At 55.9% G+C, this 115,343-nt stretch carries 90 protein-coding genes, 2 tRNA genes and 1 pseudogene (2 of these 93 only partly in view); 35 read left to right on the forward strand and 58 right to left on the reverse strand.

The genetic code is table 11. The annotated features are described in order from the left end of the window. From mnmA to P8A25_RS01215, 7 genes are all read right to left on the reverse strand, one after another. Nucleotides 1-184: the 5' end (the start) of a tRNA 2-thiouridine(34) synthase MnmA gene (gene mnmA, locus P8A25_RS01185; protein WP_215443276.1), read on the reverse strand. It extends 890 nt beyond the left edge of the window; 184 of the gene's 1,074 nt are visible here — the first part of the coding sequence; its start codon is at nt 182-184; the stop codon falls past the left edge of the window. Between the two features lie 221 nt (nt 185-405). Next, entirely contained in the window at nt 406-1,233 is an 828-nt protein-coding gene (locus P8A25_RS01190) for a hypothetical protein (RefSeq protein ID WP_215443278.1), read from the reverse strand. Between the two features lie 18 nt (nt 1,234-1,251). Further along, nucleotides 1,252-2,241, reverse strand: coding sequence for a hypothetical protein (locus P8A25_RS01195; RefSeq protein ID WP_215443280.1), 990 nt, complete (start codon nt 2,239-2,241; stop codon nt 1,252-1,254). Between the two features lie 142 nt (nt 2,242-2,383). Continuing rightward, nucleotides 2,384-3,298: a tRNA (adenosine(37)-N6)-dimethylallyltransferase MiaA gene (gene miaA / locus P8A25_RS01200; protein WP_215443282.1), complete on the reverse strand. Its 915-nt coding sequence runs from the start codon at nt 3,296-3,298 to the stop codon at nt 2,384-2,386. A 7-nt stretch (nt 3,299-3,305) separates the two neighbouring features. Beyond that, a complete protein-coding gene (locus P8A25_RS01205) occupies nt 3,306-3,908 on the reverse strand; it encodes a DapH/DapD/GlmU-related protein (protein ID WP_286011377.1) in 603 nt (200 codons plus the stop codon). A gap of 62 nt (nt 3,909-3,970) precedes the next feature. Then, on the reverse strand, nt 3,971-5,140 hold the full coding sequence (locus tag P8A25_RS01210; protein ID WP_215443284.1) for a glycosyltransferase family 4 protein: 1,170 nt from the start codon (nt 5,138-5,140) through the stop codon (nt 3,971-3,973). A gap of 344 nt (nt 5,141-5,484) precedes the next feature. Next, nucleotides 5,485-6,672, reverse strand: a complete 1,188-nt coding sequence (locus tag P8A25_RS01215; protein WP_215443286.1) for a glycosyltransferase family 4 protein — start codon at nt 6,670-6,672, stop codon at nt 5,485-5,487. Between the two features lie 270 nt (nt 6,673-6,942). Here P8A25_RS01215 and P8A25_RS01220 point away from each other — a divergent pair, with 270 nt between their 5' ends. After that, nucleotides 6,943-8,502 carry a lipopolysaccharide biosynthesis protein gene (locus P8A25_RS01220; RefSeq protein WP_022397692.1) on the forward strand — a complete coding sequence of 520 codons (1,560 nt, stop codon included), beginning with the start codon at nt 6,943-6,945 and terminating at the stop codon, nt 8,500-8,502. 79 nt (nt 8,503-8,581) lie between these two features. Here the strand turns inward: P8A25_RS01220 and P8A25_RS01225 are convergent, their stop codons facing one another. From P8A25_RS01225 to P8A25_RS01235, 3 genes are all read right to left on the reverse strand, one after another. After that, nucleotides 8,582-9,886 carry a BACON domain-containing protein gene (locus P8A25_RS01225; RefSeq protein WP_215443288.1) on the reverse strand — a complete coding sequence of 435 codons (1,305 nt, stop codon included), beginning with the start codon at nt 9,884-9,886 and terminating at the stop codon, nt 8,582-8,584. Nucleotides 9,887-10,740: 854 nt separating this feature from the next. After that, nucleotides 10,741-11,688, reverse strand: coding sequence for a glycosyltransferase family 8 protein (locus P8A25_RS01230; protein ID WP_215443289.1), 948 nt, complete (start codon nt 11,686-11,688; stop codon nt 10,741-10,743). Nucleotides 11,689-11,748: 60 nt separating this feature from the next. Beyond that, entirely contained in the window at nt 11,749-12,741 is a 993-nt protein-coding gene (locus P8A25_RS01235; RefSeq protein ID WP_215443290.1) for a glycosyltransferase, read from the reverse strand. Nucleotides 12,742-13,163: 422 nt separating this feature from the next. Here P8A25_RS01235 and P8A25_RS01240 point away from each other — a divergent pair, with 422 nt between their 5' ends. Continuing rightward, nucleotides 13,164-14,216: a glycosyltransferase family 2 protein gene (locus tag P8A25_RS01240; RefSeq protein WP_404838733.1), complete on the forward strand. Its 1,053-nt coding sequence runs from the start codon at nt 13,164-13,166 to the stop codon at nt 14,214-14,216. 77 nt (nt 14,217-14,293) lie between these two features. Here P8A25_RS01240 and P8A25_RS01245 read toward each other — a convergent pair whose 3' ends face one another. Further along, nucleotides 14,294-14,470: a hypothetical protein gene (locus tag P8A25_RS01245; RefSeq protein ID WP_215443292.1), complete on the reverse strand. Its 177-nt coding sequence runs from the start codon at nt 14,468-14,470 to the stop codon at nt 14,294-14,296. Between the two features lie 437 nt (nt 14,471-14,907). Here P8A25_RS01245 and P8A25_RS01250 point away from each other — a divergent pair, with 437 nt between their 5' ends. After that, complete coding sequence (locus tag P8A25_RS01250; protein WP_102727601.1) at nt 14,908-15,972, forward strand: glycosyltransferase family 2 protein; 1,065 nt, start codon at nt 14,908-14,910, stop codon at nt 15,970-15,972. Between the two features lie 178 nt (nt 15,973-16,150). On the opposite strand, the gene P8A25_RS01255 is transcribed toward P8A25_RS01250, so the two are convergent. The 3 genes from P8A25_RS01255 to ruvB form a co-directional block, all read right to left on the reverse strand. Then, nucleotides 16,151-17,281, reverse strand: coding sequence for a sulfite reductase flavoprotein subunit alpha (locus tag P8A25_RS01255; RefSeq protein ID WP_022397683.1), 1,131 nt, complete (start codon nt 17,279-17,281; stop codon nt 16,151-16,153). Nucleotides 17,282-17,316: 35 nt separating this feature from the next. After that, on the reverse strand, nt 17,317-18,336 hold the full coding sequence (locus P8A25_RS01260) for a beta-ketoacyl-ACP synthase III (protein WP_022397682.1): 1,020 nt from the start codon (nt 18,334-18,336) through the stop codon (nt 17,317-17,319). 121 nt (nt 18,337-18,457) lie between these two features. Beyond that, nucleotides 18,458-19,477: a Holliday junction branch migration DNA helicase RuvB gene (ruvB, locus tag P8A25_RS01265; RefSeq protein WP_102737010.1), complete on the reverse strand. Its 1,020-nt coding sequence runs from the start codon at nt 19,475-19,477 to the stop codon at nt 18,458-18,460. A gap of 139 nt (nt 19,478-19,616) precedes the next feature. Here ruvB and P8A25_RS01270 point away from each other — a divergent pair, with 139 nt between their 5' ends. The 4 genes from P8A25_RS01270 to P8A25_RS01285 all read left to right on the forward strand — a co-directional run bounded on the left by P8A25_RS01270 (nt 19,617) and on the right by P8A25_RS01285 (nt 25,014). Further along, nucleotides 19,617-21,098, forward strand: a complete 1,482-nt coding sequence (locus tag P8A25_RS01270; protein WP_404838734.1) for a beta-N-acetylhexosaminidase — start codon at nt 19,617-19,619, stop codon at nt 21,096-21,098. Nucleotides 21,099-21,456: 358 nt separating this feature from the next. After that, nucleotides 21,457-21,546 (forward strand) — tRNA-Ser (locus tag P8A25_RS01275). 430 nt (nt 21,547-21,976) lie between these two features. Further along, nucleotides 21,977-22,795 carry a DUF1837 domain-containing protein gene (locus P8A25_RS01280; RefSeq protein WP_404838735.1) on the forward strand — a complete coding sequence of 273 codons (819 nt, stop codon included), beginning with the start codon at nt 21,977-21,979 and terminating at the stop codon, nt 22,793-22,795. Nucleotides 22,796-22,800: 5 nt separating this feature from the next. Beyond that, a complete protein-coding gene (locus P8A25_RS01285) occupies nt 22,801-25,014 on the forward strand; it encodes a DEAD/DEAH box helicase (protein WP_215443295.1) in 2,214 nt (737 codons plus the stop codon). 559 nt (nt 25,015-25,573) lie between these two features. Here the strand turns inward: P8A25_RS01285 and P8A25_RS01290 are convergent. Continuing rightward, nucleotides 25,574-27,094 carry a M60 family metallopeptidase gene (locus P8A25_RS01290; RefSeq protein ID WP_215443296.1) on the reverse strand — a complete coding sequence of 507 codons (1,521 nt, stop codon included), beginning with the start codon at nt 27,092-27,094 and terminating at the stop codon, nt 25,574-25,576. Between the two features lie 873 nt (nt 27,095-27,967). On the opposite strand from P8A25_RS01290, the gene P8A25_RS01295 reads away from it, so the two are divergent. The 4 genes from P8A25_RS01295 to P8A25_RS01310 all read left to right on the forward strand — a co-directional run bounded on the left by P8A25_RS01295 (nt 27,968) and on the right by P8A25_RS01310 (nt 33,032). Continuing rightward, nucleotides 27,968-29,185, forward strand: coding sequence for a DUF2254 domain-containing protein (locus P8A25_RS01295; protein ID WP_180975934.1), 1,218 nt, complete (start codon nt 27,968-27,970; stop codon nt 29,183-29,185). A 403-nt stretch (nt 29,186-29,588) separates the two neighbouring features. Continuing rightward, nucleotides 29,589-30,863: a sialate O-acetylesterase gene (locus P8A25_RS01300; RefSeq protein WP_215443297.1), complete on the forward strand. Its 1,275-nt coding sequence runs from the start codon at nt 29,589-29,591 to the stop codon at nt 30,861-30,863. Between the two features lie 166 nt (nt 30,864-31,029). After that, nucleotides 31,030-32,229, forward strand: coding sequence for a sialidase family protein (locus tag P8A25_RS01305; protein ID WP_215443298.1), 1,200 nt, complete (start codon nt 31,030-31,032; stop codon nt 32,227-32,229). A 467-nt stretch (nt 32,230-32,696) separates the two neighbouring features. Then, nucleotides 32,697-33,032 (forward strand): multidrug efflux SMR transporter, encoded by a 336-nt coding sequence (locus P8A25_RS01310; RefSeq protein WP_102727590.1) that lies wholly within the window; start codon nt 32,697-32,699, stop codon nt 33,030-33,032. A 69-nt stretch (nt 33,033-33,101) separates the two neighbouring features. Here P8A25_RS01310 and P8A25_RS01315 read toward each other — a convergent pair whose 3' ends face one another. Then, nucleotides 33,102-35,036 carry an NAD(+) synthase gene (locus P8A25_RS01315; RefSeq protein ID WP_215443299.1) on the reverse strand — a complete coding sequence of 645 codons (1,935 nt, stop codon included), beginning with the start codon at nt 35,034-35,036 and terminating at the stop codon, nt 33,102-33,104. Nucleotides 35,037-35,366: 330 nt separating this feature from the next. On the opposite strand from P8A25_RS01315, the gene P8A25_RS01320 reads away from it, so the two are divergent. Further along, a complete protein-coding gene (locus P8A25_RS01320) occupies nt 35,367-36,116 on the forward strand; it encodes a class I SAM-dependent methyltransferase (RefSeq protein WP_102727588.1) in 750 nt (249 codons plus the stop codon). Between the two features lie 174 nt (nt 36,117-36,290). Here P8A25_RS01320 and P8A25_RS01325 read toward each other — a convergent pair whose 3' ends face one another. Continuing rightward, nucleotides 36,291-36,695, reverse strand: coding sequence for a hypothetical protein (locus P8A25_RS01325; RefSeq protein ID WP_215443300.1), 405 nt, complete (start codon nt 36,693-36,695; stop codon nt 36,291-36,293). Between the two features lie 360 nt (nt 36,696-37,055). On the opposite strand from P8A25_RS01325, the gene P8A25_RS01330 reads away from it, so the two are divergent. Beyond that, complete coding sequence (locus P8A25_RS01330; RefSeq protein ID WP_404838736.1) at nt 37,056-37,802, forward strand: PP2C family protein-serine/threonine phosphatase; 747 nt, start codon at nt 37,056-37,058, stop codon at nt 37,800-37,802. A gap of 150 nt (nt 37,803-37,952) precedes the next feature. Here P8A25_RS01330 and carB read toward each other — a convergent pair whose 3' ends face one another. Continuing rightward, the gene (gene carB / locus P8A25_RS01335) at nt 37,953-41,147 is read right to left on the reverse strand and encodes a carbamoyl-phosphate synthase large subunit (protein WP_215443302.1); all 3,195 of its coding nucleotides are present in this window, start codon (nt 41,145-41,147) and stop codon (nt 37,953-37,955) included. 256 nt (nt 41,148-41,403) lie between these two features. On the opposite strand from carB, the gene P8A25_RS01340 reads away from it, so the two are divergent. Continuing rightward, on the forward strand, nt 41,404-42,213 hold the full coding sequence (locus P8A25_RS01340; protein ID WP_404838737.1) for a hypothetical protein: 810 nt from the start codon (nt 41,404-41,406) through the stop codon (nt 42,211-42,213). A 12-nt stretch (nt 42,214-42,225) separates the two neighbouring features. Beyond that, entirely contained in the window at nt 42,226-42,744 is a 519-nt protein-coding gene (locus P8A25_RS01345) for a DNA-deoxyinosine glycosylase (protein WP_215443304.1), read from the forward strand. Nucleotides 42,745-42,755: 11 nt separating this feature from the next. Here the strand turns inward: P8A25_RS01345 and P8A25_RS01350 are convergent, their stop codons facing one another. Both P8A25_RS01350 and P8A25_RS01355 read right to left on the reverse strand, forming a co-directional pair. Further along, nucleotides 42,756-43,847 (reverse strand): ankyrin repeat domain-containing protein, encoded by a 1,092-nt coding sequence (locus P8A25_RS01350; RefSeq protein WP_215443305.1) that lies wholly within the window; start codon nt 43,845-43,847, stop codon nt 42,756-42,758. Between the two features lie 31 nt (nt 43,848-43,878). Continuing rightward, nucleotides 43,879-44,847, reverse strand: coding sequence for a hypothetical protein (locus P8A25_RS01355; protein ID WP_215443306.1), 969 nt, complete (start codon nt 44,845-44,847; stop codon nt 43,879-43,881). 87 nt (nt 44,848-44,934) lie between these two features. Here P8A25_RS01355 and hisI point away from each other — a divergent pair, with 87 nt between their 5' ends. The 4 genes from hisI (at nt 44,935) to rsmI (ending at nt 47,706) form a co-directional block, all read left to right on the forward strand. Continuing rightward, nucleotides 44,935-45,426, forward strand: coding sequence for a phosphoribosyl-AMP cyclohydrolase (hisI, locus tag P8A25_RS01360; RefSeq protein WP_102722157.1), 492 nt, complete (start codon nt 44,935-44,937; stop codon nt 45,424-45,426). Nucleotides 45,427-45,490: 64 nt separating this feature from the next. Continuing rightward, nucleotides 45,491-46,441, forward strand: coding sequence for an outer membrane protein assembly factor BamD (locus tag P8A25_RS01365; RefSeq protein ID WP_102722158.1), 951 nt, complete (start codon nt 45,491-45,493; stop codon nt 46,439-46,441). Nucleotides 46,442-46,459: 18 nt separating this feature from the next. Then, on the forward strand, nt 46,460-46,975 hold the full coding sequence (lptE, locus tag P8A25_RS01370; RefSeq protein WP_215443307.1) for an LPS assembly lipoprotein LptE: 516 nt from the start codon (nt 46,460-46,462) through the stop codon (nt 46,973-46,975). Between the two features lie 29 nt (nt 46,976-47,004). Continuing rightward, complete coding sequence (gene rsmI / locus P8A25_RS01375) at nt 47,005-47,706, forward strand: 16S rRNA (cytidine(1402)-2'-O)-methyltransferase (RefSeq protein WP_215443308.1); 702 nt, start codon at nt 47,005-47,007, stop codon at nt 47,704-47,706. Nucleotides 47,707-47,719: 13 nt separating this feature from the next. Here rsmI and P8A25_RS01380 read toward each other — a convergent pair whose 3' ends face one another. Beyond that, the gene (locus tag P8A25_RS01380; RefSeq protein ID WP_404838738.1) at nt 47,720-48,388 is read right to left on the reverse strand and encodes an endonuclease/exonuclease/phosphatase family protein; all 669 of its coding nucleotides are present in this window, start codon (nt 48,386-48,388) and stop codon (nt 47,720-47,722) included. 412 nt (nt 48,389-48,800) lie between these two features. Between P8A25_RS01380 and P8A25_RS01385 the strand changes: the two genes are divergently transcribed. Then, the gene (locus tag P8A25_RS01385) at nt 48,801-49,058 is read left to right on the forward strand and encodes a hypothetical protein (RefSeq protein WP_146017890.1); all 258 of its coding nucleotides are present in this window, start codon (nt 48,801-48,803) and stop codon (nt 49,056-49,058) included. 79 nt (nt 49,059-49,137) lie between these two features. On the opposite strand, the gene P8A25_RS01390 is transcribed toward P8A25_RS01385, so the two are convergent. From P8A25_RS01390 to P8A25_RS01450, 13 genes are all read right to left on the reverse strand, one after another. Then, entirely contained in the window at nt 49,138-50,442 is a 1,305-nt protein-coding gene (locus P8A25_RS01390; protein WP_215443310.1) for an ankyrin repeat domain-containing protein, read from the reverse strand. Nucleotides 50,443-50,522: 80 nt separating this feature from the next. Next, a complete protein-coding gene (locus P8A25_RS01395) occupies nt 50,523-51,032 on the reverse strand; it encodes a hypothetical protein (protein ID WP_215443311.1) in 510 nt (169 codons plus the stop codon). Between the two features lie 53 nt (nt 51,033-51,085). Beyond that, entirely contained in the window at nt 51,086-51,967 is an 882-nt protein-coding gene (locus tag P8A25_RS01400) for a hypothetical protein (protein ID WP_146017888.1), read from the reverse strand. 8 nt (nt 51,968-51,975) lie between these two features. Beyond that, complete coding sequence (locus P8A25_RS01405; RefSeq protein ID WP_215443312.1) at nt 51,976-53,136, reverse strand: hypothetical protein; 1,161 nt, start codon at nt 53,134-53,136, stop codon at nt 51,976-51,978. Between the two features lie 12 nt (nt 53,137-53,148). Next, the gene (locus tag P8A25_RS01410; protein WP_215443313.1) at nt 53,149-53,784 is read right to left on the reverse strand and encodes a hypothetical protein; all 636 of its coding nucleotides are present in this window, start codon (nt 53,782-53,784) and stop codon (nt 53,149-53,151) included. A 74-nt stretch (nt 53,785-53,858) separates the two neighbouring features. Further along, on the reverse strand, nt 53,859-54,320 hold the full coding sequence (locus P8A25_RS01415; RefSeq protein WP_180971579.1) for a lysozyme inhibitor LprI family protein: 462 nt from the start codon (nt 54,318-54,320) through the stop codon (nt 53,859-53,861). A gap of 103 nt (nt 54,321-54,423) precedes the next feature. Then, nucleotides 54,424-55,467: a DUF4339 domain-containing protein gene (locus P8A25_RS01420; RefSeq protein WP_215443314.1), complete on the reverse strand. Its 1,044-nt coding sequence runs from the start codon at nt 55,465-55,467 to the stop codon at nt 54,424-54,426. Nucleotides 55,468-55,720: 253 nt separating this feature from the next. After that, nucleotides 55,721-57,130: a DUF4339 domain-containing protein gene (locus tag P8A25_RS01425; protein ID WP_215443315.1), complete on the reverse strand. Its 1,410-nt coding sequence runs from the start codon at nt 57,128-57,130 to the stop codon at nt 55,721-55,723. Between the two features lie 202 nt (nt 57,131-57,332). Then, nucleotides 57,333-58,094: a hypothetical protein gene (locus P8A25_RS01430; protein ID WP_215443316.1), complete on the reverse strand. Its 762-nt coding sequence runs from the start codon at nt 58,092-58,094 to the stop codon at nt 57,333-57,335. 17 nt (nt 58,095-58,111) lie between these two features. Continuing rightward, entirely contained in the window at nt 58,112-59,008 is an 897-nt protein-coding gene (locus tag P8A25_RS01435) for a DUF1348 family protein (protein ID WP_404838739.1), read from the reverse strand. Between the two features lie 629 nt (nt 59,009-59,637). Continuing rightward, nucleotides 59,638-60,186, reverse strand: a complete 549-nt coding sequence (locus P8A25_RS01440) for a hypothetical protein (RefSeq protein ID WP_215443719.1) — start codon at nt 60,184-60,186, stop codon at nt 59,638-59,640. A 28-nt stretch (nt 60,187-60,214) separates the two neighbouring features. Next, entirely contained in the window at nt 60,215-60,580 is a 366-nt protein-coding gene (locus P8A25_RS01445) for a hypothetical protein (protein ID WP_215443721.1), read from the reverse strand. Between the two features lie 113 nt (nt 60,581-60,693). After that, a complete protein-coding gene (locus P8A25_RS01450; RefSeq protein WP_251828006.1) occupies nt 60,694-63,258 on the reverse strand; it encodes an autotransporter outer membrane beta-barrel domain-containing protein in 2,565 nt (854 codons plus the stop codon). A 291-nt stretch (nt 63,259-63,549) separates the two neighbouring features. Between P8A25_RS01450 and P8A25_RS01455 the strand changes: the two genes are divergently transcribed. Beyond that, nucleotides 63,550-64,005, forward strand: coding sequence for a hypothetical protein (locus tag P8A25_RS01455; protein ID WP_251828007.1), 456 nt, complete (start codon nt 63,550-63,552; stop codon nt 64,003-64,005). Nucleotides 64,006-64,140: 135 nt separating this feature from the next. Here the strand turns inward: P8A25_RS01455 and P8A25_RS01460 are convergent. Beyond that, nucleotides 64,141-65,286, reverse strand: a pseudogene (locus tag P8A25_RS01460) (hypothetical protein); the annotation flags it as partial. A 105-nt stretch (nt 65,287-65,391) separates the two neighbouring features. Then, nucleotides 65,392-65,697: a TRL domain-containing protein gene (locus P8A25_RS01465; protein ID WP_102729928.1), complete on the reverse strand. Its 306-nt coding sequence runs from the start codon at nt 65,695-65,697 to the stop codon at nt 65,392-65,394. A gap of 286 nt (nt 65,698-65,983) precedes the next feature. Here P8A25_RS01465 and P8A25_RS01470 point away from each other — a divergent pair, with 286 nt between their 5' ends. Continuing rightward, on the forward strand, nt 65,984-67,051 hold the full coding sequence (locus P8A25_RS01470; RefSeq protein WP_215443725.1) for a tyrosine-type recombinase/integrase: 1,068 nt from the start codon (nt 65,984-65,986) through the stop codon (nt 67,049-67,051). Between the two features lie 43 nt (nt 67,052-67,094). On the opposite strand, the gene P8A25_RS01475 is transcribed toward P8A25_RS01470, so the two are convergent. After that, nucleotides 67,095-68,435: a porin gene (locus tag P8A25_RS01475; protein WP_215443727.1), complete on the reverse strand. Its 1,341-nt coding sequence runs from the start codon at nt 68,433-68,435 to the stop codon at nt 67,095-67,097. A 143-nt stretch (nt 68,436-68,578) separates the two neighbouring features. Then, nucleotides 68,579-69,274, reverse strand: coding sequence for a ribonuclease III (rnc, locus tag P8A25_RS01480; RefSeq protein WP_022397654.1), 696 nt, complete (start codon nt 69,272-69,274; stop codon nt 68,579-68,581). Between the two features lie 162 nt (nt 69,275-69,436). Between rnc and P8A25_RS01485 the strand changes: the two genes are divergently transcribed. Then, complete coding sequence (locus tag P8A25_RS01485; protein ID WP_022397653.1) at nt 69,437-69,940, forward strand: flavin reductase family protein; 504 nt, start codon at nt 69,437-69,439, stop codon at nt 69,938-69,940. 57 nt (nt 69,941-69,997) lie between these two features. On the opposite strand, the gene recF is transcribed toward P8A25_RS01485, so the two are convergent. The 3 genes from recF to cmk are packed head-to-tail and all read right to left on the reverse strand — an operon-like array spanning nt 69,998 to nt 72,322. After that, entirely contained in the window at nt 69,998-71,053 is a 1,056-nt protein-coding gene (gene recF, locus P8A25_RS01490) for a DNA replication/repair protein RecF (protein ID WP_215443729.1), read from the reverse strand. 19 nt (nt 71,054-71,072) lie between these two features. Next, nucleotides 71,073-71,684 (reverse strand): lysophospholipid acyltransferase family protein, encoded by a 612-nt coding sequence (locus P8A25_RS01495; protein ID WP_102736980.1) that lies wholly within the window; start codon nt 71,682-71,684, stop codon nt 71,073-71,075. Then, a complete protein-coding gene (cmk, locus tag P8A25_RS01500; RefSeq protein ID WP_102722166.1) occupies nt 71,681-72,322 on the reverse strand; it encodes a (d)CMP kinase in 642 nt (213 codons plus the stop codon). The genes P8A25_RS01495 and cmk overlap by 4 nt, the downstream gene beginning before the upstream one ends. A 138-nt stretch (nt 72,323-72,460) precedes the next feature. On the opposite strand from cmk, the gene P8A25_RS01505 reads away from it, so the two are divergent. After that, on the forward strand, nt 72,461-74,302 hold the full coding sequence (locus P8A25_RS01505; protein ID WP_022397649.1) for a lysophospholipid acyltransferase family protein: 1,842 nt from the start codon (nt 72,461-72,463) through the stop codon (nt 74,300-74,302). A gap of 50 nt (nt 74,303-74,352) precedes the next feature. Here the strand turns inward: P8A25_RS01505 and thiL are convergent, their stop codons facing one another. Both thiL and P8A25_RS01515 read right to left on the reverse strand, forming a co-directional pair. Continuing rightward, complete coding sequence (gene thiL / locus P8A25_RS01510) at nt 74,353-75,249, reverse strand: thiamine-phosphate kinase (protein WP_215443731.1); 897 nt, start codon at nt 75,247-75,249, stop codon at nt 74,353-74,355. Further along, nucleotides 75,239-76,102, reverse strand: coding sequence for a CPBP family intramembrane glutamic endopeptidase (locus P8A25_RS01515; protein WP_102736976.1), 864 nt, complete (start codon nt 76,100-76,102; stop codon nt 75,239-75,241). Before P8A25_RS01515 ends, thiL begins: the two co-directional genes overlap by 11 nt. 200 nt (nt 76,103-76,302) lie before the next feature. On the opposite strand from P8A25_RS01515, the gene P8A25_RS01520 reads away from it, so the two are divergent. The 5 genes from P8A25_RS01520 to P8A25_RS01540 all read left to right on the forward strand — a co-directional run bounded on the left by P8A25_RS01520 (nt 76,303) and on the right by P8A25_RS01540 (nt 82,896). Beyond that, on the forward strand, nt 76,303-77,685 hold the full coding sequence (locus tag P8A25_RS01520; protein ID WP_022397646.1) for an ROK family protein: 1,383 nt from the start codon (nt 76,303-76,305) through the stop codon (nt 77,683-77,685). A gap of 153 nt (nt 77,686-77,838) precedes the next feature. Next, complete coding sequence (locus P8A25_RS01525) at nt 77,839-80,427, forward strand: serine/threonine-protein kinase (protein ID WP_215443733.1); 2,589 nt, start codon at nt 77,839-77,841, stop codon at nt 80,425-80,427. 157 nt (nt 80,428-80,584) lie between these two features. After that, on the forward strand, nt 80,585-80,716 hold the full coding sequence (locus P8A25_RS01530; protein WP_022397644.1) for a hypothetical protein: 132 nt from the start codon (nt 80,585-80,587) through the stop codon (nt 80,714-80,716). Nucleotides 80,717-80,726: 10 nt separating this feature from the next. After that, a complete protein-coding gene (gene hflX, locus P8A25_RS01535; protein WP_022397643.1) occupies nt 80,727-82,040 on the forward strand; it encodes a GTPase HflX in 1,314 nt (437 codons plus the stop codon). Between the two features lie 97 nt (nt 82,041-82,137). Continuing rightward, nucleotides 82,138-82,896, forward strand: coding sequence for a hypothetical protein (locus tag P8A25_RS01540; protein WP_022397642.1), 759 nt, complete (start codon nt 82,138-82,140; stop codon nt 82,894-82,896). Between the two features lie 36 nt (nt 82,897-82,932). Here the strand turns inward: P8A25_RS01540 and P8A25_RS01545 are convergent, their stop codons facing one another. The 3 genes from P8A25_RS01545 to P8A25_RS01555 all read right to left on the reverse strand — a co-directional run bounded on the left by P8A25_RS01545 (nt 82,933) and on the right by P8A25_RS01555 (nt 85,310). Next, a complete protein-coding gene (locus tag P8A25_RS01545; RefSeq protein WP_215443735.1) occupies nt 82,933-83,496 on the reverse strand; it encodes a Maf family protein in 564 nt (187 codons plus the stop codon). 52 nt (nt 83,497-83,548) lie between these two features. Then, nucleotides 83,549-85,090: a pyridoxal-phosphate dependent enzyme gene (locus tag P8A25_RS01550; RefSeq protein WP_180970910.1), complete on the reverse strand. Its 1,542-nt coding sequence runs from the start codon at nt 85,088-85,090 to the stop codon at nt 83,549-83,551. Between the two features lie 142 nt (nt 85,091-85,232). Next, nucleotides 85,233-85,310 (reverse strand) — tRNA-Asp (locus tag P8A25_RS01555). 383 nt (nt 85,311-85,693) lie between these two features. Here P8A25_RS01555 and P8A25_RS01560 point away from each other — a divergent pair. Then, on the forward strand, nt 85,694-92,602 hold the full coding sequence (locus P8A25_RS01560) for an autotransporter-associated beta strand repeat-containing protein (RefSeq protein WP_215443737.1): 6,909 nt from the start codon (nt 85,694-85,696) through the stop codon (nt 92,600-92,602). Nucleotides 92,603-92,786: 184 nt separating this feature from the next. On the opposite strand, the gene P8A25_RS01565 is transcribed toward P8A25_RS01560, so the two are convergent. Then, the gene (locus P8A25_RS01565; RefSeq protein ID WP_215443739.1) at nt 92,787-93,356 is read right to left on the reverse strand and encodes a YdeI/OmpD-associated family protein; all 570 of its coding nucleotides are present in this window, start codon (nt 93,354-93,356) and stop codon (nt 92,787-92,789) included. A gap of 501 nt (nt 93,357-93,857) precedes the next feature. On the opposite strand from P8A25_RS01565, the gene P8A25_RS01570 reads away from it, so the two are divergent. After that, the gene (locus P8A25_RS01570; RefSeq protein WP_240454356.1) at nt 93,858-94,592 is read left to right on the forward strand and encodes a murein L,D-transpeptidase family protein; all 735 of its coding nucleotides are present in this window, start codon (nt 93,858-93,860) and stop codon (nt 94,590-94,592) included. 100 nt (nt 94,593-94,692) lie between these two features. Here the strand turns inward: P8A25_RS01570 and P8A25_RS01575 are convergent, their stop codons facing one another. Then, entirely contained in the window at nt 94,693-95,574 is an 882-nt protein-coding gene (locus tag P8A25_RS01575; protein ID WP_022397636.1) for a diaminopimelate dehydrogenase, read from the reverse strand. 206 nt (nt 95,575-95,780) lie between these two features. Between P8A25_RS01575 and P8A25_RS01580 the strand changes: the two genes are divergently transcribed. Continuing rightward, nucleotides 95,781-95,924: an entericidin gene (locus P8A25_RS01580; protein WP_102722172.1), complete on the forward strand. Its 144-nt coding sequence runs from the start codon at nt 95,781-95,783 to the stop codon at nt 95,922-95,924. A gap of 221 nt (nt 95,925-96,145) precedes the next feature. Here the strand turns inward: P8A25_RS01580 and P8A25_RS01585 are convergent, their stop codons facing one another. From P8A25_RS01585 to P8A25_RS01630, 10 genes are all read right to left on the reverse strand, one after another. Further along, entirely contained in the window at nt 96,146-96,964 is an 819-nt protein-coding gene (locus P8A25_RS01585; protein WP_215443740.1) for a PEP-CTERM sorting domain-containing protein, read from the reverse strand. Nucleotides 96,965-97,439: 475 nt separating this feature from the next. Beyond that, nucleotides 97,440-97,586, reverse strand: a complete 147-nt coding sequence (locus tag P8A25_RS01590; RefSeq protein WP_022397633.1) for an entericidin A/B family lipoprotein — start codon at nt 97,584-97,586, stop codon at nt 97,440-97,442. 267 nt (nt 97,587-97,853) lie between these two features. After that, nucleotides 97,854-98,450, reverse strand: a complete 597-nt coding sequence (locus P8A25_RS01595; RefSeq protein ID WP_102722175.1) for a DUF4126 domain-containing protein — start codon at nt 98,448-98,450, stop codon at nt 97,854-97,856. Nucleotides 98,451-98,457: 7 nt separating this feature from the next. After that, the gene (locus P8A25_RS01600) at nt 98,458-99,960 is read right to left on the reverse strand and encodes a flotillin family protein (protein WP_022397631.1); all 1,503 of its coding nucleotides are present in this window, start codon (nt 99,958-99,960) and stop codon (nt 98,458-98,460) included. Nucleotides 99,961-99,994: 34 nt separating this feature from the next. After that, the gene (locus P8A25_RS01605) at nt 99,995-100,528 is read right to left on the reverse strand and encodes a hypothetical protein (RefSeq protein ID WP_215443742.1); all 534 of its coding nucleotides are present in this window, start codon (nt 100,526-100,528) and stop codon (nt 99,995-99,997) included. 81 nt (nt 100,529-100,609) lie between these two features. Next, on the reverse strand, nt 100,610-105,040 hold the full coding sequence (locus P8A25_RS01610; RefSeq protein WP_215443744.1) for an insulinase family protein: 4,431 nt from the start codon (nt 105,038-105,040) through the stop codon (nt 100,610-100,612). Between the two features lie 107 nt (nt 105,041-105,147). Further along, nucleotides 105,148-106,353, reverse strand: coding sequence for a tetraacyldisaccharide 4'-kinase (gene lpxK, locus P8A25_RS01615; protein ID WP_022397628.1), 1,206 nt, complete (start codon nt 106,351-106,353; stop codon nt 105,148-105,150). Nucleotides 106,354-106,384: 31 nt separating this feature from the next. Next, nucleotides 106,385-107,104: a C4-type zinc ribbon domain-containing protein gene (locus P8A25_RS01620; RefSeq protein ID WP_215443746.1), complete on the reverse strand. Its 720-nt coding sequence runs from the start codon at nt 107,102-107,104 to the stop codon at nt 106,385-106,387. A gap of 457 nt (nt 107,105-107,561) precedes the next feature. After that, nucleotides 107,562-108,869 (reverse strand): carbohydrate porin, encoded by a 1,308-nt coding sequence (locus P8A25_RS01625; RefSeq protein WP_215443748.1) that lies wholly within the window; start codon nt 108,867-108,869, stop codon nt 107,562-107,564. Nucleotides 108,870-109,052: 183 nt separating this feature from the next. Beyond that, nucleotides 109,053-110,111: a ribonuclease D gene (locus P8A25_RS01630; protein WP_022397625.1), complete on the reverse strand. Its 1,059-nt coding sequence runs from the start codon at nt 110,109-110,111 to the stop codon at nt 109,053-109,055. A gap of 125 nt (nt 110,112-110,236) precedes the next feature. On the opposite strand from P8A25_RS01630, the gene P8A25_RS01635 reads away from it, so the two are divergent. From P8A25_RS01635 to P8A25_RS01645, 3 genes are all read left to right on the forward strand, one after another. Then, on the forward strand, nt 110,237-110,566 hold the full coding sequence (locus P8A25_RS01635; protein ID WP_022397624.1) for a hypothetical protein: 330 nt from the start codon (nt 110,237-110,239) through the stop codon (nt 110,564-110,566). Between the two features lie 275 nt (nt 110,567-110,841). Continuing rightward, a complete protein-coding gene (locus tag P8A25_RS01640) occupies nt 110,842-111,444 on the forward strand; it encodes a hypothetical protein (protein WP_404838740.1) in 603 nt (200 codons plus the stop codon). A gap of 184 nt (nt 111,445-111,628) precedes the next feature. Beyond that, nucleotides 111,629-115,343 carry the 5' portion of an autotransporter-associated beta strand repeat-containing protein gene (locus tag P8A25_RS01645; RefSeq protein WP_215458442.1) on the forward strand. It continues 1,766 nt past the right edge of the window, so the window shows 3,715 of its 5,481 coding nt (coding positions 1-3,715); the start codon lies at nt 111,629-111,631; the stop codon falls past the right edge of the window.

The following is a 115,343-nucleotide window of genomic DNA, read 5'->3' on the forward strand; positions in this document are numbered from 1 at the left end:
TTTTTTTGGCGACGGCCAGGGCATCCTGAATATCCTGTTCCCACGGGCATTCGCCAGGGATGCCCTCGTCATTCACCCAGTTTTTCATGTAGGCCCCCACCACGTCATGGCCCTGCTCCACGAGCAGGGCTGCTGCCACGGAGCTGTCCACCCCGCCTGATAAGCCTACAAGAATGCGTGCCACGATGCTGAAAAAGAGATGAATATAATGAAGCGGTCTGCTTTTGGAAAGCCTTTCCCGCCTGCCTCTGTAAACCAAAGATGCCCCCGCAAGCCAAGACAAAAAGCGTGGAAGACGAATATCCGGGACGTAACCTGGGAAAACAAGGAGATGCCTTACAGTCTTTTTATGCAGGAAAGGGTTTGCACCAGTGACGCTTTTGTTGTCCGGATTTGGATGCCGCTTTAATTTTTCTGTTTGGGCAATCCCTTGTAAAGGTAGGCCGCTTTCGGCACCCGGCCGACGGTTCTGTCCAGCAGGGCCGGAATGTCCTTGTCCCTGTATCCGGCCAGACGCAGGTATTTTTTGACCTCCTGGGCCTTGGTCGGGAAGCAGGTCATCAGTTCCCTGATAAATCCGCGTTCTTTGCTTTTGATGGCGAATTGAGCGTTGTTGCTTCTCGAACTCAGCGCGCTTGTCTTGTTGAACAGCTTGGTATCGTTTCCTTCTGGCATTCCGGAGGCATGGTCGATGAGCATGTGGGCGAAAATTTCCGTAGCTTCAAAAGCATAATCTACCTGGCTGTGGAATTGTTTGATGATCAGAGCTTTTGCGGATAAATAAAATCGAAGGGCCTCTTCCCTGCCTGGGAGGCTGCTATTCTTGTCCGTTAGCGCAAGGAAAGGGATACTGTTTGTGAAAAACTCTTTTGCGTGGTGATCAACATCAGTATATTCTGAAACCCATTCGACGTTTTCGTAATCGTTGAGGTCAATGAACGGGGCCTTGGCAATCAGGTAGCAAAGGAAAAGCCCCTCCGTCAATTCCTGAGGGGTGACGTCCTTTTTCCGGTAGCGGTTGGCTTCTTTCAATATTTTATCCGCCCCCTGGTAGAACGGAATGATCTGGCCGCTGTCCAGTAGTTTCTTGAGCCGCAGGAGTTCTGGGTTTTGCTTGTTCAGATTCCTGATGGCGGAAGGAAGGGGGAGCTGGTCCTGCTCCGGAGAGGCTGAACAGGGAAAAGACAGCGAGTAAAGGACGAATAACAGAAGGAAGGGATAAGATTTATTCATGATGCTAAAAACAGGAGGTTATGGATTGGCGGTAGAGTCGGCATGCAGGGCATTGCCTGCTGTGCTGCGCGTGACGGTGCATCCGAATTTGGTGATGCTTACCTTGATATTTTTCAAGCCCCTGGTGGGGGAGTCTTTATTGGTTTCCCTTTCATCTTCGTACTCAAAACTGAAATCCTGGGAATACGCGTCATTGCCAATCTTGCAGCAGTCCTTGCCGTCGTCGCGTACGTACCATCCGCAGGTCCATGAAAAGGAATACGGCAGCTTCATATTCTGCAAGTGCTGCAAGCGAATATCCTTCTCCTTGTCCCATCTCCAGCCGATGTTGTCATGATGGTGGGCATTCAGGGCATTAGGTCTCATCAACAATTTTCCCGGGGTATGCACCGGTTTGAATCCTTCCGGGTCTTCCGCCCGCTCCATGATGGAAATGTTGCTGAAACTGACCGTCAAGGGAAGAAAAGTCACGACAAGCTTGGAGGAAGCTCCCGGTCTGTCTTTTTCCTTGTCCTGGGGATGTTTTTCCACCCGTTTCCCGGAATGTTCCGCTTTAATGTCAGAGGGAACGAGAATGCTGAAAACGGAGGGTTCCCTTTCCGGCAATTCGTCGTCAAGGCTGGTTTTGACTCGAACCTTCAGCGTGGTATTCTGGGTGAGGTCTCTATTAATCTTCAGCGTGGCTTGATTAATATCGTCATTTGATTTCTCAATGCTGGCCGCATTCTCCGGCTCCAGGGACCATTCAAGGGAGTCTGAGTCCACGTCCTTAACCCTCTTGCCGTTCAAGGTTAAGGTGACCACTTCTCCAATACCGACTTTGGTGCGTTTCCTGTCCTCGTCCTGGTCTCCCTGGTCGATGAGGCATTGGGGAGAGACGGCTTTCGTTTCCGATTCGATGTACAGGGAGCGGTCATCCGTGGCGGGAATATCTTCCGCATGCGCAAGCGCTGCCAGGGCGTGCAGAAAAATGCCGGTAGAAGAAAGGCGGAAAGAGGGGAAATTCATGCCAGGGTGCGAGCTGAGGAGAGTTATGCTCATGATAGTCTTCCGCCCCTTTTAATGTCAATGCATCCAAAAATATGTTAGATACAGTTTGCCGGGGGAAGAAACGGGCGGTTTTCCGGATGTTTACCGTCCTAGGAGGGGGCTAATGCTCCAGCTCCCGTATGATGCATTTCGCCAGCTCCCGGGGGGAGGCGGAGGGGGCAGCCGGAAGTTCCCGGAGCCATTGCTCCCGTTTCAACCAGGTACGCTGGCGTTTGGCGTATTGCCGGGTGGCGAGCGCCAGCTGGCTCTGACAGGTTTCACGGGTGATTTCCCCGCGCAGCAGGCTGCGTATCAACGCTAGGCCCAGGGTGCGTTCCGCCGTGGCGGAGCAGGGGCCCAGGGCGGCTGCTTCTTCCACGGCCCCCTCCTGCATCATGCGTGCGGCGCGGAGGGCGATTCTCCCGTCCAGTTCCGGAACTTCCCTGGTGATGACCCAGCCGGGCCCCAGGGGCGGCTTCAGCCAGTTCCGCTTCCAGAAGGAAAGGGGTTTTCCTCCGGCAAGGACGATTTCCAGGTTGCGTTCCACATACCGCCGGTTGGAAGAATTGGTCAGGGCTGCGCCTTCCGGGTCCAGGGAAGCCAGCCTGGCGTGCAATTCTTCCGTGGAACAGTCCGCAAAAGCGGCGCGGAGGGCGGCGTCCCCCGGCGGCGCTTCCGACATGCCGTGGGAGAGGAATTTGAAGTACAGTCCGGAGCCGCCCGTGACGATGGCCGTTTTTCCGCGGGCATGGATATCCTCCACGCACCGCATGGCGCGGTGGTAGTGTTCCGTGGCGTCCCAGGGCATCCGGGCCGGAATGATGGATACCATGTGGTGGGGAACGCGTGCCCGGTCTTCCGGGGAGGGAGCCGCCGTTAGAATGGGAAGCTCACGGTACACCTGGTAGGCGTCCGAACCGACGATTTCCGCACCCAGCATTTCCGCCAGTTCCACGGCCACGGCGGATTTTCCCGACCCGGTGGGTCCGGCAAGGAACAGCGTAGCGGGAAGGCCTGTAGTAGAAATGCCGGGCATGGCGCAGTCAGGATTTTTCCGGATGCCTGAGGCGTTCGGGCAGAGGCTTGTTTTCTGCGGGATTGCCGATGGCGAGACAGCCGGAAGGCACATCCCTGGTGACGACGGCTCCGGCGGCTACCACGGCTCCGGAACCGATGGTGACGCCTTTCAAAATGATGGCCCTGGCTCCGATGAAGCAGCCTTCTCCGATGTGAATGGGCTTGCCGTGCCCGGGATTTCCCCACGTGCTGCCCCAGCTGGCGCCGCTCCGGGGATAGTGCATGTCGTTGTCCAGAATCAGCGTGTCTGCGCCTATCAGCGTATGGCGCCCGATGTGGATGCCGTTGACGCAAACCAGGGTGGCTCCGCTGATGCCGCAGCCGTCCTCCACGGTGATGCGGGCTTCATTGGAAAGGGCCGCCAGGCAGGCATGGTGGGAAAGCACCGGATTCATCCGCGCCATGGAGTGGATGGTGACGCCGTTGCCGATGGTGATGCAAGCTCCCGGGAATTTTTTAATCCGGGGCAGGCCGGACAGGATGACGCCCGTTCCGGTACGCACTCCCCGGAGCTTGAGCAGCAGGCAGCCTATCTTTGAAAGGAACTGAATAATGAGCTTTTTTATCATGGGAAGAAAGGCGAAAACAAGTTTTCTTTGGAAGCTCCGGAGGTAGAAGAAAAACCTGCCTGTCAGGAATCCGTGTTATTTTCCTCTTTCATGTCCAGCAGCGAGCCATAGACGTCCATAAAGTCTTGGGAAGTAGTTTGAATACTGAGCTTCCTTTTTATTTCCTCTATTCCGTATTTTCCCATGGCAATGGATTTATCCAGGGATTCCGTCACGGCAAGGACGGCTTGGCGAATGGCTTCGCTGTCTTTGACTGGGAGGATGTATCCCGATTTGCCGTCTTCGACGTATTGTTTGCTCCCGGCATTGACCGTAGTGATAACCGGTAATTCCATACAGCGGGCTTCCTTGACAATGGTGGGTCCTGTATCGGCCAGAGTTGGAAGTAACAGGCACCAGGCCGTTTCCATCTGCTGCCTGAGTTGCATCCTGGATAGTTCTCCAAGCCAATGGATATTGGGAGGGCATCCGGAATTTAGCTTGGTGCGTAGTTTCCCGTTTCCTGCAATATAAAGGTCTACATGCGCCAGGGAGGGATCTTTAAAGGCTTCAATCAGAAAGGGAAGACCTTTACGTTCGTTCAGTGATCCTGCGAACAGGCAGGATGGCCGTGTACTGGGAGCGCGTTTCTTTTCCTGGAACTCGGACTCAATGCCGTAGTCGATAAGATGGATAGAGGCTGCCGGGTTGAGTTTCCGGACACATTCCGCAGCCCATGGTGATTCACATGTAATATGCTGGTATGCCGGAGTTGTTCGTTTTTCCCAGAATGCTTGAAGGTGCGCGAGAAAGGGCATTTTACTTTCCCGGCAATAGGCATGCAGGGCCCCCTGGTATGATAATAATCGGGAATACGGCTGGTTCATGCATGCCTTGGCATATGGAAATTCAATGCCCCATGCATGGATCAGGGCTGGTTTCAGGGAATGGAGAAGAAGGCGTATTCTTTTAGAGGCAAGAAAATGCCCGCTTAAAAGTCCCAGAGCCAAACTTGGATCAGGCAGAATGTGAATGGTCTGGCCTTTCAGTTGCCGGACGGTATGGGCCTTTACATATTTTTTGAGAGTAATCCAATGAATTTCATAGCGTTTTTGATGAGCCAGATCGCAGAAAAGAGCATAAATCCATGGAATCAAGGTGTGGTCTTGATCTTGAAACTCTTCAGGAAGCAAGCGTCCCAAAGGCATGTTTGCCAAAATGGCGATAACAGGAAGAGATGACCGATTTTCCATATAAAAACAGCAAGGATTATTAATAACGCGGACGAATTGAAAAGTCCAGAAAATGCGCAAGTATGATGATGAGCGCCTTGGCTGCGAGCAAGATGAAAAAAAGATTGTGTCTGTTTTCTATCTGGAATCCCTTTTTTAAACTGATACAATAATGGTCTTTCTTTAAAACGGGAGACTTGGTCTCCACAATCTCCTATTGAAAAATTTTAACGCGAAAATTCTCATAATTAAGAAACTGGGCTGCTCCGGAAAATGTAATGATGGAAATGGCGAGAAGGCGTTTTACCGTGGGATAACGTTCGTGAGGAAAATAGCCGGGGCCGAATTCATCCCATGGAATCAACTCAGTCTTTCTGCTTTAGGGTACGGGAGGAGGCAATGGAGCTGAGCAGGTCTTCCCATTGTTGATATACGACTGATGGATCATACTGTTCCTGCCATTGCCGCAGCCCCTCCTGCCCTCGGCGCTCCCGGAATTTTTCGTCCGTCAGAGCCCCCACGGTTTTTTCCAATGTGGCAGAGGATGCTTTTTTCAGGATGATGCCTCCCTTCAGGGTGGAAACGGCTCCCACATCGGGAGCAAACCATGGGATGCCGCACGACATAGCCTCCAGAATGCAAAGCGGCTGCTGCTCCTGATAGGAGTAAAGGAAAACGGCGGCGCTCTCCATAATGGCGGCTTCCACCTCCGGACGGGGAAGATTGTAAAGAATCCTGAATCTGGGATCGTCCCCAATAGCCTGCTCCATTTGCTCAGCGTAGGAATTGCGTTGCGGAACAAGGAAAAGGAAAACGATGTTGTCCAGCTTGGTTTGCTTTACATGGCGAATAAACAGAAGCTGCCGCTTCGTGTTGCAGGCGCTGGCGGGGCACGTGAAAACGGGAGCGTGGGACAATCCGTATTTTTCCCGGAAGAAAGGAACAGCTTGTTTCAGCGCCGGAAACGTGTTGGGAATGCAGACGTAACGGGAAAGATTCAGTTTGGAGCAGTAGTAATAATCGAACCCTTTGAAGGGCGTTCCATAGGAGTCAAGGAAAACAAGGCGGTTTAACGGGGATTCCCGATGTACGTTCAAAATGCCCCTGCGTATTTGGAAAAAGGAGCAGAGCCATTTTTTCATGCCGAAAAAAGGAGGGTAGTCCACGCGGAAATAGGAACGGAGGTTGGTGGGCATGCCGTGGGAACGCAGAAAAAAGGGAAGGCGCTTTTCCCGTGCGCATGCCAGCAATTCCTTCCGGCACCAGCCCGACCAGGAATGGTAAACGATAAAATCCGGCTGGATATCTTTTAAAAAAGCGTCCAGGTACTCCTTCAAGCGGTTGGTGTCGTCCGTCAGGGAATCCGGCAGGGCCGTGATGGGGCAGCATCTTGTGCGGGAAGGATCCTCCGGCAAATCCTGCTGGCGGGTGAGAACGTGAATGTCCCAGCCTCTGGAGCCCAGGCTGTGCGCCATTTCATAGGCCGCCATACTCACGCCTCCTTCCCCGGGAGGGAAGGCATAGGCGGCAATCAGAATCCTTCCTTTGCTCACGGGCGGTAATATAGATGGAAGAGGGAAATAAAACAAGAATGCTTTATGGAACAATGCTGGATAACTGGTATGGAGCAGGTTGTGGCTTATGGATAAAAAGATGTTGATGCAGTGGAATGTTGTGCTAGATTAATGCCGCTTTTCATGGCCGTATGACTGGCAGAATATCCTGTTTGTATTTTACCAGCCGGATAAATGAAACCGGGTATGAATGATTTCTGTATTTTTTGTTTTCTCGTGAAGAGAGGATAAGTCCATGGAATAAATGGTATGAAGGAGTCTCGCGTAAAAAAAAGCCTGTTGAATGCCCGGGTGAACCTCATTTTTTATGTTCTGATTCTCATCATTTCATTTTTTTCAAGAAAAGTTTTCCTGAATTGCCTGGGCGCTGATTTCGTCGGTTTGACGGGAACTTTAATGAATCTGCTGAATTTTCTTAATTTGGCGGAGCTTGGCATAAGCACGGCTATCGGATATGTGCTTTATAAACCTATTTTTGAACATGATGAGGCCAGAATTAATGAAATTATTTCTGTTCTGGGTTACATGTACCGGTGGATAGGGCGCATCATTATTGCCGCCGGATTGCTGCTTTCCTGTTTTCTGCCGCTGATCTTCCCTTCAACGGGATTTTCCTATGGAATCATCTATTTTGCTTATTATTCCTTTCTCGCCTCTTCCCTGATTGGGTACTTCGCCAACTACAGGCAGACTCTCCTGGGGGCGGACCAGAGGAATTACGTGGTGGCCTTCTATTTCCAGACGGCCTCCATAATCAAAATTTTATGCCAGATATTATCTGCGTGGTATACGGGCAGCTATTATCTATGGATAATGATAGAACTGCTGTTCGGCATTATTTATTCCTTCATCCTTAACTGGAAAATTAATCAGGTATATCCCTGGTTGAAAAGCAATGTGGCTCTGGGAAAGGAACTGTTCAGGAAATACCCTGAGGTTATTAAATATACCAGGCAGCTCTTTGTACATCGGCTGGGTTATTTTTTCCAGTTCCAGGTCACGCCGTTTCTGGTTTATGCATTTGTTTCCCTGCAGATGGTCGCCTACTATGGCAACTATTCCACCATCATGGATAAACTGTTCCTCCTGGTCAACAACCTGCTGGGCAGCACGGAAGCCAGCGTGGGAAATCTGATCGCGGAGGGGAACGCGGAAAAAATCCGCAAGGTGTTCAATGAATTATTTTCCCTGCGCATGCTGATAGCCGGGACAATCTGCTTTACCCTTTACCAGCTTCTGGAGCCATTCATCACGCTTTGGCTGGGAGCGGGCTACATCCTCCCCCGGGAAATCATGATCCTGATCATCATCAACCTGTTCATCACTGTCACGCGGGGTGCAGTGGATCAATTTTTATACGGCTACGGCCTGTTCTGGGATGTCTGGGCGCCCATTGTAGAAAGCGTGATCAACATTTCCGTAGCAATTATCGGAGGTTACCTATGGGGATTGCCCGGCATTCTTCTGGGGGGTATTTCCAGCCTGGTGCTTATTGTTGGCATTTGGAAACCCTTCATGCTGTACACTTGGGGATTCAGAAAGAACGTGATGAATTACTGGCTCCAATTCGGTTACCAGCTGGCGCTGATTCTGATACCTATGGTGCTGATGAACTGGATTTGGAAATATTCCCCCTTGCAACCCTCCGGGTCTTTCCTGAACTGGTTTGCCTGCGCCTTCCTGATGGTTGTTTCCTATGGCGTCATAACGATTCTTTTAATGTATTGCTGTACGAAAGGCATGCGTGGCATGGTACATCGTGGACTGGCAATAGCGGGGACGCGGCTGCTCTGGAAGAGGAAAAAGTAAGCGTTCCCTATGGGGCATTATAAGGATTTTTTACTTCCTTGGCAGGAAAAATAAGTGCAACTCTTTTTTATTCATATATTCAGGGTAACTGGTTGATTTCCACGACAGCGGTCTGGGCATAGTGGTGGCCGACAAAAACCCACACTTGCCGGGGTTGCCCGGTCGTGTTGGGGGCAAGCGTCAGGGTGATTTGGCCGCCGCCGGCTGGTATCTGCTCCGCGGATTGGCTGCACCATACGGCGGCGGGGTCATGCCCGCACATCGTGTCGTTAATGGCGTACACAGCCTCCGCCAGCGTGGAGGATACCGTCAGCGTTACTTCACCGCCTTCCGCTCCCACCTCCAGCGCGGAAGCCGTCACCTCCGGCACGGGCTTGATCGCCACTCCGTCCATGACCACCTTCCCCAGGATATCCCTGGCCGCCGTGCTGCCGGGCAGGCTGCCCGTGTTCACCCGCATTCCGGCCATTCTCAACCCTGTCTCCTGCGCGCTGGCCACTTCATGGGCTTTGACTGTTGCTGACAATACAGCCGTATGGCCGCCGCCGCAGAACCGCGCTGTCATGGGCATGACGTATTGCCCGTCGACGAACAACTCCCACCTGTTTTCAACGTAGGGATGGTCTGCCGCATGCCGGGGCGCCATTGCTACGGCAAGATAGGTGGCGTCTGGGACCAGCGCCCACACATACCGGGCTTTCCCGTTGCCGCGCCCGTAATCCGTGCCGCGGATCAAGCAGGATGCAGAACTGCCCAGGTAAGACTTGCCGTATAAAGTCGCCTGCCAGGCGGGCGTCATATCATAACCGTTGTAATTATTAACGGAATTGAGCAGAGGAAACCTGTAATCCTGCCCTGTCCCGGCATGGTCATAATTGCACCAGTGAATGGGATGCGCATAGCATGGCGAGGACGGGTTTGTGGTGCATCCATAGCCATGTGTGGTGCTTCCCAGCATGATGGACGCCTTGTCCGCCCCCGTAATGCACCATGCCGCCGCCGCCGCAAAACTGGAATCTTTGTAGGTTCCCAGTGAATGAGCAAATTTCCAGGGCTTGGTGCCCACCCCCAGCAAGGAAATGCCGGAGGCGGGAGTCATTCTAATGACATGGTCATATAGTTCATTTTCAATGATGCCTTCCTTGACGGATGCATTGGCGCTGGAATACTTGTAAATGCTGAGGGATTGCATGCGCACCAGCAATGCCACCCATGACGGAACGGCGGCATAGGAGGCGCTGCGCACCAGGAGCCATTCCCGTCTGGCCTGCTCTTCGAGCATGGAGTCCCAGGACAGGGCCTCCTGGGCCGTGGCAGGCAGCGGCACGCGAACGCCTCCGTTGGCGTTGACGGTGCCGGCAAAGGTTCCGGACTCCGCCATCATATTTTTTAAAATGGCATCCTCTCCGGGTTGAACGCCGTCCTGGACAAACAATCTCGGGACGGGCGTTTTAAAAATCTGTATGACAAAAGCGTTTTCATCGGATATTTCTACCGCATCCGTCGGAGCCACAAAACCGTATTGGCCCGCTTTTCCTGCTTCCAGAACAAGCATGAGATCCACGCTGGAACTTAAAACGGCATGTACTGTACAAGCTTTTGTACAAGTCATTACATAGGAACTTCCTTTGATAGTGTCAACTTTCATGAATAAACTAATTTTTAAAATACTCCCTACTTGCCGATACGGTCATCAGGTATAAAACGTTGACGCATTCTTGCACACGCTTTGCTGGCCTGCTTTGAATGCGTGTACTGCCAGAACTGGTTGGCGGAAATAGTCACCGTGGAACCCGGTCGTGGAAAACTAATGGAGGCATCCGTAAAATGATCTTTTTGGACAAGCCGGAAAATCACTATACCGGAATCTGGGCGTGAAAAGGGCTTCCATGAAAAACCCTTTGTACGCAAAGCTAAAAATCAAAAGGAAAAAATGGGCTTATTCTGCTTTCGTAATAACGTTTATGCGCGGGAAAGACAGGCAAATTCTGAAGCTGTGGCTTCGGATCATCATCAGCCGCGGAATGAAAAAGACATGAGCTTCGTGCATTTGAAGCATTTGCAGCCATGGAAATCCCGAGTGGACAATTTCCTGACTCGGGGAAATACCAAGGAAAAAAGGAATACGGATGGTATCCCGAAAAAAAATGGCTGATATTGGCGTTCCTTAATAAAAAAGCGCTCTGTAAATCGGTTGCTTCCTGGTCATCGGGAAAGGCAGGAAAAGCTGGCGCAATCCTACTGGTGTTTGCCCTGCAAAAGCCGTTTGCCCTTCCCCAGGAGGCATCTCATTCGGGAAACAAACATTCGGGCAGAATCATTTTGCTTTCGGAAATCCCGGATATTATCTTTCCACGGAGATTTTTTCCAATACTTGTAGAACAGCCCGTTATCCTGACGCAGGCTATTGGGCTGCCAGGGCTTGGGATGCCCCCAGTAATGAATGATGCCGGGACTGGTGGCGGCTTCCAACAAATCCTTCGGCTCTAGGGGATTATTCTCGAAGCTTTTTATTCCTTCCCAGCGGATCGACCAAATGGCGCCGTCGCAGATGTTCCACATGGGATGGAGCAAGAAAATACGTTCTTGATAACATGCGTTCAAAATATCCTGATCCTGCCAGGAGAGATGATGGATGTTGCTTTTCGCATAAGATAAAACTTGGGCTTCAAACCGTTCTTCACGAATTTTCTTAATATGATAAAGAACAACGCCTGCATTGATGTAAATGGAATCCCTGCCCAGATTCATTTCCTGTTTCCAGCGTGAGAAAAACTCCTCAGTCAAATGTTCCGTAGTGAAAACGCCGGCGATGAGGCAATCCCCGAACTCGGTTTCATACATGGAACTGATATCCCGGTTGAAAATGGTATCAATATCTACATACAGGGCGCGTTCCACCGTGGCGGGAAGTTCCCCTGCGAGGCCAAGACGGTAATACGTCGCTGCCGACCACTTGGAACCAACGGGAAAATCCTTGTATTTATCCTTCATGTCAATGAAGTGTAAACTCAGGCGGTAAGACCGTTGCAGAGAATTTAAACGAGCCGTATTGTCCTCGTTCAAACCGTCTGTCATGATGTAAATATCGGCATGAACGTCGGCTGGTAAATTCTCCATGAGGGAAACGATGCTTACCCCCGTTCCCAGCGCTCCCTTATCGTCTGTAGCGTATACGATGTTCATGGTAAAGGTCCGGCATGGACTATGGCAGGTGAAGAAATGGATCTGCGTTTCCCATCCGCGTTACTGGTTTCTATTGAGAAACAACATGGATCTTCCCATTCTTTCCAGGCGGTCCAGCCAGACGCATAAGGAAACGGTTCTATTCATGAGCGCAGTAAATGATTGTTCCATTCCTTCCTTTGCAAAACATGCCTTCGCATAGGCGTCAAAATAGGTCCGGTTCAGGTAGGGATGCGTCACCTTCCTGATTCTGCCCAGCAAGGAGGTCCTTTCCTCTTCGTCAAGAGTCAGCAACCTGTTGGAATGCAATTCCCTGATGATCAGGAAATGAACGGCGAACTGCCATGTGGGTTTTTTCATGGCTTCAAGTTCATCCAGCAAGGGCGCAAGGAGCGTATGAATGGAGACATGCCGGTAATTCACATCATGCATGGCGGATGATGCCCTTTGCCGGTAAATTGAGGTGACGGTTCCTCCCAGCCCGATCAGGGCTGTCTGCCTCATGCACCGCGTCCAGTACAGGCCGTCTTCTCCATAGGACATATTTTCTTCCCAGGACGGAAGTTGAAACGCAAGAGATGAACTCAGGATAACATTGCTTGGGTGCATGAATAGCAATCCCCTTAACCCCAATTTCCGGATGAATACAGGATGGGATGGGGGACGTGGCGCTATGTTGGCCAACTCGTCCAGGATGTGACGGTTGGAATAAACCAATATCTCAGGATGAAGATTGAAAAAATTAGCCGCCAGCGCCAAATGTTCTGGGTACCAGTAATCGTCCCCGTCCAGAAAAGCAATATAAAGGCCTTGGGCTTTCTTCATTCCTGCATTTCGTGCTCGCGAAACGCCGCCGTTGCACTGGGAAATAAGATGAATTCTTTGGTCGTGAAAAGATTGGATGATAGAAACGGTTCCGTCTGTAGAACCATCGTCAACGATAATAATTTCAAAATCCTGAAATATTTGAGCCAGTACCGACTGAATGGTAGCAGCAATATATTTTTCCAGGTTATAGGCTGGAATAATAACGCTGAAAAATGGCTTCTGCATTTAGGAAGGAGATGGAACGCTTTTGGAGCTGGACGGGAATCCGGATGTGGAGGAAAGACTTCGCGCTGATTCTGGAGTAATAACAATCGGTAAATGGAGGAGGGAAAAAATCCCTCGTGACGCCTTCATTGTTAATCAACGCATTGATGGACCAAATCATAGCGGATTAAGAATCCGTGATTAATCAACGCCGCCATAAAAGATGCGCATGATAGGGAACATCAGGATGATAGGAGAATCTTTTTAATCCCTGTTATCCCCGTCATCCTTATATTCCCCATTACCCCTAACAAACTTTTTCCCAGATTTTTCCGTTGACGCCGGATTCTTAATCCGGTACAAACGTGACGCCTTATCTATAAGTACTGTGGATCATAGTCCATCTCGGGATTCACATTTCCTTTTCCGTGCCGCTTTTCTTCATGAATCCTCCGGAACTCCCCTCCATCAGCATTATTCTGACCGGGCATAATGAGGAATATTGCATTGGAGATGCCATCCGGAGCGTATTCGGGCAGGATTACGAGGGGCCGGTAGAAATCATCCTGTCTGATGACGGTTCTTCCGACGGTACTTTTGCAGTCATGCAGGAAATGGCGGCGGAGTACCGGGGACCGCACCGTGTGGTATTGAACCGGAATGAAACCCCTCTGGGGCGCGGGCCGCATATACGGCAGGCCGTGGAGTTGGCCACCCATGAATGGATTCTCCGTCAGGACGGAGATGACTGTTCCTTCCCCTGGAGGTGCAGGATTTTTGCCGGAGTGGTGACGGAGCATCCGGATGCCGTGGCTGTCGTCAGCCAGATGACCCGCGTGTATGAGGAAGCCGGCGTTATGTTCAGATTCCCGGCGTTTCCTGCTGTTCCGGAAGAGGCCCCGGTGATCAGGCTTCAAGAGGGGACTTTCTCCTCCACTGCCCATTACGGAGGCAGTATGATGATCAGGAAAAGCGCCTGCCAATGGGGGCGCTCCCTGCCGATGACGGACAATTTTGAAGATGACCTGATGGGATTTCATGTGTGGCTGCAAGGCAGCATCTATGAATTGCCGGATGTCTCCCTGTACTATTACAGGTTTGCCGTCAAAAATATTTGTGCCGTCAACAGTGCAGCGCGGTTTGCCAGCATGAAAACGGCTGCGGCCTTTGAAAAAAGGGATCGGCTGATGCGGCGCCAGTTGAAGAAAAGCAAGGAAGCCGGCCTGGAACTGTGTAAGGACTTGTTGAAGGGCCGCACTCCGGTTTTCCGTTCGCGGGAAGAATTGCTTGCCGAAATGGAGGAGAGAAGAAAGGCGATACGCTGCATTGATCAACAGCAGAACTGGTGGAACTATTCCTTCCGCCGAAGGTGGGCGCTAAGGAAGCCGGGATGGATGGGCATCGTCCATTGCTTGCCGCAAAAGCTGTATCTGCTCTGCATGGTCTTCTTTTTCAAGCTCAGGAAAGTGAAAAGAGCCGTTTGCGGAGCGCGGTAGGGGGTGCCTGAAGACCCCGGATGGAAAGGGCCCGCCAGGGCAGGGAAAAGCTCTTGGATAAAACCTCCGTGAAGTGTTCATGGAACCATGTTCTGCATGGCTGCTTCCTCTGCTGCATGGGGAATAGCGTGTGCAGGTTTGAGTGCGTGGAATGGGAAAAAGGGAATGAATGCGTATTCATGCGCGAAAAAGAAGAAGGGGAAATCTTGATACCGGTCATTTGGCAGATAGGGATGCAGGGGGATGAACTGCATGCAGGGAAGGGCGATGCATAATCTTTGTCGATAGGTGAAAGCCTCCGGGAAGCGTCTTTTCAAACCGAAGGGATTGATCGGAGGGATGTAGGGAAAAAATGAAGGAAGTGCCGTATTTCATGGAATCATCCTTCTTTGGTTATCCGGAAAAACAGGAATCAGGATAGGAAAGCAAAAAGCATTTTATGTTTTGTTACTAAAAATGAGAACTGATGGCTTAACCGCGAATTTCTAATCCGGATTCAATAAAAAATACTTAATATAAATGGTGACAGTTGAGGGGAGGCAATCCTGGAAAGAAATGTCCTTCCTGTCGTGCAGCAGCATGAAGCCGTATAAAAAACTCATAATGTGCATGTTGGTAAACCTTCATGTATCCGGACAAAGAACCCGGATTAGAAATCCTGTATTTCTCCACCGAGTTTTAAATCTGGAAAATGGAAGAAAAGAACAGGCATATCCGGGATAGCCGCTATGGTTGGATAGAATTCAGCGTGATTTTAATCGCCTATAATCTGGAGCATTATTTGAGAAAAACCGTTCAATCCGTATTGGATCAGGAATTTAAGAATTTTGAATTGATCATCGTTGATGACGGCTCGACGGATGGCACCCTTCAAGTGGTGGAATTTTTTCAGGATTCCAGAATTAACGTCATTTCCCAGGAAAATGGAGGCGCTTCGCATGCCAGAAACACGGGAATGAAAGCGGCCAAAGGAAAATACGTGGCATTCCTTGATGGAGATGGCTACTGGTATCCTGATCATTTGAAGATGGCATATGATTTTTTCCGGAAGCATCCCGGCGTGTACGTTTATGCCGCCAGATATACATGGAACAAGGAGGATTGCATTCCCCGCAGGAAGGGAAAACCGTGCTCCTTCGTAGTCAGGAAACTGGGGTTAAGAGGGCTTTTATCCATCCATACGAGCAGCGTTGTTCTGAATTCCTCCCTGGCATCTTCTCTTCCCTTGTGGGAAGCAGGCATGAAATACGGAGAGGATGTCCTGTACTGGATGCGGTTGATGAGAAGAACGGCGATGATTGGCTTGGGAAAAAAAGTGGGCTCCATCTATGTACAGCGTGCCGGCTCTGCCATGCAGGAGCAGGCTTGCCGTGATATTTCCGTGGAAGACCTGCTGACGCGCCGGCTGGAGGAATGGAAACTGATGCCGCACAGGGAATGGCAGTTTGCCGTGCACTTTTTAATTTTGCGGGAATTACATGTGCCCAGACTGCTGAAGATGGAGAAAGAAGCCCGTATCCGGTTCCTCAAAGAGATTGGTTCCATGCTGCATGGATGGCTGGAGGGACCCTGTTTTAATGCTTATGTGCAGGCCTGCTCGCGGGAGGAGCCGGCTGAGATGGAAAAGGCGTTTGACAAGCTCCAGGCCCGGGTAAACTGCTGGTGCGTCTGGGCGGACAGGGCGGAAAGATGGTGCATGCGCCCCTGGTCCCTCCTGGTAAATGGGTTGTATAAGGGATTTCTATGGGGCAAGTAAATTCCCTTTCCGCAAAGGGCCCGGAAAACCCGGAAAAAGGGATGGAGGAAAAAAGGCAAGCCGCTCTTCCCTGCGTCAACCGGATTTACCGGTAACGGCTTCTCCGTAGTAAAAAGAAAAAGCGCCTTCCCACGGATAGTGGAAAGGCGCGGTAAAAGGAAAGAAAGCGTATACCGGATTAATACACGTCCCGCTGGTAGCGGCGGTGCTGTTTCATGTCCGCTACGTACTCCGCAGCTTCTTCCGGAGTCTTGTGGCCCCAGGTCTGGATAACTTCATGAAGGGCGGCGTCAACGTCCTTGGCCATGCGGGAGGCGTCTCCGCAGACGTAGAAGCAGGCGCCGTTTTCCAGCCATTTCCAGAGCTCTTCGCCTTCCTGGACCATGAGATGCTGAACGTATACCTTCTTCTCCTGGTCGCGGGACCAGGCTACGGACAATTTCAATCTGCCGTCCGCCGTCAATTTGGCCAGCTCGTCTTCATAGCAGAAATCGGTAGCTTTGTATGGGTTGCCGAAGAACAGCCAATTGCCGCCCTTGTCCCCGGAGGCGATGCGTTCCTCCCAGAATGCGCGGAAGGGGGCGATGCCGGTGCCGGGGCCAACCATGATGATGGGGGTATCCCCGTCTTCCGGCAGGCGGAAATTCTTGTTGGTATGCACGAACACCCTGGCCGTATGTCCCGGCTGGAGGCGGTCCGCCATGTAAGTGGAGCACACGCCGCCGCGCTTGCGGTCCCGGGCCGTGTAGCGCACCGCGCCCACGCACAGATGCACTTCTTCAGGGTGGGCGTTCGGGCTGGAGGCGATGGAATAAAGGCGCGGCATGATCTTTTTCAGGATGCCTGCAAAAGCCTCCGCAGATTCAAAGGAGGCCGGATACTCCGTTGCCAGATCCAGCACGTCGCGTCCCCACAGGAAATCGCTGAGCGCGTCCTTGTCCCCGGCCAGCAGGGTTTCCAGCTCCTGACTGCCGGAAGCGGTTGCCCATTTGGTCAGCAGGGCCTTGTTGACATTGGTGATGTCATAGCAGTTGATCAGGGCGTCCCGCAGGCTGGCGGCTCCCCCCTCCGGCGTGGGAACCTGGGAATCCGGGCTGAGGCCGAGCTTTTCAATCAGGGCGTCCACCAAGGAAGAATCATTGGAGGGAATGACGGCCAGGGCGTCTCCGGCAACGTACACCATTCCGGCGCCGTCCAGGCTGTATTCAATATGGATCGTTTCTTTCGGGCTGCCTTCCCCGGTGAGGTGCTTGACGGAAAGGACGGGTGCGGGGAACGGATTCTTTTTGCCGTACGGTTCGGTTGTCATGTGTAATGTAAGTTTCTGGAATGGAATAACGGAAATTACCAGCGGATGGCTGCGGCGCCCCATGTGAGGCCTGCGCCGAAGGTGACCAGGACGACGTTGTCCCCCTTGCCGAACCTGCCGGTGCGGCGCGCTTCGTCAAAGGCGATGGCCACGGCGGCGGCGGAAGTGTTGCCGTATTTCTCAATATTGATGAACACCTTGTCCTCCGGGATGGAAAGACGCTGGGCCACGGCATTGATGATGCGGAGGTTGGCCTGGTGGGGAATGATCAGCTTGATGTCATCCGACGTCAGACCGGCGCGTTCAATCACGCTGGCGGCGGAATCCTTCATGCGGGGAACTGCCTGGCGGAAGGTCTCCTTGCCGCGCATGGCGAGGGTAGCCAGGCGTTCGTGGGCGTTCTCCACCGTGGTGGGGCAGCGGGAGCCGCCGCCCGGAATCTGGAGCAGGTCATGCAGGGCGCCGTCCGTGCCGATGTCCGTAGCGAGGATGGAGCCTTCCCCTTCCTCTCCCGTGGAAGCCTGGAGCACGGCGGCTCCGGCGCCGTCCCCGAACAGGACGCAGGTGGTGCGGTCCTCCCAGTTGACGACGGTGGAAAGTTTTTCCGCGGCGATGATGAGGGCCGTCTTCATCTGGCCCGTGCCGAGGAACTGGACGGCCGTTTTCATGGCGAACAGGAAGCCGGAGCAGGCGGCGGAAATGTCAAAGGCGGCGGCATTCTTGGCGCCCAGGGCGTCCTGGATATAGCAGGAGGTGGAAGGAGTGAACGTATCCGGCGTAATGGTGGAGACGATGATCAGGTCGATATCCTCCGGCTGCAATCCGCAGGATTCCAGCGCCCGCTGGGCGGCCTTCGTTCCCATGTGGGAGGTGTACTCGTCAGGGGCGGCGATGCGGCGTTCCACGATGCCCGTGCGTTCGATGATCCATTCGTGGGAAGTGTCCACCATCTTCTCCAGGTCCGCATTGGTCAGACGGCGTTCCGGAACATAGGAGCCCGTACCGATGATCTTGACGGGCAGTCTTTTAAAGGCGATATCAGAATTTGCGGCCATAGCTTTGGGCGTATGATGAACAGAAAACGTCCTGACGTTTTATGTGGGGACAGTCTAAAAGAAAGGAGGCCTGATGACCAGCACAAAACACGGGACTCCTGCCATGCCGTAAACGGATGGCTTACAACAGCCATCCCTGTCCGTTGGCGGGCGGCGTGGCCCCCATCTTGAGATAGGCGGAAGGCATCGCCACGCGTCCCCTGGGAGTACGGTTGATGTACCCCTGCATGATCAGGAAAGGCTCGTGCACGTCCTCCAGCGTGGAAGCGTCTTCCCCCACGGCCACGGCCAGGGAGGACAGGCCCACCGGACCGCCGTTGAACTTGTAAATCATGGCTTCCAGCAGGCGCTTGTCCATCTCGTCCAGGCCGTCGTCGTCAATCTCGATCATGGTCAGGGCATCGTGCGCCAGTTGCTCCGTAATCACGCCGTCGCCGCGTACCTGGGCGTAATCCCGCACCCAGCGCAGCAGGGAATTGGCCACGCGCGGCGTGCCTCGGGAGCGCAGGGCGATCTGAAGCGCGCCTGTCGGTTCCACGGGGACGTTCAGTAGACCGGCGGACCGTTCGATGATCGCGCACAAATCCTCCTGCGTGTAATAATCCAGCCGGTTCACGAGGCCGAAGCGGGAACGCAGCGGGCTGGTCAGCATCCCGGCGCGGGTGGTGGCCCCCACCAGGGTGAACTTGGGAAGATTCAGCTGGATGGAGCGGGCGTTCGGGCCCTGGTCGATAATAATATCCAGCCGGAAATCCTCCATGGCAGGGTACAGGTACTCCTCAATGGCCGGGTGAAGGCGGTGGATCTCGTCAATAAAAAGGATGTCCCCTTTTTCCAGATTGGTCAGCACGCCGGCCAGGTCCCCCGCCTTCTCGATCTGCGGTCCGGACGTCGTATGGATGCGGCAGCCGACGGCATTCGCGATAATATTGGCAAGCGTCGTCTTTCCCAGGCCAGGGGGGCCGCTCAGCAGAATGTGGTCCAGCACGTCGTCGCGCTGTTTGGCGGCTTCCACCATCAGCATCAGGCGGTCCTTGATCTTCTCCTGCCCGCGGAACTCGCTGAAGGCAGGCGGTCGGAGGGACAAATCAAAGGCGGAGGGGGGTGTCTCCGTAGTGCGTGTGTAAAAGGACTCTCCCATGCGCAGGACTAGCAAACCTGTCTTTGAGGCATCCGTCAAGATGGAAGTGCAGGCGGGAAGCGCCTTTTCCGGGACATGCCGTAAGCCTCTGGTCTTTTTTGATTGCGGATGGAATACGGTTCCGTCAGAATCGTGCGCAATGAAATGGCGTATCCTACCTCTTCTGCTGGCGCTGGGCGGCAGCGTTTTTGCCGCTGGCGACGTGGAATCCCGTCCCTATCACATCATCCCGGAACCTGTCGAAGTCAGCACTTCCTCCGGAGTATGTAAATCCCCCAAAATCCTCAAGCAGGCCGCCAATAAGGCCCTGGGGCCGGAGGGATACAAGCTCACCATCAAGCCGCAGGGCGTGGAAATTCAGGCAGGCGACCGCGCGGGTCTCTTTTACGCCAAAAACACGCTGGAACAGCTCCAGGCCCAGTACAAGGACGGCGGCATTCCCTGCGGCGTCATTGAAGACAAGCCCCGGTTTGGCTGGCGCAGCATGATGATGGACACCGCACGCCACTTCGTGCCGGTGGAGGACGTCAAAAAATTCATTGATGTGATGTCCTTCTACAAATTCAACAAACTCCATTTCCACCTCACGGATGATCAGGGCTGGCGCCTTCCCGTGCCCGGATACCCCAAGCTGGAAAGCGTGGCCTCCAGGCGTAAGGAAACCTTTGGCAACAAAACCCCCCATGGTGGCATGTACACCAAGGAACAGCTCAAGGACCTGGTGAAATACGCCGCCGCACGGAACATTGAAATCATCCCGGAAATAGACGTGCCCGGCCACAACCAGGCCCTTTGCACCGCCTATCCGGAATTCCTCTGCTTCCCGAACCCCAAGCTGGAAGTGCGCACGAATGCGGGCATCTCCTACACGCTGGTATGTCCCGGCAACCCGGACGTGTGGAAATTCTATAACGCCGTCTTTAATGAACTCAAGGACATCTTCCCGTCCCAATACGTGCATCTGGGCGGAGACGAAGCGCCGGAAGACAACTGGATGAAATGCTCCAAATGCGCGGACTTCCGTGAGAAAGCCGGTATCCGTGAGGAAAACAAAAAGGCCGCCGCGCAAAAGGAAATGGTGGAATTTTTCACCCGGTGCGCCAAAATGCTGAAAAGCCGCGGAAAAACGGCCGTCTTCTGGTATGAACCCATGGGCAAATATCCGGACGGAGTAATCGTAACCACGTGGAGAGGCGGCCACACGCCTAAAACGGTAGCCAACACCACGGGCGACAAGGTGGACGTTATCTGCGCCCCCAACGGCAAATGCTACTTTGACTATCCCCAGCTTCCCGGCGACTGGCCCTCCGGCCAGCCGGACACGGGCTGGATGCCCGTCAACACGCTGGAAAACGTGTACTCCCTGGAACCCGGGCAAGGCCTCTCCGCCAAGGAAATGGAACGTGTGCGCGGCGTAGACTGCTGCCTGTGGGCGGAACGTCTGCCGAACATTGAACGCGTCTTCTACCAGGCTTACCCGCGCGCCCTCGCTCTGGTGGAAACCGCATGGTCCCCCAAGGAGGTGAAAAACCTGAACCGCTTCAAGGACAAACTGGAATTCCAAAAAAAATTCATGCAGGAAAAATGGGGCATCGACCTCGAACGCCCGGAAAAGAAATAAGGACCGAACAGCAATAGTCCCTTCCTGAAAGACGCAAACGTTGAAAAAATGGGAAGACCGTTTTTTGCCCTTCTAAAGAAGGAGGCATCGGGCACGAAGGACTCAACCTTGTTCAATGACAGGCTTCTGTAGATAACAGAAGCCTGTTTTTTTGCATAGTATGCTTGGGGTTCTTTTACATCCCATTTCCAAGCTTCCCTGGATACCTATACGCTTTCCATCCTTTTCAGGCAACGGCGAAGAGGCGAGAAGAGTCTGGGAAAAACAGGAAAACACCTCCCAAGTGAAAAAAAGATTGCCAACCCTCTCTTCTACCGTTACATTACCCCCGCTTTCCTATCTAACACAATCTATCAACGGGCAGGTGTCAGAGTGGTCGAATGAGCACGCCTGGAAAGTGTGTGTACTGGCAACAGTACCGAGGGTTCGAATCCCTCCCTGTCCGCCATTAATTTTCTATCGCAATATATTCGTAATGAGTATATTGCGATTTTATTTGGAGGGGTGTGGGAAAATATGGAATCGGATCTTGTCTTTTTCGGGTTATGTTATAGTATTAATGACTCTGCTATTCTGATTAGATGGTTGTTAATTCACTTTCTTCATCTGCCATGAACATTGATTATTCAACTTGGGAAAAATACGACTATGAAGCAATACTTTGGATTATTAGCCGTTTTGTAATGATATAAATTTATTTTAAACGTAAATTGTGCTGAAATATTTTGCGAAATAATGTGAATGTGCTGAAGGAACTAACATGTCAAGAGCTTTTGATAGAAAAAATATTATATTGGTGAAAGTCCAAGAAAGTGATTTGATTTCATTTTTGCTAGATGTGGACATTGGCGATGACGGAAATCCACTATACCCCCTGGATGAATTTTTCAAAAACAATACTAAATACTATACCAGAGTATGTCTATGCACAATATGAAAATCCCGATACATCACAAATAGATATCGTAGATAAATTGCGAGAAGCAGCAAAAAGCATATATAAAATAAAAGACTACGATTTAATGCGGCGCTGGTATATGGAGAATGATACTAACGCATTCGAGGAATTAAAAAAATCTCCGAGTACCCGCAGAGGTGAGTTCGGAGAATTGATGTTGCATCTCATACTGCGTGATTTTAAAAATACAATTCCTCTTGTGTCAAAAGTTTATTTTAAAGATGCATTTGGTGTTCCAGCCCACGGTTTTGATGCAGTTCATATTACTCCAGAAGATGAAACATTGTGGTTAGGTGAAAGCAAATTTTACACTGATAGTAAAAAAGGTGTCAAAGAATTGTTAAAGGATTTAAATGAACATTTTAAAACTGATTATTTGAATGAGCAGTTTATTATTATTAAAAAGAATCTAGAAAACAATTCAATTCCTCAAAGAGATGAATGGGTAAAGAAATTGTCTGAATGCAATAAACTTCAAGATAAATTGAAAATGATAAACATACCTATGCTTTGTTCCTATTCTCATGATATATATGAACGTCATTCAGATATGCATTGTGTTAAAACCACGCAATACCATGAATTGAATGTAAGAGACATAAAGCAATATTTCGATTCAAATAACAATCATCCACTCAAGCAGCATCTAAATATTATATTATTACTATTTCCAATAAGAAGTAAAAAAGAACTTATTATCAAGTTACATGAACGTCTCTGGCATATGCAAAACATGTGAGATTTATGGCAAGTGATTATAATAACCTACTAAAAATTGTTGATGGTAATAATAATCTATCAACGCAAGATAGTTTCAATTTTGCCATAAAATGTTCCGCTTTACTTACCGGAAATGATGAACATGTTTCTTTAGCGCGACAAATTGCAATCCATATTCTAAATAATTGGGCTCACATTCCAGTTGAAACATACCCCATTTGGACAGATATAATAGAATCTGTTGGATTTTACCCTTATCTTGAAAAAAATAGTGACACAATGAAATTACAGTCACTGTCTGATAAAGTTCGTCAAAAAACTTACCTTTCTGATTATTTACCATCGACGTATTTACATAAAGAGCAGAAAACCCTTTCTAGATATTTATTATCTGGAAAAAATGTAATTGCAAGTGCACCAACTAGCTTTGGAAAGAGTTTGTTAATAGAAGAATTGGTTGCTTCGAATAAGTATAAAAATATTGTTATAATTCAACCAACATTAGCTTTACTAGATGAAACGCGTCTTAAATTAAAAAAATATTTTGAAACTTATAAAATAATTGTTCGAACATCTCAACTACCAACAGATAAAAAAGGAAATCTTTTTCTTTTAACGGCAGAACGGGTAATGGAGTATGAGTCTTTACCCTCTATCGACTTACTAGTAATTGATGAGTTTTATAAATTAAGCTTAAAACGTATAGATGAGCGTGCTGATACGCTTAATAATGCTTTTTTAAAAATAGTAAGCAAGTTTAACTCTAAATTTTATCTTCTCGGTCCAAACATTGATGGCGTCACTCCTGGTTTTGCCGAGAAATATAACGCAGTCTTTTATAAATCTGATTTTTCTCTAGTTGATTGCAATGTTATTGATTTAAGCATCCAATTTGATTCTAGTTTGAAACAACGTAGTTTAGATAAACAAAAATTAACTAAACTTTATCCTTTGTTAGATGAATTAAAAGATGAACAAACACTTATTTATTGTTCCACGCCGGCACGTGCACGTCGCTTTGCAAAAGGGTATTTGCAACATTTATGTGAACAAGGAATAGAACCTAGTATCCAACTTCCACTTATTGAATGGATAGACAAAAATGTCGATCCTAATTGGAGTTTATCAAAAGAACTATGTCATGGTATTGCAATTCATGATGGTTCATTACAAAAACACATTGGTGCATCAATTATTAAATATTTTAATGACAACCTTTTAAACTACATATTCTGCACATCTACTATTATTGAAGGTGTTAATACAAGTGCTAAAAACGTAGTGTTTTTTGATGCACAAAAAGGCGGAAATGATATTGATTTTTTTGATTATAGTAACATTAAAGGGCGTTCTGGTCGGTTAATGGAACATTATGTTGGTAATATTTATAATTTTGCTCCAGTTCCACAAAGAAAACCAATAACTATTGATATTCCTTTTTATGAGCAAGATAAAAAATTATTGAGTGATGAAATTTTAATCAACATTGAAAAACAAGATATTCAACAGCAAGTAGCTGATCGATACAATAAATTATTTGAAATTGAGCCTAATCTTATAGAAATTATTAAGAAAAATGGAACGAATATAGAAGGCCAAATGCGTATATATCATACTTTGAAAATAGATATAAATACATCTCAATATGATAATATTGCGTGGTCACAAATGCCAAATTGGAACAAACTTCTCTATATTTTAAAATTAGCTGAAAATAATATTTTTAATTTTAAAACAAAACATGGAGTAATGTCTGCTAGGCAATTAGCATATTATATTGATATCTATAGGCGAAATAAAAATATCATGGGAGTTATTAAGGATATATATAGTAATAAGATTAGTAAAATTATAAACCCAACACAAGAACAAAAATATATACATCTTGATAATTCTATTGAAATTGGATTCCATATTTATAGACATTGGTTTCAATTTACAGTACCTAAAGCTTTTAGAGTAATCGACAGTTTGCAACGTTATGTTTGCACTCAAAATGGGAAAAAAAGTGGCTCGTATAGCTATTTTGTACAACAGCTGGAAAACGATTTTATTAGAGCCAACTTGTCGATACTAATTGAATATGGAATACCGAGTGATACAGTACGTCGAATTGCACCCCGAATTCCAGACACACTTGACGAAGATAATGTAGTAGATTTCATCAAAAACAATAAGAAGGTTGTATATAGTTCGTTATTGCAATATGAAATTGATCGCTTAAATCAAGCTTTATAAAAGCTTCTTCCATTCCCCAGTTTTCCTTTTACAATCCATTTTTCCTATTCTTTTCCCTAAACTGAGGTGGTTCATCTGGACGAGATTATTGACTCAAAACCTGTTCCAACAAGGTTCTCTTCTTCTTGTATATTGTCTATAACGAACTGTTCTGTTATTCTTACTGCACTAAATATCTCCAAGGTCGTTATTGGTATTACATTTAATATCCTGAATAATTTCCGTAAAGAATATTTTAGGATTGTTTGATTTGCATGCCTCTGATTCCAAGAGATGAATTCGTTTGAATGACTACGGGGAAATGCTTTTTTGAAAACCTCGTGCGTACAAAACGTTTATGGAGAGAGTAATTTATGCTGGCTGTCACAAGATTCATTTGTAAGAATTTCAAGGGGAAAATGTGATCGCCCTATGCTAATCTGTAATATGGCTGTAAAAATTATTTTTCCTCACAATGAGTTAAATAGAATTTTCCCGTTTCATCCATTTCCTTATGGAGAAAAAAATTTTCATTTTTACCATAGAGTTAGGGTTGTCTGATACTTGTAAGGAAATAGTCCTATTCGTCTATTCCGATAATGTCAGTTTTAGGTTTCGGGTAGGCTTTGTCGGTAATCCATTTTTTCGTTTCTACCACCATTTCGGGGGTGACAGTGAAATCGTAATTAGCATAGTCGCCGACATGGAATTGTCCGGTTTTGAAGAAGCCCCATTTCTCGAAGAAATCGGTCAGATCGGTTTTCGTGACGTCACAGCATGCCCTGATGAATTCGAACTGGTATTTGATTGTATCATTCCCTCCGTAGTTTCCCGCGTTGTTGCGCAGGTATTCCATGACGTCAGGGTAGAAGTCGGGATGTCCGTTTTCGGTAAAGTAGAGATGGAGCTGCCATAGGGGGACCAGCTTGTTGAAGACATCCTTTGATTGCAGGTAGGCGATTTTTCCGTCGATGATTTCCTTGCGCGCCTTGTCGTAGCTGCCTTGGCGCTTCAAGCGGCTTTCGTTGCCCGTTTTGGCGGCGGCTTGAAGAGAGAAGATGTTGTTGCTGACTTCCGTCATGCCGCCCCAGGTCATCGGGCGCATTTGCATCACGTGGCCGACTTCGTGGGAGAAGCCCCAGCAGGCGTCGCCTTTGAGGACGTTTTCAGGATCGGTCACCATTCGCATCGTACCATTGTCTCCCAGGTAGGCTACTCCATCACCGTCGCGGAACATGTAGTAGTTGAAGTTCACGCGGGCAAAGACGCGGTTTTTCGGGATTTTGCCGTATTTCTCAAGGCCCATCAGCTGGTATTGGATGCCTATCAGCTTGTCGTAGGCGTTGATGAGTTCAGTGCCGCGGTCCCTGGTGAATTTTTTCAGGAATTCGACGGGGTAAGCAACCTGGATGTATTTTCCCCGGGCGTCCATGATCGGGGAGACGGCCTGGTCAAGCAGGCGTACCCAGTCTTCGTTGGTATCGCCCCGGGTGGTGTCGAAATAGCCGTTGACTTTGCCCGTCACGAAATGGACGGGGATTTTCGGCGCCGTGTCGGCATCGTTGCTGAAGTAGCTGATGTAAGCGTTGGCGGGCGTTTCTACATCAATGATGTTGATTCCTTCCTTAAGGGGTATTTGCTTTTTGTGCAGTCCCCAGCCGTTGGGATCCTTCGTCGGTTGTACTCCTTCGGCCGGCTTGCGCATCAGGTTCGGGAGCAGAAGACTGATTTCACGCCCATCCGTCTTGCCGACCAGCACGACGTGCTGTCCTTTTTCCAGATAGACGCCCGTCATGTTGTCGTATTTACTGAATCCCTCTCCGATTCTAAGGTTTTTGCCCGTCTGGCGCGGTGAGGGGAGGGCCTGGTATTCGGCATACAGGTAGTCCGGCTTGTAGTTGCCTGCCAGGATTTTGCCTGCGAGTTCCTTCATCGCGTCAGACTGGAAGGCGGAAATGTCTTTAACATCCTGCTTCAAAGCCGTGCAGGAGGCATCCTTGAATAGCTGGAGGTCGTTGCCGATGCTTTCCGGAGTGTTGGCCGCAAATACGGATGCGAGCGACAACAGGGGCAGGGTGAGGAATGAAGTGATTCGGTTCATGATAACGTGGGAGTGGGTGATTCTACGATGTTACAAGTTACATTCTCCGTTTTCCTCTTCTTTCACCATTTCTCTTTTTACCGGCAAACGAAAAAATCAACTCGCTTCAACGGAAGACGGGGCGGTTTGATGAATGGGAACGCTCTCACGTTGTATAGCTGGTTTTCTTTTCGTATGGCGTGTTTTTTAAGGCTTCCATGTTTTACTCAATTGCCTTCCCATACTGCGGTAGTCCTGATGAGGGCGTTTGCGACTGTAACCCTTGAGCCATTTGATTGAGTCCTTCTGAAATTCTTCGACATCGGCATAGAATTCTACCACGCGCCTCCCCGCAATATTCTCTTCCTGTCATCCGTCAGAATGGCTTTTATGTGCCATCTGTGTTGCTGATAGAAGAACAACACGTTGTTGTTCAGGATGAGGGCTGCCTGATCGAGGCGTTTCTCCATGTAGAGAAAGCGGAGGCAACGGATCCATAGGTTTCTATGAGCATTTACAGGTAGATTCTGCCTGTGTTTTTGGGTTTGCCCGTACAGAGAGAGTCCGGCACAGCCGGGAACCTTGCTTTCCACAGCCATTCCTTGAAGCAAAGTCGCTCTTTTCGGAAGGATGGGAGCTGTTTTGAGTTGCTTGACTTGAGTGAACTCCTTTTCCAGTTTCAGAAACCATTTCCTGCGGTTTCCCGGATGCGGGGTTCCACTTCGAGAGACATTAAAGTTATAGAAATGATCGGCTTCTCACCCTCCTTTAAGAGTCTTATTCTTGAACGGAGAGGCTTCGATACTGTTTTAACAGGAGAGTAGCCTCCAACCGTTTTTCCAATTCCAGCTTCTGATGAAAGGGTCCTTCATTTTTCAAATCAGGTTATTGTTTTTGAGGGCTAACAAGCTTCTTTGGGTCAAGGCTACCTATTTTGCGCTGCTGGCTATTGTTACGGCTATTGCCTCCATTTACCTGGGCGAGTTTGTTCCGTTTGATATTTTTCAAAAGATCGGGGCCGATACGGTCGATACGATTTTGAACATCCTGGCTTCAAGCATGCTGGCGGTTACGACTTTTTCCTTAACCACGGTTGTTTCCGCTTATGCGGCGGCGACGTCGAGCGTAACGCCCAGGGCCACGAAACTGCTGATGGAGGATTCCACGGCCCAGAATGCTCTTTCCACGTTCATCGGTTCCTTCATTTTCAGCCTGATTGCGATTATTTTCCTGAATTCCGGCATGTATGACCAGCGGGGAAGGGTGGTGCTATTTGTTGTCACGCTGGGGGTGATTGCCATTATTCTGGTCACGCTTATCCGGTGGATTGAGCATTTGTCCAGGCTTGGCCGGGTGGGAGAGACTTCCGAGCTGGTGGAGGGAGTAACGGAAAGGGCATTGCTGGAACGCGCCCGGGAACCCTATCTGGGCGCCAATCCCCTCGTTGACAGGGAGCTTGATATTCCGGAAAATGCCGTTCCCGTCAGGAGTGATCAGACAGGCAATATTCAATATATTGATATTGAAAAGCTGGACCATCTTTCCAGGGATAGAGATCTTGATCTTTACGTCGTCTCGCTCCCGGGGGATTTCGTGTCCGTTACCTCGGTTCTGGTTTATGCTGACAAGCCTGTGTCAAATGAAACCCGGCGTGATTTGCTTGGAGCGTTTATCATCGGGCATGAGCGCAATTTTGAACAGGACCCCAGGTTTGGATTGTGCGTGCTTGCCGAGATTGCTGCCAGGGCCCTGTCTGCGGCCGTCAATGATTACGGAACGGCTATTGATATTATTAACCGGGGCGTGCGGCTGCTGACGAAGTATGCCCAGGAAGAACGCCGTCCCGGCGTGAAGCACGAGAGGATATGGGTGCCTCCGTTGACCGTCTCCAATTTGTTTTCGGATATTTTCAGCCCTATTCTGCGCGACGAAGGAGGGATTATGGCGATTGACATCAAGTTGTTGAAGGCTTTTGCCGCATTGCATGGCCTGGATAACGGGCAGTTCAAGGAGGAAGCCCGCAAGTATTCCCGCCAATGCTATGAACATGCATCCAGAACGGTAGTGCTGGATGAAGATAAGGAAGTCCTGAAAAAACTGGTCATTGATTAGCTTGCTTATCTTCACGGTGAAGAAGAGAGGTTTTAGAAGTCCAGGTATGGTTGAATGGGCTGAATCTTATTAACGGTCCACAGTTTTCCGGATGGCCCAGGTTGCAAAAAGGCGTTATTTTCCGGGAGAATCCATGGGAGAGAAATCATCATGGTAAAACGGATGGTTGCCCGGAATTTCCATGTTCATCAATAGGGCAGCTACGGGCGTCATGTCTGTTGAATGATATTCAACATTTTCATGTGTAGTGTTTTTGGGCAGGAGGAAGTTTCATTCATTCCCCGGTTATTTTCTTCAGCATGTTGAATTTTCGATAGGTACCGGACCGTACATGACCATGATTCAGCGTATTGTCATGAAGGTAAGCACATGTTTTCGTACCGGAGTTCTTTTTTGCCTGTTGATGGCTGGCAGTCCTTATGGTTTTGCGGAGAAGCCCGTTTTAACAGACTGGAATTATTTGCCGTCCTACGGGCAGTCGCTTTCCGTAGGATGGACGGCCAAGCCGGTGGTGACGACGGAGCAGAAGAACGGCAATTTGATGTTCAAAGGCGGCGTTCGTCCTTTTGAGGGCGGCAATGACCGGAGCGCCGTGATTCCCCTGGTAGAAGGCATTTCTCCGGACGGCGCCAGGGGAGAGACGCCCGTTTCCGGCGCTGCCGGGAATTTCATGCGCCTGCTGAAGAAGCGTGACTCCGGGAAGGCGTCCAACGTCCGGTTCCTGTGCTCTGCCGACGGCGTGGGAGGTGTCAGCATCGGTGTTCTTTCCAAAGGCAACGCCCCCTATCAGCGTATTCTGGATGATTTGACGGCGGGGCGCGAGCTCGCCTCCAAGGCCGGCAAGTCATTTTCCATGCCTTGTTTCCTGTGGACGCAGGGGGAAACCGACCAGCAGGACAGGAAAACCGGGGAATGGTACAAGGAGAAGATGCGCGCGCTGATTCAGGATATTGACGCGGACGCCAAGGCCGTTACCGGACAGAAGAACGATGTGCTCTGCTTTGGATACCAGGTTGCCTCCCATCTCAATTATTTTGCCCAGAATCCCACGGATTATCCCGCGATTGCCGTGGCTCAGCTGGATCTGGCCCTGGAGAAGGACAGCCGGTACATCATGACCACGCCCATGTACCATTTTTCCTATAGCGATGGGGTGCATTTGACCGCTCCCATGTCCCGGCTTTACGGGGAGTATGCCGGATACGTCATGTACAAGGTGCTGGTGGAGGGCGTGCATTGGAAGCCCATCCATCCCGTCGCCCATGCAGTTGGCAGGAAGGGGAAGGATTGGACGGTAGACGTGAAGTTTTTCGTGCCTGTGCCTCCGCTGGCGCTGGATACCAAGACGATCCTTGATCCGGGCAATTACGGCTTTTCCCTGGTGAACGGGCTGGGCGAACCCCTGGAGATCAAGTCCGTCACCCTGAACGGCAGAGACGCCGTCCGCATCATAACGTCGTCCGACCCTTCCGGCTGTCATCTCCGGTACGGAATGACCTTGAAGGAGAAACTTCCTTCCGGCCCGCGCACCGGAGCGCGCGGATGCCTGCGGGATTCCCAGGGGGAGAAGGTGAAGACCCGGATTCAGGACGTCGTTTACCGCATGGACAATTGGTGTCCGTTTTTCGACTATCCCCTGGATTCCCGGAATGGGATGAACAAGACGAAGTCCAGGTAGATTTTCATGTGACTGCCAGATTTTTTTGGTTTCTCACTCCTTCAGCATGGTTTATCTATTCCTTTGGAGAGAGTCAGAGTTTCTGCTCTGGTCTTAGGATGGTACGGCATGGATTGCGGTTGTAGAGCCCTTCGGAACAAGATAAAGTCCAGTAATGATGAATACCATGTTCAAGTTTTTGATGGGTGCGGTGTGCGCCGCAGTTCTGCCCGCCTTCGGGCAGGGAGAGAAGACGGATTTTCCCACGGACAAGGCGGTGACCGTATTCAGCGCTGGGGAAGGGAACCCTTATGCGTCCATCCGCATTCCCGCCTTGCTCAATATCGGGAAGGGGCAGCTTTTGGCGTTTGCCGAAGGCCGGTATAAGAATACTGACCAGGGGGAGAACGACATTATCATGAGCGTCAGCAAGAATGGCGGAAAAACCTGGTCACGCCCCCGGGCGATCGCCAAGTCGCATGGGGCCACGTTTAACAATCCGTGCCCGGTTTATGATGCCAAGACCAAGACCGTGACCGTCGTATTCCAGCGTTATCCCGCAGGAGTCAAGGAACGGCAGCCCAATATTCCTCAGGGTTGGGATGACGAGAAGTGCATCCGCAATTTCATGATCCAGAGCAGGAATGGCGGTTCCTCCTGGACGAAGCCGGAGGATATCACGAAGACGACCAAGCGTCCCACCGGCGTGGACATCATGGCTTCCGGCCCGAATGCGGGAACCCAGTTGAAGAGCGGCCCCCACAAGGGGCGCCTGGTGATTCCGATGAATGAAGGGCCGTTCGGCAAATGGGTGATTTCCTGCATTTACAGCGATGACGGCGGCAAAAGCTGGAAGCAGGGCCAGCCGACCGCCAATATGAAGGGCCTGGTGAATGAAACGTCCATCGCGGAGACTGATAACGGAGACGTGGTCATGGTCGCGCGCCACTGGGGCGGAGGCAATTGCCGCCGCATCGTGTGGTCACAGGACGGCGGTGAGACATGGGGTGAAGTGGAAGATGCTCCGGAATTGTTTTGCGACAGCACGCAGAATTCCCTGATGACTTATTCTCTGACGGCCCAGCCTGCCTTTGGCGGCAAGAGCCGCCTCCTGTTTTCCGGCCCCAGCGCCGGACGGCGCATCAAGGGACAGGTGGCGATGAGCTATGACAACGGCAAAACCTGGCCGGTGAAAAAACTGTTGGGAGAAGGCGGTTTTGCCTATTCCAGCCTCGCCATGGTAGAACCCGGTGTCGTGGGCGTGCTTTATGAGGAGAATCAGGCGAACATCAAGAAGTTGAAGTTCGTTCCCATTACGATTGAGTGGCTGACCGACGGAAAGGATACGGGCCTGCCTTCCGGCAAGAAACCCCCGGTATCCAAGTAGAGTTTTATTGGGAGGGAGGCCATTTCATTCCCCCTTCTGCGCGCTGTTCTGGCTGGTCCAAGCTTCCTTCATAGTAGCTCAAGTTATTGGTTAATGTCCAAAGCCATTCCAGCCAGCAGAAGTTTCTCCTGAAATGGTGCAAGGACACCCGTACGGGGTTGAATCTATGGCATCATTGATATCTGGCCGACAGGGCGGTCAGGCAGCAGAAGAGGGAGAAAAAGTGGCGCAAAACCGGTTACTATTAAAAACCTCTTGCAACAATGAATTGAGGGCATGCAAATTTTCCGGTTCCCGGCAGAGGAACAGGATTTTTTGCTTTGGAATTTCCAGGTATGACAAGGTGCGGATGGTTTGTCGGCTTGATTCCGGGGAGGACGCAGTTACCCTGCAAGGCATCCGTTGCTCTTGGAGCTCTTCCCATTCGGGAGGGCCGGCAAACGGAAGATGATTCCCCGTTTCAATATATGTCCTGGATTTATCTGGTGTTGGCCGGTCTCTGTGAGATCGGATGGCCTCTGGGCTTCAAGCTTTCACAGGCGCCCGGCACGGGTTCCGGCAGGTTTGCCGCCTGCATTGCGTTCTCCGTGTTCAGCATGGCCCTGAGCGGTTTTCTTCTGTGGCTGGCCCAGCGCAGCATTCCCATCGGCACCGCTTATGCGGTGTGGACGGGCATCGGCGCGCTGGGAACGTTTCTGGTGGGCATCCTGTGGTTCGGGGATTCCTCCAATGTCTGGCGCATGCTGGCGGCCACCTTCCTGCTGATAGGCATTATCGGGTTGAAGCTGGCCCCCGGGCATTGAGCTTCCCTGTAGGGCAATTCATGCCGGGGCGCCGGAGAAGGTCAGCGTGCAGCAGCCCTCCGGAAGGGTTCAACGGTGGGAAATATCTTTTTCCCACACTGTTCCGCAGGCGTCGGAAGGCATGCGCCAGTCTCCTCGCGGAGAAAGGGCAATCGTGCCTACCTTGGGGCCGTCCGGCATGCAGCTGCGCTTGAATTGCTGCCGGAAGAAGCGGCGGATGAAGATGCCCAGGCAGCGGCGGATGAAGTCCGGCTGGAATTCGCCGCGGAAGGCGTGCTCCGCCAGATACAGGATTTTGTCCGGCTCTGCCCCGTATTTGATGAAGTGGAAGAGGAAAAAGTCATGCAGGTCGTAAGGCCCCAGCACGTCTTCCGTACGCTGTTCAATGGAGCCGTCGCCTGACGGAGGCAGAAGCTCCGGGCTGACGGGGGTATTGTTGATGTCCGCGAGGGTGGCGGCCAGTTCCGGGGACGATTCTCCGGCGATGTGTTCAATGAGGCACCGTATCAGCGTCTTCGGAATGGAGCAGTTGACCGCGTACATGGACATGTGGTCTCCGTTGTAGGTGCTCCAGCCCAGGGCTATTTCCGACAGGTCTCCCGTTCCCACGACCAGCCCCCCGGTTTTATTGGCCAGGTCCATCAGGATTTGCGTGCGTTCGCGGGCCTGGACGTTTTCATAGGTAGTGGTGCGTTCGGCGGGGTCGTGCCCGATGTCGCCGAAGTGCCGGAGGCAGCATTCGGAAATGGGGATTTCCCGAAGCTCCGCGCCCAGAAGGCGGCACATGGTTACGGCATTGTCATGGGTTCTGTCCGTGGTGCCGAAGCCCGGCATCGTGACGGCCAGAATGTCGGAGGCGGGGCGCTTCAACGCCCGGCAGGCGCGCTCGCAAATAAGCAGGGCCAGCGTGGAGTCCAGACCGCCGGAGATGCCGATGACAAGCCGCCGTGCATCGGTGTGCTCCATTCTTTTAGCCAGTCCCGCTGTCTGGATGGCGATGATTTCTTCGCACCGTTCCGGGCGGTGTACGGGGGAGGGCAGAAATGGCCGCGCCGGATTAAAGGCGTATTCCAGACCGGGGGGGGCGGGAACTTCCGCCGGCAGCGTCAGATGAAGGGCATTTCCGGCAGGGGAAAGGGATTTGTTGTCATTGAAGGAGCTTTCGGAGAGGCGCGCCGCCGCCAGCCGTTCAAAGTCCACGTCCGCAAGGATGAGGGAGCTTTCTCTGCCGAACCGTTCGCCTTCAGCCGCCAGCCTGCCATTATCCGCAATGAGGGAATGCCCGCCGAATACGGTGTCCGTGGTGGATTCATGCACGCCTGCGGAGGAAAGGACATAGGCGCAGAGGCACCTGCCGCTCTGCTGCTTGACCAGTTCCCTCCTGTACGCGGCCTTGCCCGTGAGTTCCGTTCCCGCGGAGGGGTTGAATATGGCCCTGGCTCCCTGAAGGGCCAGTCCGGAGCTGGGGGGAATGACGCTCCACAGGTCTTCGCATATTTCCACGCCGAAGCTGAAGGAGGAGGCTGCATCGTGGAAGATGATTTCCGTTCCGAACGGAATATATGCCCCATTGACTTTGGCCTCCTTCGTCCCTGTTCCCAGCTCCCTGCCGGATGTAAACTGCCGCTTTTCGTAAAATTCCCGGTAGTTGGGGAGCACGGTTTTGGGGATCAGCGCCAGCACTCTGCCGGACTGGATGACCGCCGCCGTGTTGTACAGGGCATCTTCATGCAGGAAGGGCAGGCCCGCCACGGCAATGGTGCCTGAGTCTTCCGTGGCTTCTGCAAAGCGGCGCAGGCCGTCCAGGGCCGCCTCCCGCAGGCGCGGCTGGAAGAAGAGGTCTCCGCAGGAGTAGCCCGTGATGCTCAGCTCCGGAAAGACGACGGCAGCAGCTTTCTGTTCCGCAGCCTTCCGGAATCCGTCCATGAGCTGGTCAACGTTGTAATCCACATCAGCCACGCGGAGCTGGGGGACGGCGGAGGCAAGTCTGTAATATCCGAACATGGGCGGCGCAGTCTGGAAAATGGAGCCCGCAGATGGTCGTTTTCCCGTAATCAGGACGCAATCCGGGAGAAGCGGGCCTGATCCGGATACTAAAAGCTCGTGAAAGACTTGTAAAGCCATCAGTGGGGGCTGCATCCCGCCCGTCTGCCGGGAGGATGAGGAAGCGGCAGGAAAAGGTATTCGCCCGGCTGCCTTCAACGGGCCGGGCGGCGGGAGCGGCCCTTATGCTTTTTTCCTGAAATCCTGCGGTGCGGCGGTTTTTCATGCTCCGGGAACAGCATTGAAGCTGGAAAAACGGGAGAAAAGGAGTAAACCATCTCACAAAGCCCGATGAATAATACTGACCGATTTACCGGAAAAGCCGGGGCCTACGTTCAGGGCAGGCCCGGTTATCCCGCCGCCGTTGTTGAGCTTCTGACGCGGGAAACCCGCCGGGAGAATCTCCGAATGGCGGATATAGGGTCCGGAACAGGCATCCTGTCCCGCGTCATGCTGGAGCATGGCTGGACCGTGTACGGCGTGGAGCCTAACGATGACATGCGGAGGGAGGCGGAGAAGGTGCTGAAGGGTTTCCACCGCTTCCATTCCGTGCCGGGTACGGCAGAGCATACCCTGCTTCCCGGCGCTTCCGTGGACCTGGTAACGGCGGCGCAGGCGTTCCACTGGTTTGACGCCGCCGCGTTCAAGCGGGAATGCCGCCGTATTCTGGCCGCGGAGGGCAGGATAGCCCTGATCTGGAATTCCAGGGTGGAAGACGGCCCCATTGTCCGGGAGGAAGGGAACATCCATCGTCTTTACTGCCCGCGTTTTTATGGATTCAGCGGGGGTCTGGCCGACTTGACGGACAGAATCGGCGAGTTTTTCGACCACCGCTTCCGGGTATTCCGCTTTCCGAATGATCTGTCCTATACGCGGGACCAGTATCTCCGCCGCATGATGTCCGCCTCCTATGCCCTGACGGAAAAGGATGAGGGCCATTCCCCCTGGCTGGACGCCCTTAACGGGCTGTTTGACCGGTTTGAGACGGGAGGCCGTGTTACGGTTCCGAATGAAACCGTGGTGTATTTGGGGGCCTGCTGAGGACGCACCATTCATGCACTGCATCCGGAAAAGGATGTTCACGCGTTCCTTTGTCGGTTGTTTCCTTGGCCTCCATCCAGTGCGATGTTCTTCCGGCAGAAGCCCGGAACCGCAATGGCCCTTCTGCCGGAATATCCCGGAAATGTCCGGCAATGAAAAAAGGAAAGCTCTCTTTCAGTTCATGGATTGAAAGATAATGGCGGCAAGGACGGCGATGATTGCCAGAACAACAATGATGGTGGGAATATAGCGGGTTTTGTTCACGTCAAGAGTCCACTCCCTGTTGAGGCGGGAAAGATTCTCCCCTGCCGCGTAGCGGGAGAAAAGGTCATGAAGCTGGGAGTAATCCAGGGCTTTGGGAGTCATGTAAAGTTCCCTGTTCTTCCCGTTGACGAACGGGATTTCGCAATGGTAGTTTTCCGGACCGTTGCATGTGGTCTGGAGGAACTCGTCTCCGCGGCTGCAGATGATGAAGGCCTCCGTATCGTTTTTGATGCCGGAAAGGGCTTTCTCCTGTGTTTCGCAGGGATCTCCGGAGAGCTCCCAGACGATGGGAGGAAGGGATGAATGAAGGCTCATAATAGAAACGGTAGAGGAAGATTTCTCCTGCCGCCAGTATAAAAGAACTTCCTGCTTCATTCTTGAGAAGAGAACGGACCCTTGCATGATGCTCCGGAGGGTGATGAGCGCCCTGGCGAGGTACGGCATTCAACGATTGTCTTTCCGCGCCAATTCCGGGCCTGAATGTTTCTTCCGGGCACGTGTCGTCCGGATTTCTACGGCCCCGCATTGATATTTGCTTTTCCGACTCCGGAAAAATCATCCCGGGATGCAGACATGGCTTCTTCTCTCACGTTATTCTTGCTTTATCCCGGCGGGCCTGCCGTGCTATGATAGCTCACCGCCATGACGCAGCAGCCTTTTTCCCAAGAACCTTTTATGGTTTCCGGATTGCATGGGGACCAGATTCTGGGCGCCCGCAGCAATCAGCAGGATTCCTTTTCCATCCTGGCCGGGGATGACGCCCTGGTGCTGGTCCTGGCGGACGGCATGGGGGGCTATACCGGAGGGGAGCTGGCCAGCCGCGCGGCTATAGAAGGTTTTTCCCAGGCGTTTGAGCGGGAAAACCGGTCTCCCGGCAAGAGGATGAAAGACGCAGTGACCGCCGCCAATGAACAGGTGCGTACGGTCCGGAAGAAGAGGGGGAAGGATGACGAGATGGGCACGACGCTGGTAGCGGCCTGGATAGGGCCGGAAGGGCTGCGCTGGGTCAGCGTGGGAGATTCCCTTCTGCTGCTCATCCGGGAGGAAAAAATGTTTCTGCTTAATGACCTGCACCAGTATTCCGCGGAGCTGGAACGCATGGCGGATGAAGGTTCCATCAGCCGGGAGGAGGCCTTGAGCCATCCTTCCCGCCATTCCCTGACCTCCGCCCTGATGGGGAGGGAAGTGCCTTTGGTGGATCTGCGGGAAGAGTGCTTCCCTCTGGTTTCCGGGGACCGCCTTCTGGTCGCCAGCGACGGAGTGGGGCCTTATCTGGACTCCCTGGGCCCGGCGGGGATGCGGTACTTGTCCATGCTGTCCGCGGAGGAATTGGTGCGGTCCGTGCTGGAAGGCATCAACCGTGACGGCGCGCCCAACCAGGATAACGCCACACTGATCTGTGCGGAAATAGCGGAAGCGTGATTCTCCGGAGGCGGTGTGGCTGAAAAGGGGCCGGAAACAGGCGCTGGTTGAATTTCACATCCCTCCTCCGGCCCGGACGGATAATTAAATGCCCCGCATGCAGGAGACGCATGCGGGGCATTCCTTTTAAATGGCTGGAGCCATCCGCGTTCAGGAATGATATTCCTGGAGGGAGCGGGGGGATACCTTCACATGCTGGGCGGAACGGATGCCCTCCACCGTGGCTCTGGCGGCGGCGATGGTAGTCATGTACGGAATCTTCTTCTGGATGGACTGCATGCGGATGAAGGAGTCGTCAATCATGCTGGTGCGGTCCACCGGAGTATTGATGATCAGGTCAATCTGCTTGTTGGTGATCATGTCGCCCAGGTTCGGGCGGCCTTCATGCAGCTTGTTGACCACTTCCGTTTCCACGCCCTGGCCGCGCAGGTATTCCGCGGTGCCTCCGGTGGAGACGATCTTGAAGCCCAGGGAGATGAGGTCCCGGGCGATGGGTTCAATGAACTTCTTGTCGCGGTCGGAGACGGTGACGAGCACCTTGCCGGAGGTGGGCAGGATGCAGCCTGCGGCTTCCTGGGCCTTGTAATAGGCCATGCCGAAGTTGTCCGCAATGCCCATGACTTCCCCCGTGGCGCGCATTTCCGGCCCCAGCACGGGGTCCACTTCCGGGAACATGTTGAACGGGAAGACGGCTTCCTTCACGCCGATGAAGCGGCAGGCGCGCGGCTTCAGGCCCAGGTCCTTGAGCTTCTTGCCCAGCATGATTTCCGTGGCGTGGCGCGCCATGGAGATGCCCGTGACCTTGGAGACGATGGGCACCGTGCGGGAGGCGCGGGGGTTGGCTTCAATGATGTATACCTCGTCGTCGCAGATGGCGAACTGCACGTTCAGGATGCCCTTCACCTGGAAATCCTTGGCGATCTTGGCGGCGTGTTCCTCAATGGTGCGGACGTGCTTGGGGGCGATCGTCACGGGAGGAATGGCGCAGGCGGAGTCTCCAGAATGGATGCCGGCCAGTTCAATGTGTTCCATGACCGTGGCTACAAAGGTATCCGTGCCGTCGGCCAGCGCGTCCACTTCCGCTTCAATGGCGTTGTCCAGGAAGCGGTCGATCAGCATGGGGTATTCCGGGCTGACCTGGATGGCCTCCACGCCGTAGCGCTTCAGGTTTTCTTCATCGTAAATGACTTCCATGCCGCGGCCGCCCAGCACGAAGGAGGGGCGCACCATCACCGGGTAGCCGATCCGGCGGCCCAGTTCCACGGCTTCCTCCAGGGAACGGGCGGTGCCGCTTTCCGGCTGGCGGATGTTCAGGGCGATCATGCGTTCGCGGAAATATTCTCGGTCTTCCGCCAGGCGGATGCCTTCCGGCTGGGTGCCCATGATCTTCACGCCGGCATCCTTGAGGGCCTGGGCGATGTTGAGCGGGGTCTGGCCGCCGAACTGGACGATGACGCCTTCCGGCTTTTCCTTCTCGTAAATAGCCAGCACGTCTTCCACGGTCACGGGTTCAAAGTACAGCTTGTTGGCCGTGTCAAAATCCGTGGAGACCGTTTCCGGGTTGCAGTTCACCATGATGGATTCATACCCGTTGTCCCGCAGGGTGAAGGCGGCGTGCACGCAGGTGTAGTCGAACTCGATGCCCTGGCCGATGCGGTTGGGACCGCCGCCCAGGATCATGATCTTCTTCTTGTCGTTCACGGGCACTTCATCCTTCGCGCCGCTGTAGGTGGAATAGTAGTATTCCGCGTGTTCTACGCCGCTGACGGGCACGATGCGGTAGGTGGCCGTGATGCCGTTTTCCTGGCGGCGGGTGCGGACGGCCTTTTCAGGCACGTCGAAAATCTGGGCCAGGTACTTGTCGGAGAAGCCCATCTTCTTGGCCTGGCGCAGGGTTTCCGCGGGAAGGGAATTCCAGGCCTGGCCATCCAGGGAAAAGTCAAAGTCCGCCAGTTCCTTCATCTGCTCAATGAAGAACGGGGTGATGCGGGTCAGCTTCACGATTTCCTCCACGGTCACGCCGCGGCGCAGGAGTTCGTAAATCTGGAAGAAGCGTTCGCTGTTGCCGTACGTGATCTTTTCACGCAGTTCCGGCGTAGTGAGGGCTTCCAGCTTCTTCACGCGGCCCAGCCCGGCGCGGCCGATTTCCAGGGAGCGCACGGCCTTCTGGAAGGCTTCCTTGAAGTTCTGGCCGATGCTCATCACTTCCCCCACGGCCTTCATCTGGGTGCCCAGCTTGTCGGCTGCCTTCGGGAACTTTTCAAAGGCCCAGCGGGCGAATTTGACGACTACGTAGTCGCCGTAAGGCTCGTACTTTTCCAGGGAGCCCTTGCGCCAGTAGGGCAGCTCGTCCATCGTGATGCCGGAGGCCAGCTTGGTGGATACGGAGGCGATGGGGAAGCCGGTGGCCTTGGAGGCCAGGGCGGAGGAGCGGGACGTGCGGGGATTGATTTCAATGACGATGATGCGGTTGTCCTCCCGGTTGTGCGCGAACTGCACGTTCGTGCCGCCCGTGACGCCGATGGCGTCCAGAATGCGGTAGGAGTAGTCCTGAAGCCTGTCCTGCACGTCCTGCGGAACGGTCAGCATGGGGGCCACGCAGAAGCTGTCCCCGGTGTGCACGCCCATGGGGTCCACGTTTTCAATGAAGCAGACGGTGATCTTCTGGCCCTTGGCGTCGCGCACGACTTCCAGTTCCAGTTCTTCCCACCCCAGCACGCATTCCTCCACCAGCACCTGGTTAATCAGGGAGGCGGCCAGGCCGCGGGGAACCACCTGGCGCAGCTCCTCCACGTTGTACACGATGCCGCCGCCCGTGCCGCCCATGGTATAGGCGGGGCGCAGCACCACGGGGTAGCCCAGCTCGGCGGCCACCTTTTCCGCTTCCTCCACGGAATAGATGGGTTCGGACTTGGCCACCGGCACGCCGATCTTGTCCATGGTCTCCTTGAAAATGATGCGGTCTTCACCGCGGGCGATGGCTTCCAGGTCCACGCCGATGACTTCCACGTTGTACTGCTTCAGGATGCCTTCCTCATTCAGCTTGGAGGCCAGGTTCAGGGCCGTCTGGCCGCCGAGGTTGGGCAGCAGGGCATCCGGGCGTTCCTTCTCAATCACGGCCGTGATGCGGTCCACGGTCAGGGGCTCAATGTAGGTGTGGTCCGCCATGCCGGGGTCCGTCATGATGGTGGCGGGGTTGGAGTTCACCAGAACGACGTCGTAGCCTTCAGCGCGCAGGGCCTTGCAGGCCTGGGTGCCGGAGTAGTCGAACTCGCAGGCCTGGCCGATGATGATGGGGCCTGAGCCGATGATGAGGATTTTGCGGATGTCTTCGCGTTTTGCCATGGTATGATGCCTCTATGTGGTCCGTGGTGGTTAAAAATAAATACCGGAAACAAGGTCCGCCCAAGGTGCGTTGCCTCTCCGCTCCGCATACCCGGCGCGTGACCTGACGCACAGTAAGGGACGTTCTGCGATAAGTCCAGACAAAACAACAGGAATTCCGGGGAAAAGGCTATGGTCTTCTTCCCTTTCCGTACAGCGCTGCGCGCGCAATCCGCCCTTGATATTTTCCGCCGCCCGTATACCCTGTGGGGCAAGGATGAGGAATGCCCTGATATTGATTTGCTGCCTTGGGCTGCTGTGGCCGGCAGCCGTGACGGCGGCGGAACGCGCCCCCGCAGGCCGGGGTGCGGCCATGACTCCGGGTGAGGCCGCATGGTACCAGTCCCTGCGCGCCGGACTTTCCCAATTCCGGAAGGGTGGAGGCTACAAAACCAACAGGGAAGCCATGGAAGCCATGGCGCAGAAAACCTGCCGCTGGGACCCCCGCACGCGCCGTCCCGTCTTCCTTCTCCGGGAGGCCACCCCTTCCTTCTGCTCCTCCGCCTGCTACCTGCTCCTTTTAAAATCCCTGCAACTATGGGACGCCGCCCAGCCGCAGCCCGTTATTTCCGAGCGAGCGTGGCTGGCCCTCATTCCCCGCCTGGGCCAGCATGACGGCGAAGGGCCGTGGGGCTGGGCGAACGCCAACGGTCCCGGCCTGGCCGTGCTGGTGCACAGGCTGGGAGCCGGCGTCAACTTTGAAGACTGGCGGAAGGCCCGTCCCGGAGACTTCATGAAAATATTCTGGACGGACCACATCGGCCGCCGGGAATCCGGCCACCTGACCGTTCTGGTGAAGGACGGCGGGGACACGGTCACCTTCTGGTCCTCCAACATGCCGGACGGCTACGGAGCCAAGACAGTGCCCAAATCCCAAATCAGGCGCGTCATCTTCACGCGCATCACCAGGCCGGAGCGGTTCAACCTGGCTCCGGCGGTGGGAAGCCATCCGTGGCTCTCCTCCCTGCTCCGGCAGGAGGTGGGCATCAAGGAGGTGCGCAGATACTCCGGCATGCAGAACCCCTGACCTCCTCCCGCCGTGAAGAAATGCTCCTTTCCTCCCTCCGTCACGCCGGAATGCTCCGTGCTGGTGCTCGGCTCCCTGCCGGGAGACGAATCCCTGCGGCAGGCCCAGTATTACGCCCATCCCCGCAACGCCTTCTGGAACATCATGGGAACCCTGCTGGGTTTTGACCCCTCCTTGCCGTATGGGGAACGCCTGTCCCTGCTCAACCGGGGCGGGGTGGGGCTGTGGGACGTGGTGGCCTCCGGCGTCAGGCCCGGCAGCCTGGACCAGCACATCTCCCAGGAACAGCCCAATGACATTGCCGCCCTGCTGGAATGTTTCCCCCGCATCGGCACGGTCTGCTGCAACGGCACCGCCTCCCATAAATACCTCAAGCGGTATTTTCCGGAACTATTCCTCCGGGAAACCCCTGTCATCATCCAGATGCCCTCCACCAGCCCGGCGGCGGCGCGGCTGACGTATGAGCAGAAATTCCGCGCCTATGAGGAAGTTCTTCTCCCCCGCCTCCGGCAGGGAGGGAAAAAAGGCTGAGCTTCAGCGCCTTACTTGCTGTCTAATTCCCTGGAGGTTTTGGCCCCCGCTTCTTTCAGGATGCGCGCCAGGCTGCTCTTTCCGGTGGCGATGGCGCGGTCCAGGGGAGTGGCCCCGCCCCTGGCGCGGAAATTCACGTCCGCCTTGTGCTCAATCAACAATTTGGCGGCGGCGTTTATGGAATTTTCCTGAAGGCCGGAAACGTCCGCGAGCACCCACAGGGCCGTTTCCGAATTGGCCGGCTTGTAATGGCCTAGCCGCGGCTTGCCGTTGGGTTTATTGGGGTCCGCACCGTTTTCCAGCAGGAACCTGACACTCTCCTCATTCCCGTACCTGGCGGCGGAAATCAGCAGGGTTTTGCCGTCGTTGCACACGTAATCCGGGTCCGCTCCGTGCTCCAGCAGATAGGCTGCCTGCGGGGCCCTGGGATTGAAATAATGCCTGGAAAGAAGGGAGGAAGAGGCGTTTTTATACTCGTCGGACCGGCCTATTTCCAGATTGACGTCCGCCCCGTTGGCAATCAGGAGGTCCGCCAATTCAAAAAACTGCATGTCCAGCGCCAGGGCCAGCGCGCAGGAATTATCCCCCCTGATGCCCTCCCCCTGGTAATTCACGTCCGCCCCGGCGCGGATGAAAGCGCTGACTTTGGAAAGCTCCGGCTTTGTTCCCTCTTCCGGCAGCTTGTCATACTTCCTCTTGCCGTTGATGGTGACAGAGGTGGTTGTGCTCTCCCGCGCGGGCCTGTAATCCTTCAGCTTGTACAGGTATTCATACAATTCCAGCCCCTTCTTCTCCCGGGTGGCGCGGTCGGCGGAGGGGTCCACGGGCAGCGGAGCCTTTTTGGGAATCAGGCGCAGGGAGCGTTCCGCCGTGCGGTGCCCCTGCCTGGCCGCCTTGGAAAACCAGAATTTGGCTTGGGAGGGATTGCGCTTGACGCCGTCTCCCTTCAGGAAGCAGAGGCCCAGACGGTACTGGGATTCCGCATTCCCTTCCTTCGCTTCCAGGTAGATGCGCCTCCCTTCTTCCGGGGTGACGGCGCGGACGGCGGGCGAACAGCCGAGGAAGACGGCGGCTGACAACAGCAGACGGGAGTAGTAGGTCATAGTGGGGTAGGGGAGGTGAGGGAGTCTTTACTCAGGAAGACCCGACGGCGGCCAGCAGGTGGACGTCCAGCGCCAGGGCTTCATGAATGTTGAAATTCAAATCGTCGCGGAGCTTGTTGAGGGCTTCCATGCGCTTCAGCAATTCGTTCACGGGCATCTGTGCGGACAGCGTGCGCACCTCCGGATGAATCGGCGTGACCTCCGGAGCGCCGGAGGCGATCAGGGCCGCCTGGCCGAACCAGCTGATGAGCAATTCCAGGGCCTGGTTGCGCTGTTCCAGGTACTCCGTCTCTATCTGGGCGGTGTTCGCGTCCTTGTTGCGGGACTCCCAGTCGGAGGTATCCGTGCCCTGGGCGGCTTCCTTCGCTTCATCCTTCAGGGCCTGGTTCAGGTTTTTGGTGATGGCGGCCTTGGCCTCCGTCATGACGTCCACGAACTTGCTGCGGAAGGCCAGCGCGGCCAGGTCATTGTCCAGATTGCGGCAGGTCTCCAGCCAGTGGGGCAGCAGGGCCTCCTGGATGGGGGTGAGCCTGAACTCCGCGGATTGCAGCAGGTTGACGCGCACGCATCGGGAAATAATGGTCTGGAGAAGCTGGTCCGGCTGGGAGGTGGACAGAATGAGCAGGCACTGGCTGGGCGGCTCCTCCAGGGTTTTCAGGAAGGCGTTGGCGGCCTCGTCATTCATGCGCTCCGCATCCATGAACACGGCTATCTTCCATTTTCCCTCCGCCGCGCGCTGCTGGAGGAAAGGTTCCACCGCGCGGATGTCATCCCGCAGGATGCGGCGCGACTTGGACTTGGGGCGCACCAGGCGGCAATACTCGTCCCGCACGCCGTCCAGGTGGTCCGCCCGGATGCCGTTCATCAGCTCCAGCAATTGAAGGATCAGGCGGGAGGCTCCCTGGTGCTCGTCTCCCACAATGAGCAGGGCATGGGGAAGCCGGTTGCGGGAGAAGGCGGTGCGGAGCAGGTCGAACGCTTGGGATGCCGTGAATGCCATACGCTCCCTATGAAAACATTTCGTTGCGTCAGGGCAACAGAAAAGATTGGTATATGTCGGATATTTCATGTACTAAGGGGGCCGGTTATGGAACAAAACGACATCTCATCCCGGATTGTCTTTGCCGACCGCGGCAAGGTGAATGTGGAAAAAGGCGTGGAATTCGCCCCCAAATTTGACCAGAACGGCCTGATTCCGGCCCTCGCCATGGACCACGTTACCCATGAACCGCTGATGCTGGCCTACATGAACGCGGAATCCCTGCGCATGACCATGGAGCTGGGGGAAGCCGTTTACTACTCCCGCAGCCGCCAGGAAATCTGGCACAAGGGCGCGACCAGCGGCCACGTGCAGAAAGTGAAGCAAATCCTGATTGACTGTGACCAGGATGCCCTGATCGTGCTGGTGGACCAGTGCGGCGCCGGAGCCTGCCACACCGGGCACCACTCCTGCTTCTACCGTTCCGTGCCCTTCGGCGACGAGCTGAAGGCCCAGCCCCAGGGGGAACCCGTCACGCTGCGTGAAGCGGACGGCGGCGTCGTTTTTGATGCTGAAGCCGTATACGGCAAGGGACACTAACTCTTTTTTGCGCGTCAATCTGCGTTCACCGGGTTGACGCGTCCTCTTTTTCTGCTGTAAAGTCATGAATGTGAAAAAGCTGCTTGTCATGATGGCCGCCGTCTCCGGAACGCTGGTGCTGTGCCAGTGCTCTTCGGAAGCGCCCCCGCCCCCTGGAACCGTCCGCATGGTGGACCAGCAGGCGATTGCCCTGATGCAGGAAGCCAGGGCGAAGGAAGCGAAAAACGACCTCTCCGGCGCGATCAAGAAATACAGGCGCGTGGTGGAAAAGCACCCTCTTTCCAGGGAGGCGCCGCAGGCCCGGTTCAGGATGGCGGAACTCTATGAGGCCCGCAAGGAACCCGCGGATGCGTTTGACCAGTACCAGAAGCTCATTGACCGTCACCCGGACAGCCCCCTGTACAAACAGGCCATGGCGCGGCAGAAGGAAATGGCCTTCGGCGCGGCGAGCGGCGCGTTGACCAACCGCGTACTGTGGATGTTTGACGTCCGGATGGACCCCAAGAACGTTACGGAATGGCTGAACCACGTGCGTGACAACGCCCCGTACGCCCCTACCGCCCCGCAGGCAATGAACGTGCTGGGCAGCTACCTGGCCGCCCGCGGCCAGATGAAGGAGGCCATTGAGGCGTATCAGAACCTGGTGGACAACCATCCGCACTCTCCGCTGGCCCCCACGGCCCAGCTCCAGATAGCCACCCTGTACCGCCAGGCCGCCGCGGACGGCGACCGCAACCACGTCAATGTGGCCCGCGCCCAGGAAGCGTATGAAGACTATCTCCAGCGCTATCCCAACAGCGCCCGCGCCGGGGCCGCCCGTTCCGACCTGGCCGCCATGAAGCGTGAGCTGGTGGCCCAGCAGCTGGAAGTGGCGGAATACTACCTGACCAAGATGAAAGACACCGATGCGGCCATCTTCTGCTACCAGGAAGTGGCCTCCAAGGGCAGCGTCAATCCCGCCGCCGCCGCCAAGGCGAAGGCACGCCTGAAAAAACTGGGCGTCACCAGCAGATAACAGGAACTCTCCGTCCGCATGAACTGTATCCGGAACGTCTTCAAACTTCTTCTGCCCGTTCTGTGCCTGCTGGCCGGTTCCTGCGGCTACCAGCTCGGCGGCACCAAGCCGCCCAAGCTGGAATTTGCGCAGACCGTCAAGGTCTGCCTCTTTGCCAACAACTCCCTGGAACCCCGCGCCGCTACGCTGGTGACCGGCGCGCTGGCGGATGAACTGCAGCGGGACGGCACCTACCGGCTCAGCACCGGTGCGGATGCGGATATCCGGGTGGAAGGAGAGGTATACTCCATCACCTTCGACCAGTTGCGTTCCAGCCGGGAAGACACCTACAAAAGTACGGAGCTGGGCCTGCGCCTGGCCGTCAAGTACCGGGTGGTGGACGCCAGGACGCAGAAAATCCTGTATGCCAGCTCTGCGGAGGAAGTGGGCCAATTCTTTGACCTGGGCAACATCCAGACGGCCCGGACCAACGCCCTCTCCTATGCGGCGCGGCTGGTAGCCACCTCCATTGCGGAAACCCTCACCAACGGCTAGACCTGTCCGGCTCCGGAAAATTTGTGCTTATGGCGGAAGTGGAATACAGCGTTTACTTTGTTCCGGTGCCGATCGGCAACCGGGCGGACGTCACCCTGCGGGCGCTGGACGTGCTGCGCAGGGTGGACGTCATTGCGTGTGAAGACACCCGCCATTCCGGGCTTCTGCTCTCCCACTATGAAATCCGCAAGCCCCTGATGAGCATGCACGACCACAACGAGCAATCCCGCGCCGGGGAAATTGCCGCCCGTGCCGCCGGCGGGGAAAGCTTTGCCGTGATCAGTGATGCGGGCATGCCGGGCGTGAGCGATCCGGGCTACCGCCTCATTCAGACGCTCAAGGAAAAGGAAGTAAGCTTCACCGTGCTTCCCGGACCGTCTGCCGTGGTGACGGCCCTGGTGGGGTCCGGACTGCCTACGGACGCCTTCTTCTTCGGCGGCTTTCTACCCGTCAAATCCGGCAGGAAGGGCTCCATGCTCCAGGCGGCGGTGGAAGCTTCCCATACCAGTATCTTTTATGAATCACCCCACCGCATCGTCAAAACCGTGCAGGCGCTGGCGGCGCTGGACCCGGACGTTCCCGTCTGCGTAGCCAGGGAACTGACCAAAACCTTTGAAACCTACCATCGCGGCCCGGCTTCCCGGCTGGCGGCGGAATTTGCGGAACGTGCCCCCAAGGGGGAAATCGTGCTGCTGGTGGGCGGCGTAAATGCGCCGCGGGCCGTCAATTAATGAGCCAAAGGCATTAATAACGCACCGTCACCTTGACCGGGCGGTGGTCGGAAGCGGCAGGCTCTTCAATCACTCTGCGTTCCGCCACCTTGAACGCCTCCGCCTTTCTCCCCCTGTACATCCAGATGTAATCAATGCATTCCGCCGGTTGATCGGCAGGGAACGTTTTTTGGGAAAAATCGCTCAGCGGAATGAAATGCTTCTTCATCCGGGCTATCGGTTCCGAGCCTGGCGTCAAATTAAAATCTCCCGCAATGAAAAAGGGCTTCCTGCACTCCGCGGCCAGAGCGGCAATCATGTCGATGGAAGCGTTGCTATCCTCCCGCGTCAGGGACAAATGCGTGACGCAAAAACAGTAATCCTTGAACTCGGCCATCAGCAGCACGCGCGCCTCCTCCCGGCCGGGCAAAGGAATTCGCTTCACGCTCAAAGGCTTCTCCCTGGATAAAAGGCCGACTCCATAGGAACCGCCCGAATAATCAATGGCCTTGGCATACGTCCCCGTCAACTTTGTCCTTACGGCCAATTCCTGCAAAGTGTCCTTGCCGCCGCTCCTTTTTGTCTTGCTGTCCAGTTCCTGAAGGGCCGCGACATCCGGTTTTGCCTCCGCAATCACCCGCGCCGTACGGTCATAATCCCGCTTGCCGTCCATGCCGGTACCGTTCTTTACGTTGTAACTCATGAACGTGGCTTCCCCGCCCCACAGGGAAAAAGGAGACAGAAGAACCGCCGCGGCTGCGCATGGACTGAAAATGACCGGATTCATACCTGCAAAAATGAAATTTAGGGCCTGTTGTTCCGAATGGCCCGGATTACAGATAATACGCATGCCTTTCCCCCGTTTCTTGCAGAGCTTCTTTCCTTCCTCCGGGTGAGTAAATCCCGTGGATGGGCGAATCAACAACTCATCTCCCGCTCCGGGAAATTTCCTCATCCGGTTTCCGGACACCCGCCTTTTATATCCTTTCCGCCCCATACTGCCGGAAAATGACGCAGGTCTTATCAACTTGACGCCTGGAAGTGTGTCATGATAGTATTCTATCATCATGCTGGAGGATAGGAGATCACGTTCCTCGCGCAAGACACCGGATTTGGTGACTGATGAGCTTATTATCATTCTTCATGAGGCGGGCATGCTGGAATTCAATGACATCTTCCAGCGTACCGTTATCGTGATGAAGCAAAAGCACATGTCCCTGGGCGGTGAGGAAATTCTGCGGCTGCGGATTTATGAAAAGCTCCAGGGCCTCGTGAGCGCCGGCGGCCTGGTGAAAAAAGGCCGCGAATACACAGCCCAGCCCAAGCTGATTACATTGAAATCGGAAAACCCGGTGCAGGGAATTGGCCGTTGAAATGTCTGGCTGGGAAAAGAACGGAGAGACGGATTGCTGAAAGGATAATGTCATGTGAATCAAAGGCGTCTTGGTACAGTTAGCGTGATTTGCTCAGTAGACGATAGACTTCCCCGGCGCCTTTCTTGTCAAAATAGTACCCGTCCAGAGTACTCTTGGTATGATTTGACGATTCCAGGGCATGGTCTGCTGCTGTTTTCCCCTTGTGGTCCCTGACGGAGGCGTCAGCTCCTTGGGCAAACAGGACTTTCACCGTATCCAGCCAGCCGAATTTGGCGGCCAGGATCAAGGGAGTTTCCCCGTAGCCGTTGGGTGTATTAACCTCAATTCCTTGCTGGACTAGAAAGGGAACAATGGCGGCTTGACCGTACTGGGTAGCTTGATGAAGGGCATTTGCTTTGCCATCTTGCCTGATGTCATGGATATTGGCTCCTTTCGCAAGGAGCATCTTGATGACATTGACGTTTCCTCCTTCGTCCGCCTTGACGATAGCTGAGCCGCTAGCAGAGCAAATAGCTGCACTGTGAATGTGGCATTCCGCGCCATGTTCCAGCAGGAAGCGAACCATGGTTTCATTTCCTCTTGAACAGGCCCAGGCCAGCGCTTCGCCCCTGTCCCTTTTAATATCAAACCCGTTCTCCAGTAAATAACGCATGACAGTCAGGTGGCTGCAATCGGTTTCCTGTTTTGAACGGCAGCCTGCTGATATATTGCATTGATGGCTGACAGCTGCCAGACAGCCGGAATGAAAGGGAACGCCCTGTTCTTTCAGAAAGCGGAGCATATTCAAATCCCCCTTCCGCGCGGCGATGTTTGTAGATCCTACTCTTTGATTGTCAGTATCCGGTATGTGTTTCAAAAGCAGCTCCACCATTGGGGTATGGCCGGATTTCGCCGCAGCATTCAGTATGGCGGAATGGCTCGGGTGGGTTTCGTAGTTGACGTTGATTTTCCCGTCTTTCAGGTCAAGGTTTATCCCATGCTTGATAAGCACTTCCATCATCAGGACATTGCCGGATTTTGCCACGGCAATGGCGGGAAACGTGTCCCTGCCTTCAATGGGCACTTTCTGATTGAGGTCTATCTGGTATTTGTTGATTAGTTTCTCCGCCTCCTGTGCCGATTTTTTGAACAGACGTTCCTGTTTTTGTCTGTTCTGTTTCTGCTTCGAGGCCGAGGGAGGAGAATTCTTGTGTTGTTTTTTTGATGATTTCGAAACTTTTTTATTGCTGGAAGAGGTTTCAATTTCTCCGCTCAGTAAAGATATGAATTTATCCATATAATTCTCGTTATTCCTGTCATCCCGGGCGAAAGACTGGGGAATGAACAGAAACAGGAAAAGGAGCAGGGCGGATAACGGCTTGCTGAAAAATGGGGGAAGCATAGGAGTGTAATGGGTTGGAGTAGCTCTGATGGAAGGGAACTATGTTGGGGTCCTCAAATTATTCTAAGTTGGAAATAATTTCAGGTACATTGAGGCTCTTCAAATTCTTCCGTCTCAGGGAGGAGTTCGATACACTCCTCATCCCCATGAATGGATACGTTCGTAGGGAAAATGATCTCCATGCTCTGTACGGGGACAACTTCATGGGAATGGTCGCTGGTCCAATAGCCTTCAACGGCGGCATGGTAGACGGATCCTTTGACGGCGGTAAAAGTGAGGAGGGACGGAGTCCCCTTGTTTTCTTTCGCATCGTAGGATTCATCTCCGGAAAGTTTTTCGTGACGAATTTTCTGAGGCCGGATCCCTGTGGCATGGGTGAAAATGAGTTGGGCCGTATTGCCCTGCGGCGTATACAGGACGATGCATAAATCCTTCGCATTGCAGAACATTTCCTTTTCTTCCGCTGTCTTGATCCTAATGGAAGCTCCATCCAGAGATTTGGGCGCCTTCACTTCTTCCTGTGAAAACGCGGAACAGGTGCATACAAGACCCATGGAAGCAGATAAAAATGCAATGGATAGTTTATTCATACGAATTTGGGCAACATCATTAATAGATCTTATATCTTTCTAAAGAGGGAATGTTATTGGAAAAATAACGGCAAAGTGATTGTAATACTGAGCAGCTTTTCTCTGAAAGTGACGGTATAATTAGATTCCTGGGCGTCATTTGTTTCCGGACTTGTCGTGTATCCGTATAAATATCCGAAAAAAGCTCCTTCATAAATTTTATCGGATAATTTCTTTGTAAATACCATGTATGGCTCGGGGTCAAACATAGTCATAACTTCTTCAAATGTATCTGAAGCGGAAAGGCAAAGGGAAACATCCGGTTTCCCAGGCTCTTCGTCCAAGTCCAAAACAATTCCGGCTTCTTTTTCATCCGGATATTTTAGGAAGTAGTATAATAATTCGCAGTTTTTCCCGATTTCGTAACTGAGGGTTCTCTTATCCGTCTGGATCTGAAGGATGGTGCCTTTTTTCAGGGTTTCCGGCCCTTTTATACTGCCCGTTACAGGGCGGTTATCGTCAGGAAAAATAAACTCAATTTTTTCGTCTTTCAGCATGGCCAGATTTTGTTGTTCCTCTTCGCCCCTGTAATTATAGTGGGAAAACAAAGATCCCGAGACTGTTCCGGAATAAACATTCCCTTTTCGCCCGGTGAAGGTAACCAAAGCCGGCTTTACTTTTTCTCCATAGACTTCTTCTATTGTTGTTGCTCCGGTAAGCGAGTCTGAAAGATGGATTCTGGGCATGAGCCGCTTATGGTAGCGTATAATCATCCGGGCTGTATTTTTCTGAGGCTCATACCGTTCGATAGTAATATTGGAGGGATAGTATAATTCCCCATCCAAGTTGATCGTTGCCCCGTTGATGGATGCCGGAATCTGAACATCTCCGGCAACTGACTGGCCCCAGCATACGGCGGTAATGAGGAAAAAAGAAAAGAGGGGCAGGATATTCATTCGTTTATTCATAAATTGACGGAAGGCAAAATATAGTTCAAATAAGATAGGATTTGGTTCATGTTCAAACAGGGCTGTAGAATAATATAATTTATTGAAATGCCTGATATGGCCAAGGTAAATGATTTGTGACCAGGAAAAAATCCGTTCTGTTCGTATTTGAGGCGACCCCATGCAAAACAGGCGAGCGCCGATAATAGCGGGAGCGCGTAAGGCCATCGCATATATTCAAAAAGGTAATAGGAATTTCTGAAAAGTAAAATGGACAGCCATGAGAGCAGGATGCCTGCAATGAGCGCAAGTTCAAACCGTACGGATTTATAATAAAACTTCGCCATAAAAATGAGAAGATAGAGGCTGAATATGGATATAATGGCATAAAAGGCTTCTCCCCTGTAAGGGGTATGAAGGAATCCCATGGCTCCACCAACGGACATGGCCGACAGTAATATGGCTGTTAGCGGATTATGGTGGATTCCGGAAATCTGTTTAAAAACAGGGCCGCACATGGCAGGGATGAGAAGGGCCGCCCCTGATATGATGTAGGCCATATTGACGGCAGCGGCATTTTTTACGGACGGGAATAGATCGCCCGTAAGCAGAAAGATAATGTAGGGATCAGAAATGCTATCCTTTGTGTCAATAGTTATTCCAAGGATAAACAAAACGATGATAATGAAAAAAGAAATCAGGGAAGAGACAGGATGTTTTTGGATGGGATAAATGATGTCGTAAAATGAATTTTTATAAGAAAAGCTTCTCTTCCATAAACCGTTGATCCATTCCCCCGCCTCTTTTTGCCCCTCCGGGGAGCACATGACTCCTTTGCCCTGCAACCCTTCTTCCGTATCATCCCACGTACCTTCGTAGATATTGCCGTCGCTCCATGTCATCGTTCCGCGGCCCTTTCTGAATGTTCCGCAAAAAGTCCCCTGGTCCGTTCGCTGGTGCTGCGCATGGTAAAAGGTGGCATTTCCGGAGAGGTTGTCGTTTTCCCATGTCCCCTGCACCCAGGAACCGTCATTGAACGAATAGGTTCCTTTCCCGTGTCGGCGGCCGTCCTTTAATGCTCCGGCATAGCTTTCTCCATGGGGACAGGTCTGAGTATTGCGGGAGTGACCGCTGTTTTCAGCGGGAAAGGGGTTCGGTGTTGTAGAAGTGCTCAACATAAAATGGAGGGATTATTCAGGTTTTTGGTTAAAGGCGATACATCCGGCCTTCAATGCCTGCCAAACGCATACCATCCAGACAAATGGACCAATGATGGCGGCTCCTATGGCCAGACCGACTCCAAGCCCTCCAATACGGAATCCCCATTTTTCCATGGAAGATTCCAGGTCTGTTCCCCGGATGGTTGCTCTGGTGCCATCGTTGAACGCAATACTTTTACCTTCGAGCGCATCCGCATATTTATCTTCCGCTTTCCATTCTGCACTGGTTTCTTGAACGATACTACCGAAAGTGTCCTCTTCCGGGAAGAATCCCATGGCTTTTCCAACCCCGAGGGCAATGCTGTTGAAAAGCCATAAAAGAACCATACTTGCGAAAAAACCTTCCGTCACATAGCCATAAATGGCCACTATCAAGCCTATCCCTATCAGAGGGACGATGACCAGGGGGGCGATATTTTCAACATTCGGCTTCAGTGTCTTCCTGTAAAAGGCTACAATGTATAAGATAAAGGCTATCAGGGAGGTGACCATGATGAAGGCGATAATTTCCTCCGCCTGCGTTATGGAGTCCCCTCCCGTCAAGGATTTCTGAATGATCTGGACGATATTGTGGAAGAACTCCGATAAATTTTCCGATTTTTTCATGAAATGGTTTTATTCAGTAGTCACTATGTAAAAGGAGAGTTGGCTGCAACTATTCAAGGAGGATGAAATCCAAATTAAAGATCGCAGCTCTGGATGATGGAGAGCAGATCTTCCAGAATGCGGCAGCGTGTTTCAGTCATTTCAATGATCATGATATTCATATTGGCTTTGAACCATCCGTCTTCCTTCTTGTTTTCCTTCCCTGCTTTAAGACAGAACCCGCAGGCATGCATGGTGGCGTCTCTGGCGGTAAGCCACGCTTGCTGGGAAGTCTTTAACGGTTCCGCCAGTTCCGGACGGAACGCGTAATATTGCAGCAAGCGTTGATAGACCCGGTGAAGCCTTTTTTCCCAATAGAACCAGAGTTCCACCCTGATTCTATTGGCTTGTTGTTCGTTATTTGGATTACTGGATTTTTTGAGCAATGCCGTTAGTTCCTGCTTGTCGGGAACTAGTCCGGGTATCTGTTTTTCCAGGGCTCCCTTTGAAATATTACCGGAAAAAATGACCAGCAACACACGAGTCGTCATTTTCATTGTTAGCGAGAAAGCATGCCTCATTTGTTGAAATATTGGAATTCGGATTCTTCGGCAAACGTCCGGAAAGCGCTCTTTTGCTGGAAGGGATAGTTGGTGGGAATCAGGCCTCCTTCGCTTGTAAGAGAACCAGCCTTTTGTACATGGCTGCAATGAGAGAGATTCCCATTACCGGGGCCAACAAAATGCTAATGATCATACCCAGGTCAGGACTGATCAGAGACATGAGACCGAGGAGAACCGCAAACGATATCAGGAGAGCTATTGAGGCCAGGAAAAAGGAAAACTTGTTCCCATAAGTGTATTTGTTGCTTAATGTCAGTGCCTCTGTGGGATTGACTCCCTTATCAATCAAAAGAATCGGCGCCAACATCCATGAGTATGCCAGGACGACGCCGGGGATAATAAAGAGACACGAACCAGTGACTATTCCGAAAATCATTAGAGAAGCCATGATAAAAAATTCTCCAAAGAATTGCCTGTAGCGTCTGGCAAAAATACATGTTGGAGAAATGATTTTCCCCTTGGCCAAATCCACCGGAAGGTTAGCTATGGCTATCGTGGTTCCTATATGGATGTATGGAATCCAGATGGTTAAAGCCCACAGGATAACGGCCAGGAAAACAGATAAAAAATTTTTGAAGGCAATGGCATACGTATCCAATAAGATAGGCAGAAATCCCTTTCCGACTTCTCCTTTGGCGAGAGCATGGAATTTTTGCTTCTGCTTGAAAGGCGCTAATGAATAGGGAGAGCCTTGCGGCGGGAGGATGTCACTCAAACGGCGCCATTGGGCATCCCCTTTCCGGATGACGTTGGCGGATTCATGGATGATGTGTTGCTTCAGCAGCTTGCGCAGTTCCTGTTTGCTGACGGGGCCTGTAGCCTGTCCGTCGGCTGAGGCATAATAATATGCCCTGCCTGATTCGTTCATGTTTTCAGCAACAGACGGAGCTGGCTGATCTGCCGCTTGAGGTGGGAGGATGTCACTCAAACGGCTCCATTGGGCATCCCCTTTCCGGATGACGTTGGCGGATTCATGGATGATGTGTTGTTCCAGCAGCTTGCGCAGTTCCTGTTTGCTGACGGGGCCTGTAGCCTGTCCGCCGGCTGAGGCATAATAGTATGTCTTATCTGATTCGTTCATAACAGTGTCGATGTATGTATCTGTTAGTTGAAAAAGTGATTGGCGTCTCTATGGGGCAGCGGGATGGCGATGCAGATGGGGTTGAACGCGGCATCAGGAAGCCATGAATCTTACCCTTGCAAGCACAGCTTTTCCGGTCAGGTAATTGATGCCGAATATTCCTGTGCAGACAGGTATAGATCCTGTAAGAACCAGGGCGAAGGCTGTCAGGAAATATGTTCTGTCCGGACATGGGGTACGGAAAGCAATAGCGTTAGGACTTTTTCCCGCCTTTCAGGATAGATAAAAGCAGTTCCGGCAAAAGAGCCGCGAAGATATAGCACAAATGAAGGGCTACGGGCGCTGCCAGCAGAGATATCCATCCAATCACTCCCCATACGGATAATTCCCCCGACATCAGCAGCCGCACAAGGAAACCTCCCCTGTCCCCGGAAAAGAGGACAAAACAACAGAAGCCGCACAATCCCAGCAACCATACGGGAATCAGCGTTTGCGCCGCTACCAGGGAGAAGCGGAGCTGATACATCATATATCCAATAAGGTCCGAAGGCCCGGAGGCTTCTTTATCCGTCACTTTCATGAAAAGCCGGTCGCAATTCAAATGCAGCCAGATCATGTACAACTGGGAAGCCAGAGCCAGAATCGCCAGGAAAATAAAGATCCCTTTCGCAAAGAAGAGGGAAATGAGCGTGCCAAGCAATAAAATACACAATATGATGACATTGAGCCTGGGCAGCAGCATGGAGGATAACACTGGCTTCCTGCTATAGAAATAGTTGACATTGGCTTTTGAAAACAACCCGGAAATGTATTGCAGGATGACTCCTAAAAGAAAGCCTCCGCCCAACGCCGCCATGAAGGTTCCTCCAGACATTCCACTGTCCGACTCCACCGCCTTTTGTGCGGTTTCCATGGCTCTGGGATTGAACGTGGAATAAGGGGTCATGTACATGGGTTGGGGCTCGGAAGCAATGGACGCCACGGCAAAAGCAAACAGGATGGATGTCAAGATCGTCATCACGCTTGTCAGATGAATGGTGAAATTGACCCACTTTTTAAAGTGAGGCACCAATTTTCTGAACCCGAACAAACTGTACAGACGATTATCTATAAACGTATTGAGGTCATTGAGAGTTTTCTCGGCTATATCCATCATCCGGGCAGCCCCGTCAACGGCAGAAACACGGTTCTCTTCATGCCGCTCCGTTGGCAAGGGAGGGAAGCAGGCAGGGACTGGGGGAGGAACAAACGCTTCGTCTCTCCCGGGCTGCTCGTGATCCTTCAGCATGTGCTTGATTTGGCGCCATTGGGTTTCCCCTTTCCGGATGACATTGACGGATTCATGGATGACACCTTGCGCCAGCAGCTTGCGCAGTTCCTGTTCGCTGACGGGGCCTGTAGCCTGTCCGTCGGGAGGGGCATAATAGTATGTTTTATCTGATGGGCTCATGTTTCCTGCGCCAGGCGGAGCTGGCTGAGCCGCCGCTTGAGGTGGGAAGACGTCACTCAAACGCCGCCATTGGGCGTCCCCTTTCCGGAGGATGTTGGCGGATTCCTTGATGGTGCCTTGTTCCAGCATCTTGCGCAGTTCCTGTTCGCTGACGGGGCCTGTGGCCTGTCCGCCGGGAGAGGCATAATAGTATGTCTTATCTGATTCGTTCATAACGGCGTGAATAGCGTGTATCTGTTGGTCGCAAAAGCTTGCGTGGGTTTATATGGGGCGGAAGGACGGCGGTGTGTGACAGTTGGTTTCGGCAGGCTTCCGTTTTTTCCAGGCTTTTTCCCCCAAGGGTGGAAAAATCATTCCTGACAACAGGGAAGAAGGAAAGAGAACTGTTTTCATGTCGGTTCTGCATCAACATTGTTTATTGGGGCAGAGTAATGGCAATGCCGGCAAGCTTGATTCCGATCTCCTGTCCTATGTTAGTCACCATATACCCCTTGAGCGCGCCCGTGTATCTATTGCCCTTTCTTCCAGTGAACGTAATGACGGCCAGTTGTTTCCTGTCATCATTCACCCACTTTTTAAAAGAACTGGCGCTGGTAATGATCCAAGTCCTGGCTTTTTGGGCATTAAATTGTTCGGAGTACTCGAAAGAAATCAGAGCAGTATTTCCTTGAGGTATATAGCTGCCTTCATCAATCCAGAACTCCCCTGGTTTAAACGTTTCTTCAAAAACTTTACCTTCGCCTTCTAGTTTGTATTCAATAGTAATGGTAGCTCCGGCGATGGATTTTGGGGCATGGATGATGTTGTCCGTCTCTTTTTTCTTTTTCGTTAATAGGACTCGCAGCTCCTGTTCCCTTGTTTCCAGTGAATGGAGTTGCTGTTCACTTTCCTGCAGGAAGCGTTGCAGGGCTTCCAGGTTTTGATCCTGTTTGATTATCTGCTGTTTAAGATATTTCTCTTGTTCCTCCAAAATAGGAATAGCGTGAGCGCCAGAGTCCTGGAGGGCGGGATGGTGTTTTTTGAGTGCTTCTTCCAGGGCGGATTTTTCTTTTTCCTGGGCGGCGATTTCCTGTTGGGCCTGTTGGCATAGTTCCTGATTATGCCGGCATGAGTTGAACAACCATCCAGGAAGACCCAGGGAAAGCGCCAGAACTAAGGGGATAATAAGGATTTTCATGGGAAGAAGGCATTTAATTATTTAATATTTAACGGAGCGAGACGATATCCTGCCGATTCGTCTGGAGGCATGTTTGAATTGAGTTCCTCCCTCCAATGGATGATTTGCCCGATAGAGTTGGTCTCCCACATCTCCTTGGCGTATCCCTGGATGCTGCGACCTTTCTGATCGGCGTACTTGTAAATATAAATAATTTCCACGTGATTGTTCTGGTAAGCCACTTTGAGAAGGCGGTAACTGCGCCGCGGCCATTTCTTCCAGAATTCCCGGACGTTATTCATGACCATTTCATTGGAAACTTCCCGGTTGTTGGCGTACTGATAATTGCAATAGGGAGCAAAATGCCCGGAAAGCACGGCGGCAGTTCCATGCTTGCGTGCCTTTAGATAGGCTATGCTGGTCTGCCGCAAGAGAGCGTCAGTTTCCGGGCAAGGGGGATTGATCATGGGGGGGGTGACGGTGTTTGCGTTTACGCGTTCCCGGGTATCCGGCCTGATCTTGTCCTTGGTAATTTTAACCAATTCTTTTTCCAGAGTTTCCGTGCGCTTGTTGGCATCGGATAGTTCAGTAAGGGCGGAGTTGTATTTTTGGCGGGTTTGTTCCACCTCCTTTTCCTTTTTCCTCAATATTGCCAGAAGACGCGCATTTTCTTCTTCCTTCAGGAGCTTGCTTTGATTGTTCTTCCGGGCATCATTCTGTTTTTTCCGCAGCAGAGTTATTTTTTCAGACAAATCCGCAGCGTCCTTTTTCAGATGAACTGTTTGTTCCTCCGAGGCCTTTTTTTCTGTGTGCAAATAGTAGCTTAAGCCTCCGCCGGCTGCCAGGATGGCGGCTACTGCAGGAAGGAGCCAATTTAGTTGTTTCTTTTGTCCGGAGCTTGAGGTGTTTGGAGGCGTGGGCGGCAGTGGCGGCATTCCCGGCAACGGTGGTACAGGCGCGTCTGTGGGCGATGGAAGCGGAATCTCCGGCAAGGGCGGTACAGGCGTGTCCGCAGACGGTGGGGGAGGAATCTCCGGCAAGGGCGGTACAGGCGCGTCTGCGGGCGGCGGGGGAGGAATCTCCGGCAAGGGCGGTACAGGTGCGTCTGCGGGCGGTGGGGGAGGAATCTCCGGCAAGGGCGGTACAGGCGCGTCTGCGGGCGGCGGGGGAGGAATCTCCGGCAAGGGCGGTACAGGCGCGTCTGAGGGCGGTGGGGGAGGAATCTCCGGCAACGGCGGTACAGGCGCGTCTGCGGGCGGTGGGAGTGGAATCTCCGGCAAGGGCGGTACAGGCGCGTCTGTGGGTGGTGGGAGTGGAATCTCCGGCAAGGGCGGTACAGGCGCGTCTATGGGTGGTGGGAGTGGAATCTCCGGCAGTGGCGGTTCCGGCGGCAATGGCGGCCAATCTGCTTGCGGCTCCGCCGCGTTGGCTGGTAAGGGCGGGAGAGGAGAATCCATCGGGTGCATAGATCAGGAAATGAAAGGGAATGGAGTGTTAAAATACCTTGCCGTCAGGTAGAAACATCACGGTTTGACTCCGTGGAGTACTATGGTTAGAATGTCTATCATATATCCTCGCCCGCAGGGCCTCCTTTAATCTCCAGATCTTTGCCGGGGAGGGTGGGACCGGCACTGATCGTTCTGCGTTTAACAGGCGTGCCGTTGATATGGGTCAGATTGAAGGAGAAGGCGCCGCCCCGGAGGTAGGAGCGGTAGTCGTTGGCTGCATGCCATTTGCCGCTGAGGCAGCGGCGGTTTTTGTAAATGCTCCCTTTGTACCTGACGGTGGTGCCGGTGGAGCTGTTCATGACGGCCATTTTCGCGCCGAGGTAGGAATCTCCCAGGGTGGTGAGGTAGAAAGTAATCCTCCGGTCGTCCACTCTGCCGCCAATGCTCCCGCAGGAGAATGGGTCAGTGGCAGAGGACGACGGAATGCTCAATTTGCCTGAAACGGTACCATCCCTGTATTCCTTCAGGATTAATGCGCGCGCCTGTCCGCCGCTCGTTCCGGTGACTGTCCCGCGGTAGGTGTATTCCCCCACGATGGGGGAGCAGGAGATCGTCGCCAGCGTCAGCAATGCCGCCGGGAAGGTGTGGATGCAGTCCGTTTTCATAGATCAGGGTTAAGGCCGAGGTGAAAAATCAGGGGAGGATATGGGGATTGTCCGCCAGGGCCTTCCTCAGCTTGTAAGAACCGTAATAGTCCTTCTGGAACAAGGCTTGCCGCAGGGGCTCCTTCCGGAACAGGATTTTGCCGTATTCTTTTTTGTTCCAAAGTTCCTTCTTTTCTTCTTCTTTCATGGTTTCCTGCAATTCTTCGGATTTTTTACGGAGTTCGGCGAGCCTTTCGGCGTTTTTTTCCGCGCTGGATTGATCCTTGATGCTTTCCATGAGTCCAATCATTTCTTCCTGCATGTCCAGGTATTGTTCCGTGTTTGTTTTCTGGCAGGAGACGGCGGTCAGGGTCAGGAGTACGGCGCAGATGGCGGAGATGGTTTTTTTCATCATGGTGTGTTAATAGTTAATAGTTAAAAGTTAATAGGCGATGGCCGGTGGGGATGCGCGCCGGGGGTGGGGTGTGTGCCCGGCGCGCATCTGGGTTTGTTTTTTGCAGTTTGGAGTTAGAAGCTGTAGGAGACGTTAAGGTTGACGCTTTGGTTGGTTTGTCCGCTGCGGACTTCAAGCGTATAATAGGCTCCCGCCTGCCAGTTTCTGCTGATTTGCCAGCCCAGGCCGGCGCGGGTCATCAGGGCGTTCCTGCCGGGAGCGTGGCCACGGCCGGTTACGGATTGCCCGGCTGTCCAGGTGCGGGTGTACGGGTTCCTGCGTGCGATGTCTCCTACATACGCCACGCTCAGTTCAGGCAGGAGGGCCTGGCCATTGCCCAGCCCACAGACGGACTTGAGGGTGATGCCCACGGGGATGCTCCATGACTGCAGGCCTCCATTCCCGAAGGAGCGGCTGCCGCCGTCAAAGGTTTCTTCAATGGGGCCCTGGGTTCCGTACATGTAGGTGATTCCGGTGAAGGGAGACACGGTAAAGGCGTCTCCAGCCTTGATGTCCCAGTCGGCCAGCAGGCCGAAGGCGTAAACATTGTCATCCCAGCGGGCCCGTCCGGGCGTCTGCTGGGAGCCGCCCACATGCGTTCTGGCGGTATGATCAACGCTGCCGTAGGAGAAATAGCCGGAGAGGTTCAACTCATGCCCCCGGGCAAGTTCCTTGCGGAGATTGCCGTACAGGGCGAACATGAAGGACCTCTGTTTGTCGGAGAGCAGGGAGTCGGAACTCTTGTGGGTCCCGAACATCTGGCCGAATGCGGCTCCTGCCACGGCGTCCTTTCCGAGAGCTACATCCGTGCCGACGGCATAGCCACCGCCTTGATAGGAAAATCCGCTCAGGGAGTCCATGGAGGACATGGAAGTGAAGTACCCCAGGCCGGCTCCCCACAGGCGGGAGGATCTGTTTCCGGCCATTTTCCCCTGTTCGTTTGCCGTACGGGCAAAGGAAGCGACGGAGGAGGCGCTGCTCCAGAGGGTATCTGCCAGCAATGCGGCATCGCGGCCCGCCAGGCCGGTGGCGGCGGCAACGTTCAGCTTGCCGGAGAAAGTGAGAAGCCCGGTTTCCGGATTCCAGTCCAGGACTCCGCCGTCTTCCAGCAGGCCGGTTTCTCCGGTGAGATGGAGTTGTTGTTCCAGAGCGGCGTTTCCGGTGATTTCAGCCGCTTGGAGCAGGTTCAGCGTGAAGGACTCGGAACCTGCGGCAATCAGTCCGGAGCCGACGTGTACCTCAATGGACGGCGTTCCAGCGATAGACAGGGTTCCCACGGTTGCGTGGGAATAGGTGTCTGCCGCATTCATCCCGGCGCTGAAGGGGGTTGTTCCGTTGACGGAAAATGCCATTCCGGAGCCTTCTTCAAATGTCAGGCCATTGAAGCTGGCCGCCCCCTGAATCTTCAAACGTCCCCCCTGCCGGACGGTGACGGACTCAAAGGAGCCGCCGCCGGAAAGGATGCCGCCATTCTGCACCAGAACCATGCCGGTAGTCTGGCCGCTGTTGCTCATCCTGCCCTGGAGGGTAACGTTGCCTTCCAGAGATCCGCTGTTGTTCAACAGCGCGTCTTTCGCCACGGTGATTTGTTCAGCCGTCAAATCCCCCGTGTTGGCCAGAGCTGACTGGCTGTTCAGGTTGATGTTCGCAACATTCAATGTCTTGTTGTTGGTCACGGAGCCGTCGGAGTTCACGGTAAGGGAGCTGCCCTGAATGGTGCCGTTATTGATGAGGGAGGCATTGGTTTCTCCGCTGTTGCGGGAGGAACCGACGGTAATGACTGTGTTTTCGTGACCCAGAGAGGCTGTTTCTTTGATGTCGGCCAGGCCGCTGCGGACATTCAGGGCGGCGATGTTGTACCTTTCCCCGCTCAGGTCAACGGCGCTGCTGTTCAGGGAGCCGTTACTGCTGCCGATGGCGACGCCGCCGGCGCTGTTGCCGCCGGTTCCGTCAATGTCGTAGCCAATCCCTTTCTTGCCCGTCAGATTGCCCGTCAGGATCAGGCTCTGGTCTTCATTCATGACCAGCAGGCCGTCTGTTCCTTCTATAATGGTCTGGTTAGTGAGCGGCGTGTTCTGGGGAATGCCGGTTGCGTCCAGCGTACCGCCCAGCAGGTGGACGCGTTTGCTCAGATCAGTAATGGATTTTTCTTCTCCGGTACATACATAAATATCGTCTTCACCGGGCGTGGGCGTGGACCCTTCTTCCAGTTTAAGGATGATGCCCCATTTCCCGCCAGACAGGATCGTGGTTGTCAGTTCCGCATTTTCCAACGGGTTGAAGGTATTTATCCAGGTTTGCGTGCCGGCATCATAAGTTTCCGTCCAGCTCTGGAGCATCCAGTCGGAGATATTGTCGGTAAAGTTGTCTCCAATTTCTCCGTTGAGCTGAAAGAGCGTCAGGCTGTTGTTTTCTTCGCTGGTCAGGTTGGCATATTCGTTGCTCAAGTTGATGGTGATGGAACCGGAAACGGAAAGTGTTCCTGTGACGTCGATTCCATTGGCGCCATAATTGAAAGAGGCGTCATCAAGGTTTTCCGGGGAGAGCCAGATGGTGCTGTCCGTCAGACTTAAATTCGCATCAACGGTTAATGCGTAACCATCATTCTGGGGACGGAGCCGCAGATCCGCTCCTGTCATGGTGACGGATTGCGCCTCCAGGGTTGACCCCGTTCCACGGTAGTGATCCAGATAGGAGCCTTGTTCAAATACGATTTCCTGAGCAGTTAATTTATTATCGGATCCTGTAAACTCAACGGCTGAACCTTCCCGAACAGTAAACTTGCCTCCTGCCGTGAGGGAGGAGCCGCTCTGAAATTCGATCCTTCCCCCCTCTTTCAGGACAGTGTTTCCGACAATATCCAATGTTCCCTCCTGGGAAAGGCAGACATATCCGGATGACGTCAAGTTCCTTCCCGCTTCCATGCCTGCTTGGCTAATCCGCAAGTGGGCGTCGGATTCAAACGTTGCGTCACGGGCAATATTCAGGGCGCCGTTGTTGGAAATCTCTGTGGTAGAGCCGGTTTTGGCAAGATAATCTCCTCCATCAATACCCCTATTCAAAATATTCAGAATGGCTCCGTCCTTGACGTTCAGGGAACCTCCATGAAGAATGACGCTATTGCCGGCCTTGATGGAAGAGGTCAGGGAATCTGCCAGGCAATTCTGGAAAGTCTCCCCGGTAGTATCCAGTCCCAGAGTTTTGAAAATATTCTTCAGATCCTCTTCCGCATGAAGACCGGAAAATATGATGGCTCCGGTTCCTGTCACGGTATTGCCGTCACTATTTTCATAGCGATTCAGATGGTGATAAACATCGCTTGCGTTGACGACGGCATCGTAAAAGGTGATTGTTCCGCCAGTTTCACCGGTGGAAAGTTCAAGTGAAAGTGCCCATCCTTCTCCGGGAGCAATGCTGTTGAGTACGGCTCCGGTGAGGTTTTCTTCTTCGTCGTATTGTTTTACATAGTTGCCCTGAAACTCAACGGTTTCATTATTGACGAGGGAAACGGTTCCACCACTGGCGCAGATAGCGCCGCCTGTGGTTCCGGAGCTGTTTCCCGTGAAGGAGACTGTTTTATTTCCCGTGAAAGAAATGGAGCTGGTTAGTATGGCTCCTCCCCCTCCTTCAGCCGTGTTGCCTTCAAAGGAGATGGTTTCATTTTCTTGAAAGATGAGGGAACTGTTTGACTGAGAATAGATGGCACCGCCTCCATTTCCTGAGGAGTTATTAATGAAAGATAGTGCTCTGTTTCCTTGGAACACAGGTATTTGGTTGGCATAGTTTAGCCCATGCAGGGCAATAGCTCCGCCGCTGCCTGTTGCAGTATTATTTTCAAATACAACACTGGCATTATTGGTGATGTCAAAATGGAAGAAACCATTATCATAATGAATATATAGAGCGCCTCCGTGAGCATTTTCCGGACTCCAAAACTCTCCTGTTGCGTTGTTGTCGGTGAAGCTGACTTCCTCCTTTGTGTTGGTAATGCTTAGGGATGCGGCGTAGATGGCGCCAGCGGACTGAGAATTGTTGCCGGTAAATACCACTTGGTTATTTCCGTCAAATTTGACAGTTCCATAAGTGAAAATGGCTCCTCCTTGTGCGACGGTATTCCGGAAGGAATCATCAGTATTGGTTGTCTGATTCTTCAGGAAAATAATGTTATTATTGTCTTTAAACGTGAATTCATTGCCGTTTCTTCCGGAAATAGCTCCACCGTACTTGCCAGCATGATTAGATTCAAAACGGATTTCTCCGAGATTGCTCTCAAATGTCAGTCCCAAAATTCCTCCCGCTATTGCTCCCCCGTCATTTGTTGTCGTATTGTTGATAAATTTGATATGTCCCTCGTTATTCAAAAATTCCACTTTTCCTTTAGAGCTGCCATATCTTGACGTGTCTACGCAGATGACTCCTCCATCATTATTACTAATGCTGTTATTGAGGAATTCTATAGCTTTGTTATTTTGGAAAGAATATAATAATATGGGACTGCTGGGCGTAATATTGAAATCGTATGAGAGACGGCGGCTTCCATTATTGAAAGACAGCGTTTCCTCAGAGTTCTGAAAAAGTTCGGTTGCCGTGGAGATGGATGTGCCGGCGACCGGAAGGAAAAGGGAAAGCAATATTCTGCGGAGGGCGCAGGGCAGGTGAATTTTCATTATAAGCAGGAAAATTAGGAATTGCAGGGAATAGAAAGGAAAAACGGGGAGTGAGGAAACCGTGCGCCTTTCGGCGCACGGCTGTATGAAGACACCGCAAGAGGATTAGTTGCCTTTGACGGTGGTGGTGTACTTGCTGACTACGCCAAGGATGTTTTCACGCTTGACGTCCACGCTGGAGACCGTGCTGATGCCTCCCTGGGCCTTGGCGGCGGAGATGGAGGAATCGCCCACGGCAACCAGGCCGAGGTATGAAGTAGCCGTAGCTACCCCGGTGCGGGATCCGGACGAATTGGTAGCGGCGATGGGGTCTGATACGTTGGCATATACCAGTCCCGTGGGGTGGTTTGTGAGGCCGCCGCAGCTGCAAAGCAGGGCGGAGGATGAGAGCAGGATGAGGAGGTTTTTCATTATTGGATTTCAATTAATTGGTTTGACAGGCCTTCTCCTTATGGGAGGTTTCATGCGGCGTCATGCAACCGCGGATGCCCAAAAGAGAAGGCCTGTGTTGACGGATAGCGAATTCAGAATCCGTATAGAAATTCCTGCGTCCTCTTTGTCATTAAACGGTTTGGAAAAGAATTACCGGGATGGCGGTGCGGTGAAGGGTAATAGGATGGAATCACTGAACCTTTTGATTAATAAAGTACTATTTTTACTTGACTGCGGATTCTGAACCCGCGGCAAAATAGATGGAATGAAAGAGGAAATATCAGAAATGGACCATGCGGCTCTGGCCATTTTAAGAAAAACAGGGCTGGATGTGGTAGAAGCCGCCCAGCTGGCGCATGAATTGCTACAGGCCAGCAGGGGGCGCGGCGGTCGCCGGAAGAGAGCGAGGGAATGCATCCGTCTGGGAGAGGAGGCTTTAATTGCCAGAAGAAAAACCGTGGCGTTCAGGAGAGCCGTGGATGAGGCCATGGAGGCCCGGCATGACCGGAGGAAAAGAACCAGGGATGATTTCCGTTATATCAGCCGGCGTCTGCTAAGGTGCTGTCCGGAAATGGCCCGGAGGCCTGTACGCTTCATCACGCCCCAGGAATGCCGTGCCTGGCTGGAAAAATCATTTGGAACCCTCAGGCAGAGGCATAAGGCCCGGTTGGTGCTTAGCGGTGTTTTCGGAACAGCCGTGAAACGCGGCTGGTGCCGGGAAAACCCGGTGGCGTATGTAGACCTTCCAAGGTTGCAGGAGAACCCCATTCCCGTGCTGTCCCTGGAAGAAATGCACCGGTTGCTGACGGCGGCGGCGGAGTATGCCAACGGGGCGTGCCTGGCCGCGATTGGGCTTATGCTGTATGCCGGTATTCGTCCGGAGGAGGTGAGGCGCCTGGATTGGGCGCAGATTAATTTACGGGAGGGCATGGTTTCCTTGAAGGCGAGGCACAGCAAAACGGGAGGAGCTCGCATCGTGACGATCCGGCCGGTTTTGAGAAACCTGCTGGAACGAGCTGCAGCCATGGGATTCGGGACAGGAAGCGTGTGCCCGCATAACTGGCCGGCGAAGTGGAGGGCGTTGAGGCGTCTGGCCGGGTGGGACGGGAAGGAGAAGAAATGGACTGCGGATATTTTAAGGCATACGTTCGCCAGTTATTTTGCCAGGCATTTCAAGAATCTGCATGTATTGCAGATGGAAATGGGGCATGCTTCTTCCGATTTGTTAAGGACCAGGTATTTGAATATGGAAGGCATTACGGAAATGACGGCCGCCGTTTTCTGGGGGAACTGCCACGTGGGTTTTTCCTCCATAAAAAATGGCCGCCCCTGAATGGAGGCGGCCATACATTGACGGGATGATGCCGTCCGGCAGTTTAGAAATTGGTGCGGAAGGCAATGTTGTAGCTCCAGCCGGTGAAGCCTTTCTGCTTGCTGGCGTCCGTGCCGTTGGAATGGGCGTATTCAACGCCCGCCATGATCTTGGCCATGTTCGGGTTGCATTCGAAAATGTAGTAGTTGACGCCCAGGTACAGGGCCTGCATGCAGTCGGAAGTGCCGGAATAGGTAGAGTTCTGCGTATAGCGCTTTTCCCATTTCACGGCGTTGCTGCCCGCCGCCATCTGGTAGCGGACCACGCCTTCCCAGTTGGGGGTGAATTTGTAGGACGGCATGATGGTCACGCCGAAGACGTTTTCAGCCCCTGCCTTCATGCCAATGACGTTGAAGCCGGCCATCACTTCCGTCATCAGGGAGAAATCCCCCTGGGAGCCTTCCCAGGTCAGCGCCACCACGTCCTTGGCGCCGGTGCCCTGGTATTTGGATTTGAAGCCGTAGCCGGTGAGCTTTTCATACGCCTTGTTTTGTGCGTCGTCGCCCCAGTTGGTGAAGTTATGGGCGTAATCCAGCCACAGGCGGCTTTTTTTCAGGAAAACGTCGTTGGACGTATCATAGCTGAGCGTGCCGGTGACGAAGCAGTTGTCCCGGGAGTTGAAGGCGGGTTCAATGCGGTTGTTGAACGTGCCGGTTCCGGTTCCTCCGTTGCCGTTCATCCAGATGCCCGCGGCCCAGCCGAGCTTGTCATTCTTGTCGGAATTGTTCACCTGGAACCCGTAGTTGGTTTCCGAGCGGAGCTGGTTGACCAGCATGGAGCGTTCAATGGTCAGGATGGCGGAGGAGGAGGTGCGGTATTCTCCGGTGATGCGCGGCTTCATTTTGCCGATGGCGTAGGTGACGGGGCCCCCCTTGTATTCCAGATTCAGTTCATACAGGGAGTAGGTCAGGTCGGAGGTGTCCCAGGTATTGGTTTTCGCGTTGTAGTTTTCCAGACCGTCCATGCCGCCGATGTTCCAGACGTTGTTGAGCTTGAAGTTTTTCAGGAACTTCATGTTGAAGCCGGCGCGGAAGCGGCGCCATTCGTCGTTGAAGCGGCGGCCGTTGCCTTCCTTTTCACCCATCACGCGCCCTTCGCCGTTCGGGTCAATCCAGTCCAGTCCGTACTGCATGCGCAGGGAAACGTTGAATTCCTGGATGTAGGGATTCTTGTGATCCCGTTCCGCATTGAACCACTTGAAACGGTCGCCGAGCCATTTGCAGGTGGAAAAGCTGTCGCGGGCCAGCAGAACGTCTCCGGTGGATGCCGTGGAAGGCGTGGCGGCGGCAAAGGCGGCGGCTCCGAGAGTCATGATGCCGATGACGGGGAGAGTATAGGTTTTCATTTGTTTTCTATGGTTGGTGTGTGTCTGTGAGAAGGTCTTCCGGGGAAGGTTCTTCCTCACGGAGACGGCTTCTGTCTATCAAACCAGCCACAGGGCTGTCCAAGGCTTAAGGGTGACAAAATAGCCACCCGTCCCATTGAAGGTTACACGGTAATGCGGAGCCATGCTTTGGCGGCCAGGGCGTCCGCGGCGGCGGCCACTTCCGCCTTCCGCTTGCTGGCTCCATGGCCGGAACCGATGGCGTGTCCATGCCAGAAAACGCGGGAGTGAAAACGGTTTTCGGCGTCCCTCTGCCCTTTTTCTTCCGTTTCATAGGAAGGAGTTTCGGGCAGGATGTCCTGAAGAATGGCCTGGAGTTCCCCCTTGGGGTTGATTTCCTTGGGGTGGCTGGCCGCGGAGTCCAGCGCTTCATGAAGAACGCGCAGGGCCACGGCCTTGGCCGTTTCATAGTCGGAGTCCAGCGACATGGCTCCGAAGACGGATTCAAACGTGTTGGCGATGATGGAGTTTTTTCCCCGTCCTCCGGCCCGTTCCTCCCCTTTTCCCAGGGCAATGTATTTGTCCAGCCCCAGGATGAAGCCGTATTTGCCCAGATTGGCGCGGCTGACGGTGCGGGCGCGCAGTTGGGTCAGCTCCCCTTCCGGAGACTGGGGCATGTGGCGGTAAAGGTACTGTGTGACGGCAAGCTGTAAAATGGCGTCGCCCAGGAATTCCAGCCGTTCATATGTCCGGCGCGTTTCCGGCTTGCTGTCCGTGCTGGGGTGGGTGAGGGCCTGCACGAGCAGGTCCGGGTTTTTGAAACGGTAACCCAGCTTGTCTTCCAGCGCGGTATAGTTCATCCCGGAAATGCTAGGGCCGCCAATTCGGAAATGCAACTCCAAAGGAAGGGTGTTTCCGGCAGGGCGGGGCACGCCTTTTCCGCGTCATCCCAGCCGCTCCACGGCTTTGACATATGGCTGGAGAGGTGTAGGATGGTACGCGAACGAACGTTAGAGACCGCGATGAAAAAGATTGATCCAAAGGAGATTCGGGATAACGCCATGCAGTTGATCGGGCACGACTGGATGCTGGTGACGGCTGGAACGCCGGAGCATTTCAATATGATGACGGCCAGCTGGGGCGGCTTGGGCTTCATGTGGAAGAAGCCCGTGGCATTCGTGGTTATCCGTCCCCAGCGCCATACCTTCGGCTTCATTGAGGCCGGGGAGGAGTTCACACTTTCCTTCTTCAGCCATGAGTACCACAAGGCGCTGACTGTTTGCGGCACCACGAGCGGACGGGATACGGACAAGGTGGCCGCCTCCGGACTGACGCCGTATGCGACGGAGAACGGCAACGTGAGTTTTACGGAAGCGCGCCTGGTGCTGGAATGCCGCAAGCTTTATGCGGAGGCTCTCAATCCGGAAGCCTTTCTGGACAAGACCATTGTACCGGAGTGGTACGCCGCGCGGGATTTCCACAAGATGTACATCGTGGAGATTCTGAACGTTTGGGTGAAGGAATAACGTGCCGGAAATGCCGCCGGGGTGAATTCTTGTTTATCGTGATTCTCCTCAGTTTGTTTAGAGCGGTTTGAGCGTGGAATCCTCCAGCCGGAAGGACGGCAGGGGGCACGGGGTATCGTGCAGCCAGTCCAGATGGGTGGTGGTGATGAGGCTTTGCGCGTCCGCCGGGAGCGATTGCAGAAAGGCCACCCGGCGCGTGGGGTCCAGCTCCCCGAAGACGTCATCAATCAGGTGGATGGGCGTATGCCCCGTTTCTTCCGTGAGCAGGGAGGATTGGGCCAGCTTCATGGAGATGGCGATGGTGCGCTGCTGCCCTTCAGAGGCGAACTGTGCGGCGCTCCTGCCGTTCAGCGTGATGTCCAGGTCGTCCCGGTGGGGGCCGTTCTGGGTTTGCCCGTACCGGATGTCCCGGTCCACGGCGGCGCACAGCCGTTCATACAGGTCCCCTTCCTCCGAGGCGCGGTAGGCCACGGCCACCTGTTCCTCCCGTCCGCCGATGCTGCGGTAGGCGAGGGTGATGTGGGGGGCCAGCAGCGTCAGGAGGCTGGCGCGCAGGCTTTTCAGTTCCGTGCCGTGCAGGGCCAGCTGGCGCGTGTAGGCGTCCAGCTGCAGCTTGTCCCTGTGCCTGTGCTTGAGCAGGTAGTTGCGCGTTTTCAGCGCCCTCCGGTAGCTGAACAGGGCCAGCCTGTAGCCGGGGTGCCACTGGCTGCCCAGAAAGTCCATGTATTTCCGGCGGGCGTCCGCTCCGGCCTGCACCAGGGAAAGATCGTCATTCCCCATCCATACCACGGGGTAGCTGTCAGCCAGATAGCTGCGCTGGTCCTTGCGCGGCTCTCCGTTAACGCGGAGGTCCGGAGCGTCCGGGGTCCACAGGATGCGCCGGGTCTGCCCCGGCAGCTCTCCGCGGATGCCGAAGGCCTGCTTTCCGTGAGCGGCCAGCGGGCCGGGCCGGGCGGTGCGCGGGGATTGCAGGCGCAGCAGGAAGCAGACGGCTTCCAGCAGGCTGGTTTTTCCCTGCGCGTTGTTTCCCAGGATGATGGCCCCCTGCTGCGGAATCTGCCAGGAGAAGCTTCCGTAGCAGCGGAAGTCCATTAATTTCAGCCTGGAGATCATGGGGCAGGGGAAGGAGGGATTATTCCGCAGGGAGGGCGCGGATGGCGTCCATGATCCTGTCCGTCAAATGCTGGTACGCCTCTTTTCCCCTGGCGTTAAGTTCCGCCGGAGTAAAGGGGATTGGGTCCCCCACCGTGACCGTGACGGGGCGGAGTTTGGGGAAGCGGGCGCCGATGGGGAAGGCTTCATACGCTCCGCTGATGCGCAGGGGCTGCACGGGAACCTTCGTCTTGCTCAGAATGAGGCCGATGCCCCCCATGCCGTCGTGGATTTCACCGTCCGGAGTGCGGGAACCTTCCGGGAAGACGAGCACGCGCTTGCCGGATTTCAGCAGGCGGATGACGTGCTTGAGGCTGGCGGCGTCCGGGTTTTCCTGGTCGATCGGGATGGCCAGGCAGAGCGGAAGAGCCCATTTGAAGATGCCCTGGAACAGGGTCTTGCGGGCAAAGAAATAGATGCCGTCCTCATAGGAGATGCCCAGCATGGGCGGGTCCAGAAAGCTCTGGTGGTTGCTGACGATGAGCACGGGGCCGTCTTCAATGAGCTTTTCCCGGTTGACGACTTTCCAGGAAAAGAAGGCTTTGGAAATGCTTTTAAAGAGCGTGTAGAAAACCCAGTAGAAGGAGTTCATCTGGCGGAGAGTTTTTGTTGAATGTTGTCGGTAATGAAACGGACGACCTGGTCGATCGTCATGTCTGACGTATCTACCAGCAGGGCGTCCGGAGCCTGGGCCAGCGGGGCGGTGGCGCGGGAGGAGTCCTTGCGGTCCCGTTCCGCAATGGAGTCCGTCAGGCCTTCCGCGGCGCGGCGGGAGGCCCTCACTTCCTCGGAGGCGGTGACGAAGTACTTGAACGGCGTGTCCGGAAATACCACGGTGCCTATGTCCCTGCCTTCCATCACCACAGGTTCCCGGCGGTTGTATTCCCGCTGCCGTTCCACCAGCAGGGAGCGCACTTCCGGAATGGCCGCGATAGTGGAGACGTGGTCGTTAACCTGCGGGCGCGTGAGTTCTTCACCCAGCACGCGTTTCCCGCACAGGACCACGGAGCGGCTGCCGTCCTTTCCGAAGGAGAGGGGAACGGAGGACAGCGCTTCCAGCACGGCGGCCGTGTCCGCAGGGTCGATGCCCTGTTCCAGCATGTACCAGGTGACGGCCCGGTACATGGCCCCGGTGTTGATGAACGTGTAGCCGAGGCGGTCCGCGATGAGCTTGGCGACGGTGGATTTTCCGGATGCGGCGGGACCGTCAATGGCGATGGCTGGATGCATGAGTGTCTTCTATGTTGGAAATGGGGGCTAAAGCCGCTTGGATTGTAGCTTTGCGCCCCGTGGAAATCAAGACTGCGTTCCGGCGGCCCGTGCAAAAAGAGTTTCACTTTTTCCTGTAAATCCGTTATACAGCGGGGCATGGCCCAACTCAAACACCCGAAGATGGTGGACATCAGAGACATTTTGGACGAGAATACGCGCCTTCCCGCCCTGGTGGCCGCGTCCGCCGAAAAGTTGCTGGGCCTGGAACGCTTGAACAAGGCGTACGATAAGATCGTGCGCGACAAGGAATCCGGTTCTCCGGAGAATTTCTTCCAGCTTGCTTCCAGACATTTGAACCTGAAGCTGCAACTGCGCCCGGGGGATCTGGAAAATATCCCCAAGAAGGGGCCGGTGGTCGTGGTCGCCAACCATCCGCACGGCCTGTCGGACGGCATCATGTTCGGAGAGCTGCTCACCCGCGTGAGGGAGGACGTCCGCATTCTGGCGAACGAACAGCTTTCCCTGTGCCAGGAGTTGGAACCCTGGCTGATCAAGGTGGACGTGTACGAGGATGAGAACGCCAAGCGCAAGAATCTCTCCGGCATGCGCAAGATGATCTCCTGGCTGCGGAAGGGCGGCGTGCTGGGCATTTTCCCCGCCGGCACGGCCTCCAGCTTTTCCCTGGCCCACAAGAGGGTGACGGACGATCCCTGGAACGCGAACATCGCCGCCATCATCCGCATGACGAAGGCGACAGTGGTTCCCGTGCATTTTCCGGGGCGCAACAGCCTGCTGTTCCAGGGCGTTTCCCTCATCAACCGCAAGGCGCGCGTGGCCTTCCTTCCCCGTGAAGTGGGGCGTGACGGGCGCCGTACGCACCGCATCGTGGTGGGCAAGCCCATTCCGTTCAGCCAGCTTGGGCAGTATGATTCCGATGAAGCCATGGTTTCCCATCTGCGCCTGCGCACCTACCTGCTGGGCAAGAGTTATGAAAAGAGCCGCCGTCCCCATGTGCACAGGAAGGACCGGAAGGCGAAGATGGCCGCACTGATTCCGCCCGTTTCCGTGCAGGACATGCAGGCGGAGATTGACGCACTGCCCGCGGAATGCCTGCATGCCCGCCAGGAGAACGGAGACTGGGACGTGTACGTGGCGGACGCCCTGCAAATCCCCAATATCCTGATTGAAATAGGGCGCTTGAGGGAATACACCTTCCGCCAGGTGGGGGAGGGCTCCGGCAAGGCGTGCGACCTGGACACGTACGACAACCATTACAAGCACCTGTTCCTGTGGGACAGGACCCACCGGAAGATTGCAGGGGCCTACCGTATGGGGGAGACGGACAAGATCATCGCCCGCTACGGCGTGAAAGGGCTGTATAACGGGGAATATTTCTCCTTTACCCCCGCCGCCCTGAAGGTGCTGGACCGCTCCCTGGAAATGGGACGCGCCTTCATCGTGCCGGAATACCAGAAAAGGCCGCTGGCCCTCGGCTTCATCTGGGAGGGCATCGGCCAGTTCATGGCCCGCAACCACCATTACCGCTACCTGTTCGGCACGGTAAGCATCTCCCGTGATTACACCAACCTTTCCCGTGCCCTCATCGTCTCCTACCTGAAGGCGCATGAAATGGACTCCGTGCTGGTGCATGAGGTGAAAGCCTACAATCCGCCCCGCAAGGCGGACCTGAAAAGGTCGGAATCCTGTATCCTGCCCATTGGCCTGACGGACGCCCAGGGGCTCTCCCAGCTCGTGGCGGACATTGAGGAGGACGGCAAGGGAATTCCCGTGCTGCTGCGCCAGTACCTGAAGCTGAACGGAAAAATCCTGTCCTTCAGCGTGGACAAGCATTTCGGCGATGTGCTGGACTGCCTGATCCTGGTGGACATTTTCAAGTCTCCGGAGCGTTCCATCAAGCGCTACATGGGGAAGGACACGTACGAACAGCTGCTGCCCTACATGCAGCGGGAGAGGGAAGAGGAGAAGGCGGCGGAATAGTTCCGCAGGCGTTTTTTGCCGGTTTCCGGTCCGGTTTTTCCCTTATCCGGCTAGTTGAAATGCCTGTAGCCTGACGGAAGGGCGGAGAAGGGTTCCGTCGTCATTTCCCCGATAACGGTGAAGGGCGTTTCCGGGAAATGCTCCGCGGCCAGCCGGGTAACCCGCTCCCGGTCGCCGGGACGGAACGTGACCAGCAGCTCGTAATCCTCCCCGTCTCCTGCGGCCTGCGCCGCGGTGAAGCCCGGGCGCACGGGAAGGAGTTCTTCATGAATGCGGAATCCCAGTCCGGAGGCCGCGGCCAGCCGTGGAAGGTCGGTTCCCAGACCGTCGGAAAGGTCCATCATGGCGGTGGCCAAGCCGGAGGCGGCCAGTACGCCGCCCTCCCTGACCCGTGGAATGAAGGAAAGATGGTGCCCCGTGGGAAAGCTGCCGCCGAGCACGCCCGTGACGGCGAGCAGGTCTCCCGCGCGCGCCGTGCTGCGCAGGACGGCTTTCCCTTCCGCAACCTCTCCGGTGAGGGCCACGCTGATGATGAGGCCGTCTTCCGGCAGTCCGGAGCTTTCCCCTCCGGCAATGCTGATGCCGAATTGCCGTGCCAGCCGTCCCATTCCCCGGTAAATTCCTTCCACCTGGGAGACGGGGCGGTCCGCATGCACGAACAGGGTCACCAGCGCGTGAAGCGGTGTGCCGCCCATGGCCGCTATGTCTGAGACGGCCCTAGCCAGCGCCTTCCTGCCGATCAGTTCGGGATCCGTTCCAGGCAGGAAGTGCATGCCTTCCACCACGCAGTCCGTTTTCAGGAGCAATTGACGGTTTCCGGAGCTCCGGGTCACGGCGCAATCGTCCCCCGGTCCCGTGACCAGGAAGGCGTTGGAGGGCATCAGGGGCAGGAGCCGGGCCACCAGCGCGTCCTCCCCCGTCTGCCGGATGGTGGGATCAGGTTCCATAGGGAAGGAGAACGCCGGGATACAGGATGTTGATGAGAGTGGCGGTGTTAAAAATGCAGTGGGCGATGATGGGCGTCCAGATGGAGCCCGTGTATTCGTACAGCAGCACCAGCATGGCCCCGAAGATTGCCAGCGGAATGAAGGGCACCAGGCTGACGTGGATGATGCCGAAGAGCAGGGACGTGGTGACCAGCGCAAACCAGGCGCCCGTGTACTTTTTCATGATTGGGTACAGGTAGCCGCGGAAGATGAGTTCCTCCACCAGCGGGGCCGCGATGGCGGCGCTGAAGCAGATGACCACAACCAGGGGAATATCGCTGGAATGCCGCAGCACGGAGACGATGGACTGCTCCGCCGGAGCGTGCGTGACCTGTTCAATCCACTGGAACAGGCCCGCCCTGTCCAGCAGGAAGTGGATGACCAGCACCAGCAGATAGCCCGCCACGGGGGCATAAAGAAGGGCTTTCAGGGAATGTTTTTTCAGCCCTAGCGCCTCCATTCTGCCTGTGTGGAACATGCGCACCAGCAGGACGAAGGCCAGGATGAGGTTCAGGCAGGTGCCGTTGAAAATCTTGTAGCCGTCCAGCTCCATGTTTGTAGTGGTGGGCGGAGCGGAGGCTCCCGGAGGCGTGGCCGCAGCCATCAGGGCGCCCAGGCTGAAGTACAGGACGATGATGCCGCACATGGCGATGTCCAGCATGTCCAGATGGTCCACGGGGATGTGCCATTTCAGGGGGCGCTGGATGTTCGGCGCATGGGCCTGGCGGAAGATGCCCACCGCCACGGCGATGAACATGACGGCAATCAGGGCGGAGGAGAACAGGGTAATAAGCTGGTCCGTTAATTCATTCATGAAACAGGTATGCGTGGAATAGGCCGCCCTTCCGGAGCGCCACGCCGGAATAAGGACACCTGCTTCTTTAGTGAAAACACGGTGATTTTCCAGCAGAAAGTGAGCTATCGCCCCGTACTCCGCAAAAAAAATCATGAAGGAAGGGAATGAATACTTTTCAAAGAAAAGCGGGTATGCTACGTTTCCAACGGATTATTGCCATGAATATTCAACCCAAAATCACGCCTGTGCTGGACCCCGGCTTCGTGCCGGCCGTTCTTTGGAATCAAGCCTTTGAGGCCAAAGCCGCCGCCGATCCCGCTTCTCATCAAGTGGACATCGCTCTGACCCGCAATGACGGGACCTGCTTCCGCTGGTCCGGCAAGCTCCTTCCCCACACCGGGGAAAACGTTGCCCTGAATGAGACCTATGTGGAACGCATCGTGAAATTCCTGCTGTGGCAGAAGGGCGGCAATATCATCCTCGTCGCCGGGGATGACGCCATTGCGGACATGCTGGCCTCCCGCTACTGCAAGGGCGGCGCCCGCGAATTCGACTGGGATTTCATCGGCAAGAAGATTTACGGCTCCCCCATTGAAGTGAAGAAGGTGTCCGTGGAAGAACTGCCTGAGGAATATTCCGGCTCCATGACCCTGGGCCGCAACCTGGACGGCTACCGCATCGGCTTCGACCTGGGCGGTTCCGACCGCAAGTGCGCCGCCGTGGTGAACGGAGAAGTGGTGTATTCCGAAGAAGTGGTCTGGGACCCCTATTTCCAGAAGGATCCCCAGTACCACATTGAAGGCATCCAGGACTCCCTGGAACGCGCCGCAGCCCACCTTCCGCGGGTGGACGCCATCGGCGGTTCCTCCGCCGGCGTCATCATCAACAGCGAGGTGCGCACCTCCTCCCTGTTCCGCGGCGTCAGCCAGGAAGACATTGAAAAGACCCTCGGCAAAGTGTTCCGCACCCTCCAGAAGGAAAAGTGGAACAACATCCCCTTTGAAGTGGTGAACGACGGTGAAGTCACCGCCCTCGCCGGAGCCATGGGCATGAACGACAACGCCGTGCTCGGCGTAGCCATGGGCACATCCGAAGCCGCCGGCTACGTGGACCCGGAAGGCCACATCAAGCCCTGGCTGAATGAACTGGCCTTCGCTCCCGTGGATTACTCGGAAGAAGGCGGCGTGGACGAATGGTCCAAGGACATGGGCGTAGGCGCCCTCTACTTCTCCCAGCAGGCCGTAGCCCGTCTGGCTCCCCGCGCCGGCTTCCAGTTTGAAGGCATGCCCTTCCCGGAACAGCTCAAGAAGGTTCAGGCCGCCATGGCGGAAGGCGACGAACGCGCCCGCAAGATTTATGAAACCATCGGCGTGCACTTCGGCTATGCCATTGCCCACTACGCCAGGTTCTATGACATCCGCAACCTGCTCTTCCTGGGCCGTGTGGCTTCCGGAGACGGTGGCCAGATCATCATTGACAAGGCGGAGGAAGTGCTGCGCACCGAATTCCCCGAGCTGAAGATCCAGCTCCGCGTGCCGGATGAAAAGACCAAGCGCCACGGCCAGGCCGTAGCCGCCGCTTCCCTGCCGGCCCTCTCCTGACAGGCGGAATGAAATTTGCGGGAGGGACCCTGTACGGGGGTCCCTCCCTGCTCATATCCGGAGGGGGACTTTTGCCGGATGCGCTGAACAGCCTCTGCCGCGCCGGATTCCCGCCCCTCCTTTTTCCGATTCCCGCCCCGACGCCCTGCGTTCATGAATCCCCAGCAAGACAACATTGTTCATTGCCCGGAATGCGGGCAGGCCATGGACGTTTCCCAACTGCCTCCGTATGCCAACGCCATCTGTCCGGGCTGCCAGGCGCTGACGCGCGTGAAAACGCGCATGGGCCCCTACCGGATTACCGGAAAACTGGGAAAAGGCGGCATGAGCGTGGTATACCGGGCGGAAGATTCCGTGCTGGGGCGGGAGGTGGCCCTGAAGGTGCTGAATGACACCTATGCCGGGGATGCCCTGCGCAGTGAACGCTTTGAACGGGAGGCCCAGATCATGGCGCGGGTTTCCCATGAAAACCTGGTGCAGATTTATGCCGTGGGGCGCGACCAGGGCCTTTTTTACATTGCCATGGAACTGGTGGAGGGCAGCGGCCTGGATGCCCTGATTACCGCGGAAGAACGCGTGCCGGAGGACAAGGTGCTACGCCTGACGCTGGATATCGTGCGCGGCCTGGACGCCGCCTGGAACGCGGGCCTCATGCACAGGGACATCAAGCCCGCCAACGTTCTCCAGTCTCCTGACGGAGTCGCCAAGATCGTGGACTTCGGCCTCTCCCTGCTGCACAGTGAATCCGACGTGGAGCGGGAAATATGGGTCACTCCCTATTACGCAGCTCCGGAAACGCTGCTGAGGGGAGAAGAAGACTTCCGGACGGACATGTACGCGCTGGGAGCCACCATGTACCATTTGCTGGTGGGCGCTCCCCCCCGCGTGGACGCTTCCCAGTCTTCCGATGTCCTTCTGGAGACCAAGAAAAACCTTCCCCGCCTGGAACAGGTGGTCAATGACGTCTCCCCCATGACCTGCTTCATCGTGGACAGGCTGATGGCTTTTGACAGGGAAGACAGGTTCTCCTCCTATCCGGAATTGATGGATGCCGTGGAACAGGCCCTGGAGGAATACACCCTGGCCATGCAGGAATTCGGCCTCACCTGGTCGGAACGGCGCGCGGCGGAGGCGCGGCGCGTCCGCCGCAGGAAATGCCGCATTATCGTCATTTCCTCCGTTGCCTCCGTAGTGGCGCTGGGGTTGGGCATCTGGGGCTGGGCGGCATGGCAGAAGGGGAGGGGCGCTTCCCCGGGAACACCCCCTCCGGCGCTCACTCCTACGGCGGGAACGGGCACTACCCCGGAGGACACGGCTGCGGCGGAATCGCGGCTGGAGCGCAGCATCCGCTTCGGCAAGCTGTTCAATGAAGCCCAGGAATCCCTGAACCGGGGAGACCTGGTGAAAGCCGCCGCCATGTTCGGGGATCTGGCGGACCAGCCGGACTGCCCCCTTTCCACCTCACTCTGGGCCGGTCTGAACCAGGTTCTGTGCATGTGGACGCGCGGCCAGTTCCCGGAAGGGGTGGAGCGCCTGGAAGAGCTGAGCAGGAAGGTGGAGGCCTGCAAGGACCCTGCGGAACTGGAACGCTCCAGGGACGTCGGCAACCTGGTCATGTACTTGAGTTCCGGGGACTGGTCTTCCCGAATGCCGGGTTTGCGTTCCAACTCCGATCTGGCCGTGCATTACTATGTGGGCATGGCGCTGAAATCCTGGTACTTTGCCGGTAAATGGCCGGAATACGGCGTTTTTCTGGACAAGGTGGCGGCCGATGCGGCGGACGACCGGGACAGGAACGTCCGTGAGCTGGCTTCCGCCTGGCTCAACAACCTCAAGAGATATACGGACCAGTACGAACGCCTGAAACGCCTTCAGGACATGCCGGAAAAGACGGTGGCGGAAGTGGAGGCCAAACGGTCCGCCGCAGACTTCCTGCGGGAACAGATGATGATCGGGGAAGTGCCCGCGATGCCCCCGGCCTATGCCGCGCTGGAAGGAATGCTGGACCATTTGAGAATGCAGTACCAGACAGCCCGTGACTGGGAGGCGGCGGAAGCCGTGAAGATGGCTGAGAGGAAAAAGGAGGAGGAAAGACAAAAAGCTCTGGAGGAGGAAAAGAAAAAAGAAACCCTGCTGGCCGCCCAATCCAGAAGCTATGAAGACGTTTGCCGGGAAGCGGCGGACGTCATGAAAAAAACCGGGGACTTTGAAAAGGCCTCCGCCGTTTACGGCGGGGCGGAAAAGGTTATTTCCTCCCCCGCCGTCAAGGCCAGGCTGGCCGTGCGCCGGGAAATGACGGATCAAATGCTGCCCCTGTTCACCCGCATGGAGAAAATTCTGCCCGCTCTCCTGGAAAAGAAACCTGGAAAACCCCTGGTGCTGAAAGACGGCTCCAAGGTGCGCCTGACAGGGATGAAGGGGCATCTGCTGACTGTGGAACCGCAGGACAGCAGGGAAGGCAGTGATGCGTACCAGGTCAGCTGGAACGAGCTACCGTTCAACTCCCTGTATGCCCTGGCGCGGGAATGCCGCCAGAAGCAGCCTGCGGAATTCTCCCCCCTGGCGGATGCGTATTCCAAGCCGCTGCTTATTTTCGGCAGTCTGACGGAGACCATTTCCCCCGCCCAGCAGGAAAATGCGCTGCTCCAGATGGACCGCGCCTTCATTGAAAAATGGAACCTGTGGATGAGCGGTCTGGACGCGGAGGAGACGCCCCCGGAAGACGGTGAAGAATCGGATTAATTCCGGCAGGCTCTTGGCCGGAGGAGGGCGGGAAGGCCGTGCCGACGGTGGAAAAGTCCCGTCTGGAAAAGGAACCCTGCGCCGGTTTTGCGGAAAAGTAGGCGTGATGAAGTAAAATTTGCTTGCCTAGGATACTCCGTACAGGTCTCATAGCCGCATGAGACTGATCAGCTTTTTGACGCTGGCATGCGTGGCCGGCATCCTCTCTTCATGCGGTTGTGACTGTCACAAACACGCGGACTTCGCGCTGAAGGACTACCAGCCCACCTCCAGCAAGCAATTCCGTTAACTGCTTGAATATGTTTGAAATTCGTGAAAAGCCGGAAATGGTGGAGCGAGCCATGCTCGTTTCCATCTACTTCGACCCTTCCGAGGCCAGGGAAAAACAGGCCATGCTGGACGAGCTGGAAGACCTTGTCACCAACCTCGGCATCAGCATTGCAGGCAAGCACCTCATCAAGTCCCGGGACATGCACGCCAAATTCCTGTGCGGCACTGGAAAAGCCCAGGAAGTAAAGCAATTGGCGCTGGACTGCCGGGCGGACTGCGTGGTGTTTGACAACATGCTTTCCCCCTCCCAGCAGCGCGAATGGGAACGGCTGATTGACGAATGCGTGATTGACCGTGAAGAGGTCATTCTGGATATCTTTGCCCGGCGCGCACGCACGCGGGAGGCCACCCTCCAGGTGGAGCTGGCCCGCATGCAGTATTCCCTGCCGCGCATGGCCCGCATGTGGAACCACCTGGACCGCCAGGGCGGCGGTTCCGGAGGAGGCAAGGGCGGCGGCGGAGCCGCCAGGGGCGAGGGCGAAAAACAGATTGAAGTGGACCGCCGCCTGGCGCGCGCCAGGATTGAAGCCATTCAGAAGGAACTGGCCCTAGTGACCCGGCAGCGCGCCACGCAGCGCAAGGAACGGGAGCGCCAGGCCGTAGCCACGGCCGCCATCGTGGGCTATACCAATGCCGGGAAATCCTCCCTGCTTTCCCTGGTATCCGGTTCCGAAGTCATGGCGAAGGACATGCTTTTTGCCACGCTGGACACCACGACGCGGAAAATAGAACTTCCCCACGGGCAGCCCCTGCTGCTGACGGATACCGTGGGCTTCATCCGCAACCTTCCCCACCGCCTGGTGGAGGCCTTCAAATCCACGCTGGAGGAAGCCGTGCTGGCGGATTTCCTGGTGCAGGTGGTGGACGCCTCCGATCCGGAAGCCGTGCGCCATTATGAAACCACGCTGGAAGTGCTCGGCGAGCTGGGCGCGGGCGACAAGCCCATGATCGTGGTCCTGAACAAGGTGGACCTTGTGCCGGAAGAAGAGCGCCACACGCTGGAAACCCTGTTGAAGCCCCACTTCAACGGCAGGGTGGTGCCCATGTCCGTGCAGGAGGGGCATGGCGCGGAAGACCTGCTGAACGCCTGCGTGGAGATGCTGGAAAGCCGCGTCCGGCGCGCGCGGTTCCTGATTCCCTATACCCGGAGCGACCTGGCGGCCGCCATGCACAGTGAAGGGAAGGTTCTCTCCACGGAATACGTGGAGGAAGGCACCCTGATAGAAGCCGTGCTCCCTGTGGCGTTTTATAACAAATTCAGCCGTTTTCTGGCGGAAAAATGATTTCCTCTTGATTGCGGAGAAACCGCATCCTCGGCAGGGAAATCATTCTTTTTTCTTGAATTTTTGTATGTTGGATATATTATATCCAGCATCTATAATGAATAAGTTGTGCTGTATTATTTTGTGCGGAATAATTTCCTGGGCCACTGTAAGCGCCCAATCCCTGCCTCCGGATGCCCGGAAATTGAAGGAACAATATGAGAACATCCTTTCTTCCATTAATCAGAAATATGAGGCGTCCAAATTGAAAGCCTATCGGGATTCCATGAACAAATATGCTGCGAAGAATGACTTCGCTTCTGCGGCGGAACTGCAGAAAGTCGTGGAATATTTGGAGAACCGCTTGTCCGCCAAAGAACTTGTTGGGAGGGATGAACTGTCCCGGATGGAAAAAGTTTCTCCTAAAGTAGGCGTACAGATGAAGGAAATTCAAGAAGATGTGGCGTCTAAAAGAATGAAGGAAAGGAAAAAGACGGACAAGGCCTACTTGGATGCCCTTCTTAAAATTCAGAAAAAGTACGCCAATCTCGGTAAAATAAATGAAGCGCTGGCCATTCAAAAGGAACTCTCTGCAGTTCGTGTTATTGCCTCTTTTATTGGGCGGTGGAAAACGGTTAAAGGGGATACCGCCGCGAATGAAATTCTTTATTTGAATGATGATTGCTCCGTCTTTTTGGGCAAGGACGGAAAAGAGGTTACTTGGTTGGGCCACAAATCATTCAGGGTATCTCCCCAGGCAGAGAAAACCATTGAGCTGTTGAACGACAAAGGGAACCACAGCGGATCCCTCAAGATGCTTTCCAATTTTGAAATCCAGTCGCCGTCTGGCTGGAAACTGCGCAAAATGAATCCCTGATGAAGAAGGCAGGAACGTTAAACGTACATTTAATGCTCAGTAACCCAAGCTCCGCAGGCATTCCACCACCTCCCTGACGGGCAGCCCGATTACGTTGTCCGTATCTCCGCGCACGGAGGAAATGATCATCTCCCCGTGTTCCTGGAACGCGTAGGAGCCGGCCTTGTCCATCACATTCACCAGCTCCATGTAGCGGCGGATGTCCTCTTCCTTCAGCTCCCGGAACGTCACTTCCGTCAGCACGGCCAACTCTTTCACTCCCAGGGGGGACCGGATGGAAACCGCCGTGCACACGTGGTGCGTCCGTGCAGAGAGCATCCGGAGCATGGAACGGGCCTCTTCCCCGTCTTCCGGTTTGCCAAGAGGAAGGCCGTCCAGAAAAACGAGCGTATCCGCGCCGATGACGGTGGAATCCGGATGTTCCCGGAATACGGCTTGCGCCTTTGCCCGCGCATTGTGCAGGCAGAGTTCCTGCGGAGGCATGGCGGCGTCCTTCAGCTCCTCCGTATCCCGTACGACGAGGGAGAAAGGCACGCCGGCCTTCGCCAGAAGCTCGCGCCGCCGGGGGGACTGGGAGGCCAGGATGATGGGGGGAAGCATGGAAGGAGAGCCAATAGTTAATATCTATTAACTATTACCTGTTAATTGTTAACTATCTGCTTCCCATAATCCGGTGGAAGGCCTCCGGAGAAATTTCCCGGATGGCCCGGATGATGTTCCTGGAGAATCCGGCCATGCGCTTCCGTACCGTTTCCCGGTCTTCCGCGGATTCAAACTCCATGCCCACCAGGGCGCGGCCCACGCGTTCCCCGGTATAGGTGTAATTGAAGTAGCAGAGGGATGCCAGGTCCGCGATGCGTTCCATGAAGTCAAGAAAGGCTCCGGCGCGTTCCGGAAATTCGATGTGGACGAACAGGGGATGCTGGCACAGCTCCGCCTGGTAGTGAATCATGCGGAAGCGCACGTCGTCGTCCTCGCTGATGTCTTCAAACTCGATTCCCTTCTTCTTCAGCGTCGTGCGGATGGTGTCCAGGTCTTCGTCAGAGGCGGCGATGCCGAACACGGGGTACTGGGTGTTGCCCTCCGTCTTGCCGTACTGCACGTCCACCAGCGTGGTATCCTGCGGGATGTGGCGCAGATACTTGAGCACCTGGCCGCGCTTGGAATCCATGGAGATGCGCAGGTAGCGCGTTTCATGGTTGCCGATGCCCGCCTGGCGGGCGATCTGGGTGAGGTGGGTGAAATCCATGTTGGCTCCCGAAATGACCACGAAGCTCTTTTCCTCCGGCTTCACTTCACCTTCGTTCCATTGTTTCAGGAATCCGGCCAGGCTCATGGCCCCGGAGGGCTCCGGCACTACGCGGGAAGATTCCCACATGGCGCGGATGGCCTGGCAGACTTCGTTATTGGTGACGGTCACGAACTCGTCGATCAGTTCCCGGCAAAGGGGATAGGTCAATTCTCCGGGGATATGGACGGCGGTTCCGTCGCAAAAAACGTCCACGTAATCCAGGTTCACCCGGTGTCCCTGCTCAATGGAGGTTTTCATGGAGGCCTGGTCCACGCCTTCCACGCCGATGACCTTGATGTGGGGCCAGAACTTTTTCAGCCAGCAGGCTACGGAGGCGGCCAGTCCGCCGCCGCCGATGGCGACGTACGCGCGGTCAAAAGGGCCTTCCCCGCTCATCACCACTTCATCCGCCAGCGTTCCCTGTCCGGCCATGGTCACCAGATCGTCATAGGGATGGACAAAAGTGCTTCCGTGGGTTTCCGCGTACTCGTGGGCGGCTGCGGCCGTCTCGTCATAGCAGTCTCCATGAAGCATGATCTTCACATGCCTGCCGCCGTGGCGGCGCACTTCCGTCTGCTTCACTTCCGGCGTGGAGCGGGGCATGAAAATGGTAGCGTGGCAGTTCAGGACGCTGGCCGCCAGGGCCACGCCCTGGGCATGGTTGCCGGCGGAGGCGGCCACAATGCCCTTGTCCCGCGCCTCCTGGCTCAGTGCGGCCATGCAATTGAACGCTCCGCGCCATTTATAGGCCCGGATGGGGCCCAGGTCCTCCCTTTTGGCGTATACCGGGGCCTTGATGCCCGGCAGATTCAATCGTTGAAGAGGAGTCGGTTCGCCAACCGTGTAAACGCGCTGGCGGGCTTGCAGTATTTCCTCGGAAAGACGGTCCGAAAGTATGCTCATGATTGTAATGCTGGCTCCCATTCTACCGGGTTCCGGCCCTCTTTTCCAGTAAAACATTGCCACCGGACTGCCTGTTTCCCAGGTCCTGGACTTTCCGGGCACAAAAAAACCGCCCGGAGGCGGTTGTTTCTTTGAAGCAAGGTGGCGAAGCGGACGGGGCTCGAACCCGCGACCTCCAGCGTGACAGGCTGGCGCTCTAACCGAACTGAGCTACCGCTCCGTGACCTTGGATGCTGTGTTCCTGCCTTGCGGCGGGGACGTGGAGGCTTATACAGGCACTCCCATGGGAATGCAAGACAAGAAATCACTTTTTCCTGCATGCAGGCCGCGCTTGCTGGAATAAGCGGGAGAAATACCCGTGCGGATTTAAAATCCGGAAATGTTCCTTAATGAGACCAGATATATAATAAAATATTGATAATGCCCGTACTTGGCGCCGGTATTCCCACTCTTCTTCCCTTCCTACGCATCAAGCCGTTCAATTGTCCTAAAGCGCTTGGCATTAAAAATTGTCATTGACTCCGGATTTTAAATCCGTTAATTATTACTAACGATATAGTCTGGTATATAATTTATTATTAATTATCAACACGTTACAAAATTATGCGTCCGCATTTGCCCCTCCCTCTCCTGTCCGCTCTTCTGGCCTGTTTCATTTCTCCGTCATGGGCTGCCTATACGTTGACGGGCAACGGAGAAACGACGATCTCCTTTGCCGACGACCAGTATACGATTACGCCGCCGGCGGGGGATCCAGTGACTCAGGCGGATTCCCCCGGTGACATCTATTTGACGGATATTACGGAAAGCGGGACCTATGAAGACGGCTATAACCGGGTTCTCAATCTGGAAGGAGGAATTTATACGAAGCTGCAGTTATGGAATGTTGCGGGTACCGCCGGAGGCGTCACCTTGGGAGGGACCAATTCCTTTGTAATCAATATCGGGGCGGGAACGTCCCTGCTGAATACAAATCCTCAATTGATGGGGTGGAGCAATCAGGACCGGATCGTGGCTGCCGACATCACGCTCAATGTGGACCAGAATGCAGGGACGATCAATGGATTCTGCCTGGTGGGGGATGGCAACAAGACGGATGCGTTCCAGACGACAGGGACATACATTGTCAATATCCATGGGGGGGAATGGGTCGGAACTTCGGTTAGCTCGCCTAACGCCAGGTGGTGCATAGGGCTGGGGCAGGAATCCTTCCGCCATACGGGAGACGTCACATTCACCATTGACGGCGGAACCTTCGCGCAACTGGTAACGGCCGGAACGACACGTGGTGCGGGTCAAAAATCAACCATTCTCGGGAACGTTGCCCTGAATCTGGACGGAGGGACTTTTAACGGCTCCGTGGCCCTTCTGGGAAGAGGCCTCGTCCAGTTGGGAGACGGAACGAATGCATATACGGCCAAATTGAGAATTGCGGGAGGCCAGTATAATGCGAATGTGTATGGCTTGTCCGATGCGACCGCAGCAGGTTCCGCAGCAAATATTGCAGCCAATTCGTCCGCTTCCATGGAAATCACGGGAGGATCTTTTGCGCAAAGTTTGTTTGCGCAGGGAGTGACGACGACTATCACGGGAGCTACTTTTTCCGGAGACGGAACCAAGAAAATTTTTGCGGGCGCCCGTTTAAGCACGTCAGCCTGGAGCCTTACTGATACCAATATGACGCTGGACCTGGGCAGTGGCACGGTAGCGGCCATGATTGCGGGGGGAAGCTGGGTGGAAACCGGGGAAAGCACGTTCAATATTACAGGTTCCACCAACCTGACCTTCAAGTCCGGGACGTATACAGGCCAGATCTGGGGCGGTTCCTACATTAATGGAACCGCTACGGCTGCCCTTACCGGAAATATTGGTTCCACCAATATCACGATTACAGGGGGTACATTTGACGGAGCGCAAATATCCCTGGGCACGTATGTGGAACGCAACAACACCAGTTCCGCATTGACGATCGGGGAAGCCAACCTTTCCATCAGCGGAGGCACGTTCAACAATGCCGCCATTTATGCGGGCGGCCAGAAGGTCAACGGCACTTCCCTGACCACGGCGCTGGCCAACGTGACCATTACGGGTAATGACGCCGTCTTCACCGGGACGACAACTCTTTCCGGCCAGGGGCGCGGGGATGTGGTCACCAAAAGCGTGCTAAACCTGAACGGCGTGACAAAAGCGGACATGTTCGCCAACGCGACCGTTACCGGGTTTGACGAGATATCCGCCGGAGCGGGCACGGATGCAATCATTGCCAATGCCACGGTTCTGGATGGGCGGAGCGCCTTCACCAAGAGCGGCACGGGCAAGCTTACGCTCAGTTCTTCCACCGGGTTTGCGAATGCCCTGACGGTTTCCGGGGGAGAACTCAGCTTCGGGCTCGCCGGCGGAGTGGCCTTCGGCAATTCCATCACGATGGGAGCCGGGGCCCGTCTTACCTCTGCGGGTGATATGGCTCTTTCTCCGGCTTCCGGCCTGACGCTGGACCTGACGGGGCTGAATTCCTCCAGCGCTTCCATCATCCAGTCCGGCGGCACGCTTTCCTTCAATTCGGAAGGTACGCTGACCCTGACGATCAGCGGGGTGGACCAGACGATGGAAAACGACTACAAGCTGATTACGGCAGACAGCTTCGGCACGCTGACGGCCAGCAACTTTTCCTTTGATCCCAGCGGTCTTTCCGGCGATTACACTTATGCCCTGGAACTGTCCGGAAACACCCTTTACCTGCGCGTCAAGGCGCTGGGTGAAGCCCTCAACTGGAACGGAGGGGCCGCGGGTACGTGGACGGCAGCGGGAGGCGCAGCCATCTGGCTGGACAAGGATGGGACGGCGGTCGTTTATGATGCCGCCAAATCCGCCAACTTTGAAGACCTGGCAGGCGTGGCCCTCTCCGCCGTCACTATTGACGGGGATGTTTCCTCCGCCCGCCTTACGGTCAACAATGGGGAAACGGCCTATACGTTCACGGGCACGGGAGCCCTTGTAGACGGCGCGAATCCGATGTCCCTCGTTAAACGGGGGGAAGGGGAGATGACCATTGAAAATACCGGGACCAATACGTTCTCCGGCGGCACGACCATCATGGCCGGCACCCTCAACCTGAATGCCGTCCAGGGCCTGGGCACCGGCACGGTGACGCTGAACGGAGGGGAACTGGTGCTGAACACGGCGGGAACGACGGAAGGAACGCTGGGGCTGGTAGCGACCAACAAGCTCATTTTTGCAGGTGGCATTTTCACGTACGGCACGGGGGCCACGCAGGATATTTCCGGCCTCATTGACGCCGCCGCCAGTACCAGGGCCATCCAGGTGAATACGAACGGCAATAATATTGCGTGGGCCACCTATACCCAGGAACTGGGGAACAAGGACATCGTCAAGCTCGGGGACGGCCTGCTGACCGTTAACACGACCCTGGGAGGCGCCTTCACCGGCGCCATCACCGTCAGCGGCGGCACGCTTTTCTATGATATCGGGGCCAACAGCGCCACCCGGACCTGGAGCGGAAACATCTCCATCGCGCAGGATGCCACTCTTCAAATCAGGGACAACCGCGCCCATGCCAGCACAATGACGGATACGCTGTCCGGCCGCATTTCCGGGGCCGGTTCCCTGGTGCTGGGGCACAAGGAGGGAGGAGGATTCCCCGGAGGAGGCCGTTATTCCATCAGCGGAGACAACAGCGGTTTTACGGGCACGTTCAAGCTGGTGGGCAACGGCACCAACGCCGCGTGGAATGAAGTGGCCTTTGCGAATGCGGCCGCCTTTGGCAGCGCCAGCCTGGAGCTGGACGGACGCGGCTTTTTTGTCAGTGATTCCACCAATTCCGTCAATGCCGACATTCATGTGAGGGCGGCGGGAAGCTGGCTGAACGGCAATTCCAACCAGACCGTGACGTTCGGGGGCGACTTGACGAGTGACGCCGGGGCCAACCTGGGAACGACGGCTGCAGGCAACCCGACGCTGACCACCATCTTCACCGGAAACCTCACCGGTTTTGTGGGAACCATGCACTCCGGGCAGGGGAATGTGGTTCTTGCCTTTGGCAACGGCGGTGCGGCCGCCACGCTGGGAACGGGCGAATTCATCAAGGCCGTTTCTATGGGAGGGGCCGGAACCTACCGCGTCAACTACACAGGCACGGGCAGTGACCTGCTTTATACCGGCAATGTGATTGATACGGCGGCTCTGGACGTCCAGGGCGGCGACAAACTGGTTCTTACCGGGGCGAACACGTCCACAGGGGAATTGAAGATTGCCCGGAACTCCTCCGTCCAGCTGGGCGACGGGACCGGGGATAACGCCGCCTGGGCCGGAACTGTCACCGGAGCGGGGAGCCTCACCGTCAACACCACGGGCACCTTTGCGGTGGGAGACCGCGCCAACGGCCTGACGGGAACGCTCACGCTGGCCAAGGGTACGCTAGATCTTTCCGGCGCGGCGGCCACCACCAACATCCTCATTCAATCCGGTTCGCTGGCGAACGCCGGGAACTATGCGGGAACGGCTGCGAACAAGGTCCATGTCAATGCGGTTGCCGGTTCCGGCAATATTGCCCTGGGCGGCCTGGATGCCGCCGGGCTGGGAACGGTCGTCACCGCCACTGCCGGGACGCAGCTCACCGGGCTCAAGCAGGGTTCCACCTGGACCGTGACCGGCACGGGCAGCAGCCTTGCGGTAGGTGCGGAGAACATTTCCGGAGACCCCTTCACGGGGACGGACTCCCTGATTCAGTTTGAAGGCGCGGGGGACAACCTGGGCAGCATCTCCTTTGGAGACGGCTCCACCCTCACCCTGGACCTCACCAGCGTCATGGATGCCATGAAAACGGCGGGCGGCAATCTGGAAATCCTGCTGACGAACGGCGGCTTTGCGCAGGACCTTGAAACGCTCAAGGGCCACATTGCGGCCAATCCGCTTTTTGCCGCGCTGGGCTTCGGCATTGTAGACGTCAACGGGGGCAGCATCGTCCTCTCCGGTGATACGGACCTGGTTTACGTCTCCTCCGTGGACGGCACGGGCAGTGCGGACAATCCGGTTACGAACCAGTCCCTCAACTTCTACCAGGCCGTGATCGTGGACCAGGACCTTTACGTCCAGTCGGACGGCTCCATGGTGATCAAGAACCTGACCGCGCCGGGAACCAATCCGGGCCAGACGGGAACGGGCAACCTCATTGTCACCAACACGGCGGACAACAAGGGCAGCATCGAATTGCAGAACAACCTTTTCCATGAAGGAACGGGAGTGGACACCGTCTTTGCCGGGAACATCAGCGGCCTGGACGGTGCCGCGGCCAATACGGACCTGGTCAAGACGGGAGCCAACAAGCTCACCCTGTCCGGGAATGTGACGCTGGCCGGAGACATCATTGCGGAACAGGGAACGCTTCAGCTTAACGGCACGGCCAATGTGGAAGCCCTGCGCCTTGATTCCACGGACGCGGGCTCCCTTGCGGTAATCGGCGTGGGAGGCCACACGACGGCCCAGACGCTGGCGTCCGGCGCCAACGGCGGAAAGCTGGATATCGGTTCTTCCGGAACATTGACGCTGACGGGAGCTACCGATGGCCTTTCCCGCACGGAAATCGGTGGAACGGGAACGCTGAACATTGCGGAAGGCGCTTCCCTGGGACTGGCGGCGGACAGCGCGCTTTCCGGCGTGGTGCTGGACCTGGACGGCTCCCTGAGCCTGGCGGCGGACGGCTCTGCCGGTGGCCTGAACGGCGCCGGAGACCTGGAGCTGAACGGGCAGACCCTGCATATTCAGGCGGCTTCCGGCCAAACGCATACGTATGATGGAACGCTGGGGGCCGGAACACTGGATGTTTCCGGCGCAGGCACCCAAGTCCTGCGCAGCTCCGGCGCGGATACCGATCTGACGGTCAGCGGAGGAAACCTGGTTCTCCAGGGCAAGGCGGATGTAGACGGCGCCCATCTCAGCTACGGTAATCTGGTGAACAACGGCAAGCTGGCCATCCAGGCCAGCGACAACGCCCTGACGGCGGTCAACACCACCCTGAGCGTGGAAAACGCCACCTTCGGCAGCGGTTCCACCACCACCTTCACCCTGAATACCGATGCCGACATGACCGCCAGCTTCATCAAGGCTTCCGGAGACATTGTCATTGAAAACGGAGCCGCCTTCCACGTCACGTCAATTCCGGGCGTCAACATCACCTGGAAATCGGGCAATCCGATGGAACTCACGCTGATGGAGCTCACCGGAGCCGGAACGATTGACCTGGGAGAAAATACGCTGACGGTAGGCGGTCTTTTCCTCACCTATTACAAGAATGCCCATCTGGTGCAGGAAGGGGACAAGGTCGTTCTGAAAGCGGAGGAACAAACGGACAATATTTATGCCGGCGTCGCTGACACGGCCAACTCCATGGCGGGCGCCAATCTGATTTGGGAAGCCGCCAGGCACGGTTCCGTGGACCAGGCCGTTACGGACTTCCTGGCCGCCCTCAATGACGACATGGTTAACAATCCCTCCGCCGCCAGGCGTTCCCTGGCCGCCGCCGCGGGCAGCACGGTCACCAGCCTGGGCATCGCCCAGCGGGACGCCCTGCGCGACCAGATGAACTGGATACGCAACCGCACCAACCAGATGGGCGTGAACCCCGCCTACGTCAATGCGGACCTCCCCTACTTCCACATGTGGATGCAGGGCACGGGCTCCTATGCCAAGCTGGACACCAGGGGGGATGAAAGCGGCTACCAGCTCACCACCTGGGGCGGCACCGTGGGCATGGACGTGGACCTCAGCGACCACTTCACGATGGGAGCGGCTTTCACGGCCAACTACGGCGACCTGACGGCCAGCGCGGCGGACTCTGCGGACGGTCATCTGGACAGCTACTACGCCAACCTCTTTGGCCGCTACCAGAGCAAGCGCTGGGCGCACACATTGATTCTGACGGGGGGGTGGAACGACGCGAAGCTCAACCGCACGGTCAACTACGGAGCGGGCAGCTACGGCACGCAGGGCAACACCAACGGGTGGGGCTTTGGAGCGATGTATGAACTGACCTACGACGTGTACCTCAATGAAGACAGGAGCAGCATCCTGCAGCCCCTGGTCAACGCCTCGGTAGTAACCACGAGAATGGACGGCTACACGGAAACGGGAGCCGGCAACATGGGCCTGAACGTCGCCAAACAGGAGTTGACGACGGGAACGGTTGCGCTGGGCGGCCGGTGGATGGGGCTCATCGGCAGCAACATCTTCGGTCGAGAAGCGCTGGCTGAGTTCCGGGTGAACGCGGCCCAGGACATGGGAGACCGCCGCGGAGAAGCCAATGTGGCGCTGCTGGGCAACCCCGGCTTCACGCAGAGAGTCAGAGGAGCGAAGGTGGGAATGACGGCTCTGCAAATCGGAGCGGGGCTGAGCGTGCCGGTAGGAACGCAGGGAACGATCTTCGTGGACGGCAATGCCGACTTCCGGGACGGAGCGAACTCGGTGAACGGAAGTATCGGCTACCGGTATGACTTTTAAGGAGAGTTGAAGTTTGAGAGTTGAGAGTGGAGCGGAGACGCTCTGCTCTCCCGGACCCGCAGGGCCGTTCCGGCATTGTCCGGAACGGCCCTGTTGCGTAAGGAGCGCGGCTTACAGCCGCGTTTTCGTTTAGTTGCCGCATCGGCATGCGGCGTCTGTTGGGAAAATAAGGGAAGCTCCGTTTTCACTCTTCCAGCAGCCGGCCTCCGTCATGCCATTCTCCAAACATCCTGTTTTCCCGGGTATTCTTCAGGAACTTTTCCAGGCGGCTATGGAACAGCTCCGGCTGGTTTTTCTTAATCTGGATGGTATCCAGGCGCACGTGGCGGTACAGGCGGGGAAAGGCCAGGAAGTTGGAATAAACGCGCGGGTCCTTCTGAAGGGCTTCTAAAATATCCGGATCAATCCGGAACGCCTCCGGGTCCATTTCCGGCAGGCATTTTTCTCCATGGGGGGTCATCAGCCCCAGCCTGGTCAGGCGGCGTACGCGTTCCTTGTTCAGCTCGGACCATTTGCTTTTCCTGGAACGTGGGGTGAGGCGCTGGGCCAGAAAGCCGGAGGCTGTCTTCTTGCGGGTGCTGTCAATCCAGCCGAAGCACAGGGCTTCTTCCACGGCGTCCAGGTAAGGAATGGCATGGGGGGAAGGCTTTCTCGTCGTGAGAACCCAGCAGCAGGAGGAGGAACGGTGGTTCTGTTCCAGCCACGTTCTTAATTCCTGCCGTGTGGTGATGGGGAGAAGGTAGTCTATTTCCATGGCGGTTCGGTGGATGCCGCTTCTTTCTGCGGCAGCGCGCAAAAAGAGAAGGTGCGCAGGCCGTTTTTACGAAAGGGCCTTCCGTTGATGCGCCGCGTGCCGGGATGGAGCGGCTAACGGGGTGAGGATACCTTCCCGGAGGCTGCATTTCCAGTACAGGCATGTTTTTCTATTCCATGGCATATTTCCCGGCAGGGGGCCTGCCCTTCCTCCAAGTCCGGGAATCCCTTCACGGCGTCTTTTTTTCTTTCTGCGGACATCCTTTCCCCTCTTTTGCGTAAGGAAGGGCCGGAGACGGTCCCGAGCATGATGGAGTACGGCACCTGTCCATCCTTTCCCCGGAAGAACGGGGAACTGGCCTTCCATGCCGGCGGCTTTTCACCGGAAAGGTTATTGTTCCCGGAGTGGAGGGGCAGGCCGTTCCCGACGTTCTTTTCACTTCCGGCAAAGGGCGGCGGGTTTTGTCCTTGTCAAAACGAATGCCGCCATTATACATGATTTATGAAGAAAAGCGTGTTGCTGGCCGGGCTGGGATTGGTTCTGCTGGCCTCCGTGGTGGTGACTCTTAAAATGGCGTGTGCCGAGGATTCCGTCAACCGTGCCGATGCCGCGCGGGAACGGGTAACGCCCGTGCTGAATTCCTTCCTGGGCCTCTGCGGGGCCAAAGTGGGGGATCCTGTATTCCTGCGTGCCGTGAAGGAAGACTCCGTGCTGGAACTGTGGGTGAAGCCGGATAAGGCGGAACGCTACGTGCTTGCCAAGCGTTACCCCATTGCCGCGTGGTCCGGAAAGCTGGGGCCCAAGGAAAAGGAGGGGGACAAGCAGACCCCGGAGGGTTTTTACGAAGTGGAGCCGTCCGGCCTGAATCCCCGCAGCAACTACCATCTGGCTTTCAACATCGGCTATCCGAATGCCTATGACCGCTCCCTGAACCGGACGGGAAGCTTCATCATGGTGCATGGCCGGGACGTTTCCATTGGCTGCCTGGCGATGACCGATCCGGGGATTGAGGAAATTTACACCATGGTGGAACAGGCCCTGATTCATGGGCAGCAGCGCGTTCCCGTGCAGATTTATCCCTTCGTGCCCACTCCGGCGCGTTTATTGAAGGAAAAGAATTCCCCCCACGCCGCTTTTTGGGCGGACATGGCACGCGCGTGGGACTGGACGGAACGGACCCACACCCCGGCCCGGGTGAATGCCGTGGATGGCAGGCTGGTGGTTGTGGAACAATAAAAATCCTCCGGCCGGGGGCCGGAGGATGGGAAAGGTGCGGAAGGAAAGGGGAACGGTTGCCCCTGTTGCCGCGCGTCCGGGAAAGACGTGCCGGAACGCTCTAGACGAGCTGGGCAATCAACTCTTCGCGGTCGCCCGGCAGGAAGTCCATCGGGGCGATTTCCGGCAGCGTGTAGCAGCCGGAGGCCAGTTTCATGCTGGCTCGGGCGCAAGCCACCATGACCTGGGCGGTCAGGGCCGGATTATTGATGCGCATTTCAAACGTGAACATCTGGTTCTGCGTGGAGCCGGAAACGCCCTTGCGTTCCATCAGCACGCCGTGGCCCATGTCCTTCAGCGCGTCGATGTCGGGCACCTGCTGCACGCGGGTGTCGTCATGGCTGAAATAGGAATCGGACTTGATGGCGAACTCCACGTCGGAGAACTTGGCTCCTTCCTTCAGCACCACGTAAACCATGCGGCGGTGCACGCCGGAACCGGTGGGGATGGTGAGGGAAAGGGCGTCCGCCACTCCTTCCTTGGAGCGGGCGACTACGCTGTGGCCCATGCTCATGCCGGGACCGAAGTTGGTGTACGTAATGCCTTTGGGAGCCATCGCCAGCATCAGGGTGCGGATGACGGAGTCCGTGCCCGGGTCCCAGCCGGCGGAGATGATGGAGACGGCGTCATGCTTGATCGCCTGTGCTCCCAGGGAGCGCCGCAGGTTCACGATGTCCCCGTGGATGTCAAAGCTGTCCACCGTGTTGATGCCGCGGGCGAGCAGGGGCAGAGCCGTTTCTTCCACGCTGCGGGTGGGGGTGCAGAGCAGGGCCGCGTCCACATGGCCCAGGTCCTCCATGCTGCTTGCGGTCTTGATGCCGTGCACGGGTTCGCTGCCGGGGCGGCGGACGATGCCCGCCAGTTCCATATCGGGCGCGGCGCGCAAGGCGTCCACGGCGTATTTCCCGATGTTGCCGTATCCTACAATGGCTACTTTGATCATCTTGGTAGTAAATAGTAATGATTCCGGGAGCGGGGACGGAATGTCCTCCGGATGTTTTCTCCCGTTGACGCATGTTTTTTAAGCGTTGCGGGTGCGCATGGCAAGAACGGAGAATGACAGGAGCGCCTGTGCGGCATCATGAAGGGTTCTTTGAACGGAGTCCGGAGAAATGGAGTCTGACCACTCGGAACTCTTCCAATAAAACGATGAAAAGCAAATTGATTATTCTGAGTATCGCCACCCTTCTTGGGTGTGTTTCCTGCCATACGATCGGCGGAGTAGGCAAGGACGTGGAAGCCGTCGGCAGCGACATTAATTCCGCCGCCCGCTCCACCAGCCGTTCCATGTAAAAAGACTGTGTGTGACCATGGACGAAAACCGCTTCATCCATCCGGATGAAGCGGTTTTCTTTGATGGGCGTGACGCCTTCTTTCCAGCCTCCGGTTTTCCGGCCCCACGGAATGTTCCCGGTCCCTGTGAAAAGGGGTTTTTTACGATGTGTGACGGGAGCAATAAAAAGGGCATGCCGTATGCCCGGCATGCCCTTTGAAAAGAAATTAACCTTCCGTTTTTAACGGCGGCGGCGCAGCATCAGGGCCGCCAGGCCCAGAAGGCTCAGGGAGACAGTGGCCGGTTCCGGCACGCCGTTGATGTAGGAGACGTAAATCTTGCCGTTCTCCGTGAACACCTGGTACTTGCCTACGTTTTCAGCGGTCAGTTCCTCGGCGGCGATGTCGTCGCTCTGCGTTCCGCCCGTGATGGTCGTGTTGCTGGTTGCGGCGCTTCCCACTCCGTTGACGAGTTCACGCGTCACGAGCTCAAATGCAGTTCCTTCCGTAATCAGGTCGCCCAGGGAGGCGGAGAAGGCGAAACGGCCCAGATCGGTCTGGTTCGTAAGATTCAGGATGCCGGTCGTGCCCAAGTCCACGAACAAATTGTTGCTGTTGGCGTTCCAGGTAAGCGCGGCAGTGAGGTTCAGCGTGCCGTATACCGTCCAGTTCATGTTCTGGTCGCAATTGGCTACGATGGAACCGCTCGTTTTGCCGACGGTCAGCGTGGAGCCTTTTCCCACGGAGACGGTCGTGCGCTGGAATTTGGTGAAATTCTGAAGGGACACATTGGCTCCGTTGGAAACATTGATGGTGGAGGTCCATCCTTCCACGGTGGTGCCGGGACCGCATACCACGGTATGGTCTCCGGAGACGTTGACCGTGCCCCAGTTGGGATTGACCAGCGGGACATCGGCGCTGGCGCCGCTTTCCGTCTGCCAGTTGGATGCCTGGCTCCAGTCGGTAGAACCGTCAATGGGAGCCCATGTATAAATAGCGGCCTGCGCCGTCATGCAGGAAAAAGCCAGCAGGGAGGAAAGCAGGATCAGAGTTTTCTTCATATGAATGCGATGTGAATTAGAGCTTGAAAGGGAAACTTCCAAGCCCGCGGGAATATGCCGGATTACAAATCCGGGGTCAAGGGCCGATTTTCATATCAAGGAACTTATGCTGCCTGACCGTTGCACCATGGGAGACCGTTTCCGTGTAGGAAGCCTTCCGGAATGAGGAAGCCGGCCCCTGGAACGCCGCAAGCCTTTGCGGCCGTTGAAATATACGTGTCCTGCCAGGACGCACTGATTTTCAGGGAAAAGGATTCGCTGCCGCTCGGGTTAAATACGGATGCCCCAAGGACTTGCGGCGCTTCATAAGGCATCGGGACCATTCCATGTTAATCTGTAACGGATTTGTAATCCGCGGGCGGCAGAGCACTCCATGGAGAACCGCCATCCATGAAACGATGGGGGAAACTTTAAATCTTTGCCTCTTTTGAATTAAAAAGAGGCTCCAGGCTGGTGGCCGGATGCTTCTTCCGCTTTACTGCATGGACTCCCTGGTGGCCTGGGAGGCGTTGTCAATTTTGCTGCCCATGGCTTCCACGTCTTTTCCGATTCCGCTGATGGTGTTGCAGGAGGCAAGGCCGAGGGCGGCGGCGAGCGTCAGAAGGGCGAGTTTGGTATTCATCGGTGGAAGAGAGGTTGAAAGCCGCATCCTACCCTGCTTCCGGTTCCTTGTCAATGAGCCGAATGCTTGCCGGAACGCCTCTTTTTCCGGGCATGGGGCTTTCCGGCGGGGAAGAAAGTGGCTGTGCCGAGCCCGGATTCGGAAGTTATGTAAAAAATCTTCGCCGGGGACCTGGCGGCGGGTTATTGATGAAGGCCGCGGGGCCTTCATTCACGGGGGAATCGCTGCGTGGACGGCTGCCGGGAGAAGGGGGTTTTTTCCCCTTGGCTAGATTTCTCCCTCCGGACCGCCTGGAGAACGGCGCAGTTTCCTTTTCAGCGCCAGCCCCGTGCGGACCAGGAAGTAAATGGCCGCGGCGGCCAGCAGAACGGCCGCGACGGGAAGAACGCAGGCCAGCACGGCGACGATAGAGGCGGAAGCCGTTTCCGCCGTGGTGACGACGGAGTTGCCCAGTCCGCCCGTAGCGGCGGAGGCCGCTCCCCGGATGGCGGCCATGCCTCCGTGGATGATGCCTGCCGCTCCGCCTCCGGCAATGGCGGCCAGCCCCCATTTAAGCATGGGGTCCATGCTGCCGATGAAGCCGGCGGCCAGGATGGTTCCCGCAACGATGGCGGCGGGAGCTCCCAGCACGTCCAGCGTGTGGTCGATGACCGGGATGTAGTACGCCGCTATTTCCAGCAGCGTGGCTACGGAGAGGGTGACCAGCGCGGCCGTGCCGCCCAGCCATGCGAATTCCGGCGTCACCGTCAGGAAGCCTCCCCGGATGGCGATGGCGGCTACCAGCAGAGGCACAAAGATGCGGAAGCCGCAGGCCGCTCCCAGCCCGATGCCGAGCAAAACGCCCATGACGGCTTCCATATTCATCTGCGGATCAGTTCAGTTTAACGGTGGTTGCAGTCGTGGCCGCCTGGGTGGCGGCTGCGGGAGCGGCTGCGGCAGGGGCCTTTTTCTCTTCCGTGGATTTTCCCAGGAAGGAGGGCAGTTCCAGCCCCACGCTCTTGCCGAGCTCGTGGAGAGGCAGGGTGTCTTTCACCAGATTCTGCACGAATCCGCCCACGGAGGAATCCCCTCCGTTGCCCATGACGACTACCTTGTCAAATTTCAGGCCCTTGATGGCGCCGGACTGGAGTTCCACGATCTTGGTGAGCTGTTCGGTAATCAGGAGGCTGGAAGCGGCGTCGGACGAGCCTGCCGCCTGTACGATCTGCTGGAAGCCGCGGGCCTTGCCTTCCAGTACGGCTTCAATGGCGGCGGCTTCACCGCGGCCCACCATTTCCATGCCTTCCCCTTCCGCCTTTTTCTTCAGAAGGGTGGCCTGGGCTTCGCCTTCCGCCAGTTGCCGGATGGCTTCCGCTTCCGCCCTGCGCTGGATGAGCAGGGCCTGCGCCTTGCCTTCCTGTTCCAGCTTGAGCACTTCCGCCGTGGCCTGGGCCTGCACTTCGCGCTGGCTCTTTTCAATGCGGGCCGTCACCAGGATGTTGGCCTCCTGCGTGGCGCGTTCGCGTTCGGCGCGCTTTATTTCCGCTTCCTTTTCCGCCTCGTAGGCTTCTTCCAGGGTCTTGGCTTCCTGCACCTTCTGGGCCACTTCCGCCAGCTTCTTGGCTTCCGCCTGCTTCACTTGCAGCTTGGCGGCGGATTCCGCAATCTTGATCTGGGCTTCGTTCTGGCCCTCAATGGCAATGGCGCGGGCGTTCGCCACCTGGACGGTCTGGTCCTTTTCCGCTTCCGCCTTGCCGATTTCCCCGCGGCGCGTTTCTTCCGCCACCTTGATGGTGGCGTCATTGATGGCGCGCGCGGCTGCTTCCTTGCCCAGGGCGCTGATGTAGCCGGAGGCGTCCTGAATGTCCGTGATATTGGCGTTAATGAGGTGGAGGCCCACCTTGTGCAGCTCCACGTCCACGCCTTCCGTAATGCCCTTGATGAGTTTTTCGCGGTCGGAGTTGATTTCCTCAATGGTCATGGAGGCGATCACCACGCGCATCTGGCCCATGATGATTTCCGCAGCCAGGTTGCGGATTTCCTCCCGGGAGCGGCCCAGCAGGCGCGCGGCGGCGTTCTGCATGATTTCCGGCAGGGTGGAGATGCCCACGATGAAGGAGGAGGGGACGTCCACGCGGATGTTCTGGGAGGAGAGGGCGCCCTGGAGGGGCACGTCAATGTTGATGGGGTTCAGGTCCAGGTAGCTGTAGGACTGGAGGACCGGAAGCACGAAGGTGGAACCGCCGTGGTAGCATTTGGCGGGCTGGCCCGTGCCCACCTTGCCGAAGACGATGAGGATTTTGTCCGGCGGGCACATGCGGTAGCGGCTGAACAGCCAGGAGGCCGTCAGGATGATGAAGAGAACCAGAATGGCGATAGGGATGATTTGGTCCATGGTATTGGATGGGGTGTATGGTTGGGTTTATTGGTTAATGAAGAGGTTTGACGGTGACGACGCCTGCCGTGACGGCGACTACTTCCACCGGGGTTCCTGCGGGCAGGGATTGCTCCCCTTCCTGAACGGCGGGGAGGTACAGAAGCTGGCTGGGATGGGCGATCGTCACCTGTCCGCCGCGTTCAAGCCTGCCGGGAATGCTGATGTAAACGGTGCCGTGCATGCCCTTGAGGGTTTCATAGTTCAGGGTGCCGTCTGATTTGAGGCTCATGATGAAGCGCATGGAGATGCCGATGATCAGGAACATCAGCACGCCGGTGAAGAAGGCCGCTGCCAGGGAGGCGGCCATTCCCCAGCCCAGGCCCTGGGCGAGCACGCCGCCCCAGCCGAAGCCCAGGAAGAAGCCGATGCCGGATTTAATGGACAGCAGGCCCACGTCCGCGCCGCCGGCGTCCGCGTCAAAGTCCAGGTCATGTTCCCCCAGCCCGAACAGGGACAGGAGAAACAGAAGCGCTCCCACGCCCGTCGCGGCCACGGCGATGATGAAGAAAATGGAGTAATCAGTCATAGGGTAGATTGATTGCCGGGAGTATCCATGTTTGGAGCCCGCTTGTCTATGGAAAAAGGAACGGCGGCCGGATATTCCGGCCTATTTCATTTCCACCACGGCTTTTTCCCCCTTCTTGAGCTCCAGTTCCCGGAGCAGGAGGAAGTCGTTGGTCAGCAGGCCGGCCTTCTCCACGGGAGTGGCGGTTTCTCCAATGGTGACGGTGGCCTTTTTGGCGGTGATCCTGTTGGGGAACCAGACGCCCAGGCGCGCCTTGGCGTCCTTGTTGGCCGTGACGGTGAAGCCCTTGGCGGCGTCCGCGGGGTCGTTCCACTCAATATGCCACGGGGACGGAGCGCGGGATTCGTCCAGGCGCGCCGTCCAGGCGGGATCCCCGTAAAAAGCCACGGTATCCCGGTCATGGATGAGGCCCATCTGGTCCTTGCCCATGCCGTAGCCGGCGGAGTTCATGCCCTTGGCAAAGTCCGGGTCGTCCTTGATGCCGTTGATGTCCGGCGCGTTAAAGTTGACGTTCATGAGCTTGGGGAAGCGGGTCATGGTTTCGTCCAGAATGAACTGGTTGTTCAGGTACCAGGCTTCCGCCAGGCTGGAGGCGTCATGGTTGCTGAACAGGAGTCCCAGCGTTCCCCAGCCGCCCTTGCCGTACCAGGAGGGGACGGTGTAGCCCACCAGCTGGTTGAAGCCGTAGTGGCTCAGGGCCGTGACGGCCATGGAGTTCTTCGTTTTTTTAGTGTCTCCTATCAGGCAGTTCCCCGCCGCCACCCAGACGGCCGGGACCGGCTTGATTTCAATCGCCGGAGCCTTGATTCTCTCAAGGAAGGAGAGCAGGTCGTCCTCCTTCCCGTTGAAGATCGCGCCGCGCAGGAAGGTGGTGAATTCCTTGAACTGCTTTTTGTCCAGCACGTGGAACCGGTTATTGCCGGAGACGATGATCCCCTTGCCGAAAGGCATTTCCAGATTGAACTGGGTGGCGTGGGAGGCCGTCACAAAGAGCTGGGGAGCGTAAAGTTCCCAGTATTCCACGAGCTTGGGCGTCACGCCCAGCGTGGTTTCATCCCCGCGGTCCTGTTCCTTCAGGCCCTTCACGTAAAAAGCGGGCGTTACCTTGCCCTTGGAATTGTGCTGTTCCAGGTACTGGAAGGGCTGCCAGTCCGTGATGCTCATGCTGTCGGTGAAACGGGAGGCGTCCACGTTGGTGGTTCCCATGGAGCGGCTGATCACGAGCGGCTGCGTTTCAGAGGCTATCCTCATGGCGTCCTGCGGGGTGTAGCCCGTGACGATGCCCCAGATGCAGTCCCCGTACGGGTCGTCGTCCAGGCGGCGGGTCAGGCGGTGCAGGTCATTGACCAGCACCCGGTCTATTTCTTCCGGTCGCGCGACCACGGCCATGAAGCGGGGAGCCATTTTCTTGAGCGTGTCCAGCTTGGCGAACATGGAGTCCTTCACGGTGACGATGGAGCCTCCGTGCTTTTCAGCCAGCTTGTCCGCCACGGCCTTCCATTCCGGCATGGCGGCGGTTTCCTCGGAGATGATGATGGCGTAGTCATTCTTGCCGGAGTCTTTTTTTATGGTTTTCACGGCAGTGGCGTGAATGCAAAAAGCCGCCGTGGAGACGGCGGCCTGGGTAGCATCGGGTTTGTCCGCCTGCTTTTCAGCAGGCGGAGCTTCCGCGGCCGGATGGTCCGGCAGGATGTTCAGGTTGAGATGTTCTCCCTTGCCGAAGATGTCTTTGGCAAGCTTGTTGACCTCTTCCACGGTGATGGCTTTCACGTCCGGAATGCTTTCCCTCTGCTGGGCCAGCCGTTCCGGTTTGGCCTGGGAATCCCTCAGCACGGAGGTCCAGTAGCCGTTGTCGCGCTGGGCGCGGTCCATGGAGTTGAGAATGGGGTTGCGGGCGCGGTCCAGTTCCTCCTGGGTGACGTTCCCCTTGCCGAGGTCGTCCGCAATCCTGGCAATCGCATTCCGCACGGCATCCTTGTTGCGCATCACGCCGGAGCTGAGGGTGATGATGTAGCCGTCGTCCGGGTAGGTTTCACTGATGTTGAGCCCGGTGGAGGGGGAGTAGGTTTCCCCCATGTCTTCGCGCAGGCCCTTGAACACGCGGTCATAGAAGACGGCCTTGAGCATGTTCAGCCTGCGGGCCAGCTTTTTGTCTTCTCCGCCGGGCGTTTTCCAGAAGAGGCAGACCAGCGTCTTGTCAATGGAGGAATCATAGGTCAGGTCCTTGGAGAAGTTGAAGTCCGCCATGGCAGGGTGGCGCAGTTTTTCATCCAGCTTCGCAGGGGCGTCCGCACGTTTGGGCACCGCGCCTACGGTGCGTTCCAGCAGGGGAATGATGTCTTCCGTCTTGAAGTCCCCCGTGACGGTCACTTCCATGTAGTTGTTCTTCAGGGGGGCGTCCACCCAGTCCTGCACGTCCTTGACCTCATAGGAAGCCAGTTGTTCCTGCGCGGGGAAGGTGAAGCGGGGATTGTTCTTGTACAGGATGGCGGGCACCTGCATCTTCATGGCTCCCTGAACCTCATGGTTCAGCTTGTTGTAAAGCATGGGGATGGCGCGGCGGAGCAGGGTGACGCCGTCCTGGCGGTAGCCGGGGTACATCAGGTAGGCCGTCTGGAGCTGGAGCTGCGTTTCCAGGTCTTCCTTGCTGGTATTTCCGGAGAGCAGGAAGGAGCGGTCCGTCATGGAGAAGCCCACGCCGACTTTCTTGCCTGCCATGATGGCGGCCAGTTCGTCGTTGGAGTGGTCCTTCAAGCCGCCGCCGTTCATCACGGCGCCCGCAAAGAGTTCCAGCCCGGAGGCTTTTTCCGGCCTGCTCAGTTCCCCGCCGTCCACGGCAAAGGTGATGTTGATGGAATCCTTGTCGAACTCCGTGGGCTTCAGGTTGACGCGCACGCCGTTGGAAAGGGTGAGCTGGGTGACTCCCAGGTCAGCGGCTTCCGCGCGGGCCGTCACCTTGCCGGGTTCCCCGAATTTGTAGGAGAAGTCCTTCCGGCTGTCCGCCTGGTAGGGCTCCACCTTGGAGGCCCGGGCGTCCTGGTACGTCTTCATGATTTCGGCGCTTCCCTGGGCGTTTTCCTTGTTGGAGGTGACGATCACGCGGGGGAAGGCTCCGGTCCAGGCTTCCTTCAGAGCGGCCTGGCATTGTTCGGGCGTCAGGTTTTCCACGACTTCCCTGGAGATGGCCCAGTCTTCCTGCGGCGTGGTGAAGACCTTGTCCTGCGCGGCGCTCTGGGCGATGGCGGAGGCCACGTCTTCCGACTTGACGGTGGGCCAGGATTTGATGGCGTTTTCCGCGGCGGCAGTGATGTTGCTGCGGGCTTCCGCCAGTTCCTCCTTGTTGAAGCCGAATTCGATGGCCCGGCGCAGCTCCTGTTCAATGGCGGTCAGGGCCGGCTTCCAGTTCTTGTAGTCCGCCTGGGTCTGGATGGCGTCCACTTGCGCCGCTTCCATCACGTCCATGCGTCCGCCTTCCGCGGAAATGAAGGGGCAGTCCGCATTCTTCGCCATCTTTTCCAGACGGCGGTTCAGCATGGCGTAAGCCACGTTGAGGGGAATGTCCTCGTTGCGGTTGGCGACCGTGTCCGGCTTCTTCACGTAGGGACGGGCGATGTTGACGCTGACTTCCGTGCTGGTGGCCTCCTTGTTGGTGATCCAGTGGGCGGTGGTTTCCGTGGCCGTCTTGAGCGCGCCCCGGTCCGTCTGGAAGGAGTAATTGTCCTTCTTCATGGAGCCGAAGTATTTTTCCACCCAGGCCTTGCCCTGTTCCGGCGTGATGTCCCCGGCGATGACGAGCTGCATCTGGCTGGGGACGTAATGGGTCTGATAGTAGTTTACAAATTTTTCCCGCGGCGCGGTACGGATTACTTCCAGCGTGCCGATGGGGTAGCGGTCGGGAATCCTGGTGCCGTCAAGCATGATGGAGAAGACCTCCTTCATGACCCGGTAGCCGGCGGAATCCCGCGCCTTGTATTCACTGGTGATGATGCCGCGTTCCGCGTCAATGGCGCTTTCCTCCAGCAGGGCGCCGTCCGCAAAATCCCTCATGATGGTGAAAGCCAGGTTCACGGTGGACTCCTTCATGCTGGGCACGTCCATCATGTACACGGTTTCGTCAAAGGCGGTGTAGGCGTTCGCGTCCCCGCCCAGGCCCAGGCCTTCCTTCTGCATGGCGGGAATCATTTCCCCGCGCTTGAAATGCGTGCTTCCGTTGAAAACCATGTGTTCCAGGAAGTGGGAGATGCCCTGGATGTCATCCGTTTCATTCAGGGAACCCGTGTTGACGCGCAGGCGGATGCTGAACCGGCCCTTGGGCTCCGCGTTCGGGCGGATGAAGTAGGTCAGCCCGTTGGGGAGCTTTCCCTTGATAAGCCGGGGATCCTGCTTGGGAATGCCTGCCGCCGGTTGGACAGCGGCGGCCTGGGTCTTGTTTTCTGCTGCGGCTTCGGCCAGCGAATGGGCCGGGAGTAGGCACGCGGCAGCCAGAATGGAGGTGATGGTAAATGCCTTCATGGAAAAATACTGCCCTCTTGTTTCACACGATTTTCCGGGCAAGTCAAGCGGCCTTCTCTGCATAAAAGCGGTGAATTTCCGGAGAACCTCCGGAAACGGAAGCCATATCAAAAGGATGAGGAAGGCATCCATTCATCCCGCGGGCGCGGCTCTGAAATTCCGCAGATGCGGTCCACGCAGCGCTCCCACGCCTCCCGGCCCTGGTAGATCTCCACCTCAATGCGCAGGAAGTAAATGGGAACCTCCGGGTCTTCCTCCGGTTTTTCCAGCCGCACGGCGTCCTTCTCCGTGGTCACGATCATGTCCATGGCCCGGTCCGCGCAGCGGTCGTAGAACTCCTGCAATTCCGCTTGTTCAAACCAGTGGTGGTCCGGGAACCTGCGGCAGATTTCCACGTGGGCGCCCAGGGAGCGCAGGGAATCTTCAAAGCTTTCCGGGCGCGCGATGCCGCTGAGGCACGCCACCCATTTCCCCTGGAGGGCCTCCAGGGGAAGCCGTTCCCCCGTGAACACGTTTTCCAGGTACCGGGGGCCGTGGTCGCTCACGATGATGTCCGCCACGGGATTGTACTTCCTGATGGCGGCGATCAGCTCATCCTGGGGCTTGCCGCCGCATTTGGTCAGAACGATGTAGCTGGCGCGCGCCAGGCTGCCCCTGGGCTCCCGCAGGGTGCCGCGCGGGAGCATGGCCCCGGTGCCGAAGGGCGCGCCGCAGTCCACCAGCACGATGTCCAGTTCATGAGCCAGTTTCAGGTATTGCATGCCGTCGTCCAGCAGCAGGGTGTCGCACCCCAGGTGTTCAATGGCGAAGATGCCGGACTTGATGCGGTTCTTGTCCACCAGAACCGCCACGCCGTCCAGGTTCTTGGCAAGCATGAAGGGCTCATCCCCGGAATGCAGGGGGCCCAGGTAGCGCGTTTCCCCGTCGCTGGCGATCTTGGGCAGGTTTTCCGGCTGGCGGCCGTCCTTGTCCTTCCACTCCTGGGGCTTGTCCAGGTCCGCGCTCTTGTAGCCGCGGGTCAGGATGGCTACCTTGCGGCCGCGCTGGGTGAGGGTGCGGGCCAGCAGTTCCACCACCGGAGTCTTTCCGGTGCCCCCCACGGTGATGTTCCCCACGCTGACCACCAGCGTTCCCAGCCTGGCCTGCTTCGCGATGCTGGAGTGGAACAGGTACAGCCGCGCCAGCACCACCAGCCTGAACAGCCAGGAGGCCCCGCGCAGGACCATGCGCATCATGGAGGCGCGGAACCCCTTGGCCCGGCCGAAGATGACTTCCGTCCCCCACTCTTCAAACTCTTCCGATCTGGATTTCATGATAAGCCCGGCGGCGCGCCTGGAAACTCCGTCAGTGGAGGATGCGGTGGCAGCTGTCGCAGTAAACGGTTTCGTGGCCGCCCAGCACCTTCATGCGGGCGTTGTCCGTAATGACCATGTGGCAGCCGCCGCAGTGGCCTTTTTCATCCATCGGCACAATGACCGGGACTCCCTTGCTTTTGGTCATCCGTTCGTATTCCCCCAGGGAATCCTCCGGAACGGCGGCGGCCAGGTCCGCGCGTTCCGCATTCAAGTGGTCCAGAAGCTCCTTGTCCGTTTCCGCCGTCCGGTCAAAGCGGGCCAGCGTTTCCTCCATCTCGCGCTGGGCGTCCCGCGCGCGCCGGATTTTCTGCTCCATATCCGTTTTCGCGGTTTCCAGGCGTTCCATCAGCTCCAGCTCGGAGGTTTCCAGGGCGTCAATGGCGGCTTCCGTCTTCTCCACCTCCTGAATGCACATCTGGTATTCCTCGTTTTTCCGGGTGTTGGACTGGAGGGTTTTCATCTTGCCGATGTAGGCGCGCTTGGTTTCAACGGCGGCTTCCACGTCCCGTATGCTCTTCTCAACGCTCGCGACTTCCTGCTTGGCGGCCAGGGCCTTCTGCTTGATGACCTCCATCTGGCGCAGGAGGCGCGTTCTCTGTTCCGGCAGGGAGGCCAGCTCCTTCCGGAGTTTGGAGATCCGCACGTCCTTTTCCTGAAGGATCAGCAACTGGTCTAAATCGGCATGATTCATCGCCTGCCACCCTAGCATGCCCCGGCGGGGTGGAAAAGATTTTTTCTCGGCTCCGGGGCGGCGGCCCTTCCGTCTTTTTACGGTGCAGGGAAGCGGCGTCCCGTGTTTCGGGGGAAAGGAGGTTTTCCTGAGAAACGGCCTCCCGTTTCCCGCTGAGTATTTCAAGCAGGGCCTTCTGCTGCGCCGGAGTGCCGCCCTGTGCGGGCGGCGGCATGGAAAGTTCCGCGTACTGCCGCGCCAGTTTGTCTTTCTTCTGCCGGTTCTGCCAGAAAAGGAAGGCGCACACGGCAAGCACGCAGGCGCAGGCGGCTGCCAGGACCGTGTATGAATGGCGGTTGGAGGGCATGACGGGAGAGACTAGCCGTGCATTGTAGAGAAAGACGCTCCCCTGTTCCAGGTAAATCAACAACGGGGAAAAGAAAGTCTGCCGTGCCGCCATGGGGGCGGAAGCCTTCCGCGGCTGTTCCGGCGGCTCTTAAAACGTCAGGATGGTTTGGAGCCGGAAGACGCTGGCGTTTCCGGTGTCGTCCCGGCCCGCGGGGTTGGAAATCCACAGCAGGGAGGGCTGGATCAGGAACCAGGGAGTCACGGAAATGTTATAGTGGCATTCCATCACCACTTCCTTTTTGCTTCTGGAACGGCCTTCCGCCATGCTCCCGTCGTCCGGGCGGGTCACGGCCAGGGCAATGCCGAACTGGTTGGCTTCCCCCTCCTCGCAGACGCCCAGGTGCTGGAGAGGCTGGCTGCAAACGAAGCCGCCGGACCATTGGACGGCGGCGCCGCAGAAGTTGTCCCGCGTGGAATCGCTCCAGCCCGCGCGGCAGAAGGCCTTCCACGGGCTGCCGCCAAGCTGCTGCTCCACGTTCAGGGCGATCCCGGCCACGGTGTGGAGGTTCTTCCTTTCCTCCCCGTCCGGCAGTTCGTTGATGCGGGCCATGAAGGGGGTGAGCTTGACGGCCCCGGAATCATGCACCCACGCCAGTTCCGCCAGGACGTTGAAATTCTTGCCGTCCGTGTGTTTCAGCGGGGAGGCGTTCTGGGGGCAGCTGGTGAAGTTGCCGCCCAGCATGGCGTACCACTGCTCATGGAACTGGTGCTGGAAGATGACGCCCAGGTTGGAATCCGCCATGGGAATCACCTGGTTGTTGACGAAGGGGGAGGCGCAGAACTGGCCGAAGGAGGAATTGGCGTAGCTGTTGGTGTCAAAATAATTCGTCTGGTTCACCACGCCCGCGATTATGGCGCTTTTTCCCCGGTTGAAGGTTTGCAGGAGCGCTATTTCCGGCAGGAAGAAGATTCTTTCCCCGAAGATGTCCGTATGCGTGTCTCCCGTCAGGCCGATGGCGTCATTCATGTTGCCGCCCCTCCACGTCTTTCCGGTCAGCGCAGTGGAGCCTGAAAGCTCCAGTTTCAGCCACGTTTCCCGGTTGCTGGGCGCCTGGATGAGGCGGTAATTGGCGTGGGCGTGCAGCAGGTACCAGAGCTGGGTGCCGGGCTTGTCCGGAGCCGGGTGGTGGATGGAGTTGTAGGAAAAGGCGTTTTCCACCAGGAATTCCAGTCCGGCGCGGTGCGCTTTGGAGTGGAGGCCGGTCAGGGCCTGCGTAAGGGAATCGTTGGGGATGGGGGCCGTCTCGTCCCCGTAATCCCCGCCCAGCAAATTGATGTCCGCCAGCAGGTGGGCCGGAGGTTCCGGCTGGTCCGGGCGGAGCATTTCGGTTCCTGCCTGTCTGCCCTGGGCGGCGAAGGCTCCCAGAAGGCCGAGGATGATGAGGGGACGGTACATGTTGTCAGGTGAATAGGTAAGCGGTGCAGGGGGCGGAGGGGCCCTATCCTAAGGGATGGGGCAGGAGGAGGAAAAGCGGCAAATCACCCCCGTTGAGTCATGACGCAGCCGGCGGGGCATTTCTGCCGCGGAAGGTCCGGTTCAGAGGGAAATGCCGGAAGCGCGCCGGAAAGACGGGGCCGGTTAAAAGCCCAGGGCTTCCTTCTGCCAGTTCAGCAGGGTGGAGACGCCTTTTTCCCTGTCTTCCGCAATGGCTTCCAGGGAGGCCCGGGTAATCAGGAAGGAGCCTTCCATGCCCAGTTCTTCAGCCTTTTCATCCCTGAGCTTGGACAGGCGCGCCAGATTGGCCTCAAACTGGTCGGAATGCTGGCGGCGCTGGATGCGCGGGCGGCAGGGATAGTCGTCTTCATCCAGCAGGTAAAATTTCTGGAGGGCGTCCATGAACCGGCTGCGCCTGTGGGAGTGGAAGCGGGGCGGAGGAGTCACGGTGCGCTGTTCCTGAAGGGCCAGACTCCACTGGATGAGGTCCGCGTTGGAGCAGACCATGAACGCGGGCTTGTCCCACGCTTTAGCCTCCGCATCGCGCCATGTCCACAGTTCCCGGAGGGCGGCCAGCCCTTTCCTGTTCAGCTTGCCGCAGCCCTGGATGCGCCAGGGGTCCTGATGGCCGGCCAGATGGCGTTCCCGGGCTCGGTCCATGGAGTGCCTGCAAATCTCTTCAAACCAGCCCATGCGTCCTTTTTCCCGGAGGGCGGCCGTCAGTTTGTCCGCCATGTCCAGCATGTAATTCACGTCGTTCAGGGCATAGGTGACCATGGTGGGGGAAAGGGGGCGCCGCGCCCAGTCCGCCTTTTGGGAGGACTTGCTCAGGGCTACGCCGTGGAAATGTTCCACCAGGGCGGCCAGCCCGAACTGGCGGAAGCCCAGCAGGCGCGCCGCCGTCTGGGTATCCCAGATCATGGCGGGCAGCGTTTCCCAGGCGTTCTGGAAGAGGCTCATGTCATAATCCGCCCCGTGCATCCAGACTTCCGTTTCCTTCAGCCAGTTGTAAAACGGCCCCATGTCTTCAATGGAGAGAGGGTCGATCAGGCAGGAGCCCGTTTCATCCGCGTACTGGATCAGGCAGATCTTTTCCTGATAGCGGTGCAGGCTGTCTGCCTCCAGGTCCAGGACTACCCGTCCCGTGGGCTGTGCGGTGGCGCGCTTGCGCCATTCCAGTAATTCCTCTTTCTCGCTAATCATCTTATTGCAACAGAGCGGGATTGAACCATGTATCAGCACGCCGGGCAACTGGAAATGCAAAAAAAGTGCTGATGGGGCAATCATGTATTGCCTATTTCCCGGAAATAGGGCACGAAGAAAGGCGCATGGAAGAGGAAGCTACAGAAACCGGACGCAACCACGGAGAACAGCCTTTGGACGAATTGATGAAGCGCTGGCATCTGACCAACCACGATCTGGTGGAGATTTCCCCGGAACAGCTTACCCACAAGCAGGTTCAAAAGGCCCGGCAGGGACGCCAGCTTACCTTGAAAATGATGCAGAAGGTGTGCCGCGCCTTGAACGTGGCCATCTGGGAGCGGCTTACCCCCATGCAGAAGGAGCAGTATTTTGAATACATGCACAAGCATGTGTTCAGCTATGCCAAGGGGTATGACCCGGCCTGGAAGGATCCGAACATGGACATGATGGCCTGATTCCGGACCTCTTTTCCGCCGCGGAGGCACGCGTTCCCTTTTCCGTTTCTTGTTTCGCGCTTCCGGGGGAAACCGGGCTGCGGCAGGGAATTTTTTTACAAGGCTGGCGGTTTTTATGAAGCGCCCTGATGCCCCGTTTTTTCCCGTTTTTACGGGAGATGGGCAGATCGTCCCGGGTATGGTATTGTGTTCCAGCGGGATGGAAAAAAACAGACATTCCATTTGACAGCCAGAAAACCAGGGTGTATACGCCGCGCTCCTTTTTATCCGTCATCATGATGAATATTGCTTTTATTACCTGTTTCGTCGGTGTTCTGGGGATGTGTGCGGGAGCGTCCCTGGCCGAGGGCAAGCCGTGGTCCGGAGAAAAAGTTCCGCTGGCGGAGGACGGCGCGGTGGTTCTGGATGACAATGAATACCTGCTGAACCTGGCGGATTATGAAAAACTGGAGCAGGGAGGCGGTTTGCTGGTGCGGTATGCAGCCGGAAAGAACGGGCTCCGGGAAGACTCCGGCGCGTTCTATTTTGAAAACAGCCATGGAAAAATGGTGAGCGCCGCCGTGGAGCCGGTATCCGGAAATGCCGGAAAAACGGAACCGGAGCGTCTGGCCCTGGTCAGTCCCGCTTTCCCGCTGAATCCGGAAGGTAAGTGGAGCCTCAAGCGGAAGAGCAGGCCAGCCGAACTTTACCGGAAGAAGGTGGCCGTCTCCCACATGGACCAGGAATACACGTTCCAGAGCCACGAAGATGCGCAGGTGAAACTGGTGCACGGCGTGCTGGCAAATGCCCTGGTATCGGGAAATAACCGCTCCAAGAGTTATAACTCTTTCAAGGTAAGCCGTCCTACCCCCCCCCCCCCCCCCCCCCCTTCTTTCTGACTCGCTGAAGGAAAATTCCGGTTCTTCAGACGGGGAGGAAGAGGCAAGGGAGGAGGACGGACAGGCGGAAAGCCATGGGGACCGGGAGAAGCCGGAATCCGGGCTGCATCTTGCGGAGAACGCCGTTGCGGTTTCCGGCCCCGGCAGCCTTGCCGCGGTCCCGCGCGCGGGGCAGGACATCACCGTGACCGGAGGTGGAAGCGTTGCACTGGAGGAAGGATTTGACGGAACGGTGCGGATGGAAGGTTCCGGAGATATTTTCCTGGACAGCGTCAATGTCAGTGACGGCGGCAACAAGGAAAAGCATTACGGCCTGAATATCCGGATGGACGGCGGCCCCGGCTCCAAGGTGTATCTGGGCTTCACGAGCTCTACGGCGCGCACGGCTTTTTTAGAGGGTACCGTTTCCGGTACGGGGACGCTGGTGTTTGAGAACACCAGCCGCAGCCGGGTAAGCATTTTTGACCTGACGGGCGCGGACATGAGCGGTTTCAGCGGCGTGGTCCAGGCGGCGGCGCCGCGTTCCAGCCTCTCCTCCGAGGGGTATAATACGCCCGTCCAGCTTCAGGCGGCGGGGAATATGAACGCCACGGTCATGGACCTGTCCGTGATCCGCCAGGGCGGCAAGGACCCCGCCGGGCTGGGAGGCTGGCTGACGGACAGTGCAGGGACCCCCTCCATGGTGATCCTGAAGCTGGAGGGTGATTTGACCATCTCCGGCCTGGAAGGGGCCACGGCCGGTTCCTCCTCTCGCGTGACGGTGGGCAATGGGACTGCCGCTACCCTGACCATTGACGGTGCGGAGAACCATGAATTCAAGGGAATGATCGGCGCCGCGGGCGCGGACGGCGGCTACTACGTGGGGACGGAGAAGAATGAGAGCTACAAGAATACCCAGCTTGTGGAGGCGGACGGCACCGGAGTCATCAATCTGGTCAAGAAGGGAAGCGGGGAGCAAACCGTTTATTCTGGCCGGCTGGGCAGTCTGGACATTCAGGGCGGCGTTTTCCGCCTGGGGGCGGATGGGGCCCTGACCGTAGGGAATTCCTTTTCCACTTCCTCCGGCGGCTTGCTGGACATTGCGGCAGGGGCCGCCCTCGCGCTGGATTACCATGAAGCGGCTTCCCGGCTGGGGGGAATGAATTGGCGGTCCGCCGGAACGCTTGTCTTCAACAAGGGGCTGGTTCTGGATGTGGACGGAACGTTTCAACTGGATTCTTCCGTGCAATTTGCGGAGGGCAGCCTGCTGACGGTAATCATGCCCGCATCCGGCATTCAATCCGGAGAATCCCGCAAGCTGGTTTCCGTGACGGAGGGGAATACCCTCTTCTTTGCGGACGCCGTGCAGCGGGAAAAGGTCAGGTACGCCACGGGCAGGGATGCCGACGGCAGCTGGATTTACCGGGAGCTGGACGTTTACAGCGGACTGACCCTGAATGTGCAGGGGGGAGGCCAATGGCAGATGCTCGTAACCGGGCTGGATTCCACTTCCCTGGAAGGCACCTATTTTGACGCGGACAAGTTCAATTATTACGTCTGGCAGGGGAACGGTTCCAAGGTCCCGAACGGCAGCGTATGGTCAGACGGCGCGGCAGGCGCCAGCCCGTGGGAAGGCGGCCTGACGTTCCGCAACGGAGAGCGTGAAGTCTTCTTCGGCATGCAGGATTTATCCGGCCACGCCGTGGACGGCTTTGACGTCATCCTTGACGGAACGGTGCGCGTCTCCAGCCTGACGGTCTCCGTGGACAAGGAGGCGAACGGCGGCATGGGCTATGTCTTCCACGCCGCGGACGGCGGCGCAGGCAGCATTGCGGACGCCGGACCGGACCGCGCGGGCGAGCTGGTCAAGGAGGGCGCGGGCATGCTTACCCTGGCTACCGGCAATACTTTTTCCGGCGGAACGGAAATCCGGGAGGGCAGTATTCTGGCCGCCCGTGAAGGAGCCCTGGGCGCCGGGGACATCCGCATGGCGGACGGAACGGAACTGTATGTCAACTACCCCTTTGCCACGGAGCTGGATTCCTCTTACCGCAACCCCTCCATTGCCAACAACATCCGGATCGGGACGTCCTCCAAGGACACGGCGAAGGTGGTCATCGGCTACTCCCCTCTTTCCCTGGCGGAGAAGGAAGACCTGCCCGGCGCAGGTTCCTCCGGCTACCAGTGGGATTACCTGACTTCCCGCCACTGGCGCACGCTGTCCCTGACCGGCAGGCTGGACGGCTATGGGGAACTGACGCTGATGGGCTATACCTCCACGACGGCGGGCGGCCAGGACAAGTGGGTAAGCATGTTCCACATCTGCGATGAAAGCCTGGCCCCGGGGGAGAAGTCCAATTTCACCGGCACGGTCAAGCTGGACAACTACATTCTGTATTCCGAGGCGGACTCCCCCGCCAATGCGGATGCCAACAACGACATCCTGGCCATCCGGAAGCCCGGCGCCGTACAGCTCATCGTGGAAGACGATGCGCTGCGGAACGCCAAGGTGGACCTGACGCGCGCCCATACCGTGAACGCGGCGGACAACGGCACCGCTTTTGAAGGAAAGGAACGCATGGACCTTTACCACATCCTCCTGGTGCAGAAGGATGCTGTTCTGGCGGGGCTGCAAGGGGATTTGATCGGGAAAACGCAGGACAGCGAGTATTACGGCAAGACTTGCACCGTGGGGAGCGAAGTGGATACGCTGCGCGTGCTGACCAACTCCAACAGTACGCTGACGCTGGATGTGGATGGTACGGAAAAGCTGTATTTTGCCGGTGTCTTCGGGACGGCATCCACGTATGGTTCCGCTACCTCCGGCAAGGTGACGGCCGCAAGCAGGGAAACCCTTTCCCTGACCAAGACGGGCACGGGAGCACAGTACATCCATACGGCCGCGGTCAACCGCCTGGTGCTCCGGGAGGGGACGCTGGGCTTCAACAGCCTCAACGTGAAAACGAGCGCCGTCCTGTACGGAGGAACCAACTTGAATCTGGGAGTGACGCGGGGCATCGCCTCCGACGGCACGGCGCAGGAGTGGGGCGCAGCGGGGGGAGGCATGACCATCAATCCCGGTTATGCGCTCCACATCGTGACGGACAGGACCGTAAACGCCGGTACGGGGGCAGGGGCCGTTGCGGTTCCTGAAACGGCGGTGGTGAACGGTTCCGTGACGGTATCTGATTCCTCCTTCCTGTATTTTGACTGCTCCATCCTGCCCTCCGAGCTGCAGGAGCATCCCCTGCTGGCCGTCAAGGGGCTGGAGGACATCGCTGATTCCGGCAGGTTGAACCTGAACGGCGATATTCTGGTGCGTTTCGGGGGATACGATTTTGGAGAAGCGGACACGGTTGACAAAAAATACTACCTGGCGACGACGGAAAGCGGCATTTACGTGGACGGGGCGCTGGGCGGCTTTCAAACCCGCACGATTTCCATCGGGAACGGGTGGTTCGGCATCATCAAGGTTTCCGGGGACAACATGAACCTGGTCATGACGGTGACCAATACGCCCATCCGCACCTGGTACAACGGGGAAAACCGGAGCGAGGGGGAATACGTGGCCGCCACGGACAACGTCTGGTTTGCCAATGAATTGCCCGAAGGGGAGGGGACCGACCGCAACCACTGGCTGGAGGGCCTGGACAAAAATCTGGGCCTTAACGGCTTTTACCGGGATACCTACCATGTGGCCTTCGGCGCGGAAGGAGCCGGGAAAACAGGAATGGTGGAAAGGGAGGAAGGAAAGGATTACAACGTGGTGCTCATCAGGGGGGAAGTGCGCCCCGCCTCCATCCGCGTGAAGGATGACGTCAACTACATCTTCCGCGCCCATGCGGACGGGGGCCTGATTGCGGACGGGGAGCTTCCGGATGACTATGAAACCAGCAACTGGAAAACTATTCTGACCAAGG

The organism is Akkermansia sp. BCRC 18949, assembly GCF_045011645.1.
Classification (GTDB): Bacteria; Verrucomicrobiota; Verrucomicrobiia; order Verrucomicrobiales; family Akkermansiaceae; genus Akkermansia; species Akkermansia massiliensis.

Coding starts and splice junctions, on each gene's coding strand:
- P8A25_RS01190 (WP_215443278.1), bottom strand. CDS start 1,233: ATGAATAAATCTTATCCCTTCCTTCTGTTATTCGTCCTTTACTCGCTG.
- P8A25_RS01195 (WP_215443280.1), bottom strand. CDS start 2,241: ATGAATTTCCCCTCTTTCCGCCTTTCTTCTACCGGCATTTTTCTGCAC.
- miaA (WP_215443282.1), bottom strand. CDS start 3,298: ATGCCCGGCATTTCTACTACAGGCCTTCCCGCTACGCTGTTCCTTGCC.
- P8A25_RS01205 (WP_286011377.1), bottom strand. CDS start 3,908: ATGATAAAAAAGCTCATTATTCAGTTCCTTTCAAAGATAGGCTGCCTG.
- P8A25_RS01210 (WP_215443284.1), bottom strand. CDS start 5,140: ATGGAAAATCGGTCATCTCTTCCTGTTATCGCCATTTTGGCAAACATG.
- P8A25_RS01220 (WP_022397692.1), top strand. CDS start 6,943: ATGAAGGAGTCTCGCGTAAAAAAAAGCCTGTTGAATGCCCGGGTGAAC.
- P8A25_RS01225 (WP_215443288.1), bottom strand. CDS start 9,886: ATGATGGCGGAGTCCGGAACCTTTGCCGGCACCGTCAACGCCAACGGA.
- P8A25_RS01230 (WP_215443289.1), bottom strand. CDS start 11,688: ATGAACATCGTATACGCTACAGACGATAAGGGAGCGCTGGGAACGGGG.
- P8A25_RS01235 (WP_215443290.1), bottom strand. CDS start 12,741: ATGCAGAAGCCATTTTTCAGCGTTATTATTCCAGCCTATAACCTGGAA.
- P8A25_RS01240 (WP_404838733.1), top strand. CDS start 13,164: ATGAATCCTCCGGAACTCCCCTCCATCAGCATTATTCTGACCGGGCAT.
- P8A25_RS01245 (WP_215443292.1), bottom strand. CDS start 14,470: ATGCAGTTCATCCCCCTGCATCCCTATCTGCCAAATGACCGGTATCAA.
- P8A25_RS01250 (WP_102727601.1), top strand. CDS start 14,908: ATGGAAGAAAAGAACAGGCATATCCGGGATAGCCGCTATGGTTGGATA.
- P8A25_RS01255 (WP_022397683.1), bottom strand. CDS start 17,281: ATGACAACCGAACCGTACGGCAAAAAGAATCCGTTCCCCGCACCCGTC.
- P8A25_RS01260 (WP_022397682.1), bottom strand. CDS start 18,336: ATGGCCGCAAATTCTGATATCGCCTTTAAAAGACTGCCCGTCAAGATC.
- ruvB (WP_102737010.1), bottom strand. CDS start 19,477: ATGGGAGAGTCCTTTTACACACGCACTACGGAGACACCCCCCTCCGCC.
- P8A25_RS01270 (WP_404838734.1), top strand. CDS start 19,617: ATGAAATGGCGTATCCTACCTCTTCTGCTGGCGCTGGGCGGCAGCGTT.
- P8A25_RS01280 (WP_404838735.1), top strand. CDS start 21,977: ATGAATTTTTCAAAAACAATACTAAATACTATACCAGAGTATGTCTAT.
- P8A25_RS01285 (WP_215443295.1), top strand. CDS start 22,801: ATGGCAAGTGATTATAATAACCTACTAAAAATTGTTGATGGTAATAAT.
- P8A25_RS01290 (WP_215443296.1), bottom strand. CDS start 27,094: ATGAACCGAATCACTTCATTCCTCACCCTGCCCCTGTTGTCGCTCGCA.
- P8A25_RS01300 (WP_215443297.1), top strand. CDS start 29,589: ATGGCTGGCAGTCCTTATGGTTTTGCGGAGAAGCCCGTTTTAACAGAC.
- P8A25_RS01305 (WP_215443298.1), top strand. CDS start 31,030: ATGTTCAAGTTTTTGATGGGTGCGGTGTGCGCCGCAGTTCTGCCCGCC.
- P8A25_RS01310 (WP_102727590.1), top strand. CDS start 32,697: ATGTCCTGGATTTATCTGGTGTTGGCCGGTCTCTGTGAGATCGGATGG.
- P8A25_RS01315 (WP_215443299.1), bottom strand. CDS start 35,036: ATGTTCGGATATTACAGACTTGCCTCCGCCGTCCCCCAGCTCCGCGTG.
- P8A25_RS01320 (WP_102727588.1), top strand. CDS start 35,367: ATGAATAATACTGACCGATTTACCGGAAAAGCCGGGGCCTACGTTCAG.
- P8A25_RS01325 (WP_215443300.1), bottom strand. CDS start 36,695: ATGAGCCTTCATTCATCCCTTCCTCCCATCGTCTGGGAGCTCTCCGGA.
- P8A25_RS01330 (WP_404838736.1), top strand. CDS start 37,056: ATGGTTTCCGGATTGCATGGGGACCAGATTCTGGGCGCCCGCAGCAAT.
- carB (WP_215443302.1), bottom strand. CDS start 41,147: ATGGCAAAACGCGAAGACATCCGCAAAATCCTCATCATCGGCTCAGGC.
- P8A25_RS01340 (WP_404838737.1), top strand. CDS start 41,404: ATGAGGAATGCCCTGATATTGATTTGCTGCCTTGGGCTGCTGTGGCCG.
- P8A25_RS01350 (WP_215443305.1), bottom strand. CDS start 43,847: ATGACCTACTACTCCCGTCTGCTGTTGTCAGCCGCCGTCTTCCTCGGC.
- P8A25_RS01355 (WP_215443306.1), bottom strand. CDS start 44,847: ATGGCATTCACGGCATCCCAAGCGTTCGACCTGCTCCGCACCGCCTTC.
- hisI (WP_102722157.1), top strand. CDS start 44,935: ATGGAACAAAACGACATCTCATCCCGGATTGTCTTTGCCGACCGCGGC.
- P8A25_RS01365 (WP_102722158.1), top strand. CDS start 45,491: ATGAATGTGAAAAAGCTGCTTGTCATGATGGCCGCCGTCTCCGGAACG.
- lptE (WP_215443307.1), top strand. CDS start 46,460: ATGAACTGTATCCGGAACGTCTTCAAACTTCTTCTGCCCGTTCTGTGC.
- rsmI (WP_215443308.1), top strand. CDS start 47,005: ATGGCGGAAGTGGAATACAGCGTTTACTTTGTTCCGGTGCCGATCGGC.
- P8A25_RS01380 (WP_404838738.1), bottom strand. CDS start 48,388: ATGAGTTACAACGTAAAGAACGGTACCGGCATGGACGGCAAGCGGGAT.
- P8A25_RS01390 (WP_215443310.1), bottom strand. CDS start 50,442: ATGCTTCCCCCATTTTTCAGCAAGCCGTTATCCGCCCTGCTCCTTTTC.
- P8A25_RS01395 (WP_215443311.1), bottom strand. CDS start 51,032: ATGAATAAACTATCCATTGCATTTTTATCTGCTTCCATGGGTCTTGTA.
- P8A25_RS01400 (WP_146017888.1), bottom strand. CDS start 51,967: ATGAATATCCTGCCCCTCTTTTCTTTTTTCCTCATTACCGCCGTATGC.
- P8A25_RS01405 (WP_215443312.1), bottom strand. CDS start 53,136: ATGTTGAGCACTTCTACAACACCGAACCCCTTTCCCGCTGAAAACAGC.
- P8A25_RS01410 (WP_215443313.1), bottom strand. CDS start 53,784: ATGAAAAAATCGGAAAATTTATCGGAGTTCTTCCACAATATCGTCCAG.
- P8A25_RS01415 (WP_180971579.1), bottom strand. CDS start 54,320: ATGAAAATGACGACTCGTGTGTTGCTGGTCATTTTTTCCGGTAATATT.
- P8A25_RS01420 (WP_215443314.1), bottom strand. CDS start 55,467: ATGAACGAATCAGATAAGACATACTATTATGCCTCAGCCGGCGGACAG.
- P8A25_RS01425 (WP_215443315.1), bottom strand. CDS start 57,130: ATGAACGAATCAGATAAGACATACTATTATGCCTCTCCCGGCGGACAG.
- P8A25_RS01430 (WP_215443316.1), bottom strand. CDS start 58,094: ATGAAAATCCTTATTATCCCCTTAGTTCTGGCGCTTTCCCTGGGTCTT.
- P8A25_RS01435 (WP_404838739.1), bottom strand. CDS start 59,008: ATGCCGCCACTGCCGCCCACGCCTCCAAACACCTCAAGCTCCGGACAA.
- P8A25_RS01440 (WP_215443719.1), bottom strand. CDS start 60,186: ATGAAAACGGACTGCATCCACACCTTCCCGGCGGCATTGCTGACGCTG.
- P8A25_RS01445 (WP_215443721.1), bottom strand. CDS start 60,580: ATGATGAAAAAAACCATCTCCGCCATCTGCGCCGTACTCCTGACCCTG.
- P8A25_RS01450 (WP_251828006.1), bottom strand. CDS start 63,258: ATGACAGGAGCGGATCTGCGGCTCCGTCCCCAGAATGATGGTTACGCA.
- P8A25_RS01465 (WP_102729928.1), bottom strand. CDS start 65,697: ATGAAAAACCTCCTCATCCTGCTCTCATCCTCCGCCCTGCTTTGCAGC.
- P8A25_RS01470 (WP_215443725.1), top strand. CDS start 65,984: ATGAAAGAGGAAATATCAGAAATGGACCATGCGGCTCTGGCCATTTTA.
- P8A25_RS01475 (WP_215443727.1), bottom strand. CDS start 68,435: ATGAAAACCTATACTCTCCCCGTCATCGGCATCATGACTCTCGGAGCC.
- rnc (WP_022397654.1), bottom strand. CDS start 69,274: ATGAACTATACCGCGCTGGAAGACAAGCTGGGTTACCGTTTCAAAAAC.
- P8A25_RS01485 (WP_022397653.1), top strand. CDS start 69,437: ATGAAAAAGATTGATCCAAAGGAGATTCGGGATAACGCCATGCAGTTG.
- recF (WP_215443729.1), bottom strand. CDS start 71,053: ATGATCTCCAGGCTGAAATTAATGGACTTCCGCTGCTACGGAAGCTTC.
- P8A25_RS01495 (WP_102736980.1), bottom strand. CDS start 71,684: ATGAACTCCTTCTACTGGGTTTTCTACACGCTCTTTAAAAGCATTTCC.
- cmk (WP_102722166.1), bottom strand. CDS start 72,322: ATGCATCCAGCCATCGCCATTGACGGTCCCGCCGCATCCGGAAAATCC.
- P8A25_RS01505 (WP_022397649.1), top strand. CDS start 72,461: ATGGCCCAACTCAAACACCCGAAGATGGTGGACATCAGAGACATTTTG.
- thiL (WP_215443731.1), bottom strand. CDS start 75,249: ATGGAACCTGATCCCACCATCCGGCAGACGGGGGAGGACGCGCTGGTG.
- P8A25_RS01515 (WP_102736976.1), bottom strand. CDS start 76,102: ATGAATGAATTAACGGACCAGCTTATTACCCTGTTCTCCTCCGCCCTG.
- P8A25_RS01520 (WP_022397646.1), top strand. CDS start 76,303: ATGAATATTCAACCCAAAATCACGCCTGTGCTGGACCCCGGCTTCGTG.
- P8A25_RS01525 (WP_215443733.1), top strand. CDS start 77,839: ATGAATCCCCAGCAAGACAACATTGTTCATTGCCCGGAATGCGGGCAG.
- P8A25_RS01530 (WP_022397644.1), top strand. CDS start 80,585: ATGAGACTGATCAGCTTTTTGACGCTGGCATGCGTGGCCGGCATCCTC.
- hflX (WP_022397643.1), top strand. CDS start 80,727: ATGTTTGAAATTCGTGAAAAGCCGGAAATGGTGGAGCGAGCCATGCTC.
- P8A25_RS01540 (WP_022397642.1), top strand. CDS start 82,138: ATGAATAAGTTGTGCTGTATTATTTTGTGCGGAATAATTTCCTGGGCC.
- P8A25_RS01545 (WP_215443735.1), bottom strand. CDS start 83,496: ATGCTTCCCCCCATCATCCTGGCCTCCCAGTCCCCCCGGCGGCGCGAG.
- P8A25_RS01550 (WP_180970910.1), bottom strand. CDS start 85,090: ATGAGCATACTTTCGGACCGTCTTTCCGAGGAAATACTGCAAGCCCGC.
- P8A25_RS01560 (WP_215443737.1), top strand. CDS start 85,694: ATGCGTCCGCATTTGCCCCTCCCTCTCCTGTCCGCTCTTCTGGCCTGT.
- P8A25_RS01565 (WP_215443739.1), bottom strand. CDS start 93,356: ATGGAAATAGACTACCTTCTCCCCATCACCACACGGCAGGAATTAAGA.
- P8A25_RS01570 (WP_240454356.1), top strand. CDS start 93,858: ATGAAGAAAAGCGTGTTGCTGGCCGGGCTGGGATTGGTTCTGCTGGCC.
- P8A25_RS01575 (WP_022397636.1), bottom strand. CDS start 95,574: ATGATCAAAGTAGCCATTGTAGGATACGGCAACATCGGGAAATACGCC.
- P8A25_RS01580 (WP_102722172.1), top strand. CDS start 95,781: ATGAAAAGCAAATTGATTATTCTGAGTATCGCCACCCTTCTTGGGTGT.
- P8A25_RS01585 (WP_215443740.1), bottom strand. CDS start 96,964: ATGAAGAAAACTCTGATCCTGCTTTCCTCCCTGCTGGCTTTTTCCTGC.
- P8A25_RS01590 (WP_022397633.1), bottom strand. CDS start 97,586: ATGAATACCAAACTCGCCCTTCTGACGCTCGCCGCCGCCCTCGGCCTT.
- P8A25_RS01595 (WP_102722175.1), bottom strand. CDS start 98,450: ATGAATATGGAAGCCGTCATGGGCGTTTTGCTCGGCATCGGGCTGGGA.
- P8A25_RS01600 (WP_022397631.1), bottom strand. CDS start 99,960: ATGGACCAAATCATCCCTATCGCCATTCTGGTTCTCTTCATCATCCTG.
- P8A25_RS01605 (WP_215443742.1), bottom strand. CDS start 100,528: ATGACTGATTACTCCATTTTCTTCATCATCGCCGTGGCCGCGACGGGC.
- P8A25_RS01610 (WP_215443744.1), bottom strand. CDS start 105,040: ATGAAGGCATTTACCATCACCTCCATTCTGGCTGCCGCGTGCCTACTC.
- lpxK (WP_022397628.1), bottom strand. CDS start 106,353: ATGAAATCCAGATCGGAAGAGTTTGAAGAGTGGGGGACGGAAGTCATC.
- P8A25_RS01620 (WP_215443746.1), bottom strand. CDS start 107,104: ATGCTAGGGTGGCAGGCGATGAATCATGCCGATTTAGACCAGTTGCTG.
- P8A25_RS01625 (WP_215443748.1), bottom strand. CDS start 108,869: ATGTACCGTCCCCTCATCATCCTCGGCCTTCTGGGAGCCTTCGCCGCC.
- P8A25_RS01630 (WP_022397625.1), bottom strand. CDS start 110,111: ATGATTAGCGAGAAAGAGGAATTACTGGAATGGCGCAAGCGCGCCACC.
- P8A25_RS01635 (WP_022397624.1), top strand. CDS start 110,237: ATGGAAGAGGAAGCTACAGAAACCGGACGCAACCACGGAGAACAGCCT.
- P8A25_RS01640 (WP_404838740.1), top strand. CDS start 110,842: ATGATGAATATTGCTTTTATTACCTGTTTCGTCGGTGTTCTGGGGATG.